Source organism: Niabella ginsenosidivorans (assembly GCF_001654455.1).
Classification (GTDB): Bacteria; Bacteroidota; Bacteroidia; order Chitinophagales; family Chitinophagaceae; genus Niabella; species Niabella ginsenosidivorans.
Genome location: NZ_CP015772.1, coordinates 980,415 through 1,095,757 on the forward strand (window position 1 = coordinate 980,415; position 115,343 = coordinate 1,095,757).

Here is a 115,343-nt window from a genome sequence, read left to right on the forward strand (position 1 = left end):
CCGGCTCCAGTCAGGAACTGACACAAAAGGAAGGTATTAATCGCCTTGAGGCCGGTGGTCATTTTAAACGCACCTGGTCCGTAACAATAAATTCATAATTGAAGCCTGCTTCAAAAAATACCGGGAAAAGTAGTTTTCCTATTTTTGCTGCTTTAAAACAGCCGTTCCGATACTCTTTGTCTGTAACAGAATGCATCTGATCAAAAAGAAAAAGATAGAGAAAAGCTTTTGCGAAAAAATTCTGGAAAATGAATCGGCGTATCCCGTTGCATCCAGGGAAGAAGGGCTCAGTTTCCTGATCTCCTTTTTTAATGACATCAGGCCTGCAAAAAAAGAAAGGCATAAGGCAGATGAACGGTTACAGGAAATAGTGGCATTGCTTGAAATGCACCCTGCCATTGTTTCCAAGCTGCAACAGGCGGTTCTAACACAACTGCAGGATGCCAATCTGGAATCGGCATTTACAGAAAGCGGTATTCCTTTAAGCAGTGGTTTCTGGGATGAATTGGCAGGAAAGGTGAAGCATAAAATACTTCCGGAGGAGCAGGACAAAAATGATTTTGTTTATGTAATTGACAGGGTCTTCTATAAAAAAACGGATTTTATCTGGGTCAATGCAATCAGGCGCTCCACGTGGATCAGTTTTTTTGAGCTGTTACAGTTCCCGTTAAGAGAAAAAGACGAACGGCTGCATTCGCACCTGATGGATGCACTGACCGTATTGTCCTTCCAGGTGGCCAATGACGGCCTGGAGCGGGACGTAGCCCGTTATATGACGCCTTTCCGTTCCCGGCAGGATAATCCGTTCATCATGCAGAATAGTTTACTGCATGACCTGCAAAACCTGCCGGGAACGAATCCTGATGAGGTAAAAGCAGTTGCCGCAAAGCTGAAGGCAGCACTGCTGGAAATTGAAGACGAAATTGAATATATACGGCAGCAGCAGGATAGCAGGGGCACCAGCTTAAAACAAAGCTATACCCTGCTGATTTTAAGCGCAAGAATTGAGCGGATGCTGATATTACTGGATACGATTGACAATGATGAGCGCTTTGACATCGGCAGGTTTGTAGACCTGTTCCGGATCGTGGTAAAGAATGAGAATCAGAAGCACAGTATCCGGCAGTTTCTTTCACAGGGTGTGGGATACCTGGCCTACCAGATTGCGGAACATAAAGGGCAAAAGGGGGGCAAATATATTACTACAACAAAAAAAGAATATTTCAGCATGTGGGTAAGTGCCATGTGGGGAGGGCTGATCATTTCTTTTATAGCCATTGCCAAAAATGTGCTGGGAAAATTGCACTATGCCTATTTCTGGCAGGGCTTCTGGTACAGCGTCAACTACAGCTTCGGGTTCGTATTGATTGACCAAACGGGCTCTACGCTGGCTACCAAACAGCCTGCCTTTACCGCCAACGCGGTGGCTGTTTCGCTTGACTCAAAAAAGAACCGTAATCAGCCGGATCTGGATAACCTTGCTGTTACAGTAGCAAAAGTGATCCGCAGCCAGACGGCATCTTTTATCGGGAATCTGATCATTGTTTTTCCCGCTACTTATTTTCTGGCCTGGGCCTATGATCAGCTTTTAGGGCGTAAGCTGCTGGCTGGCAGAGAGGCATTCCTGCTTTTGCAGGAGCAGCATCCGTTTCAAAGTCTTTCGCTTTTATATGCCTGTAACACGGGTTTCTTTTTGTTTCTCAGTGGCATTATTGCAGGCTATGTGCAGAATAAAATACGTTTCAGCAACATTGGTAACCGGCTTACGCAGCATCCCGGTCTGCATTTCAACACATCGGCTGAAAGGAAAGGCTGGTGGGCCAGGTTTATTGAAAAGAACGGGGGGAGCTATGCTGGTAACATCAGCCTTGGCTTTTTCCTGGGAATGGCTTCCAATATAGGCAAGATTTTTGGTGTTCCTTTTGACATCCGGCATATTACCATTTCCTCAGGCAATATGGCTATTGCGGTTTATGGTCTGGGATTTGAAAATATTCCGGCCAGGTATCTGATCACCGTATTTCTGGGAGTATTGGGAATCGGTTTTTTTAATTTCCTGGTAAGCTTTTCACTGGCTTTTTTGGTGGCAGTTAAATCAAGAGGCATCCAGTTGCGGCGTTATCCGGAGCTGATTGGCACCATCGTTCGTTATTTCTTTAAAAAGCCCGTGTCCTTTATGCTGCCTCCTAAAAGCGAACAATAGTTTTAATCTGTAATAGTTCCCTATTTTTGTCAGATAGCGGTTATTGGTAACCCAACTTATAATGAGGCAGGTTCTTGTTTTTTGCATATCCCTTTTAGTGGCGTTTGTGGTACATGCGCAGGAGAAATATACGCTTAGCGGTACAATAAAAACGGCAAAGAGTGGTGAAACCATTATCGGGGCCAGCATTTTAATAAATGGTAAGGATAACGGAACCGTTTCTAATGAGTATGGGTTCTATTCCGTTACCCTGCCAAAGGGCAGCTATTCCATTACATATTCTGCCGTTGGGTTTGAAAGTGTTACCGAAAATATCAGCCTGAATGGCAATAAAGTGCAGGATATTGTTTTGCCGGACCAGGTGGTGAGCCTGGAGGATGTAACAGTAAACTCCGCTATCAGGGGAAGGACAATTTCCGGCACACAGATGGGGGTAGAGCACCTGAATATGAAGGAAGTGAACACGATTCCGATGTTGCTGGGCGAGCGGGATATCCTGAAAGCGATCCAGCTATTGCCGGGCATCAAGTCGGCCGGCGACGGCAACAGCGGTTTCTATGTAAGAGGCGGCTCAACGGATCAGAATCTTATTCTGCTGGATGAAGCCAACGTCTACAACGCATCGCACCTGATGGGCTTTTTCTCCACCTTTAACTCAGATATTGTAAAAGATGTAACCGTTTATAAAGGGGGCATGCCCGCACAATACGGGGGCAGGCTGTCTTCGGTGCTGGATGTAAAAATGAACGAAGGGAATAATCAGGATTATGGAGTAAGCGGGGGCATAGGGCTTATTTCTGCCAAATTGAACGTGGAAGGGCCAATACAAAAGGACAGATCCTCCTTCCTGGTTTCCGGCAGACGTTCTTATGCAGATCTGTTCCTGCCCGTTTTTGGAGATTCGACCAACAAAGGCACCAAACTTTATTTTTATGACCTGAACGCTAAAATGAACTATGTGCTGGGCGCTAAAGACCGCCTCTATCTTTCCGGCTACCTGGGAAGGGATGTGCTGAGGCTGGAAAAGCAATTTGGCCTGGATTGGGGCAACAAAACAGCCACATTAAGATGGAATCATATCTTCAATGAACGTGTTTTTTCAAACACTTCTTTCATTTACAGTAATTTCAACTATAATATCGATATTGACAATCCCGGTAATCATCTGAATATCTTTTCGCAGATCAGGGACATTAATTTAAAAGAAGAGATCCAATGGTATGCCGGACCCAGTCATGCCCTCCGTTTGGGCTTTAACTCCATCTATCATACGGTCACTCCCGGTGAAATTACCAGTACCGGCACCACCAGCTATAATGACCTGATCCTCCAGGATCGTTATTCCTGGGAGAATGCCCTGTTTGCAACCGATACCTGGAAGCTATCAGGCCGCTTTAATCTTACCTATGGGTTGCGTCTTTCCTCCTTTGCTATTATCGGCCCCGGTGATTTTTATACGGTAGATAAAGAAGGCACCGTAACGGATACGCTTCATTATAAAGACGGGCAGCTGGTAAAAAATTACTGGAACCTGGAACCGCGCCTGGCGGCAAGTTTTGTATTGAACAGCACTTCCTCGATAAAAGCATCTTATGCAAGGAATACGCAGAACATGCACCTGGTTTCCAACTCTGCTACAAATGTTCCTACTGATAAATGGATTGCCAGCACCAATATCATCAAACCGGAAATTGCGGATATCTATTCCGTTGGCTGGTATAAAAATCTTAAGGGAAATGCATATGAGCTTACCATTGAATCTTATTACAAATGGATGCAGAACCAGATCGATTACAGGACAGGGGCGGATGTTTATACAAATGATGCCATTGAGTCGCAACTGTTAACCGGTATCGGCCGTGCTTATGGTATGGAGTTCCTGTTAAAAAAGAGGCAGGGAAAAATGACCGGCTGGATCGGTTATACGCTATCAAAATCAGAACGGAAAATTGACGGCATCAATGACGGCGAATGGTATAATGCCCGGCAGGACAGAACCCATGATGTTGCGGTTGTTGCCAATTATCAGCTGAATAAAAAATGGAACCTGTCTGCCAATTGGGTGTATTATACAGGGGATGCAGTAACATTTCCAAGCGGGAAATATGTAGTGGACAAGCAAATTGCTTTTTATTACACAAAAAGGAATGCCTACCGGATGCCGGCTTATCACCGCCTGGATCTGGGCGCCACCATGCAGTTGAAAACAAGGAGAAAAGGGTTTTCATCCGAACTGGCCTTTAGCTTATACAATGCGTATGGCCGGCAAAACGCATTTGTCATTACCTTCCAGCAAAGCGAAGCCGACCCGGATATTACCGAAATTGTAAAAACCTCTTTATTCCGTTTTGTTCCGTCAGTATCCTATCACTTTAAATTTTAAAAAAAATGAGGTGGTGCATAAAGAAGAACTCGTTTTTATTGGTCCTGGCAGTATGGTTATTCGCGGGGTGCCAGAAAGTGATCCATATCGACATCAACAGTGTTGATAAAAAATACGTTATTGAAGGAACCGTTACAGATAATGAGGATTCCTATAACGTAATCATATCCCAAACACTGGATATTACAGACTCTAACATTTTTAAAGGCATTGATAATGCCCTGGTAACTATTGATGAAGACGGTAAAACGCCTGTTGTGCTGGTGAACAAGGGTAACGGTCTTTACAGGGCAAATGCAACCGGCAGGCCGGGACATACCTACCATCTTACCGTAAAGATCGGGGACCAGGTTTTCTCGGCCAGTTCCGTAATGCCGCAAAAAGCGGCGTTTGACTCCTTATATGTAACGGAGCGCCCTTTTCTGGGAAGGGTGCAAAAGATCGCTACAGTTGCGTTTACAGACCCACCGGTACAGGGGAATGCATACCGCTTTACACAGTATGTTGACGGGAGGAAAGAGAACACCATTTTTATTACTGACGATAAATTGTTCAACGGTAAGACTGTTGACTATGAATTGCTGATTTTTTCAGATGACGAGGACGATGACCTGGACACGTATGATGACCTGCGTGTGGAAATGCGGTGTATTGATACGGAAAACTACAACTACTGGTACAGCCTTACACAGGGCGCGCTGGGCCAGAACCAGAGCGCTTCACCCGGTAACCCCGTTTCTAATATAAAAGGAGGCGCGCTGGGCTATTTTAGCGCCAACACCTTTGAGGTAAAAAACATTACAGTACCCTGACGGATTGGTAAAAAGCAGGAACCAGCCCCGCAGGATGCAGCAAGATAAACGATGCTCTTAGAGCTGCAGCTTTTTATCTAATGCAGAACGCTTTTAGGGGGTATTCCGGAGTATTAAAAACAAATTACCCTTAACTTTTTGGAAAGGTTAATTACAGACAGGTGGAAAATACAGCTGAAAAGCTTTAGCTGATTGCAAAAAATTACAGGTCCTATGGGGTAGGGTGTACAAAAGAGAGTACGTGAAATTGATATAATACCATTCAGACTTTTAAATTGCACCAGATGAAGGTATACCATGCTGCTTGACGAAGGGTGAGATTACAATCGAATCATGGTCCGTCAGGCTTACAATGACATTCGCTTTTAATAACGTTCGGCTTATTTATCATTTCATAGAGCATAAATGTAACGCTTTTATGAGTGCCTGTTAAATGACGTTCGGAGTACCAACAGCGCACCAGGGGCGACCGCTCAACTGTGCCAATGCCAGCATTCTTGATATGGCGGTGGCAAAAAGCTGGAACGAAGAAACGGCGGGCAAACAACTTCGTAAAGCCTGTGCAGACGTTGGGCACGATCCACTTTATGTGATCAGTGATAATGCTTCGATTCTAAAATAAGGGTAAGATATACAGTGTTGAAGCATCAATTTGGTATTAGCCATTCGCTGGGAATGTTTTTGGAAAGAGCGTACAAGAACGAACCGGATTTTAAAGCGGATATCAGATTGATGACCGAACTGAAGTTGAAACATAATATGAAAAAGATAGCCTACCTGCTGCCTTCCTCACAACGTATCGCGTGCCGTTTTTAATGCTTCGGCTATTTAATCGCAGCGCTTTGTTTTAATTTATAATATTATTCACTTTCGTATTAGACCCTTCCGGGAACTGTCGGAATTACCATATTATACCCGCCAGAAGAAAATTCTTTCTGGCCGGTGCTGCTCTCAATGTTTTCAATTTTCAGGCATCCTTGCTGCAACTTTTGCGGTTCAGGCGGCAAGGTGTGCGATCAGTATATGCCATAAAATGAGCGTAGGCTTAGCCCGTAAGCTAGCTGATGACAATAATGATTCAGAAGCCGGGAAATGACAATATTACCGGCACTGGGCCAGGGCTGCTTCTGCTTTTTGCTGGCCCCAATGCGGGTATAATGGTTTCGGTTTTTCTTCTTTAAACAGCGCAACCGCTTTTTCAAGGATCGGCTTTGCTGCAGATTTACCGCCTCCGAATTGCTCCGGAGTTCCAAGTACGGACATTCCCTCCATATAATAGATCCTTGGGTTCTTGGGATCCAGTTCTTTAGCCGTACTCAGCGCCTGGGAGGCCATCATACCATAGGTTCTGAACCTCGATTGGGGATCAACAAGCAGTTGCTGGAGTGTGGCCATATTACGCAGTACATAGATCTCGGAATTTTTTTCAATTGCTTCGGCTTTATCACACAGATCAAGGACCTTCTTTGCATTGGCATCTTTGTCAATGGATGTATCTGTCCAGCCAATAGTAGCGTAACAAAGCCCTGCATAATAAAAAGGCAGCCACTGGTTTTTTTCTTCATTGCCAATATGTTCAAAGTTGACAGCAGCAGATTGCTTTTCAGCAGTGGTTTTAGCGCTGTCCATAGCGGCAATTGCCGTTGTCATGGCCGTCTGGTATTTATCGCTTTGTGCAAAACCAATAGCTGCAACAGAAAATGAAAGGACAAAAAATAGCAATTTCATAATTTTTAAGTTTTAGGAGTACTATAAAATTAAGTTATTTTGTAATGTTTTGTTATGAATATTCTCCGGGTTACAGATAATTATCTTTAGACTGCTTGCTTCCTGCCAAAAAACATTTTTCTTTATTCTGTTCCTGCTTTATCCATTACGTGCTTCCCGGTAAAAAAGCGACGGACAATCCGGTTTTATTGTTTTACAGACAGGGCAGGAAATGAGTTTGCAATATAGTCTGAGCAACAGGGCACGCAGGGAGGAAAAAACAGGATCCGGCAGCTGTAACGGGGAAAACGATGTTTTTCGTTTTTCCGGGGCAAATAACTAACTTAGCAGCAGGAACTATTATTTAGTTAAGGCATTTTTCATTTAATTTTGTTCGATAGACTAATACAAACATCATGAACAAGCGTTTTTTACTGGCGATCTTTTTCTTATTGACTGGCTTTATAACTTTTGCACAATATACCGTTCAATCAAAATATTTCGTTTACCTGCAAACAGAACCTGCCCAGCCTTTTTATATCCGGATAAACGGGCAGAAAATAGATGCGAATTCATCGGGTTACCTTATTCTTCCACAGCTGAAAGATGGGAATTACCGTTTGATTGTTGGATTTCAGGATAATAAAACGCCTGAAATGACCTTTAAATTCAACATTGACTCAAAAGATAAGGGATACCTTATAAAAAATTTCGGAGCAGACGGGTGGTCTTTGTTTGACCTGCAAACCATGGCGGTACAAAAACCGTTAAGTGCAGAAGAAGCCGCGGAATTAGCCAAAGCAGAAGCGCCCCAGCCCAGGCCACAGCGCAGGCGTGATCCGAAACCCGAACAACCACAACCGCAGCCACAGCAACAAACCCCACCGGCAACGGCCTCCGTACAGCAGCAGGCGCCTGCACCTCAGCCTGCTGAAACGGCTGACAAAACTGCTGATAGTAACGTAAGCGATTTTACAAAAGTGCTTTCAAAAGCTACAAACGACCCCAGTTTACTGGAACGGCCAAAAGAGGAAGAAAAACCTGTGGTAAAAACAGAAGCTTCCCAACCGGAAGCTGCGCCTGTTCAGGAAACAAAGAGCGGCGCTGCCCAGAAGGAGCTTACCACAACTCCCGCCGCAGCCGGGGCCGTAGCGGATAGATCGAAAACTGTTAAGACCGGCCGGAATGCAGTAGTAAAACTTTCGCAGCACTCATCCGGAACCGGTACAGTTGTTCTCTATGAAGACCGGAGCACGGGAGGAAATCCGGAACAGATTGAAATAACGATTCCTGCGTCAGAAAACAGCCAGGCATCTGAGAAAACCAGTGCTGCTCCGGATGAGCAGTCCCGGTCAGGCACAGCAAAAACTACTCCTGCCGGCAGCGATAAATTTGTGGTAGAAGAAAAGCCGCCTATTCCGCAGGAAGGCAACGCTTCTGCATCCAATAAAAAGAAAAAAAATAAAACAATAGCTGCTGAGGCCGTTAATGATCAGGCAACTGATAAACCAGTTGTTTCCGGGAATTGTAAATCCGTTGCCGGTGAAGAGGATTTCCTGAAATTACGTCGCACTATGGCTTCTATGGACAATGACGATAAAATGATCGAAGAAGCGCAGAAAGCATTCAGGAACAAATGTTATACGACCGCGCAGGTAAAATACATCAGTAGTATGTTCCTGTCAAACGCGGGGAAATATCATTTTTTTGAAGCGGCAAAACTGCATATTGCTGATCCGGAAAATTTTACTTCGCTGCAATCGGAGTTAAAGGATCAATACTATGTTGATAAGTTTAATGCGTTGAAATAAATCACAGCATAACATGCTGAAAGCGTCCTGTTGCATCGGGCGCTTTTTGTTTTTAATGATAAGGTATATGCCCCGGTATTTTTTGGAAGTAAGTTATAAAGGCACCCGTTACAGTGGATTTCAGATACAGGATACGGGTACTACCATCCAGGGGGAAATACAGCGGGCACTGGCTGTATTTTTAAAAGAAACCATACAGCTTACCGGTTCTTCCAGAACAGACAGCGGGGTACATGCGCTGCAGAATTTTTTTCATTTTGACTGGGAAGGAATGTTTGAGCAGCGGTGGATCTATAATCTGAATGCAATCCTGCCGGCAGATATTGCAGTAAGATCTGTAAAGCAGGTAGCCGCAGGCGCACATTGCAGGTTTGATGCGGTAAGTCGTAGTTATGAGTATTGTATCTATCAGTTTAAAAATCCTTTTTGGACAGATACCGCTTTTTTTTATCCATATCCATTAAATATGGAACTATTAAATGAAGCGGCTGCTTTGATCAGCAATTACAGGGATTTCAGCAGCTTTTCAAAGAAAAATACGCAGGTAAAAACATTTAATTGTACCCTATTGGAATCGGAGTGGAAAAGAGAGGGGAACCTTATAAAATATCAGGTTACCGCCAACCGCTTTTTAAGGGGTATGGTACGTGCATTGGTAGCTACCATGCTTCGGCTGGGAAGGAATACGATCACTATGGATGATTTTAAGCACATTATTGAAACCGGTGCCTGTGGAACAGCCTACTTTGATGCGCCAGCCCATGGGTTAACATTAACACGGGTAAATTATCCCTGAACGAAACCATGAATACTGCTTTATAAGACAGTATGCCCGGTTTTTGTTCTGACTGATCAGATACAATGCCTTTATGAAACGTAAAATAATCAACCTCAAAAACACTGTTTTTCAGCCCTTCTGCCAGGGCATAAGTGTAGATTTCTGACTCACCCAGGCTTTCCGGATAATTGTTGGCTACAAGGATTGAACGGAATGTCTGTTCATAATACATACTTTATACATACTTTCTTTATTAAAGCATAGATAAAAAAAAACATATGCACATCCGGGTCAATAAAAGGTTTGCATAAAAGATTATTAGCTGCAGGTGGCGATTGATACGCAAGTACCGGATGAAAATTGTAATGCTTACTGGATGGCTGTAATTATCAGTAAAACCAATAGTATTGGTTGTGGCGTTTTTTGTTAATGAGGCTGCAGTTCCGGTTGTCTTTTTTGAGATTTTTAGGATTGCTCCTAATAAAAATAAATTTCTTTGAAATAAATTTTGTACTTTCAAAAAGAGATGTATATTTGCACTCCGTTTGAAAAACGGGTTAGTTCTCTGAGAAGAAATAAAGGTCAAAAAACTCTGAAAACTGCTTTGCACAAAGGTTTCAGAGTTGTCTACATAATGAATGTTCAGAGACTGAAGCATTGAATATTCCGCTTATACCTGCCTTGATAGTGATAAAGGAGTTGTTTAAAATAATTTCTCTTATTCTTATTTAAAATCCAATTGAAAGTTGTATCTTTGCAGTCCGCCTAAACTCTGGGTATCGCAGGGATGATCTTTCCTGGTCAGCAATTAAGTTCTTCAAAAGCAGGTAGTTAGATTAAAAAAAGTCTGAAATAAATTTGGCAGATTGTTATAAAGGGTTTACCTTTGCAATCCCAAATCAAGAGACAGATTTGAGATCGTCTTTAAGTTCTTTACTGTGTTATAATGCATCTGGTGATTATTATGGTGGTTCGATTCCGCCGGTGTTATCAGGAGCGGGTTGATGGGTAGCAATACTTTGATATCTGTGAAGATCTTTGAAAGTTAGGAAGCAATAGCACAATCTAGATTCTGTTTCGATAGTTATCGGGATGGGATCAAGGAAGGTAAGTCAAAGCGAAAGAAAATCGATTTGACACGTTTAATTTACTTTAGAGGGAATTAGATGTCAGAATCAAAAACTCATTTACAACGGAGAGTTTGATCCTGGCTCAGGATGAACGCTAGCGGCAGGCTTAATACATGCAAGTCGAGGGGCAGCGGGGGCTTCGGTCCGCCGGCGACCGGCAAACGGGTGAGGAACACGTACACAACCTACCTTTAAGCGGGGGATAGCCCAGAGAAATTTGGATTAATACCCCATAGGATGGTTAGTAGGCATCTACTGGCTATTAAAGATTTATCACTTAAGGACGGGTGTGCGCATGATTAGGTAGTTGGCGGGGTAACGGCCCACCAAGCCTACGATCATTAACTGGTGTGAGAGCACGACCAGTCACACGGGCACTGAGACACGGGCCCGACTCCTACGGGAGGCAGCAGTAAGGAATATTGGTCAATGGAGGGAACTCTGAACCAGCCATGCCGCGTGGAGGATGAAGGTCCTCTGGATTGTAAACTTCTTTTATCTGGGGCGAAAAAGGGTTTTTTTAGGCCAACTGACGGTACCAGATGAATAAGCACCGGCTAACTCCGTGCCAGCAGCCGCGGTAATACGGAGGGTGCAAGCGTTATCCGGATTTACTGGGTTTAAAGGGAGCGTAGGTGGGCTAGTAAGTCAGTGGTGAAATCTCCGGGCTTAACCCGGAAACTGCCATTGATACTATTGGTCTTGAATACTGTGGAGGTCAGCGGAATATGTCATGTAGCGGTGAAATGCATAGATATGACATAGAACACCAATTGCGAAGGCAGCTGGCTACACAAGCATTGACACTGAGGCTCGAAAGCGTGGGGATCAAACAGGATTAGATACCCTGGTAGTCCACGCCCTAAACGATGGATACTCGACATACGCGATACACAGTGTGTGTCTGAGCGAAAGCATTAAGTATCCCACCTGGGAAGTACGATCGCAAGATTGAAACTCAAAGGAATTGGCGGGGGTCCGCACAAGCGGTGGAGCATGTGGTTTAATTCGATGATACGCGAGGAACCTTACCTGGGCTAGAATGCGAGTGCCGTACCCTGAAAGGGGTATTTCTAGCAATAGACACAAAGCAAGGTGCTGCATGGCTGTCGTCAGCTCGTGCCGTGAGGTGTTGGGTTAAGTCCCGCAACGAGCGCAACCCCCATCACTAGTTGCCATCAGGTAACGCTGGGAACTCTAGTGAAACTGCCGTCGTAAGACGAGAGGAAGGAGGGGATGATGTCAAGTCATCATGGCCTTTATGCCCAGGGCTACACACGTGCTACAATGGGGCGCACAAAGGGTTGCGACCTGGTGACAGGAAGCCAATCCCAAAAAACGTCTCTCAGTTCAGATCGCAGTCTGCAACTCGACTGCGTGAAGCTGGAATCGCTAGTAATCGTATATCAGCAATGATACGGTGAATACGTTCCCGGACCTTGCACACACCGCCCGTCAAGCCATGAAAGCCGGGTGTACCTGAAGTCGGTAACCGCAAGGAGCTGCCTAGGGTAAAACTGGTAATTGGGGCTAAGTCGTAACAAGGTAGCCGTATCGGAAGGTGCGGCTGGAATACCTCCTTTTTAGAGCGACAGCCCCTCCTGATTCTTCCCTTCATGGGAGGGATAAAGAGGAAGGGGTGAAGATTTACCTGTTGCTATTGTTTCCTGCTTTTAAATTTATTTGTTTTATGAGCTATGGTCAATGGACTATGGACTAAAGGGGGGAAGTTCTTTAAAATAAGACCTGATGGCCAATTTGGAATACGGCATCTAAAGCCAGGGATAATTACTAATTATCACATTAGCATATTAGCACATTGGCACATTATTTAAATAGATCCGTAGCTCAGCCTGGTTAGAGCACTACACTGATAATGTAGGGGTCACCAGTTCAAATCTGGTCGGGTCTACACCTTATTAATTTAAAGTTCTGAATTTAGAATGTTAAAATTTTAAATTAAAGGAGGGGGGTTAGCTCAGTTGGCTAGAGCATCTGCCTTGCACGCAGAGGGTCATCGGTTCGACTCCGATATCCTCCACAGGAAATTTTAAATAATAAATGTAAAATTTAGAATTTAAAATGAAGTTCTTTAGATATTGATAATACCTGAGAGGTGTTTAGTTGGCTCGAAGCCAGATTATCAACTTAGGGTTGTGTGGTTATTTTCAAATTTTCAAATTTGCATATTATCACATAGATCAAAGATCTTTGACATATTGGAAAAAGAAACTGTTAGGAGAGTACCTAACAAATCGCAATCACAATTTGTAAGAATCACGCTATAAAAATTTTATGGATGGTCTGAAGAAATGTGGTTGGGTAACAATCTACAACAAACCTAAAAAAGAAAGTCCAGCAGGGATGCTGGCCTCATATTAATTAAGTTTTTAAACTTTTTTAAAGCGAATAAGGGCGTATGGTGGATGCCTAGGGTCTGAGAGGCGAAGAAGGACGTGGTAAGCTGCGAAAAGCCTGGGGGAGCTGCACACAAGCAATATATCCCGGGATATCCGAATGGGACAACCTGGTATACTGAAGGTATATCATTCCTGCTGTAAGGCGGGAAAGCCAACCCGGAGAACTGAAACATCTAAGTACCCGGAGGAAAAGAAAATAAGACAATGATTCCCTAAGTAGTGGCGAGCGAACAGGGAAGAGCCTAAACTTGAGCGGCGTGCCGCTTGAGGGTTGTAGGACTACTATTAGAAATCGTTATCAAGCAGAATTTTTTGGAAAATTAAGCCAAAGAGGGTGAAAGCCCCGTAAGCGGAAATTAACGAGGACGTGTAGGATCCTGAGTAGGGCGGGACCGGAGGAATCCTGCCTGAATCTGCCAGCACCATCTGGTAAGGCTAAATACTCCTCAGACACCGATAGTGAACCAGTACCGTAAGGGAAAGGTGAAAAGCACCCTGAATAAGGGAGTGAAATAGTACCTGAAACCGTACGCCTACAAGCGGTCGGAGCGGATTTATCCGTGACGGCGTGCCTTTTGCATAATGAGCCTACGAGTTACTCCTCACTGGCGAGGTTAAGTTATTGAAAACGGAGCCGTAGCGAAAGCGAGTCCGAACAGGGCGTATAGTCAGTGGGGGTAGACGCGAAACTTTGTGATCTATCCATGGTCAGGTTGAAGGTGTGGTAACACACACTGGAGGACCGAACCCGTTGACGTTGAAAAGTCTTGGGATGAACTGTGGATAGGGGTGAAAGGCCAATCAAACTGAGAGATAGCTCGTTCTCCCCGAAATGTTTTTAGGAACAGCCTCGGATAATAGAAGTGTACTAGAGGTAGAGCTACTGATTGGGCTAGGGGGCTTCACCGCCTACCAAACCCTGACAAACTCCGAATGCTAGTACATATCTCCGGGAGTGAGGCTGTGGGCGCTAAGGTCCATGGCCGAGAGGGAAATAACCCAGAATAGCAGCTAAGGTCCCCAATACATGGTTAAGTTAGACAAACGATGTGAAATTTCTATAACAGCCAGGATGTTTGCTTGGAAGCAGCAATTCATTTAAAGAGTGCGTAACAGCTCACTGGTCGAGAGATTCTGCGCGGAAAATAATCGGGTATTAAACCATGAACCGAAGCTCTATGATTGCCACCAGGTGGTAAATCGGTAGGGGAGCATTGAAACGGCGTTGAAGGTGTGTGGCGACGCATGCTGGAGCGGTTTCAAAAGAAAATGTAGGCATAAGTAACGATAAATAAGGTGAAAAACCTTATCGCCGAAAGTCTAAGGGTTCCTGATCAACGTTAATCGGATCAGGGTTAGCCCGGACCTTAGTCAAACCCGAAAGGGGTAGACGATGGAGAGCAGGTTAATATTCCTGCGCCTGCTATGCGATGAAAGTGACGGAGCATGTTAGCTGCCTAGTCTGACGGATTAGACGAGTGGAACCTTCGGGTGAAGCGCAGCAGTGAGAGTGCTTCCAAGAAAAGCGAGTATAGCAGCCGGTACCGCAAACCGACACAGGTAGACGGGATGAGTATTCTAAGGCGCTCGGGTGAGCCGTGGAGAAGGAACTAGGCAAATTGACGCTGTAACTTCGGGATAAAGCGTACCACAGCGATGTGGTCTCAGTAAAATGGTTCAACCAACTGTTTAACAAAAACATAGGGCCCTGCAAAATCGAGAGATGACGTATAGAGCCTGATACCTGCCCGGTGCTGGAAGGTTAAGGAAGGATGTTCGGAGCAATCCAAAGCTTCTGACTGAAGCCCCAGTAAACGGCGGCCGTAACTATAACGGTCCTAAGGTAGCGAAATTCCTTGTCGGGTAAGTTCCGACCTGCACGAATGGTCTAATGAGTTGAACGCTGTCTCCTCCACGAGCCCGGTGAAATTGTAGTATCGGTGAAGATGCCGGTTACCCGCCACGGGACGGAAAGACCCCGTGAACCTTCACTACAACTTTGCATTGATTTTGAATTACGGATGTGTAGTATAGTTGGGACGCTAAGAAGCATTGCCGCCAGGTAGTGTGGAGCGGTCGTTGAAATACCAACCTTCTTTGATTTAGGATCTAATGACGCGAGTCACACAGTGCATGGTGGGTAGTTTGACTGGGGTGGTCGCCTCCTAAAGAGTAACGGAGGCTTGCAAAGGTTCCCTCAGTACGGTTGGTAATCGTACGCAGAGCGCATTAGTAAAAGGGAGCTTGACTGTGAGGCAAACAGGCCGAGCAGGGACGAAAGTCGGCTAAAGTGATCCGGCGGTTCTGAATGGAAGGGCCGTCGCTCAAAGGATAAAAGGTACTCCGGGGATAACAGGCTGATCTCCCCCAAGAGCTCATATCGACGGGGAGGTTTGGCACCTCGATGTCGGTTCGTCACATCCTGGGGCTGGAGAAGGTCCCAAGGGTTCGGCTGTTCGCCGATTAAAGTGGCACGTGAACTGGGTTCAGAACGTCGCAAGACAGTTCGGTCCCTATCTGTGGTGGGCGTTAGTAAATTGCGAGGACATGACCTTAGTACGAGAGGACCGGGTCGTACGTACCGCTGGTGTATCAGTTGTGCCGCCAGGTGCAGTGCTGAGTAGCTAAGTACGGAAAGGATAAACGCTGAAAGCATCTAAGCGTGAAACCTGCCTCAAGATGAGTTTACTTTTAAGAGCCGTCAGAGACGATGACGTTGATAGGCTACAGGTGTAAAGGTGGTAACATCAAAGCCGAGTAGTACTAATTGCTCGTAAGCTTTAATTTTATTTTAGAGTTGGGTACTCTTTCTAATATTTTTTTTCCGATATGTTAATTTATTATCTCACCTGACCTTTCCTGAAGGAGAGGGATAAGATGAGAACCTTTTTATGGTGGTTATACCAAGGGTGTTCACCTCTTCCCATACCGAACAGAGAAGTTAAGCCCCTTATGGCCGATGGTACTGCACCACAATGCGGGAGAGTAGGTAGCTGCCATTCTTATTAGAGAGAGCCTCACAGTAATGTGGGGCTTTTTTTTGTGCGTATACGTACTACCTGCTACCGGTTTACTGGCTGACGAAGATGTGACATTGTATGAACGAAAATGCTCTGATAAAAACATTTACAGGCATATAAACCTGGCTCAGGAAGAAGTTGGCATTCTTGAAAGTTTCTGGACGGAAAGAACATTGCCAAAAGTGCATATCTTTTAAGAAATGGCGATGTATGCCGTTATGATAAATACTTGGTATCAGGAGCACTGAAAGCATTTTACATAAATGCTGAAAATGGAAATGAAGAAATCCTTTATTTCGGCATTGATGATTAGCGGACTACTGATATAGATAGTTTTTCCAAACAAAGACCATCCATTTACAATATACAGGCCATAGAAAATACAGGAGTTTTACAAATCAATTATTATTCTTTTCAAAAATTACTGATTACGCTTCCTGCTTTAGAAAGATATTTCCGGATAATATTGGAAGGTTATCTCGGAGCGCTGCAAAAAAATATCTGCAATAATGTATATGATGCAGAATACCGGTATTATGACTTTTTAGACACCTACCCCGATATAGCTTCCGGGGTGCCTCAATATTTGATTGTATCGTATCTGGGAGTATCTGCAGAATTTATAAGCAGAATACGCAGAAAAAACAAATCATCTTGAACTACATCATTTTTTTAGGTAAATAATCAGACGTTTTGCTTTATAAATTCAGGAGCAAATGAAAAAAGTTTTGGTTATTAACGCAAGCTTTAGAAAAGAAAGGTCTTACAGCCGAAAACCGACACGGCTTTTTGTCGAAAACCGGAAATTAAAACACCCGGAAGATGTATTCACTTACCGGGAGGCTGGCATTGAAATCGCCCCAAACATTGATGTGCACCGCATTGCAGCCGCCTTTATAAAACGGGCGGGAAGAACAGCGGCAAACCAGAGAGCAATAAAGATGAGCAATGAACTGGTGAAGGAATTCAAAGAGCATGATATTTATGTCATTGGCACTTTCATGTATAACTGGCCTGTTCAGGGGGGAAGGTAAAGCATATATTATATAACCCAGATTATGAGGATAAATGAAACGTGAAAATTCAGACCCGGAGCTCCTGACGGCGATTATGTTGGTTTACTTGAACATAAAAAGATGTTCATCTGTCAAGCAGAGGGGGATACGGGATATGATGACCTGGCCACCGGAATCCCGTGGAATATGTTTTCTGCTTTACGTGCTCTGCAAGTGCAAACGTTTGCGCAGTGGGAGAACTGTTTTTTAGCTTAATATCGCGTTCAGAGATTGAATCAGGAAGACGGATTTCCTCATTTATGTAAGAACAGATAATCTCAGGGTTGTCTCACTTTTAATCAGGTCAATGCCTGTAAGAAGTAACACTTTTAAACGGTTTCAGATTTTTTTAGTTTCGGTTTATGCCGGATTTTACAGCAGATATTAAAGCAGGTAGCGAACTGTCATTTGAATATGCTTACCAGGCATATCATATAAAGATATATAGTTATTTTTTCAGAAAAACACGTTCTGAAGCAGAGGCGGAAGATCTGATGCAAACGGTTTTTTTGAAATTATGGCAATACCGTTGCTCTCTGAATACCGACTATGATTTTGACCGGCAACTGTTTTATATCTGCAGGACGGTTTTTATTGACTACCTGCGTAAGGAAAATAAACGGGTTGCTATAAAAACATTTTTGCACCAGCAAAAGGCGGAGGAACCGGTATTTAGTATTTCGAATTTTGATATCCGTACTCAGGTTGAAAAACGGCTGCAGCAAATGCCTGGCATCCGCAAAGAGATATTTGTACTAACGCATTTGAAAGGCTATTCCTATAAGCAGGTGGCAAAAATATTGTCGATATCTGTTAAGTCCGTAGATAATCATCTTTCCAAAGCCCTGCGACTGATACGAAAAGATGCTTCTCTTTATAGCATTCTCTGTTTATTGCTTCTTTTCAAAAAATAACCTGACGCTGCCCTCCTGTGCATTTTTTGCAGTACAGAAAACCGGTTCTATATTTTTTCAGGAAAAAATTAAAAAAAAATCAAAAAAAGCGAAGGAACTTTTTTGTATCCGGCGTATATAATAATTAGGCCGTTAATGAAGGTCTGGTATGGAGATAGACGATGTGCTTATACAACGGTTTTTTAATAAACAATGCACAGAGGAGGAAGCCGAAGTGGTTAGTGATTTTCTGAGGCAACACCCGGATGTATTGGAACTGTATATGGGTAAAGCGGAATGGGATGAGGGAAATAATGTGCTGCCTGATGAAGTGCATTTTTCTGCAGTATGGAAACGGATTGAGCAAAAAAGAAAACGGGGAAATGCAGTACGGCTTTGGGTGCAACGCGCTGTGGCGATTGCAGTGGTCATTGCAGGAGGCGTTCTTTTTTATCACGGACTGCAATCGCATCAGGAACCTTATTTAAACAACGGAGCCCAAAAACTGTTGCAGGAAACTCTTTGGGTATCTGATAAGAATGAGACAAAGTTTCCTGAAACGATCCGGCTGCCGGACAGTTCTTTGGTGACTTTATATCCTTCATCGGCTATTACCTATAACCGGCAAGGCTTTAACGGAATAAGAAATCTTTCACTTAAGGGCCAGGCTGTTTTTGATGTAAAAGCCAGTAAAACCAGACCTTTTACCGTGTATAGTAATGGAATGTATACGACTGCGTTAGGAACACGGTTCCGGATAAAAGCTTATGACAGTCTTCGTTTTATACAGGTCAATCTTTATCGGGGCAGGGTGCGTATAGCATTTGATAAACAGGTGGCCGGCCGGCCTGATGATTATTACCTTGTACCTGGCAACGTGCTGTATTTTGACCGTATTAAAGGACTGGCAAGGCTTTCTGTAAAAATGCTCCCTTCAGAAAAAGAGAACAAAGCAGCGGCTAAAGGGCGTGCAATTAAAAACTGGTATGCTTTTGAGAACAGGAATATGGCGGAAGTTTTTGATGATCTGTCTGCCATTTATAATGTAAGAATTATCTATAACCCCCGGGAAATAAGAGGTATGAATTTTATCGGCAAAATAGAAATGCATACACCATTAGAGCGCATCCTGAACGATATAGCGCTGGTGAATGATTTAATGATAACGAAGCAGGGTAATACTTACATTATCAGCTGGAAGAAATAAGCGCTATGCGGCATTTTGTATGTTACGAATTATTCACACCTAATAATTTATGTTTATGAAAAAAAGGCGGTTTCTGTTAAAGGGAACGATCTGTTTCCCGCTCTTTATGATTTTATTCCTGTATTCGGCCGGAGCATCGGCGCAGGAACATTCGGCCATGGTCTCCGGAGTGGTAAGAAGCGACTCAGGGCAGGTGCTTTCCGGGGTATCTGTGATTGCCAGAAATAAAGAAACCGGCATGTCGTCCGGTGCTGTTACGAATGAGGAAGGCGTGTTCTCATTTACTGGTATACCGGTAAATGGCAGCTATACCTTTACGTTCTCAAGGGTGGGGTATAATGATTATACCACAGCCGGCTACCAGTTAAAAGCCGGCGAATCTACCACAATCAATGTAACCTTAAAAACTTCTTCCAATACACTGAATGAGGTAGTGGTGGTGGCATTTGGTACCAAGCAAAGAGCAACATTGATCGAATCGGTTACCCAGGTTGATGACAAGATTATTAAAGGCCGGCCGGTTAATAATGTGGTTTCTGCTTTGCAGGGTCAGGTGGCAGGGCTAAGCGTGCTGTCTTCTTCCGGACAGCCGGGTATTGCCCCGTCTTTCAATATCAGGGGTACCGGTTCTATATACAGTAATACCACTCCGCTGGTTATTGTTGACGGAGTACCGGGCTCTATTACAATGATAGATCCGAATGATATTGAATCTATCTCGGTATTAAAAGATGCTGCTGCTGCTTCACTTTATGGTGCTCTATCTGCTAATGGGGTGATCCTGGTTACAACTAAAAAAGGAAAACTGGGCAAGATTGCTATTTCTTATTCAGGATATGTAGGCTGGCAGAAACCTACGGAATTATTCAAGGAAGCGAATGCTTATAACTATGCTAATGCGTTTAACGAGGCAACCATGTATGATCTGCTGACTCCTTCCAACATCAACTTTGACTCTTCCAAGATGATATTTACTTTGGATCAGCTCAATGGATGGAAATCGGGAACAATAGCAAGCTCTGACTGGAGAAAGACCTTGTTTAACGGCAATAATGGATTTACTCAATCGCACTACATTAATTTAGGAGGTGGTTTAACCCACGAAGATCTTACCCTGAAGAGCAATTTTTCTTTTGGTTACCTGCAGCAGAATGGTAATGTGGCAAATACGGATTATAAACGCTATTCCATACGCAGTAATAATGAGCTGAAATGGAAGCGGCTTACAACAGGGTTATCTGTAGGGCTGGTGATGGATGATCGTAATGAGCCGTCCTCCAAAGCTGTAGGAGATTTTGGAGCTATTGTCAGCGCTATTAACCGGCAAAGGCCGGTAGATTCTATCAGGTTATGGGATGGCAGTTGGAACATCACTTCCACAAATGATACGCGTAACCCGGTAAGACAGGCAGTTGAAGGAGGCTATTACAATCCTAAAAACTATAATATTCAGGTGAATTTTAATGTGGCATATGACCTAGCTAAGGATCTTACATTGAAATATACTACAGGCCTGAGTTATAATTTGAACGAGGCAACGCAATTTCAGAATCAATTGGCCTGGTATAACGGTACCACTACAGGCCCGAATGTATCAACCATGTCTAACTATTCGGGAAGACGCAATCTGCAGCAACTGGACCTGTCTTACGCCAAAAATATCCAAAAGCATCATATGGATGCCATAGTGGGCGTGCAACAGGATGTATATAATTACAGGAGCACCACTTTGTCAAGAAGTAATTTCAGTAACAATAATTCCAACAGTATGCAGTTGGGTGACCCTTCCAGTCAAACCAATAATAGTTCACAATACAAATGGATATTAGAAGGAGTATTCGGGAGGTTCAATTATGATTATGATAAGAAGTATATGGCAGAGCTGAATTTCAGGGAAGATGCCTCATCCCGTTTAAATCCAAGCACCAATACTGATTTTTTCCCATCCGCGGCGGTTGGCTGGCGCCCGTCCGAAGAACCTTTTTGGGCAGGGTTGAAAGATGTGCTTCCTGAATTTAAGATAAAGGCCAGTTATGGTGCGCTGGGGAATGCGAATGTAGCCAGCTATACCAACGATAACAATACTCAATACTATAGCTACAATTCCATAATCGGAAATGTTTACTCTAACGGATTAGGGTACAACTTAGCTTCTGTTTTCGATGGTACGATCAACAGCGCTTTTACGCTTATTCAGAATCCTAATAACAAGCTCCGGTGGGAGCGGACCACCCTGATGGATATTGCCATTGACGGGAGCGTTCTTACTCCACGCCTGACTTATACAATTGATTACTTTAATAAAAGGACCAACAGGATGCTGTTTTTACAGCCTGTATCTGATATAAACGGAGTAACCCCCAAAGTAGGGGTAGGTACAACACCTACTTATGTAGCCAATGTGGGCAGCATGTATAACAGGGGCATTGAAGTGGCAGTAGGGTATTCCAACCGGAGTGAAAGAGGATTGGGTTACAGCCTGAACGGAAACTATACTTATCTGACCAATAAGATACTGGATGTTGGAGATCAGAATATACCCGCAAGCGGTGTTACCAAATATACCGTTGGTTATCCGCTTAATGCCTATTATCTGTATGTAAATGACGGTCTTTTAACAAAAGATGAATTCGTAAATCAATCCTCCAAAGATCCCATACTGCCAGGACAAAAATGGGGAGATCAGCGGATAAAGGATATCAGCAATGACGGCAGCATTACCGCAGCAGACAGGGTAATGATCAATAAGAGCGGTACACCTAAACATTTGTTTGGATTGAACTTTGATCTTAACTATAGAGGATTTGGAATAGGCGGTATGCTGCAAGGGGCGGCAGACTACTATAAATACCTGGGTGCAAGCGTAGGTTATGGATTTAACAGCGGTTACAGCATTACAAACTGGACAATTGAAAATTCATATAACCCGGTTACAGATGCTGATAATTACAACACCCGTTTACCTCGGGTATCTAAATCAAATTCAATCAATAATACCTATCCGTCAACTTTTTTTCTGTTTAACAGTTCTTATGTACGCCTGAAAAATCTGCAGGTTTATTATGATCTGCAGGCGGGCACATTGCAGCGGCTGCACATGAAGAGCTTCAGGATATATGCATCCGGCCAGAACCTTTTTACGTGGTCTAAACTGCCAAGGGCATTGGGGATTGATCCTGAAATAAGCAGCCCAACTGCCGGTTATCCGCTGGTTGTGATCTACACAATAGGTGTAAATGTTTCATTCTAAAAGTTAATAACAATGAAAAAAATAATTTTAATTATAGTGATCGTATCGGCAATAATCTCTTCCTGTAGTAAGCTGGATTTACGTCCCGTAGATTCCTATTCATCAAGTACCTACTTTACCTCCCAGGCCGAAGCATTTACCAGCCTTTCGGCCTGCTATGCCCTTACCAATATGGGCGGCCAGTTTGAGGGCGGAAATAATTATTTCCTGGATGATATTACAGACAATGCATATTGTGGCTTTGATAATCAGATGGCATCCTATATTACACTGGGCACAGTTACACCTTCTCTGACAGGTAAGTATGCTGATTTTTATCTTACTTATTTCCCCTATACAGGTGTTGCGTCTGATAATTTTTTCCTGGCGAATATTGATAAAGTAACCATGGATAATGCACTCAAAGAACAATGGAAAGCCGAGGTCCGTTTTTTACGGGCGTTTGACTATGCCCGTAGATTTATGTTCTGGGGCGGCGTACCGCTGGTAACCACACCGCTCAATTTTGGTGATGAGTTAAAGATCCCAAGAACATCGGGGGATTCCATTGTTACCTTTTGCTTAAATGAGCTAAAGGAAGTGGCCGCTGTTCTTCCCGCCACAATTGATAACGCTGATGCCGCACGGGCTACTAAGGGAGCTGCTCTTTTGCTGAAAGCACGGTTAGAGCTATTTTATGCCGGGTTAAAAGCAGCAGGGCTTGCAGACGAGGTAACAGAACAGGGCGTACCGGATGCATCAGCAGCTGCAAAATATTATGCTGCCGCGGCAGAAGACGCTTTGGCTGTAATGAACCTGAATCAGTACGGTTTGTCTCCTGATTATGAAGGACTGTTCTGGGAGAAAAATCAGGGTACGCCCAACCGACAAAAAGAAGTAATACTGGAAGTGGCATATTCCTATCCTAATTACGGATCGGATCTGAGCGCTTTGTATACGTTAAAAGAAGGTGGATGGAATTCTGAAAGCCCAACGCAGGATATGGTTGATGAATACGAAACAAAGAATGGGCTGATGATCCATGATGATCCAACCTATAAGGCAGATAACCCTTATGTGAACAGGGATCCCCGTTTGTCTTATTCGGTAATTTATCCCGGAATGTACTGGAATGACCGCTATTTTAACAGCATTTCTCCGGCTGGCGGAGATGAGTACTATAACTCAAGTAATGGTAACCGCTCCAAGACCGGCTATTGTTTGAGAAAATATTGTGCGCCGCTCGCCGATCTGCTTCATGATCCGGGCAGTGATTATCAGGGGCTGAATTTTATTGTAATGCGTTATCCGGAAGTGTTGCTTACAAGGGCTGAAGCACTGATTGAGCTCAATCAGAACTTAGGCGAAGCAGCAGGCCTGATCAACCAGGTTCGGCAGCGGCCCGGCGTAAATATGCCTGTGATAACAGTAAGCGGGCAGGCTGCCCTGCGCGAAAGGGTTCGTCATGAACGCAGGATAGAGCTGGCATTTGAGGGTTTGCGGTGGTATGACCTGAAACGCTGGAAAATTGCGGAAAATAAAATGAACGGATCTGTTTATGGTGTACGCCCGGGCACAGTAAATGCCAGCACCGGAGCATTAACTTTTACCGGATCCAATATTACCGTTGGTGATCAACGGATATTTAAGGCAAACAGGGATTATTATTTTCCTATACCGCAAAAGGATATTGATATCAGCCCTATTCTGAAACAGAACCTTAACTGGTAGGAAAAGGAAATTTTCAATGGCGGAGCTGTTCCGGTTAAAGGAACAGCCCTTTTGCAGTTGACTACCCGGGGGATAATGCCGGTGGTTCAGAGAAAGCAGCTTCAGTAGTAAGCTGAAAGATCCCGGCGGAGAAAAGAAAATCAGCATACCTCTTAATAAAGGATTGCCCGGCAAAACTTCATTGCTCAAATTTGGCAATAGCCCATTCCATAAAGTTAAAATATTTAAGGAGGCTGTTTTCTACAGGATTTTGCTGGAGCGTTGTTATAATGGCAGTGAGCTTTTTCAGTTGCTGCCGGTTGCGGAATGCTGTTTGTAGCCAGGGGCGCAGCGCAATTGTTTTAAACAATAATTTTTCAATATTCGGTATCGGGGATTGCCGGGCTGCTGTAAAACGTTTGTAAGACCGGATCTCATAATCAAGATATTCCATGTCGTTTGACTCATAATGAAGCACTATATTAAAACATCTGCAAACATTATAAAAAATATTGTGATCCTGGCGGCTCGTAATTACGGGCGTCAGGATCTTTTTAGCCTTGCCGGGCTGCTGATTTTTGTAACAGATCAACGAATAATAAAAGAGCAGCAATAGCTGCTTCTGAGGTTGAACGGAAGGAAATTCATTACGCACCCAAACAGGTGTGGCCTGAATGCTTCCGTAGGCCTTCAGCCATTCACCCTTTATGATCAGTATCTCCAGCTCAAATAATAAAACCGTTTTTTTTATAAGGTAATTAAAGTAAGCTGGATATTTTTTATTTTCTAATAAAGACAGTTTATTGATAAAATATGGCATATGGTCGTATTGATGAACAGCCTTTAAATTTTCCAGTAGTCCATCCAGCGTGTCAAAATAATCTAACGGAGGATGTTGCAGCAATGCTTTATTCTTTTCAAATAAACTGTTAAGCAGGTAAAAGGTTTTCAGGGCAGCCGGATAGTTCCCGGTATAAGTAAAGTAAAAAGACTGGAACAGCAGGTGCAGCTTTTGGGATTCCGGATTTTGTTTTGCCCTGCTGTTAATGATTGCCAGCTCTTCCAGTAAAAGATCATTAAAGCAGCCCGGGTGGCCAGGCTTTCCCCGGGGCGCTGAACGAATAAGCCGGTATTTCAACAGCTCATACAGTGCGTAATGTTCCTGGAGGTTTCTTATATTTTTCAGCAGGTCGCGGGCTATTTGTTGCTCTGCAATAAGTTGCTTTTCTGAAATGTTTTTGAACTGTACTTCGGAAAGATAATTCAGCTCTTCTCTTTTAAGGAGGTACTTTAATAAAAGATCATCTATCGTGCCGTAACCGGATAGTAATTGCCGGGTCTGTTTTATCGCCTGGTTGGTCAGATTACGTTGCCGCAGCAGTTTAGCCTTCATGAGCCCTTGTATCAGGTGAAGCGATGCATCATTTTTAAGCTGGTTCCGGACAAGCATATCGCACAACAGTTTATGAAGGTACCGGGCTGATATATCCAGGGAGGAGGACGGATATGCTTTTTTGAAAGCAGCCTTTACAATAGCGGTGTTGCCTGATGCCGCAACCAGATCAAAAAGATATAAATAGACTTTTTCCTTCTGCTGTTTTTGGGCCATCAATTTAAACTGCCGTTTTTCGGCTGCAGATAAAGTATTGATCAGCTCTGATACAGAAATTAAATTCATAATTATTGTATTTTTCTGATTTTTTGCTTTTTAACTTATTGATATGTATATAATTGAGATATTCTGGTCTCAGATTTCGCTATTTGAAATTATTGAATTTGATTAAAATTAGTTTTAATTTTTTGTTTTAAAATGTTTAATTTTATTTTATAATTAAGCAGTTTGAAAGTATTTGACGGATATGCTTGCTCAAAAGATTGCGATTGTCGGAAGTACGAATACGGACATGGTGGTTATTGCAGACCGGATACCGGTACCCGGGGAAACTGTTCTTGCCAGTCATTTTTTTATGAATCCCGGTGATAAAGGCGCCCATCAGGAGATGGCAATAGCAAGGGGGTGGGGATATGCAAAATTTATTACAAAAGTAGGAAGTGATGTATTCGGGCGACAATCTTCCCGGTTATTTGATGAAGAGGGAATTGATGCGCGGTTTATACTGGAAGATTCCCAATTGCCTTCGGGAGTAGCATTGATTACGGTAGACAGGAGCAGGGAAAACAGCATTGTTGTAAACCAGGGAGGCAATGACGCATTACTGCCTGATGATTTTACAGATGAACTTTTGTTGGAACTGGAGCAATGCAAAATGGTGCTGATGCAATTTGAAATACCAACGCAAACAGTGCTTTTTGTAGCCCGGTATGCAGTATCCAAAGGACTTAAGGTAATCATCAACCCGGCTCCGGTACAGGAAATACCAGACGCCTGTTCCCTTATATAGATATTCTTACTTCAAACAGGATAGAAGCCGGGTTACTTACGGGAATGGATATAAAAGATCTGGCAGGTGTGCAGCAAGCTATAAGAATACTGGTGGCAAAAGGCATAAAAACAGTGGTCATTACACTTGGAGAAGAGGGAGCGCTGGTAGGGGATAATGGCAGGATCACATTGGTGTCGGAAGGTAAAGCCTGTAGATACAACTGCCGGAGGCGACATGTTTGATGGAGCATTGGTTGTGGTGCTGCTGAATGGAAAATTGATCATAGATGCAACGCGGTTTGCCTGTAAGACAAGTGCTGTTCCTGTAACAAGAGAAGAAGTGCAGACTTCCATTTCATATTACAATGAGGTTTTTATGAAATTATAACAACAGGAATAGAAAGACAGCAATGCTTTTTAACGATAATAAGGGCGTTATGCCTTTCAATAGCAGGCTGTCATTGTGTGCTGAAGGATCGCTGCCAATTGTAAGCGGTGTAGTACTATAACGGTTGTACGTTTGAATAAAAGCGGATTATTGACGTGTAGCCCGGCAGATTATTCAACATTCAGGTTTGACTGAAAAATTAGTAATATGATTTTTTATCTGGACTATATGTTGAAGGTATTGTTAGCATGTGCAGCAGCTTTTACAGCAGTGAGTGTTAGCAGGCGCTGGGATTCAAGCATGAGCTGCACGCATGCCTGTTCTATCTTGCTCTCCGGTCATTATACTTAAAAATATAAATATCCTTTATCATGTTTATACTCTTTTTATCAGGATGGGCCTTAATAATAAGGGCCGGAAGCGGATAACAGAAATAATACAATTTGTTAATGCTGTGTTTATGTGGTTTCATAATGCGGATAATATTTTTGCGACCGGAAAAGTGCGGCCTTAATAACAACAGTAAATTTTATAGATCTCATTAAACAGTTCATTTATAAAACCAAAAAGAAGTAAGATGCTCAGGGAAACAAGTTATACAAACTGTATAAAATCCTTCTGTCTTTTATGTACATTTTTATGTATTGCACTATGCAGTTTATCCCAGGATAAAGGCAAATCAATAAGTGGGGTTATCAGCGATAAAGCAGGCAACGCGGTGCCCAATGCCACGGTTGAGTTAAAAAACAGGGATAGTACTTTTTCAAAGCGGACTCTTGCAGATGAGCAGGGCCATTTTTCATTTTACAGACTGGAGCCGGGCGAATATGAGCTCCGGATATCTTCAGTGAGTTACGAGCCGCTGACAATAAAAAATGTACAATACAATGGTGTTCAGCCGTTACAGTTGTCCTATATGTTAGATCCTATTGCCAATCAGTTGAACGACATTGTTGTAGTGGGGTACGGAACTCAAAAGAAGATCAACCTTACGGGCGCTGTAGATCAGCTGAGCGGTGAGGCACTGGAAGGACGTGTGCAGCCCACCATTACACAGATGCTGCAAGGGGCAATACCGAACCTGAATGTAAATCCACTTGACGGAAAGCCTAACAGGGAGGTTTCATATAATATACGCGGAATGACCTCGATCGGGCAGGGAGGAAGTGCCCTGATATTGATAGATGGCGTTGAAGGCGATCCGGCTACACTAAACCCCAATGATGTGGAATCGGTTACAGCGCTGAAAGATGCAGCTTCTGCAGCCGTCTACGGATCTAAAGGAACATTCGGGGTAGTGCTCATTACTACCAAAAGCGCTAAAAAAGGCAAAACAACTGTTACTTATTCCGGAAGCGCTTCCCTGCAAAAAGAAGCCACCCGGCCGGATTTTGTAACGGATGGATATGAATATGCCACTCATTTTTATGAAGCGTATAACGCCTGGAACAATTATTCATCGGTACCGGCAAAACTGAATAAAACCCAGATTTTTACATTAGACTGGCTGGAAGAGTTTAAAAAAAGAAAGGAACAGGGAATCACGGACGAGGTTACGGTAGATGCTAATGGCAATTATGTGTACTATGGTAATGAAGATTATTATGGCGCACTGCTTAAGAAATCCACTTTTACCCAGCAGCATAATCTTTCTGTAAGCGGGAAGACAGATAAATTCGACTATTATTTATCGGGCCGTTATTTTAGCAGCGATGGTATTTATAACTATAACCCGGATCTGTACAAAAGCTATAGCATGCGCGCAAAACAGGGGCTGCAGGTAACAGACTGGTTGAAGATTTCAAATAATATGGATTATTCCTACTATTCTTACCGTGATCCCATTACAGCAGGGGAAGGAGGCGTTATCTGGAGAAACATTGCCGACGAGGGGCACCCTACATCACCTATTTTTAATCCGGATGGCACCTTCAGTTATTCAGCTGCATATACAGTAGGCGATTTTATCTACGGAAAAAATGTACGGAAAAATGCAGAATCCAATATCCGCAATACCACCAGCTTTGAAACAAAGTTCTTTAATAACAGTTTTCACATTAAAGGAGACTTTACCTTCCGTTCCCAAAAATATGAACTGACCCGGGTAAGGGTACCGGTGCCTTATAGTGTAAAAGAAGGCCAGATATTATATTTGGAAACAAGTACCAATGATAATATTTATACAGCAGATCAGCGCTGGAATTATTTAACAGCCAACCTGTATGCAGATTATGAGAAGCGTTTTGCAAAGCACTACGTAAAAGGGCTGCTGGGGTATAACTACGATCAAAGGGTATATGATTCAAAATATATTACCAAGAACGGGTTATTGTCGCCCGAAACAGAGAATATTAACCTGGCGCTGGGAAATTCCGTTACCGCAACAGGCGGGTATAATAAATACCGCACTTCAGGGCTCTTTTACCGGTTAAACTATATCTATGCTGAACGTTACCTGTTTGAAGTAAATGGCCGTTATGATGGGTCCTCTAAATTTCCCGGTAATGAGCAGTGGGGCTTCTTCCCTTCAGTATCAGCAGGGTGGCGTATTTCACGTGAACACTTCTGGAATGTGAGCCCTTCCTTTATTTCAGACCTGAAGCTGCGGGGGTCTTATGGTTCATTGGGAAATGGCAATATTGATCCGTACTCTTATTTAGAGCAATTTGCTATCAGCACTTCCGGCCGTATTTTAAACGGAGCTAAAAACCCCCAGACCAGCGCCCCGGGTGTTATTCCTGATAATCTGACCTGGGAAACCGCCCGGACTGCCAACTATGGGCTGGATATCGCATTCCTGAAAAACCGGCTTACATTTACGGGCGATTATTACATCCGGAAAACGCTAAATATGTATACAGTCGGCCAGACATTGCCGGATGTATTTGGCGCAAGTTCTCCCAAAGGAAACTATGCAGACCTGACCACAAAGGGCTTCGAACTTTCACTTGGGTATGCTGATTTTTTTATGGTAGCTAACAAGCCCTTTAACTATAATGTTAAAGCTACGCTGGCCGATAATCATTCGCGGATCGACCGGTATAACAATACAACCGGGAGCCTGAGCGACTATTATGTGGGGCAGCAGGTGGGTGAAATATGGGGCTATGTAACACAGGGGCTTTTTCAAAGCCAGGAGGAAATTGATAATGCGCCCAAGCAACCTGTTATTAAATCTTCCAATTCAGGAAAAATTTACCCTGGTGACATCCGTTTTGCAGATTTAGATAATAACGGGGTTATTGACTATGGCAATAATACCATATATGATCATGGTGATAAAAAAATAATAGGAAATAAATCACCGCGTTATCTGTACAGTTTTACCTTGAACCTTGATTGGAATAATATCTATTTTTCTGCGTTTGTTCAGGGAGTAGGTAAACAGGATTGGTATCCCAGTAATGAGTCCATTTTTTGGGGGCAGTACAACAGGCCTTATAATAATTTACCTACATGGCATTTGAATAATTACTGGACGGAAGAGAACCCCAACGGATATTTTCCGCGGTATGCGGGATATAACGAGTCATTAAAACTAAATCCCCAGACCAGATATCTGCAAAATGTTTCTTATACACGATTAAAGAATATTCAGATTGGCTATAGCCTGCCTGCTGCAATGGTGAAGAGAATGGGGCTTCAGGCTGTCAGGATTGGCCTTTCGGGCGAAAACCTGCTAACATGGTCGCCACTGTATAAGCGGACAAAAGATATTGATGTAACGAATATCGGAAACTCAGACCCGGATGTGAGCAGTGGTTACGGAGATGGGTTCAATTATCCCACCATGAAAAGTTACAGTCTGAATATTTTGCTTACACTATAAAAAGAAAAAGATGAAAAAGTTACTTTATATATTTTCGCTGTCAATGAGCATTTTCTCTTCCTGCCAGATGCAGGAACTGCCTGAGGCAACGGCATCTGTAAAAGATGTTTTTGGAAGCGAGAACGGAATGAAAACATATAGTTACTCTTTTTACAATATGCTTCCTTCCGGAACCAATGCCTATAAGATGGATGCGATGACTGATTACGGCGCTGTGAACTCTTTGGATGCTTTTATCCGGGAAGGGGCCTATAGCGCAGAAAACAGCACAGGCTGGGATTGGGCCAACCTCCGTAATGTTAATTACTTTATTCAGAACGCACAAAACGCCAATGTTACAGAAGCTGTAAAGAACAATTATCTCGGGATTGCTCATTTTTTCAGGGCGTATTTCTATCTGGATAAACTGACCCGTTTCGGAGATGTGCCCTGGATAGACCATCCGCTTCAGGTAACTGAAGAAGATATCCTGTATGGGAAAAGAGATCCGCGTACCGTTATTATTGATCATATTATTGAGGATCTTGATTTTGCTTATCAGAATATGACGGCTACCAGTTCTGATGGGTCTCTGATTACAAAATGGACGGCTTTGGGATTGAAGACAAGGGCTGCATTGTTTGAGGCTTCCTTCCGTAAATATCATACAGAGCTATCGCTTGCGAATACAGCCAATAAATATTACCAGTATGTAGTGGATGCTGCAACAGAGCTTATGGAAAAGGGGCCTTATACAATCTACAACGGGAGCGGCCCCCAGGCATCCCAGCGGCAGCTCTTCATTTCAGACAAACCGGTTACTTCAGAAGTAATGCTGGCGGTTGTGCTGAGCAAGGATCTGGCTGTTCTGGGAGATGCAAACTGGTGGTGGACCTCAGCTACATATGGCCCGCGTTACAGCCTGGTACGCCCTTTCATTAATACAATATTAAACAGGGATGGTACTCCTTATACCAGCAGGGCCGGCTACAAAACTGAAACTTTTTATCAGGAGTGTCAGAACAGGGACTTCCGCCTGAATCAACTCATTCGCACACCTGGCTATACCCGTAATGGCAGCGCTGCTCCTCCCAATTTTGCAAGCTATTCCTATACAGGCTACCAGCCGATAAAATACACACTGGATGACAGTTATTATGATAACGGAGGATATAATACCAACAACCTTCCCTTAATGCGGTATGCTGAAGTGCTGCTGAATTTTGCAGAGGCAAAGGCAGAACTGGGAACGCTTACAGATGAAGACTGGAGAAAATCTATCGGGGAGTTAAGAAAGCGGGCCGGTGTTACAGGTGGCTTAACCCAAAAGCCTACAGTTGTGGATACCTATCTGCAAAAAACATTTTTCCCGGATATTAATGACCCTGTGCTGTTAGAGATCCGCAGGGAGCGGCAGGTAGAACTGGCGCTGGAAGGATTCCGGTTTGACGATCTGAGGCGCTGGAAAAGAGGCGATTTAATGGCAACTATGGAGTGGAGCGGTATTTATGTACCGGCCTTAAATACGTTGATGGATTTAGATCAGGATGGAACTCCGGATGTTGTTTTTTATGACGGCTCACAGAGCGGACCAACTATTGAAGTGCCAAAGGGCTGTGCCAAGGTGCCTATAGGAGGAAAAAGTACCAATTACCAGACGCTTACAGCTGATAATCACCTGGAATGGTTTAAAACACAGACAAGGACCTGGTATGCGGATGGACGCCAGTATTATTATCCCATTCCTGCATCAGCAATTGTAAAAAATAATAACCTCACTCAGAATCCTGGATGGTAAATAATGACCGTCTGTTTTTATAAAATAAAAATTACAGCGCTCACAAGATGAAACACAGGAAAAATATTCATTTTCCTAATCTGACGGAGTGAATATGTTTTATGTGAAGCTTCACTGAAACTTCAGGATCGCTATTCAAACCATAAAAATATGCATATGAAAATACGAACGGTTGCTTTATACTCTTTACTGTATCTGTTGCTTTACGGAATACCGGTATGCAGCTTTGCGGAGTTAAAAACCGGTCCCGGTACCGGTGAGAGCAGTGAAAAAGTGTCTGTTATTCTGGATACGGATATGGGACCGGATTATGATGATGTAGGTGCCATAGCTATGCTGCATGCCTTTGCAGACAGTGGCTATGTAACTATTCTGGGAACAATTGCCAGCACAAAATATGAGGGTGTGGCAAGTGTGCTGAATATTTTCAATACTTATTTTCACCGGCCGGATATCCCGGTTGCGGTGCCCAGGCAATGGGCATATGCACAAAAGGATCAGCAGCACTGGACGGATTCATTAATTGCCAGATATCCGCACACCATAAAAACAAATGCTGAAGTGCCTGATGCGGTAAGCCTGTACCGGAAAATATTAGCCGGTCAGCCGGATAACAGCGTTACCATTATTACGGTCGGTTTTTTTACCAACCTGAACAATCTCATCCATTCTGCTCCGGATCAATATTCTGGGTTGAGTGGTATGCAGCTGATCAGGAAAAAAGTAAAGAACCTGGTAAGCATGGCCGGAAAATTCCCGGAAGGAAAAGAGTTCAATGTATATAAGGATGCTGCGGCTGCGTACGAACTTTTTAAAATATGGCCTAAGCCCGTACTGTTTACCGGCTGGGAGATCGGCCAGCAGATCAGAACAGGACTGAAGCTCATGAATGACGCTTCGATCCGTAACAGCCCGGTAAAAGATGTTTACAGGATAGCTATACCTCAGGCGGCATCTGACCGTAACGGTCGTATGAGCTGGGATCAGACTGCTGTTTTGATAGCTGTTAAAGGGTATAACGATTTCTTTGAAATACAAAAAGGCGCTGTTTGGATCGGAAAAGACGGAAGCAACAAATGGCAGAATAAGCCGGGGGGCATGGCCGCCTATGTTACACCCAAAATGCCTTATGACCGGCTTGCCGTATATATAGAGAAAGTGATGATGCATCAGCCAATGTAAATTGTTGCGGCATATTTGCACCGGCTCATTGTATCTGAAGAAGCAGTTCCTGTTTAAACGGAGCTGCCACACCGCCTTGAGCGGAGCAGTAACCCTTCCAAAGTGAAGGGCTTTTTTGTACCCTATAAAAAAGCCAATCTAATCATGCCGGGTTACAGAGCCTGTTGGTATAAAACTAATCCTTTGCGCAAGTGAGCCGGCATTGGTTACCATGTATTGAAAAACAATTACTTATTTCTCCGGTTTCGCTGATAAATTTTCATGCTGCTTATTTTTTTGTTTAATTACATTAATAAAATATTATTATTTGTTTAATTTTAGATTAAATTAATTTAATTATATTTAATTATCTTTATTTACCTTAAATTTGCTTTTGTTAACGGCAGCGCCTGTTAACTTTTTAATACCGGTAAAAAGACAACAAACTGTCCTTATTAGTATAGCACACCCTTTATCAATGTTTTTTGATACAGGATTATATGGATACTAAGAAAAAATTAGTAACTATTAAAAATTCAGGTCATCATGAAAAAAAACGACTGCTTTGCCATTGTTCAGCAGCAAAGTAATTTCCGGAAATTAACAGGCCACCGGCTGCTCTGTCTGTTAGGGCTCCTGTTTCTGACTGCATCTGCTGCTGCACAATCAAAAAAGATCACCGGAAAAATTACAGACGAACAAAACAAGCCTCTGGAAGGAGTAAGCGTTCGTCTGAAAGGCTCAGGATCGGGCACTGCCAGCAATGCCGAAGGTAATTATTCCCTGAATGTGCCTGGTACTACGGATGCATTGGTCTTCTCTATTGTGGGGTACCTTGAGAAAGAAGTGACCATTGGCAGCGCTCCTGTTATGAATGTTACGCTTCAAAAAGATGTTACCGGCTTAAACGAAGTAGTGGTAGTAGGGTATGGCACACAAAAGAAAGCCAATCTTACCGGTTCTGTTTCTGTTATTAACAGCGCCCAGATTGAAAGACGTCCCAATACTTCCACATCCAATGCGCTGCAAGGGCTGGCACCCGGTGTAACTGTTACATCGCAAACCGGTTCTCCGGGAGGAGATGGTGCGCAGATCCGCATCAGGGGGATCAACTCCTTTGGCGGATCCAGCAGTAACCCACTGGTAATTATTGATGGGGTAGCAGGATCCATTGATGATGTGGATGCCAACCTGATAGAATCCATATCGGTATTAAAGGATGCAGCTTCTTCAGCCATTTACGGTTCCAGGGCCGCCAATGGCGTTATATTGATCACTACCAAAAGGGCTAAGGACAAGCTCTCTGTAAACTATAAGGGCTTTATTGGCAAGCAAACACCAACGGCAATACCAAGGGTAACAGACGGGTTAACCTACATGCGTGTGTTCAATGACGCCAGCATGAATGATAATGGCACTACGATTTATAGTGACCAGGATATTGAGGATTTCAAACAGAAATATGAGGCAGATCCCAAAAATTACGATTGGCAGGACGCAATATTAAATGGTAGTGGATTAGAGCAGAACCATTTCATTTCTTTAGCTGCCAACAGCGGCATTATACGGGTAACCCCCTCATTCAGCTATACAGATCAGGAAGGGATCATTAAAAATACCAATTTCAAACGCTACATTTTTCGCAATAACCTGGATATAACACCCAATAAAAAATTCAGCATCAAGGCTGATATTGCTGTAACCAATAAAAACAGGAAGCAGATTGCTGATGAAGGAACGGTCTGGAATTACCTGGGCCGGATGCCTACCAATATTCCGATCCGCTATGGTGACCGGTGGTCCGATGGTTGGGTGAAAATTAATCCTGTAGGCTATATTGAAGATGGTGGCAACCGGAAGGCGAACAACCTGGAGTTCTATGGAAATCTTAGTGTGAACTACAAACCTGTAAACTGGTTGTCACTTACGGGAATGTTTGCCCCCCGCTACCTGACCAACAACGTTCACCTTTTCAGAAAAAGCGTAATGACGTATTATGAAGACGGATCAGAAGCAGGGGCAGCAAATACCTATACGGAGCTTACAGAGTCTGCATACAGATACTTTTATGGTACCTACCAGTTTCAGGCCACAGCGCAAAAAAGTTTTGGCAATCATAATTTCCGGTTAATGGCCGGAGCCTCCCGGGAAACCTATGATGAGAAGTACCTGTCGGGCTACAGAAGAGATTTCGTTTATGATAATTATGAGCAGCTGGCTGCCGGCGCTGATAATGCTACAAAAGATAATAACGGTACCGAGAACCAGTGGATACTGATATCCGGTTTTGGAAGATTCAATTATGACTTTAAGTCCAAATACCTTTTTGAAGCTAACTTAAGGTATGATGGTACATCCCGTTTCATTGGCGCTAACCGCTGGGCTGCATTCCCGTCTTTCTCTGCGGGATGGGTTATTTCCAAAGAAGATTTCTGGAAAAAAATCAGTCCGGTAATAAATATGCTTAAGGTCAGGGCTTCCTGGGGCAAACTGGGTAACCAGAACATCGGTTCTTCCTATTATCCTTTTGCGGAAGCCTTATCATTGGGCAGCGTTTCCATGGGAGGGAATATTTATCAGATGATTACCCAAACCACACTCTCCAATCCTGACCTTCGTTGGGAAGCAACCGTTATGAAAGGTATTGGAATAGATGCCGGCCTGTTCAACAAACTGTCAGTAACATTTGATTGGTATGATAAAAGAACAGATGGTATTCTTATGAAGTTGAACACTTCACAGCTTACCGGCCTGGCTTCCCCTTATCAGAATGCTGCTGTGGTAAGCAATAAAGGCTGGGAAGTTGCTGCAAGATATGATGATCAGTTTGGCGATTTTCAGTTAGGGGTGGGGGCAAACCTGTCTGATGTAAAGAATAAGATTATTGATATGAGGGGTCAGACCTCGGGCGACCTCCTGCGCCAGCAGGAAGGATATGCCATCAATTCTATCTATGGATATATAGCGGACGGCCTTTATCAGTCGCAGGAAGAAATTGATAACGGACCTGTGCAGATAGGCACACTAAAACCCGGTGATGTACGGTACAGGGATATAGCCGGTGCATTTGATGCAAGTGGTAATCCGATACCCGACGGAAAAATTACGGATGCGGATAAAGTGATCATCGGAAGCACTATTCCCCGTTATACCTATGGCGCCAACCTGGACCTGGGGTGGAGGGGAATACGCCTGAGTACGTTTTTGCAGGGCGTGGGAAAGGTGGATGGCTACCTGAACTCCCATTATGTAATTCCGGCGGTTAACTCCAGCGCTATCAAACCCTGGCAGCTGGATTACTGGACCCCGGAGAACACAGACGCGTCCCTGCCACGGGTATCCATTACGTCTACCAATAACACGCAAAATTCTACTTTGTGGATGAGAAGCGCCGCATATATGCGCCTTAAGAACCTTCAGCTGGGATATGAACTGCCCGCCGCATTTACAAAAAAGCTTGGCGTGCAGCAAGTATTTGTTTATGTAAACGGGCAAAATATTTTTACAAAGACCAGATTTTATGAGGGGTATGATCCTGAAATCAACTTCAATGCCAACGCCGCGGACGGAGTATCATTAGGTGGAGGCGACTACTATCCTCAGGTTAAGATTTACACATTTGGTATTGACATTAAATTCTAGAAAAATGAAACGCTTTACTAATATAACCAGGCTTGCAGCTGTAATATTGGCAACAATCGGGACCCTGAATTCCTGCAAACCGGATCTTGAATCGCTCAATGGCCCGTCTACGGGCACCTTTCCTGCCAATGCCAAAGAAGCGGAAATGGGATTATTCGGAGCTTATCAGAATATAAGCACGCTGGACGCTGCCAGCACGCCTATATGGCATGTAATGGATAATATAACGGATATAGGCTACGCCCGGCCGGGTACAAACTACACATCGCCAATCACCAGCGCTGTAACAACAGATAATGCTTTGGCAAATAAGCCCTGGCAGGTGCACTATCAAACGATTGCCCGTTGCCATACGGTGCTTGATAACCTGGAACGTATTAAGAGTTCCATGACGGATGATGACTATGGCCAGCTGGATGCAGAGCTGCGTTTTATCCGTGCGTACTGTTATTCTCAGCTAATCGAATTATATGGAGATGTGCCTTTGCTGACGCATGCGGTTGACCTGAACAATTCCAGTGTGCCCAGAACGCCAAAGGCGGAAATTGAGCAATTCCTGCTGGAAGAATTAACGCAGATAGCAGACAAGCTGCCTGTGTCACAGGCACAATATGGAAATGTAAGAGCTTCCCGTGTAGCTGCCTATATGCTGAAGGCAAGAGTGGCCCTGTATGCAAAAAGATATGCGGAGGCGGCCGAAGCCGCCAATACGGCGATTACGCTTTCTTCCGGTGTGTATGACCTGACCGATTTTAACAGTACGGTCAGTTATGCAGGTAAAGACCATACGGTTGGTGAGCCCGATTTATCCAATATTTATGGCCATGCCGGTTTTAAGACCAGTAAAGAGTGGATCTGGGTGGCAGAATACAACCAGACGATCCCCGGGAATACCCATAATCAGCAGTATTACTCGGCTTCACGCCTGGGTAAAGGCGTTTGTTACTGGGGGCCGACGCAGGACCTGATCAATACCTTCCAGTGTACAGACGGATTGCCCATTACAGAATCTCCCCTGTACGATGCTTCCAAACCATTTGAGCATCGTGATCCAAGGTTGGATATGTATTGCGCCCGTCCGCATGCCCGCTATGTAGGTTACCAGTTTGAGCCGGCTACCAGCTTTGCTACAGTAAAGAATTACTGGCCGGTTATTACGGGGCAGGCAGCTGCTCCTGCCAGTGTATCCAATGCTGATGCAACAAACGCCTACAGGTCTTTCAGTGGCTATCTTTGGCGTAAGCCGATAAATCTTGCTGACTATGCCACCACGTCTGTAAGCGGTGTATCGGATCTGAATGTGGGCATCTTTCGTTTTGCCGAGCTTTTACTGATCTATGCAGAGGCAAAGATCGAAGCTAATGAACTGGACAATACCGTATATGATGCCATCAACCGCATCCGCCACCGCGCACAGATGCCCGGTCTTCCCACCGGGTTATCGCAGGCGCAATTGCGCACGGCTTTGCGCTATGAACGTAAAGTAGAGCTGGCCGATGATGGCCTGAGGTGGTATGACCTGCGCCGCTGGGGCATTGCCAATAAGGTGATGAATGGTTATATATACCTGAACAGGGATGCAAAAGCATGGACAAAGGAGGTGCTGACCGGGTTTGACGAAAACTATACGCCCATTTACAATCATACGGAGGCTATTAAATATTTCACTACCCAGAAAGTGGTATACAAGGAGAACAAGGATGAATTGTGGCCGGTGCCGAAATCTGAAATGGATGCCAACAAACAATTAACGCAGAACCCGGGGTATTAATGAATTTTGAGCAAGGTGAAATTATTGTACAGAGATCATAATTGTATCAGATGAAAAAAAGACTTAGCCCTGAAAAAAGGCGCTGGTTGATTATCGCCATTATTTTTCTGGCCATCGTATTTAACTATATAGACAGGCAGATCGTATCCATATTAAAACCGGTGCTTAAGTCGGAGTTTGATTTGGATGACAGCGGCTATGCAATGATCCTGAATATTTTTACTGTTTGTTATGCAATAATGTACCCGGTTACAGGATGGTTGGTTGACCGGTTCGGAGCCCGCATCATAATGTTCTACGGAATTGTTACCTGGTCACTGGCCTGTATTGGCGGTGGTTTGTCCAAAACGATCGGCCAGTTCGGATTCTTCCGTGGATTACTTGGAACGGCGGAGCCTGTTAATTTTCCGGCGCAGCTAAAGGTGATTGCTGTATGGTTTCCCGGTAAGTTACGTGCTACCGCAAACAGTCTTTGCGTGGCAGGCAGCTCCATTGGAGCCATCATTGCGCCTCCCGTCATCGCGTGGCTGTCGCTCACTTACAACTGGCAGATCGCTTTTATTACGATGGGAGCTATTGGGGTGCTTATTGCAGTATCGTGGAAGCTGATCTACAGGGACCCTCCGGCATATATTCTTCAGGAGGCTACTGTTTCAGCAGCAGGAAAAACAACAGTTGAAGAATCATTTCAGTGGAAGCAGTTATGGGGCACCCGTAGCCTGTGGGGCATTTTGTTAATACGTTTTGTCAGTGATCCGGTATGGTATTTTTGCCTTTTCTGGCTGCCGGGCTATTTGCAGGAGGCCTCCGGGTTTACATTGGCGCAGGTAGGTATGATTGGCTGGATACCTTTTTTGTTTGCCGATTTAGGCGCTGTTGGTACTTCGGCGTGGTCCGATAGAATGGTAAGGAACGGCTGTGCTCCGTTAAAGGCAAGAAAACGGATGCTCACCCGTGTTGCTGTTCTGGGCCCTTTATGTGCGCTTACGCCTTATCTGGGTGGTACATGGTCCACATTGATTGTATTCAGTATTGTAGCTATTACCTGCCTGAGCTGGTTGTTTACAATCAGTGTAGTGGTAGCGGAGGCTTTTCCCGTAAAAAATGTGGCAAGCGTATTGGGCATTGCCGGCGGGTTTGGCGCATTAGGGGCCGTGCTTTTTAACTATTTTGTAGGACAGTTCATTGGCACACTGGGCGCCGGAAAAATATTCATTGCCATGGCCTTTTTGCATCCATTGGCAGTATTAATTTTGTGGACAATGGTGCGGCCCGAAAAACCATCCGGCCTCCTAATAAAAAACAGTAAATGAAAAGATAATATGTCAAAAACAATCACAGAGCCAACCAGGGAAATTGCGGTTCGGAAAGAAACAGACGTACTGGTAATTGGCGGAGGACCTTCTGGAATCATGGCAGCGTTGGCAGCTGCTGAGGATGGATTACAGGTAACGCTGGTAGAAAGCCGCAGCTTTGTTGGCGGTAATATGACGATTGGCCTTCCCATACTCGGGTTTCTTGGGCAGAAAGGGAACCAGATCATCAAAGGACTTCCGCAGCAATTCATTGACCGGTTAAAAACGGTGCAGGCAGCCAGTGAGCATCGCCCCTGCCCGCTGCACATGAGCCTTACGCTGGTAGAACCGGAAGCCGTAAAAACGGTAGCGCTGCAAATGCTGGTGGAAAGCAGGGTGGAAGTATTGTTCTATGCTTTTTGTGCGGGAGTGGTAATGGAGGGTGATGCGCTGAAAGGTGTGATTATCGAAAGCAAGGCAGGGCGTGAAGCCCTGTTGGCGAAAACCATTATAGATTGCAGTGGTGACGCTGATGTGGCTTACCGGGCAGGAGTGCCCTGCGAATACGGAAATGAACAGGGAGGTGTACAGCCTCCAACGCTGATGTTTTGTATGGGTGGGGTAGATACGGAAAAATTGCGCACAAGCATTGCCGAAGAGCCCAGAACATATCTGACCGATTTTATTCCCGCAGAATATTTTGGGCAGAACAACCAGTTTGTACTGGTAGGTATGCGCAACCTGGTAAAGAAAGCGCAGGATGCGGGATTAACGCTGACAACAGAACGTACTATTTTGATTACGGGATTGCGCAAGGGCGAAGTATGGGTAAATATGACCCGAGTAAACGGAGTAAATGGTACTGACCCCGGCAGCCTTACCTACGGAGAAATAGAGGGCAGGCACCAGATACAGGACATCCTGCAATACCTCATCGAATATGTTCCCGGATTTGAGCGGGCCTATTTCTTAAAAACGGCTCCTTTTCTCGGTATCAGGGAAACAAGGCGGATACAAGGGCTCTATACCATGACGCGGGAAGATATTATGACCTGCCGGCATTTTGATGATGCGATAGCCGTGGCCAGCTATCCGCTGGACATACACCATCCGCAGGGTGGTGGCTGTACCCTGGAATGGTGCGGTGATTGTTATGATATTCCCTATCGCTCACTCATCCCTCGGAAAATTAAAAACCTCATAGTTGCCGGGCGCTGCATTTCCACAACACATGAAGCCATGTCTGCCATCCGTGTAATGGCTCCCTGCATGGCAATGGGCGAAGCTGCCGGGCGTGCAGCAAAGATGGCTGTAAGAGAAGGCGTACAGCCGGCAGATATTAACGTAAAGAAACTGCAGGAGGAGTTGCTTGGTAAAGGCGCGTACCTGCGTATTCCTCCCGTCGAGCAGGTATCAGATAACTGATTTTTAAATAAACCCAGAAAATATGTCATCAGGTAGAAGACGTTTTTTAAAAGGCATTGGTGCTGCTGCATTGCTGCCGGTATTGCCTGCTTTTAGTAAGGAGGCAGGAAGTTCAGTTAGTAAAACGGGTACGCATCGCGTTCTGAGCTGTAATATCCGCGTGGCGCTTGATGAAGATGAAGCTCAGGGTGTGGGCTGGTCGGCACGCAGAGCTGTTTGCCTGAAGGTGATCGGAGATAAAAAGCCGGATATCGTTGGCCTGCAGGAAGTATTGAAAGTGCAGGCAGACGATCTCAGGAACCATTTTCCTTCTTACCAGTTATTTGGTTTTGAGGGACCCGAAATGGACCCGCATCCAACAGGTTATTACGGCATCGCAAAGAACCCGATCCTTTTTTCCAGGAACCGGTATGAGCTGCTCACAGGCGGTACTTACTGGCTTTCAGAATTTCCTCTGGTGGCAGGCAGCAAATCCTGGGAAACAGCCAGGGCCAGGCATGCAAACTGGGTACGTCTCAAAGAGAAAAAAACCGGTAAAGAATTAAGAATAATCAATCTGCACCTGGATCATATTTCGGCCGAAGCAAAAATACAGCAGGCAAAAATGGTAGTAACGGAAAGCGCACAGTACCTGCCGGAATTCACCCAGCTACTTACCGGCGATTTTAACAGCAGATTTGACAGCAAGGTGTTCGAGTCGGTACGGAACGCAGGCTGGAAAGAAAGTTATGAAACGATCCACGGAGAAAAAGAAGCCGGGTTTACCGGTCACGAATTTCAGGGCGTCGGTTATGACAAGGGCCCATCCAAAGGAAGAATTGATTACATCTGGTACAGGGGCAAAATACAACCGGCTGCTGCCACTATCATTAAAGACATGGTAAACGGGAAATACCCCAGCGATCATTTCTTTATGCAGACCGATTTTGTTATTGAATAAAACAGGAATAATGAAAAAAAGAATTTTTGGGTGCTTCCTCTTGTGTTTGCTGGGAACAATGGTTGCGTTTTCCCAGGATAATTATCAAAAACCTGCGCTGGAGCAGAAGGGATCCTGGACGCTGATTATGGTGCCTGATCTGCAGAATTATGTAAAATGGCAGCGGAATCAGCCGTTAATAGACCTTATGATGGCATGGATTGTAGACAATATTGATACGCTTAATATAAAGATGGTGATGGGCGTAGGCGATCTGGTAGAAAATGACGGAAAGATTACCAATGATTATGATGGTGATCAAACCTCAGAAAGCCAGTGGAAATATGTTTCCGGGGCCTTTGGTAAGCTGGATGGAAAAGTGCCGTATATCGCAGCAACGGGTAATCATGATTATAGTATCGACCGGCAGGGCAACCGTACATCGCATTACAGCCGGTTTTTTACCGCTGAAAAAAATCATCTGAACCATAAATTGCTTGTTCAGAATACAAGAAATGAACAGGGGCAGCCCACACTGGAAAATGCCGCTTATGAAATAAAAGGATTGAACGGTAAAGACTATCTGTTTATGACCGTGGAGGATGGCCCGAGGGATACAGTGCTTACATGGGCAAAGAACATAGCAGCTCTTCAGCAATACAGGAACCATCGGGTGATCCTGGCCACGCATGAATTTTTAAATGCAAAGGACAAGCGCACTACCGGCGCAGTCAACTGGATCTGGTGGGAGCCGTATAACGTTAATAATATGATTCAGAAGTCGCCACGGATCAAATTGCCTGATGCTAACAACGGACAGCAGATCTGGGAAAAAGCTGTGCAGCCTTCTTCCAATATTGAGCTGGTATTGTGCGGTCATATTTCCGGGGAAGGGTATCGGAAAGATAAGAATGCCGCGGGCAAAACAGTTCACCAGTTGTTGTTTGATGCACAGTCAATGGGAGGCGGGCACCGGTATGGTAATGGCGGCGATGGCTGGCTGCGTATTCTTGAATTTTTTCCTGATGGGAAGATGGTGAAAGTAAGAACCTTTTCACCCCTGTTCGGAATTTCTCCTGCCTCACAGCCGTTTGCATGGAAAAGAGATGCCCGGAATGAATTTATATTCAGGTTTGACTGATCCTTCCCCGGCCTAGCTTATAATCATTTTAATGCCTTTGTCTTCAAATTGATTAACCAGGTGCGCCGGTATTTTGTCATCGGTAACAATATAGTTCACCTGCTCAATAGAACATATTTTTGCCACGCCCCGGCGGTTAAACTTTGAGCTGTCTGCCAATAATATTAAAGTTTGGGCGGTGTCAATCATTTTCCTGTTTAATGTAGCTTCCGTCAAATTGGAAATCGTGGCCCCATGGTCCAGGTCGATACCGTCAACTCCAAGAAAAAGCAGCTCGCATGAAATATCATCCAATGTGTGGAGGGCATACCCGCCGGCTACTGACGATGAGTTCGGCCTTATAATACCGCCCAGTTGTAATACTTCAACGTTGTTCCGGTTACTCAGCTCCAGGCCAACTTTAAGGGCCGGAGTAATAACCGTTATTTTATTTTGAGGATGCAGCACGGTGGACAGTGTAAACGCAGTAGTGCCGGAACCGATCATGATGGAATCGGCATTTTTGATCAGGCCTAAAGCTGCTTTTGCAATTCTTTTCTTTTCGTCAATATTGATAAATTCTTTTTCGTTAATAGATTTATCTCCTGCATAAGGATTGGTGATGGAAGCGCCGCCTTTTGTGCGGAATAGCAGGTTCTTTTCTTCCAGCATTTTCAGGTCCTTTCGGATCGTTACGCCCGATACTTTCATTTCGCTGGCTAAATCATCGATGCTCAGTTTTCCTTTTTTGTTGATCTTGTTTAAAATATACTCGTGCCTTTCAGTGATTGTTCTTGTTGCCATTTTACAGAAAATTTAAAGCGGATATAAAATTGCCGATTTTTAATTTAATTTTTATTTTTAAAAATGTTTAAATATATTTATTTTTGTTTAAATTCCTTGCATAATATGAATAATCATTTAAATTCGGTTGGTTTTTTTGCCAAAACTGGGCTGCCCAAAAACCTCGCCTGGGGATATCTGGGCATTCTCATTTTTATGATGGGAGACGGAGTGGAACAGGGCTGGTTAAGCCCTTATCTGATCCACGACCGGGGGCTGACCATTGAGCAGTCTGCAACACTTTTTAGCGTATATGGTCTTACTGTAGCCATTTCCTCTTTTCTTTCCGGCATCCTGGCAGAGGGCCTGGGGGTTCGTAAAGCAATGTGGACCGGCTTTTTTCTTTTTATGGCAGGCACTTTCGGGTTTGTGGGCCTGGGATTGAAAGAACTGGATTTTAATGTGATGTTACTGACCTATGCCATCCGGGGATTCGGGTATCCGCTCTTTGCCTATACCTTTCTTGTATGGATCACCTACCGCATACCACAAACGAAACTGGGTACGGCAGTAGGATGGTTCTGGTTTGTGTTTACAGGCGGATTGAATGTGTTTGGAGCCTATTATTCCAGCTGGGCGATTGGCCGGTTGGGGCATATCAATACTTTGTGGACATCACTTTTCTGGGTTTCCCTGGGAACTCTTTTTGCATTGCTGATCAACAGGGACCGGATTGAAAGAACCCGCAGTAAGGACAAGCTAAGGGAACTGGCGGACAGCATTAAGATAGCTGTAAATGAGCCCAAGGTATTCCTGGGCGGCATTGTGCGTACTATCAATACAACGGCCCAGTTTGCCTTCCCGGTTTTTATGCCGATCTATTTTGAAAAATATGGCTTTTCTACAAGTGACTGGCTAAAGATCTGGGGAACCATTTTTACAGCAAATATTGTGTTCAACCTCATCTTTGGTTTTGTAGGAGACCGGCTCGGATGGCGCAGAACCATATCTCTGTTTGGCGGCATAGGCTGTGGCATTACCACGCTGCTTTTTTACTATTCTCCCCGGCTATCTAATGGCAATTTTTATATCGTACTGATAAGTGGTGTGTTATGGGGCGCGTTGCTGGCCGGGTATGTGCCTTTGTCCGCGTTAGTGCCCTCACTTGTATCAAAAGGAAAAGGCGCTGCAATGGCTTTTCTGAACCTGGGGGCGGGGCTTTCAGTATTTGCGGGTCCCCTGATAGTGCGTCTTTTCATAGGCCCCGCGGGCAATGCGGGCGTCATCTGGATTCTGGCTATTTTATATTTTCTCAGCGCATTGCTGACCCGGTTTATAACCCTTCCAAAAACAACGGGCAGTGAACCCGGTCAGGAATTAAAAACAGCAACCATTTAAATCACATCAATTTTATATGACTATTTTAATTACAGCGCCTTATAACGAAGCAGGGCGGCGCCAGCTGGAATCCTGCTTTGGAACGGTTATTTACAGGGTATGGAAGGAAAACGGGCGTGCTTTTAACGCAGCAGAACTCAACCAACTGCTGGATGAAACACGGGCGGATGCATTAATTACGGAACATGATGAGGTAAGCGAGGACGTGATCCGCAAACATCCGAAGTTAAAGTTTATCGGGGTATGCAGGGGAACACCGTCCAATGTATCCGTAGATACAGCAAAAGAGCTGGGCATTGAAGTATTTCACACCCCTGCCCGGAACGCCCAGGCGGTGGCCGAGTTATTTATTGCAAACGTGATCACTTTTTTAAGGAATACCCTTCCAGGTATCAACTGGCTGAAAGGGCGTAACTGGCAGAAAGGGGCACATGCCTCTTATTTGCAGTTCAAAGGGAATGAACTGGCGGGCAGGACCATTGGCATGGTGGGGTTCGGTGCTGTAGGCCAGCATATCGCAAGGCTGGCGGCCGCTTTTCCCTGCAGGATCCGGTATTATGATCCTTTCATAAAAGAAGCATTTAATGACTATACGCCGGTTTCATTGGAAACAATATTTGCAGAGAGTGACATTGTTTCGATCCACCTGCCGGTAAATCCGTCAACGATCGGTATGATCAATAAACGGTTGATCGGCCTGATGCCGCCGCATGCGCTTTTTGTGAATACGGCCAGGGCCAGCGTTGTGAACCGTGACGACCTGCTGGAAGCGATCGAAGGCAATAAGATCCGTGGGGCCATCCTTGATGTATTTGATAATGAACCACCGGATGCAGTGGATTACCGGTTAATTGACCACCCGAATGTATTGGCAACACCACATACGGCAGGTGCTACTGAGGAAGTAGAAGACCACCATGTTGCCATCCTTAATGAAAAATTATTAAGCTGGGCAAAAACGCAACCGGCGAATGCACTACATTTATCCAATCAGTAACAATGGCTTTAACAAACGCACACATCATTATAGACTTTGGTACCGGCAACCTGCGTGCAGCGGTAATTGCAACTAACGGTACGGTTTTAGGAGTAGCCCGTGAAGATATCCCTTATATAAGGGATGCGCAATACCCGGATGCGCTTTATTTTGATCCCCGGGTATTGTGGAATCAGATACTGGAGCTTACGGCAACAGCGCTGAAATATGCAGGTGCCGTCCGGGTCCTTGCCATAACGGCCACCAGCCAGCGGGAAGGCATTGTAGTGCTGGATCCTGCGGGAATGCCGGTGGTAGGCCTGCCGAATATTGACCACAGAGGAAGAGCATGGGAGCACCTGCTGCAGGATAAAACACGGGTGTATGAGCTTACGGGGCGTTATCCTACTTCACTGTTTTCTGCATTGAAGCTGGTGGGGCTGCGGGAAGGCAGGCAGGAATGGTGGCGGCAACTGGACACATTTCTCAGTATCAGCGACTGGGTGGAATATATGTTTTGCGGAGTGGAGCACTATGAGCATTCGCAGGCGTCAGAAAGCCTGCTGTATGATATAGAACGGAAAACCTGGTCGGAAGCGTTATGTGAACGGTTCTCTTTTCCGTTTGCATTATTGCCCTCACTTACCAGCTCCGGTACGGTATTGGCAAAAATAAAGTCATCGCTTGCAGAAGCCCTGTCTGTTAACCCGGAGGCTAAAGTGATTGTGGGTGGGGCCGATACCCAGCTGGCGGTACTCAGTACCCGGGCAAATGCAGGGGATGTGGTAATTGTTTCAGGAACAACAACACCCATTATAAAATTGTCAAAAACCTACGACCTGGATGAGCGGCAGCGTACCTGGACGGGTCGTTATATTGATGCAGACAGTTATATGGTAGAAGCCAATGCTGGGGTGACGGGTTTAAATTACCAGCGCCTGAAGAAAATATTCTATCCGAATGAAGGATATGAAGTAATAGAAGCAGAACTGGCCACAATCAGTGACTTTCAATGCGTGGCATCTTTGGGGTCGCTGGTGGCAGATGAAAAGCAGCCCTTGCTAAAGGGGGGATTTATCTTTAATACGCCCGTTAATCATGAATTGTCACGTGCCGGATTTGTATGGGCTACGCTGTGGGATATTGCCTGCAGCATTTTTGAAAATTATAAAACGCTGGTATCGGTTACACCCAACCGGCAGCCTTATATCTGGACCTGTGGCGGAGGTATGGAAAGCAAAATGTTACGGCAGCTCATCGCAGATCTTACCGGCAGGGAAATACGGATCCGCAACAGTTACCGGTATGCTTCAGTAATGGGCGGAATGATGCTCTGTAACCAGGCGCTGGAAATACAGGAAACAGTAACTGATCCTTATGAACAGGTATTGCCGGGAACAAAAGAAGTACATAGCGATTTTTACCACCGGTGGAAAGAAAACAGGGAATTGTTAAAGAAGATTTTTTAATGGAGGAAGCTTATTTTATTGGTATAGACCTGGGCACGCAGGGGTTGCGTGTGGTCATACTGGATACAAAAGGCATTCTTGTGTCCAGTGCAGAGCAGGCTTTTTTACTATCGCCTCAGATGCGGCAGGAACAGGACCCGGATGCATGGTGGCAGCACTGTCACAACTGTCTGAAAAAGGCCATCCGGTGCCTGTCGGGGGAACAGCGGAAACGGGTTACAGCCATAACAGTAGACTCTACTTCCGGTACAGTGATCCCTGTAGACGCAGACTGCCGTCCTTTGCACCCGGCCATTATGTACAGCGACCAGCGTTCTGCAGAGCAGGCAAAAAAATGTACTGTTCTGGCAAGGCGGCATATAAAGCAGGGATTTACGGGTTTCAGCACTTCTACCGGGCTGGCAAAAATGGTCTGGTTTATTGAAACCTATCCGGAAAAAGCCGCAAAGATCTTTCAATGGATCCATGCTGCGGATTTTATTACCGGCAAATTATCCGGCATCTGGAATGTGACTGATTATACCAATGTTTTAAAATCTGGATACGACCTTGCGCACCTTTGCTGGCCGGACTATATCAGCGATGCGCTGGGCATAAAAAAGAAGTGGCTGCAGGAGGTGCGGCCTTCCGGAACAGTGATCGGGACGCTTTCCGGCGATCTGGCGAAGACGCTGGGGCTGCCGGATACCGTAGCTGTTACCACGGGCATTACCGATGGCTGCGCTTCACAGGTGGCTTCCGGTGCCATGAAACCGGGCCAGTGGAATACGACCATCGGCACCACAATGGTGATCAAAGGCGTTACTGTCCGGGAAGTCGTTGATCCGCTGGAGCGTTTGTACAATCACCGCCATCCGGCCGGCTACTGGATGCCGGGCGGCGCTGGCAATATTGGCGCAGATTGGGTTTCGGCGGGTTTTAAAGAAGACCTCGAGCATTATAATCAGGCGGCATCTTCTTTAACACCTACGGGCAGGATCGCCTATCCCTTGATCCAGAAAGGAGAACGGTTCCCGTTTGCAGCACCGCAGGCGGAAGGGTTTGCTCCGGGGGAGGTATCCAGGGAATTGTTGTATACTGCCAATATGGAAGGCGTGGCATTTGCGGAGCGCTATGCGTATGAGCTGATCCAATCCCTGTCAGGAGAAGCGGTGGAAGCTATTTATACAGCGGGGGGTGCCAGCAACAGCATCTGTTGGCTGCAGATCCGCAGTGATGTACTGCAAAAACCGGTTTGTAAAATGAAATATGTATCCGGCGCCGTAGGCGCCGCCATTGTTGCCGCTTCCAATACCTGTTTTAAGGATATCACAGCAGCAACGGCAGCATTGACACAAACGGAAAGGTGGATAACGCCACGTATTGTATTCAAACAGCAGTATGAAGATCAATACCACCTGTTTTTAGAAACAATGAAAGAACGGAAATTTATAAATGATGCACAGGGGGCGGATGCAGGTTTTTAAACACTACTTATATATCTTAACAGTTCAATAGCCGGTTTCCTGCAAAGGAAAATGAACTAACTTCAGATTTTGTGTAAATAATAAAAAGGATGTTAAAAGTGATTTTATTGCGGCATGGAGAAACAGCTTATAATGCTGATGGCAACCGGTATTGCGGCAGAACGGATATAGGGCTTACGGAGAAAGGGGTTGCGCAGGCTATGAAAGTATTTGAAGCACTGAAGGATGTGCAGGTTGATGCTGTTTATTCCTCGCCCTTACAACGTGCCCGCAAAACAGCAGCAATCGCCTCCGGCAACCGCCCTGTAATAACGGATGAACGTCTTATAGAAGCTGATTTTGGGTTATGGGAAGGCAAAACAAAAGAAGAATTCAACGCGGAAAACCCTGCGCTTTGGGCGCAATGGATGAACAACCCTGAAGTGGCAAGGGCCGGTGGTACAGGCGAAACCGGCGGTGAAATTGTACAACGGGTGACTGATTTTTTTGATGAGCTGCGCCACAGGCACAACGGGCAACGGGTAATGGTAGTGGCGCATAACGGTATCAACCGGCTGTATCTGGCAGCAAAATTAGGTATGCCGCTCTCCAACTACAGGCGATTTGATATGGAAAATTCCGCTGTATCTTATTTTGAACTGGATAATGAAAATGTGCTTACGCTTAAAAAATTAAACGCAGGTTCAATATAATAGAATAGTTGAACTGGTTCAGCTGTGATTTGAATAAACTTAAGGCAAACGCTTTTATAGTTGTCTCAGGGTGATATTGATTTTAGGCCGGCCTTGTTGATTATGGAACAGATTATACCTGTTGTACTCCGTCCCGGATTTTTAAATTCAAAAAATGGAATCGTTTCAATCAATGAATATTCGTAATAATTGGGTGCTTTACGTTATCATTTTTGTTTTATGGAGCTGCAAAACTGCTCAGAAAGTTTCACACCCTCCTGATGAAAAAAAACAACTTTCTGTAAACGATCTCCCCCACAGCATTTACCGGGAAGAAGGAAATTTTCATGTGCAGGGCGTTGCAGTAGACGCCCAACGCGGATATGCTTATTTTTCGTTTACAACAAGCCTGGTAAAAACCAATTTAAAGGGAGAGGTCATCGGGAGCGTGGACGGATTCATCGGGCACCTGGGATGCCTTGATATAAATCCGGACGACGGGCGCATCTATGCCTCGCTGGAATATAAAAATGATCAGATCGGCAAAGGAATTTTAAAAGGGCTGGGCAACCAACCGAATATAAACAACAACAAAGAGAGCTCTTTCTATATCGCCGTTTTTGACGGGGCAAAAATAACCCGGCCGGGCATGGATGCTGAAAAAAACAATATCATCCATACCATTTATCTGAAAGAAGTGAGCAATGATTATAAGGCAACAGTGAGGAACAGGGGCAGGCAGGTGGAACACCGGTATGGATGCAGCGGTATTGATGGCATCGCTTTTGGCCCTCAGTTCGGGCAAAAACGCGGTAAGCATTTCCTGAACCTGGCTTATGGTATTTATGGCGACACGTCCCGTACAGACAATGATTACCAGGTGATCCTGCAATACGATGTTAACAGCCTCCGGCAGTATGAACGCCCCCTGTCGCAAAGCCGCTTCAATACAACAGGGCCTGCCCAGCCCCTGAACAAATACTTTCTTTACACCGGGAACACTACGTATGGGATTCAGAATTTAGAATACGACCCCAGTACCGGGTATTGGCTGGCTGCCGTTTACACCGGGAAAAAAACGCAGTTCCCCAATTACAGCCTGTTTGCAATAGACGGTGCCAAAGGTTCCGAGCTGCAAGTGTTGAAAGGTTTTGACAATGGAGAAAAAGGAAAAGTGCTGCAACTGGCAAAAGCGGGCCTGTACGATGAAAAAAGCGGTGTGCGGGGATGGTATTATGCCTGGGGTGCTACCGGTATGCATGCTTTGGGCAACGGGTATTTCTATATTTCTCAAAACGGGGTCACTAAAAGTAAAAAGCAGTATTGCAACCTCCGGTTGTATCGCTGGACGGGGCGGGCATCTGATCCGTTTGAAGCAATAAAATAAATGTTGCGCCTGTTGGGTGCTTTTATTGATGCTCATGGTCCATTAATAATATATGAACTTCAATCTGTAAAACAGCTATGCGTTTGAAAAGAAGGAGTTTTTTAAAGATCAGCGGGCTGGCAGGTTTTCATGCGGTGTTTGTTCACAGGGTGCCACTGATGACGCCGGCTGTTATTGATACAGCTGATTCATTGTTCAGGAATTTTGTTTCTCCGGATGACAGTTCCCGTGCTTCCTGTTACTGGTGGTGGTTCAATGGCCTTGTAGATAAAGAAGGCATCCGTCGGGACCTGGAGGAATTCCGGTCAAAGGGAATGGGCGGTGTGCTGCTGGTCAATTCAGCAGACGGACTGGGGGGTGCGCGTATTCCCCAGGGCGTAAAATTTCTTTCAGAAGAGTGGAAGGAATTATACCGCTTTGCCATGCAGGAGGCCAAACGCCTGGGCATTGAAGTAGGTATAAACCTGAGCTCCGGGTGGTGCATGGGTGGCCCCTGGATTCAACCGGAAAATGCCGGTCGCTGGTACCTGCAGTCAACGCTGGAACTAAAAGGGCCACAGCTGTTTGAGGGCCTGCTGCCTTTACCAGGCAACCGGGCCGGTTATGATAAGGTGTTCAATCCGCCAGGATATAAAGAATATATCGATCTTCCTTTATCACAATTGGATTACCGCGATACGGCAGTTGTAGCCATCCGCACATCCGGTAAGGAACATAAAATAACCGGCAGCAGGGCGGCATTATTGATAGCGAAAGCCAACCGGAAGGATGCCAGCAATTTTGCAAAATCATTTGAGATTACGGATCCGGTTCAAACACCCTGGATGAATGAAGCCGGAGATCAGGCGGTTCCGCTTACGGACGTGATCGATCTTACCAGGAAAACAGATGCAGCTGGAAAACTGCGCTGGGAAGTGCCGCCGGGTACCTGGACGGTTGTGCGCACCGGTCATCGTATGACCGGCTCAAAGCTGATGATTGCGCAACCCGAAGCCAACGGATTATCTGTGGACTGGTTCGACCGGAAAGGCGTAGACCTCCAGTTTCAGCATTTAGGAGAAGTGTTCCTTGAAGAAGCCGCAAAGGTAGGGGCAAAGCCCGCCTATTTTTGTGATGATAGCTTTGAAGACGGGTTCCCCAACTGGACACCAAAGATCCTTGGAAAGTTCCGGCGCTACCGGGGCTATGATGCCACACCTTACCTGCCGGTACTGTCGGGATACATCATTGGCAGTGCTGAAATATCGGACCGTTTCCTGAACGATTACCGGAAAACGATTGCTGATTGTATGGCGGATGAACATTACGGGCATTTTGCTGCGCTTTGCCATCAGCATGGCCTGCAGGTACAGAATGAAGCCGCGGGCCCCAGCCGTTCCGGTACTATTTGCATGGATGGCTTAAAGAACCTGGGGCGCAGTGATCTGCCCATGGGGGAATTCTGGCTGGCGCCAAAACATGAAGATCAGGAGCACTTGGCGGATGATCAGCCTTATGGCGTGTCCCGCCTGGATTTCGGGCAGAATAAAGTTACCAAAATGGTGGCTGCGGCTGCTCACATTTATGGAAAGAAGCTGGCCTCGGCGGAAGCGTTTACCAGCTTCCGGCACTGGCTGGATGCTCCGGGGTCTTTAAAACAGGCGCTGGACCGTGCTTTTTGCGAAGGCATCAACCGCATTGTGATTCATACTTCCACCGCAACAAGACCCAAAGATGGCTTGCCGGGTTATGAATACGGCGCGGGAACGCACTTTAACCCCAATGTTACCTGGTGGGAATTTTCCGCACCCTTCTTTACCTATGTTGCCCGTTGCCAGTATTTATTAAGGGCAGGCCATTTTGTGGCGGATGTACTGTTTTATAACGGGGATGTGGCACCTAACCTGGCAGCGCAAAAAAAAATATACCCGGCATTGGGCAAAGGATATGACTATGATGTATGCAATGAGGAAGTGCTGCTGGAACGGTTGCAGGTACGGGATGGGAAGCTAACGCTTCCGGATGGGATGCAGTACCACATACTGGTATTACCGGAAAGTAAACGCATGCCGGTTGCGGTAATCAAAAAAATAAAGACCCTGTTGGAAGCCGGTGCGCTGGTCATGGGCGCGCCGCCGCAGACAGATTCGGGCCTTGCTGGTTATCCGCAGTGTGATGCCGCGATTCAGCGGCTGGCAGAAACAATATGGAAGCACCCGGCAACTGATAAAGGAATTGCAACAGGAAAGGGGCGTTTATTTTACCCCGGATCTATACGCGCTGTATTAAAAGGCGTTCATTGCCTCCCCGATTTTGAAACTACTAATAATAGTGCGTGGATCGATTTTATACATCGTACCACGGCAGCAGCCGAAGTTTATTTCATCACCAACCGGAAAAAGGAGACCGTCCGGACGGATTGCCTGTTCCGGGTGGCCGGCCGGCGGCCGCAGATCTGGGATCCCGTTTCCGGGAGGCAATGGGCCCCGGTGTATGAACAGACAAACGGCCGCACTAAAATAACGCTGGATCTGGATGTGTTTCAGTCGGCATTCATCGTGTTTCCAAAAGAAAAGGCAAAAAGCAGTTTGGGTGCAATACCGGATGTGTGGCAACCGGCCAATGGTTTCCACCAACTGCAGGAGCTTGCCGGTTCCTGGGAGGTGCGGTTTGACCCCCAATGGGGCGGGCCTGCAACTATTCTTTTTGAAAAGCTTCAGGATTGGAGCAGGCATCCGGACCCCGGTATCCGGTATTATTCCGGCAAGGCCACTTATAGCCAGTTATTTCATTTTAATACTACCACTGATCTGAAGAAACCGCTGTTCCTGGATTTGGGCGTTGTCAAAAACATCTGCCGTGTATGGCTGAATGAAACGGATCTGGGTATTGTATGGACAGCCCCCTGGCGGGTAGAGGTGACCGGTAACATAAAGCAGGGTGCCAATACGATCCGGATTGAAGTGATCAATCTTTGGCCCAACCGGCTGATTGGTGATGCGGCCTTGCCTCCTGAACAAAGAAGAACACGAACTAACATCACCTTTAAAAAGGAAGATCCGCTGCTGCCTTCAGGGTTGCTGGGGCCTGTAAGGCTGGTTACTTTTTCCTGATCAATGACAGCCTATCCTGTACCGCCACCCAGTGCTTTGTACAGCTGGATCAGTACATGCGCCTGATCTCTTTCTGCTTTAATTAAATCTATGTCTGCACTAATCTTGCTTTTTTGTGCAGCAATGATCTCCAGGTAAGTGGCGTAAGCCGTCAGGTAAAGATCATTGGAAACCTCTATGCCTTTATTCAGTGCACTGACCTCTTTATTTTTCTCATTTATTATTTTTTCGTTGCTGTCAATATAGCTCAGGAGGGTTTTTACTTCCTGGAAGGCTTTGTTTACGGTTTTCTGATAGTTCAGGAACGCGATCTCCTGTTCTGCATTGGCTATTTTAAATTGCGCTTTCAATTGCCTTTTCTGGAAAACAGGTGCCGTCATTCCTGCGATCAGGCCGGAAGCAACAGAAGATGGGTTCAGGAATTTTGCAGCATTAAAAGACTGAAGCCCTGCACCTGCTGTCAGATCAACTGTAGGAAAAAAAGCAGCCCTGGCTGCTTTGGCATCAGCATGGCTCGCCTGTAATTCATGGTAGGCAGCCCTGATATCGGGCCGGTATTGCAATAACTGCTGCGGATGCCCCTGGTGCGCCAGGTAGCGCATGGATCGTACATCAATCGACCGGCTGCGGGAAATAGTGCCCGTATAGCTGCCGGTAAGCTCCAGCAGCTTGTTTTCGGTTGCGGTGATCTGCTGTTGAACCGCGAAGCGCGTTGCTTTTGTATTGGCCAGCTGGGCATCAAATTGTTGTACCGCCAGTTCAGTTGCACGTCCCACTTCTTTATGGATCTTTATAATTTCAAGCGCTTTATGCTGAAGCTCAATATTCTTGTCCAGGATGGCAGTTTCTTTATCCAGCATTACCAGCTCATAGTAGAGGGTTGCCGTATGAGTGATCAGCGCTGCGGTTAACAGCTCCCGGCCCTGCCGGGTTGCAAGGAACCGTTCCCGCGCTGCCGTTTGCAGGTTGCCCAGTTTTCCCCAGAGATCAATTTCCCAGGAAGCGCTCAGCCCCAGCCAGTAATCAGGTGTAATAACAGTAGGAATCTGCTGGCTGTTATCAATGTTCGGGGAAAGGTTGGTGTCAAAGTTGCCCACTCCTTCCATGGTATATTTCCCGTAATGAGTTCCTGAGGCATGCAGGCCGGCTGTAACAGCGGGAAGGAGGGCTGCCTTTCTTGCTTCCAGGTAGGCTTCCGCAATTTTTACCCGCTCTGCCTCTATCCGGTTATCTATATTATTGGCCAGTACTTTATCAATCAGTGCAACAAGGTGCTTGTCTTCAAAAAAATCTACAAACCTTAAGCGGGCTGCTGTAAGGGTATCTGTTGCTGCGATATTGTACTGTTCAGGAAGAGGCGCGGCCTGTTTGACAGTGGCGGTTTTAGGAACACTGCAACTGGCGGCAAGGCCGGAAATAGCCAGTAAAGGCAACCATCTGTGATTGTTTTTAATTTTCATGCTCAATGATTTTTATTTCAGATACCTGAAGCGGCGCAGCAGCCGTCTTCTTTTTTCCACGCTCGGAAAGTGCGGCAAATACCACATAAAGGCCCGGAATGAGCAGCAGTCCGGATACCGTGCCTACCAGCATTCCCCCGGCAGCAGCCACTCCAATGGACCGGTTGCCCACGGCACCCGCGCCGGTAGCCATACATAAAGGAATCAGCCCTGCAATAAAGGCAAAGGAGGTCATTAAAATGGGGCGCAGCCGTTGCGTTGCACCCTCTATGGCCGCATTGAGGATAGAGTAGCCTTCTTTCCTCCGCTGTATAGCAAACTCAATAACCAGGATGGCATTTTTGCCTAATAACCCGATCAGCATTATAAGGGCTACCTGTGCATAAATATTGTTATCCAGCCCTGCCAGCTTAAGAAACAGAAAGGAGCCGAATATACCCGCAGGCAGGCTCAGGATAACGGGTAACGGTAGCAGAAAACTCTCATATTGTGCTGCCAGCAGCAGGTATACAAAAAGCAGGCAGAGTGCAAAAATGTAAATGGCCTGGTTGCCGGAAAGGATCTCTTCCCTTGTCATGCCGCTCCAGTCTACATCATACCCGCGGGGCAGTTTTTCAGCAGCCACCTTCTCCACGGCTTTTATAGCATCGCTGCTGCTGAAACCCGGCGCTGCTTCCCCATTGATCATAGCTGATGTATACATGTTATAACGGGTAAGCTGTTCCGGTCCATATACCCGCTCCATGCGGATAAAAGAAGAATAAGGTACCATTTCTCCGCTGCTGTTTTTTACGTACTGGTTAAGCACATCATCAGGCGTTGCCCTGAACTGGGGACCGGCCTGTACCATTACCTTATACATCTGGTTAAAGCGGATGAAGTTGGTGGCATAGTAGCTGCCCAACAGGGTTTGCAGCGTATTCATTGCATTTTCCACAGTTACGTTTTTCTTTGCCGCCATATCGTAATCTACATGGATGAGGTACTGGGGAAAAGAGGCATCAAAGCTGGTAAAAACATTGGTCACCTCCGGGGTGCTGTCAATGGCCTTTACAAAGGCTTTGGTGATCTCTGATGTTTCTGTAATGTTATCACCGCCCCTGTTCAGCAAACGAAGCTCAAACCCGCTGGTATTCCCGAAGCCGGGCACAGTAGGCGGCGCAAACACTTCAATCCGGGCATCGGTAAGTGCTGAAGTCCGCTGTTCAATTTCGCCAATGATTTCGTTTACATTCTTCCGCCGTTCCTTCCAGGGTTTCAGGTTGATCATTCCCATTCCGTAGGAGGCACCGGCAATTTCATTGGTAAGACTGTATCCGGCAAGCGTGGTTACGCTTTCCACGCCTTCAATGTTCCCGGTTATTTTGTTCAGTTCATCCAGCACCTGTTCCGTACGCTCTACGGTGGCGCCCTGTGGAGTGGTTACATTTACATAAATCATTCCCTGGTCTTCTGTGGGTATGAACCCACCCGGCAGAACAGCACTGATGCCCCAGGTGGCCAGAAAGAACAATACCAGCATTCCAAAAGTAATGATGCGCCTGCCGGCTATTTTCCGGAGCACTGCACGGTACCGCTTCGTTGTTTTATCAAAGCCTTTATTAAAGCTGTTAAAGCATTTGCCCGGTACGCCTTTTTTTGTGGATGCAGTATGTTTCAGCATCAGTGCGCAAAGGGCAGGCGTAAGAGTGAGCGCGTTGATGCCGGAGATCACGATAGCAAAAGCCAGCGTTAAGGAGAACTGGCGGTAAAATACGCCCACCGGGCCGTTCAGGAAAGCAACAGGTATAAATACAGCAGCCATTACCAGGGTGATGGCAATAATGGCTCCTGTGATCTCTTTCATCGCTGCAATGGTTGCTTCCAGGGGCGGCAGTTGCTCTTCCGCCATCTTCACATGCACCGCTTCCACAACAACGATCGCATTGTCCACCACAATACCAATAGCAAGCACCAGGGCAAACAGGGTCAGCAGGTTAATGGAAAAGCCCAGCAGGAGCATAAAAGCAAGAGTACCTATCAGCGCTACGGGAACGGCCAGCACGGGAATAAGGGTAGAACGCCAGTCCTGCAGGAAGATGAATACAACAATAGCAACAAGCAGAAAGGCTTCCATAAGGGTGCTAAGCACAGCGCTGATAGAGGCATCCAAAAACCGGGAGACATCATAGGCCATGCTGTAATCCATACCCGGCGGGAACGTGCTTTTCTTTAGTTCGGCCATCTTCAGCTTAATGTTCCGGATCACATCGCTGGCATTGGAACCGGGGCGCTGTTTGATCATGATAGAGGCAGCAGGTTTCCCATCGCTTTTGGAAACCATACTGTAGCTCATGGCCCCGAATTCAACGTCTGCAAGGTCTTTCAGCTTAAGAATGGAACCATCGCTGTTGGAGCGGATCGCGATATTTTCATATTGGCGGGGTTCGGAAAATTTGCCGGTATAACGCAGCACGTATTGTAATGCATTCTTTGTTTTGCCGGAGCTTTCCCCGGTCTTGCCCGGCGCAGCGGAAACATTCTGGTTGCGCAGGGCAGTGATCACTTCATCAGTAGATACATTGTAGGCAAATAATTTTTCGGGATCCAGCCAAACGCGCATGGCATAATCTTTTGATCCCATAATTTCAGCACGACCCACACCATCGATCCGTTTCAGTTCTTTGAGGATATTGATATCGGTAAAGTTGAAGATGAAATCTTCATCAGCTGTTTCATCTGTACTGGTAATATTGAGGTACATCAGCATGCTGTTTACCTCTTTTTCCGTGGTTACACCGGCCTTGATCACTTCTTCCGGCAATTCATCCAGTACGGTGGTTACACGGTTTTGTACGTTTACCGCTGCCACATCAGGGTCTGTGCCTACTTTGAAATACACGGTGATCATTGTTACGCCGTCGTTGCCGGATACGGTAGACATATAGGTCATTCCCGGTACTCCGTTAATGGCCCGTTCCAGCGGTACCGCCACGGCGTCTACGGAAACTTCTGCATTAGCACCGGTATAACGGGCTGTTACAGAAACGGAGGGGGGCACAATATCGGGGAACTGGGTGATTGGCAAACTGAACAGGGCGAGTACGCCGATCAGTGTAATGAAGATAGAAAGCACCAGTGAAAGTACGGGCCTTCTTATAAACGTTTCAACCATTTTCTTAATTTGTATAAATGAAGAATGGGCAGCAGGGCTTTAACCGGTGCATGCCTTTATTATTGAGAAATATTTATCCTGCTTTCGGAATAATCTTTTCCCCTTCGCGAATGGTTTGTATGCCTTCGTAAACAATACGGTCATTTTCATGCAGCCCGCCGGTGACCACATAGTAGCTGGCCAGCCGTTGGTTGACCTGGATGCTCTTCATCCGGGCGATATTGTTTTTATCTACTATAAAAACATAATTTTTATCCTGGATCTCAAAAACGGTTTTCTGAGGGAGCAATATTACATTCTGTAAAGGGCGGGTGATCAGTAATTTTCCCGATGCTCCATGACGGAGCATCTTTTCAGGATTGCTGAACCGTGCTTTATAGGCAATATTCCCTGTGTTTTCATCAATCTCACTTTCTGCCGCTTCCAGCGATCCTTTGTAAGGGTAATGTGTGCCGTCCGGCAGTATAAGGCTTACAGATGCCGCAGGCAATGCATGGCTGCCTTTGTGCTGTGTCTGGAAATATTCATTTTCCGAAATATTGAAATAGGCAAATACCGTACTGATGTCGGAGATGGTAGTAAGCAGTGAGCTGGTAGTAATAAGGCTGCCTTCTTTAAAGGGAATGCGGTCCACAACCCCGTCAAAAGGAGCTGTTACTTTGGTATAGGAGATCTGCTGCTGTACCGCATTTTTATCAGCTAATGCCACATCTGCTTTTGCAAGCAGTGCCTTGTATTTCGCGGTAACCAGGTCCAGCTCCGGTTTTGTAATTACATTTTTATTAACCAGTGTCTGTACGCGGTCTACTTCCAGTTGAGCAACCTTAGCATCGGCCATCGCGCTTTTATAAGCTGCCATCGCCTTATTGAGGGCTATCTGCAACTCACTGTCGTTAATCTTGAAGAGCAGTTGCCCTTTGCGTACATATTGCCCTTCTTTGATATAGATCTTATTAAGCAAACCATCAACGCGGGGATGGATTTCTATATTTCGCCCGGCCTGGATATTGGCTACATAAGGAATGGCCAGCAGGGTATCTCTCGGGTGAACGGTCAGTATCGGGTATTCTTTATTTCCATGACCGCCGTTTTCCCGGGAGTTGCCCTGACAGGCAGCCACAATGACTGAAATAACAATTGTGTAAAAAATATAATTTTTTATCATAGTTATAAATTATAGGAGAATTGATGAACACCTGAATAAGGATCAGTTGCGCATAACAGAAGTGATGCACTTACCGCGATGTTTTAAAAAACAGCAGGTAAATGTTTAAGAATATCATACAGGCAGCGGCTAAAAGAGGTAATAGCGAAAGAGATGCCCGTAACCCGGCAGCTGTTTGGGAACCTGGCCGGAGTTAGTTCCTACAGGCAATAGCGCTGCAACATCAAAAACGGGCAGCGAAAGAATGGAATAGAATTTCCTTTGTGAAAACAGGTCAGTTTTGTTAATAAAATGGTTACAGAACCTGTTAATAATAATGTGATCGTTGGCAAAGTCCTGTGCACTATTATTGTTTTTTTGATGTTGATTTTTAGTTACAGCAGTATTGGTACTGTTCCATGCCGGAACAAGCGCTTCCAGTGTATCGGAACTGCTGCCAATAAACAAAATAAATAAAGCAAGTGCCTGAACAAGTTTTCTCATCTTTTATCGGATCCGTCTGTATACCTGACTGGCGTCATCCTGAAATGGTTGCAAAAGTAAAAAAATAAATGTTAAAAAGACTATTCATGAATTGCCGTTTTTTATTTAATATACTCAGGTTTCTCCATTTAAACAGTTCAGCAGGAAAAAAGTTGAATAAAATAAAAAATAATTTTAACGATGTTTATAGCGTCATCCTTACGGGGTCATTCATCTTTTAAAGTAATCTTTCCATTTTCATCCATTGTAAAATTCATTTCATAGTAGGAAGAAACAATGCGCCTGCCCTGTAGCTTGCTGCCTTCTCCTTTTTTACCGGCTTCAAGGGTAAAATCGGCTGTTATTTTATTATTGTTGTTTATATGAAATATCCAGGAATGCAGGTGGAAATCTTTGTATTCCTTTGGGATCAGGGTTTCGGCTTCTTTTGCTTTTGCAGGTATCTGGTCAAAATTCAGGTCTTTCAGGGCCACGCTTCCCTGCCGGTCTTTAAGAATGAACGCATTTTGAATGGGGCTTTCCTTTGCCGGCTTTATTGCTTCCCTGGGGTAAGCATAGAGTATCTGATCCATACTTTTCCCGTTTTCAAGAAAGCTGACAGCCGCCATAAAAAAATCGCTGTTCATATGATCCCTTGCATACAGACCCAGGGAAAAAAGCTTTTTGTCGGCCCCGAAGGCCTTTATAACAGCTCCCTTTACTTTTTTTATGCCGTCCTTATCCTGCAAATCAGGTCCGTTGATAGTATCGCAGGAAGTAATAAACAGGCATAGCAGAAGCATGATACTAACGGCCGCTCTGTTGAATAAAAAGGTTTGATTTTTCATTGAGAGGGCTGGTTGTAGTTTATCAGGAAGTCTGTAAAAACCTGATATTGCCCGGACAGGTAGCGGGGTTTAATCTTCAAGCGCCTTTCCGGCTTTTTCAAGATCCTTTGAAAAGATCTTTACTGATATGCCTGCAAGCGGCGTCATGCCTGCAACATCCATATCGTCAATGGTAGCTGTAATACCGGCTTCTTCCAGCTTTTCTTTTGCGGAGATGGCTTCGGCTATGTTGTTACAGGTTTTTATTACAATGATCTCGTCCTGCATAACTGTTTATTTCTTTAAAAATACAACAAATATCCGATACCTGTCAGCGACAAAAAATGATAATATATATCCCTGTCGTCACCCTGTGTATGCTGCTGAAGGCGGCAATAACCGGTGGATTCTTAATCACAGAGTGTTCCGGCTATCGTTTCCCTGTCCTCCCATCTGTATCATATGTGTAATAGCGGAGTTATGCTAAAATAAAGTAGCTTTACGGCCGTATAACGAATTTTTTGCTTCATCAATAAGCTTATATAATTATGAACCGTAAAACCTTTTTACAACATACCGGCGTTTTAGGCGCCGGGCTGGCATTGAATAATTTTTCTTTTGCGAAAGGCAAAATCGATTTTCCGATTGTACGGGTTCCTGAAGGCCAGCGCCGTTTTAAAAGTGCAGCCATAGAAGGAGCCATAAAAGCCTTTCAGTCAAAAGTGGCCAATAAAGAACTGGGCTGGCTGTTTAATAACTGCTTTCCCAATACGCTGGATACCACCGTTTTTTATACGGAACAAAACGGCGTGCCGGATACTTATGTGATCACGGGTGATATTGATGCCATGTGGCTGCGCGACAGTTCGGCCCAGGTATACCCCTACCTGCAATTTACCGGTCAGGATCAGGCATTGCACCAACTCATTGCCGGTGTTATCCGCAAGCAAACGCATTTTATTTTGAAAGACCCGTATGCCAACGCTTTTTATAATGATGATAGTAAAGTGAGCGAATGGAAGGAAACAGATAACACAGATATGAAACCGGGCATCCATGAGCGCAAATGGGAAATTGATTCGCTCTGTTATCCCATTCGCCTGGCCTACCGTTTCTGGAAGGAAACGGGAGATACATCCCCTTTTGATGCCAAATGGAAAGAAGGTATTGCGCTTACATTAAAAACGTTTAAGGAGCAACAACGCAAAGAAAATGAGGGGCCCTATCATTTTCAGCGGAAAACCTCCTGGGCCACGGATGGCATTCCTATGGGCGGGTATGGTTACCCGGTGAAGCCGGTAGGGTTGATCTGCTCCATGTTTCGCCCCAGCGACGACGCTACTATTTTTGCCTACCTGGTTCCATCGAACCTGTTTGCCGTGGTAAGCCTGAAACAGGCGGCAGAGATGATCAGCAAAATAACAAAAGACGCGGCGTTGGCCGGTGAACTGACCGGACTGGCTGCCGAAGTGGAAACGGCTGTAAAAAAGTATGCCATCACCACGCATCCGGAATTTGGAAAATTATATGCATATGAGGTCAATGCTTATGGTAGTCATGTTCTAATGGATGATGCCAATGTGCCCAGCCTGCTGGGTTTGCCTTACCTGGGCGCGGTAAGCAATACTGACCCGTTGTATAAAGCTACCCGTAAATATATATGGTCTCAGGAAAACCCGTTTTTCTTTAAGGGCTCTGCTGCGGAAGGCATCGGCGGGCCGCATATTGGTAAAGATATGATCTGGCCTATGAGCATCACCATGAAGGCATTAACATCTAATGATGATAAAGAGATCCGATGGTGCATTGACACCCTGCAAAAAACGCATGGCGGCACTGGCTTTATGCATGAATCTTTTCATAAAGATGATCCCCAAAAGTTTACCCGTAAATGGTTTGCCTGGTCCAATACCCTGTTTGGTGAGCTGCTCTGGAAAACTTTTAAAGAGCGTCCGGGGCTGTTAGGGTAAGGAGAAAATAATTGTTGGCAGGCATTGATCGTTGCCGCATACTTCAACTCCGGTGCAGGTCCGGGCTTGACGTTTCAGGGCCGTTTATCAGGTTGTGGTTCGGGCCTACGGCGCTCTATCTTTCCTTACACCGTTATACCTCGAACTGAAGTTCGCAATTGATAATCAGCCGGGTAATGCTTCTGTCTTTATCATCAGAAAACAACCCAGGGCCATCAGCCCGGCTTTATATGTCAACTGCAGAATTTATTCCGCAGTTAAAGCACTCCATAAAGTACTGACTGCCATCGGCACGGTACATATAAAAAACCGGTAACAGCAAAGCGCCCGCTTTTAAAAAAATAACAAAATACTACATCTGTTTAGTGGGATTGTGCAGTCTTTAATAAAAAAAATATACAAACTTTATCCGCCTCAAACGAGGAATGTATGAAAGCGATTGCCGGAAAGTTTGTACCTGTAATGATCACGCCCTTTGATCTGAAAGCGCGCATTGATTACGATGCGGTAACCGAGCTGCTGGCGTTTTACCTGGAAGCAGGTGTGGAAGGCTTCTTTGCCAACTGCCTCAGCAGCGAAATGTTCAGCATTACAGAAGAAGAGCGGCTGGAGCTGACCCGCCACGTGGTTCAGTGCGTAAATGGCAGGGTACCTGTAGTAGCCACCGGTTCCTTTGGTCTGACGGTAGAAGACAAAGCGCTGTTTACAAAGAAGATTTATGATACCGGAGCAGATGCGGTCATTATGATCAGCGGGCACTTTGCAAAAGTGGAGGAAGATGATGCAATACTGCTGCGTAATTTTGAAAAGCTGTTCGCACTTACAGGAACTATTCCTTTAGGCATTTATGAATGCCCCGCCCCTTACAAACGCATATTGAGCGCAGATATTTTTAAACAGCTTGTACAGTCCAGCCGGTTAATATATCATAAGGACACTTCTATTACGCATGAAAATGTGAAAGCCAAGCTGGAAGTGTTAAAAACGGTAAGCAGTTCCCTGGAGTTTTATGATGCGCATACGCCCAATGCCTTGTTCAGCCTGCAGCAGGGCGCTGCAGGCATGTCGTCCATATCCGGTAATTTTTATCCGGAAGTGCTGGTATGGATGGTAAAGAATGCAAATAACCCGGGGCAGCAGGAAACCGTAAAATGGTTGCAGGAGGAGCTGACAGATGTAGATCCAATGATCCACCACGCTTACCCCATGAGCGCTAAATACTTTCTGGGAAAGCGCGGATTGCCGGTGCGTACCATCAGCCGGGCTTACGCGCTGCAATTGACACCGGATCAAAAGAAGGAACTGGATTTGCTTTACAGCCGGTTTTTAGGCTGGTGCCAACGGTTAGGAATTCAGCCTGTGAAATTGTAACTTTTCGCCGTGATGGACCTGTAGGTACCCGATTGTTTTTTATGATTATTTCACCAGCTTCGGAATAACTATTATGCTTTACTTGCGTCGCACTCTTGTACTTTGGGGAACCCTGTTCAGCTTTTTTGCCGGTGCGCAGGAAAATACAGACAATCGTTATGCGGAGCCATTGGTGCAGGTGATCAGAAATATAGAAACACGCTATGGGGTTGCTGTCCGCTACCCGGATTCTTTGGTAAAAGATAAAGTGCTCAACTATGCCCGCTGGCGCTTTCGCCCGGATGTGGAGGAAACGCTCAGCAACGTACTGGCTCCTTTTGATTTGAAAGCAAAAAAAGAAGGGAATAAAAAATATAAGATCAGCAATTATGAATACTACCGCTGGGCAGTGGAAGATGGCTGGGCAGAGCTGGATCGTATTGCGGCACAATATAAAAATGTAACAGAGTGGGAGGCGCGTAAAAAAGAGCTGAAACAATGTTTACTAGCGAAATTACAATTATCAAAATTACCTAGCTGGCCGGATAGTAAACCCATCATCACTCCATTAAGGAAATACAATGGCTACACCGTAGAAAATATTGCTTTGGAAATCTTACCCGGGGTGTGGATCAATGGTTCGCTGTATAAGCCGGCTAAGCACAAAGGCAGGGTTCCGGTGATCCTGAACCCGGATGGCCACTGGCCGCAGCAGCGGTACCGCCCGGATTGCCAGCTTCGTTGTGCTGCTTTTGCAAAGATGGGTGCCATGGCCTTTAGTTATGATCTTTTTGCCTGGGGTGAATCGTTGCTGCAGTTCAAACCGGAAGACCATCGCCGCAGCCTGGCCATGACCATACAGGCGCTGGGTGCTATCCGCATCCTGGATTACCTGTTAGCGTTAAAAGATGCGGATACCGCAAGGGTGGGCATTACCGGCGGTTCCGGGGGTGGCAGCCATACAGTGCTGATGACAGCCATTGACGACCGCATTAAAGTATCTGCCCCGGTGGTTGCAGTTTCTTCTTATTTCTATGGTGGCTGTCCCTGTGAAAGCGGTATGGACATCCATAGCTGCGCCGGCGGAACGGATAATGTGGAGATTGCCGCAATGGCGGCACCGCGCCCGCAATTGTTGGTCAGTGATGGAGGCGACTGGACGGATAAAATGCCGGAGCATGATTTTCCTTACCTGCAAAAAATGTACAGTTGGTACGGAAAAAGGACGCAGGTGCAAAATGTGCATTTGCCGGCTGAAACACATGATTTCGGGATCAGTAAAAGAATCGCTGTGTACCATTTTATGGCGCAATACCTGGGATTGAATATAAAAGCCATCGAAGATAAACAGGGGCATATTGATGAATCGGGGATCACGGTTGAGGAAGAAAAAAAATTATATGTATTCGGAGATCACGGAGAGCAACTGCCGGCACGCGCGGTAAAAGGTTTTGACAATCTGCAAAAGGTTTTTGAGGCGGCTGTAAAGTAACTTATTGTTTATAGCTCATCGTCTCCGAAGCGGAGGGGTAACCCAAAACTTCGGTGAAATAGAAACCCTCAGGGGATCAGCCTTCGTCAGGCTGTTAATGACAAGCTCTTTAAGATGTTAATTATCAATAATGAAGAAGTGTCATCCTGACGAAGGGTGCTTTTTATTGTTACTCATGGTTCGTAGTTCGGCAAGCTGTTAATGACAAGTAGTTTAAATAAATGAAAATCAATGTCGTCCTGAGCCTGACGAAGGACATTGATATCCATCGCTTGAGGCTTCGTCAAGCTCTGCCTGACAGCGCTGCTTGTCATCCGAATATTCGGATCGAATATTCGGATCGAATGTTTGGATTTAAAGAACTTAATTTTCCTATTATTTGTGCCTCACTATGACAGGCTCACCAGGCTTAAATCCTGTTTATTTGAGGCTCAGGGTGACCTGCTTTTTAATACGCCTCAATAGAAAGATAAGTATGAAAAAAATATTCCTATACATCCTTATGATTGCAGTACCATTTGCCGGTAGTGCCCAGAAAACGCAGCGGTATAAGATCGCGCTGATAGACCTGATGCTGTTAAAGCGCCAGAAGCCGGGCGCATTGCCACTGGCAAAAGAACTGAACGCTGATGGTATTGAGATAGATATGGGCGGATTGGGCAACCGGGAAACTTTTGATAACAAACTGGCCATTGATTCCGTGCGTGAAAAATATCTTCAGACAGCTAAGGCGCTGAATCTGGAAATCCCTTCCCTGGCGATGACCGGTTATTATGCGCAATCGTTCTGTAGCAGGGAGCATTATAAAGAGTCGATAGCAGATTGCATTGCCACCATGAAAAAGATGCATGTAAAAACAGCCTTCCTTCCATTAGGTGTGCAATGCGATCTGAAAAAGTATCCGGAGAAGCGGGGCGCAGTGGTGGCCCGTTTAAAAGAAGCCGGTAAAATGGCACAGGAAGCAGGAGTGATCATTGCCATTGAAACAGCGCTTTCTGCAAAGGAAGAAGTAACGCTGCTAAAGGAGATCGGCTCACCTGCGGTAAAGATCTATTTCAACTTTTCCAACCCGTTGAAAGAAGGACGGGATCTGTACAGGGAATTAAAAACACTCGGAGCAAAAAACATTGCCATGATCCATTGTACCAATAAAGACAGTGTATGGTTACAGAACGATCCGCAAATAGACCTGTATAAGGTAAAAAGAACACTGGATCAGATAAAATGGAGCGGCTGGCTGGTGGTAGAGCGTTCCCGCGATGCACAACGCCCGCGGGACGTAAAATACAACTATGGCGCTAATGTAGCCTACCTGAAAAAAGTGTTCCGGGAACAAACGAAATGAGGCAGATAGTTGAAAAACCGGTACCAGGAGCTGGTCCGTTGGTAAAACGCTGTGGCTGGCGCAACCCGCACCAATGCTAAATGGTTCTCTAGGTCGCCCTGTCACCCAAGCCACAGAGTAGTCACTGGCATATAAGCAAAATTGGGGTATAGGCCTTTTTTAATAAATTATTTTTACCATTTATAAAACAATTTATTCAGGAAAGGGCGCTGCCGGATGGCACAGGATAGGGATTTGGATTTTATTTGCTAATCTTGCTGTTTACTACAAATTGATTTCTTTGTGAATACAGCATTATGAGCACAAACTTATTGCAATACAATACTCAATACCCTTCTGTAGCAGATCTGAAACGGAAAGCTAAGAGAAGGATGCCCAAATTTGCTTTTGATTACCTGGAAGGCGGATGTAATGATGAATTAAATGTATGGCGGAACGAGGAAGATTTTAAACAGATCTTCCTGATGCCCCAGTATCTTAAAAAGCATAAAGGCGTAGATATGCGCACCGAACTATTCGGCCATACCTATGATGCCCCGTTTGGTATAGCGCCCGTTGGCTTACAGGGATTGATGTGGCCCAATGCCCCGGAAATACTGGCAAAAGCGGCGCTGCGGCATAACATTCCGTATATTCTGAGCACGGTTTCTACCAGCAGCATCGAACGTATTGCTGAAGTTTCTGAAAGCCGGTTCTGGTTCCAGTTGTATCATCCTACAGAAAATGAATTAAGGGATGATCTCCTGCGCCGGCTGGAAGCAGTGCACTGTCCGGTATTGGTAGTATTAATAGACGTGCCGTCTTTTGGATTGCGCTATCGCGAAATAAAGGCAGGGCTTTCCATGCCGCCCAAAAACACCATCAGCAATTTTGTCCAGGCAGCAATGCATCCGGTATGGGGACTGGAGACTCTACGGGTGGGCATTCCTTCCTTTGCCACGCTAAAGCCCTACATGAAAAAAGGAATGGACATGAAGCAACTGGGAAAATTTATGAATGCTACATTTACAGGCAGGGTAGATGCGGATAAGGTGGCAGCTATAAGGGATAAATGGAAAGGGAAACTGGTGGTAAAAGGTGTGGTAAGTGAGCAGGATGCGGATCTGTGTGTAAAAATTGGTGTGGATGGTATCATTGTTTCCAACCACGGTGGCCGGCAGATCGATGCCGGGGAATCAACCATCCGTCCCTTAAAAGGACTGGCAGAAAAATATAAAGACAAATACAGGGTAATGATCGATAGTGGCCTCCGGTCAGGGCCGGATATTGGCCGGTCGCTGGCATGCGGCGCCGATTTTACATTTATGGGCCGCCCCTTTATGTATGGGGTTGGGGCATTGGGCAAGGCCGGTGGCGATCATACCATCGCCATGTTTAAAGCCCAGTTAAAGCAGGTGATGGAACAGCTTTGCTGCGAGACCATACATGATTTTCCCGGAACGCTGATTCAATAGTGTTTATTCCGGAGATCAGGTATCCATTAGCCATGTGTATATTAACATGCCTTTTTAATATATATCGTGCCTGTGGCATTCAATAATGAGTACATGTTCTGTAACTCCGGTACCAATTCCGGAGTTTTTAACACCAGGCTGATCCCAATAGCTTTTGTCTTATAACATAAGCAGCGTAGCTACTTATCGGGTAATGACAAACTTGGTTTGCGCGGCAAACAGAGAACCGAACCCTCAGCCACGGTTCATGAATTAACACTATGAGATACTTATCTGCCATCTTAACTGGCCTCCTGACCAGTGGTATAGTATGCTTTAGAAGTACATAAACGCCTGTCTGTCCTCCCGGGGGTCGCACCTGCCCACAAAAGTGCGGCGTAATGCTGTATGGTTCCGGAATGGAAAATCTTTCTAAGTTAATGGAAATATTTACCGGCCCAGGGCTTTTATCCGGTATCCGTTCTATCTTTATTTGGTCGCTGTTAAGCACAGAGATGCTTGTCTTTTTTTGATTGCCGGCAATGTTTAACAGGTAATATATCGGACGCCTTGTTGTTATGAGCAGACTATTTTACATCCTTATTTTTCTTTTGCTGGTATCGGGCGCTGCTATTGGTGTAAATGCGCAAACCCTGCAACCGCTAAGGGTCTCAGAAAACAGGCGTTTTTTTCAGACAGCCGGTGGCAAACCCTTTTTCTGGCTGGGCGATACGGGCTGGCTGCTGTTTGTACGGTTGAGCCGGGAAGAAGCCATACAATACCTCGAAACCCGGAAGGAGCAGGGCTTTAATGTGATACAGGTAATGGTATTGCATGATGTAAAAAATACCAGGAATGTTTACGGGGATGAAGCGGTTGAAAGCGGGGATGTCTCAAAACCGGTTACCACTACCGGGGCCGATCCTTCGGATGCACAGGCGTATGATTTTTGGGATCATGTGGATTTTGTGATCCGGGAGGCAGCAAAGCGGGGATTGTACATGGCGCTGGTACCGGTTTGGGGCAGCAATGTAAAAGACGGGAACGTAACACCGGCACAGGCTGCGGTGTTTGCCAGGTTTCTGGCAACGCGTTATAAAGGGCAGCCCAATATCATCTGGCTCAATGGCGGTGATATTAAAGGAAGTGATGGCGCAGCGGTTTGGAATATGATCGGGAGTACGATCAAAAAATACGATCCCGGCCACTTGATAACCTTTCATCCAAGAGGGCGCTATTCCTCATCAGAATGGTTCCACCAGGCCTCCTGGCTGGATTTTAATATGTTCCAGAGCGGTCACAGATCCTATGCGCAGGATACAAGTGTTGATGAAAAAAATCATTTTGGAGAAGATAACTGGAAATACATTAACGCCGATGCGCGGCTCCGGCCGGTAAAGCCAACATTAGACGGGGAACCTTCTTATGAAAATATTCCGTATGGGTTGCACGACAGCCTGCAACCACGATGGAATGCGGCGGATATACGGCGCTATGCCTATTGGAGCGTTTTTGCAGGAGGCGCCGGGTTTACTTATGGTGATAATGCCGTGATGCAGTTTCATACCAGGGGAAAAAAGGCGGGCAGTTTTGGAGTGCGCGAGAACTGGCAGGATGAGTTGTCGGCGCCGGGCGCCACGCAAATGCAGTTCCTTAAAAAGCTGATGCTGGCCCACGATTACTTCAGTCGGGTTCCTGCTCAGGATCTTCTTGCCGGTAACAATGGACAGCGGTATCATCACCTGCTGGCCACAAAGGGGAAGGGATATGCAATGGTGTATACATATACCGGGGAGCCTTTTAAAGTAGCTCTTTCAAAACTGGGTTTTAAGCCCGCAAAAGGAAGCTGGTTCTTCCCGGCGAACGGGAGCACTGTTCCTGTAACATTGGCAAAGACAAGTGGTGTAATACAGTTTGATCCGCCTGCTGCAAAGAGCGCTGCTGAAGGAACAGACCGGGTGCTGGTGCTGGAGGAGTAGGTGATCACTAAGCGTGGCAATGGATAATGATCGCCGGTCACTATTTCGCCGCACTGATATATAAATAAAAAAGTTCTTTAAAATGACAGAAATAATTGTTGTGGATAAGGCACAAATAAAAGTGGAAAATCAAGTTCATTGAAATGAAAAGTCAGTTGCTAAAACGAATGTCATGGTGAGTCTGACGAACCATGAATAGCAATAAAAACAACTCTTCGTCAGGCCCGATCCAACCGGAGTCATTCGGGCGGCCTCAGGGTGACATTTCTTCATTATTGTTAATGACAGATTGTATTATGTATTGAAGAATCAATTATACTTTCGTCATGCCTGCCTGCGGTAGGCAGGCTGAGCGGAGTGTAACGCAGCCGAAGCATCTCTGGATAATCAGTTAGTTTCAATAATCGAGAGATCCTTCCTTTTTCAGCAGAATACAATGGCTAACGAAGACTATAACACTTGTTATTAACAGCCTGACGAACCATGATTCGATTGTAAAGATTACCCTTCGTCAGGGTGACATTTCGCTTATGTTGGCTTGTCATGAACAGCCTGAATCCAATGAACAAAATAAAAAAAATTGAAAAGATTTATAATCATACTTGTTACGATCATCATCAGTTCCTGCTCCGGCAGGGCCTACCTGTTCACTTCCTTTCATGAACCGGCAGATGCCGGGCTGCGGCTGTTATACAGCTATGATGGTTATCACTGGACTGAACTGGATACCACTTTTCTGAAACCGGCTGTGGGACAGCAAAAAGTAATGCGGGACCCTTCCATGGTACAGGGCCCGGAGGGTACCTTTCACCTGGTATGGACCAGCAGCTGGCGGGGCGACAAAGGATTTGGCTATGCTGCCTCCAAAGACCTGGCGCACTGGAGCCCGCAGCAATTCATACCCGTAATGGAACAGGAGCCCGCTACGGTAAACGTATGGGCGCCGGAACTCTTTTATGATGATACAGACAAAAAGTACCTTATCGTCTGGGCAAGCACTATCCCCGGCCGCTTTGAGCGGGGGATGGAAGAAGAAAAAAATAATCACCGCCTGTATATGACCACTACAAAGGATTTTAAAACATTTACGCCTGCGCAATTGTTTCTGGATCCGGGGTTCAGTGTAATTGATGCCACGATCGTGAAAAGAAAAAAAGGAGATTATGTGCTGGTGCTAAAAGACAATACCCGTAACGAACTGGACCTGAAAGTGGTCTTCAGCAATAACCCGGCGGGTCCCTGGCAGCATAGTTCCCCGGCCTTTACGGAAAAATATACGGAAGGCCCTTCTGTTGTAAAGATCAAAGATCAATGGCTGATTTATTATGATGCATATCGCAAAAAAACATACGAAGCCATGATCACAAAAGATTTTATTCATTTTGAAAATGCAGGAAATAAAATTGCAGTACCGGAAGGCCATAAACACGGGACGATTGTTCCGGTGAAGAAGAAAGTGGTGAAACAATTGTTGAAACAGGTAAAAAACAGAAAATAATTTATGGTATATAGTTCATGGTTCATAGCCATTGGAAAATACTATGATTTATGAATGACCAGCCATGAGCCCGATCAAACGATATGATGAAAAAAGCGTTGAATATATTATGTGTGTTACTTTTATATACCGGCATGGCAAATGCCCAGCAGGATACAGTGCGCTATGTAGGGGAAACCTTGTCAAATGTTGATTATCACCACGGGCAGCTGACACCGGCAGTGGGGGTGCACAATATACAGGTGTTCCGGGCCAACCGGGAGCACCCGGAATGGGCCGGGGGATTGAACTGGACCTATAACCACCAGCCCATGCTGGTGTACTGGAATAACCGGTTTTACCTGCATTTTTTAAGTGATCCGGTAGGTGAACATGTGCCACCCGGCAAAACAGTTCTCATTACTTCAGAAGACGGGTACCGGTGGTCGGCGCCGGTAACGCTTTTTCCTGAATATAAATTGCCGGATGGCTTTCAGAAAGAAGGGCGGACAGAAGTGGCGCACAACAGCTTTGCGGTCATGCACCAGCGGATCGGCTTTTATGTATCAAAAGAAAAAAGATTATTTGCGCTGGGTTTCTATGGTATTGCGCTGGGACCAAAGGATGATCCGAATGATGGCAGGGGCGTAGGCCGGGTGATCCGTGAAATAAAGCGGGACGGCAGCTTCGGGCCTGTTTATTTTCTGAGGTACAATCATCGCTTCAGCGAAAAGAACACTCATTACCCGTTTTATAAAAGCGCAAAAGATAAAGGCCTGGTAGCCGCTTGCGAAGAAATCCTGGCAACCCCTTTGCTGATGCAGCAAATGGTGGAAGAAGCAGATCGTAATGATCCGTTGATCCCGCTTAAAAAAGACTATAAGGCATTTAACTATTATCATTTGCCGGATGGGCGCGTGGCAGGGCTTTGGAAATATGCGCTCACCAGTATCAGCAGCAATGAAGGCAAAAGCTGGGAATATACGCCCACCCGGGCACCGGGCTTTGTAAATGCCAATGCAAAAATATGGGGACAAAGAACTTCTGATGGGAAGTACATTACCGTGTACAATCCTTCTGAATTCCGATGGCCTTTGGCCCTGTCGGTGAGCGATGACGGGCTGCACTATAAAAACCTGCTGCTGGTAAACGGTGAAATTACATCGCTCCGGTATGGAGGTGCCTACAAAAGCTATGGACCGCAGTATGTAAGGGGCATACAGGAAATGGATGGCAAAACTCCGGATGGCAATGTATGGGTGGGCTACAGCATGAATAAAGAAGATATCTGGGTGGCAAAGATTCCGGTTCCGGTAAAAAGTGGAGTAACGGGTAATGTGGCGGATGATTTTGAGGCAGTAAAACCTGATGAGGCGCTGAAGAACTGGAACCTCTACAGTCCGCTGTGGGCGCCTGTTGGCATTGAAAGGTCCGGAGGTAAAAATGTATTGTCCCTGGCGGATTATGATCCGTTCGATTTTGCCAAGGCTGAACGGGTGGTTCCGGAAGCTGCTAAAATGAAAATAGCTTTTAGTATAACGCCGCAGCAAACAGCAAACGGGCGGCTGGATATTGAGCTGCAGGATGCAAAAAATACGGCCTGTGTGCGCATCTCTTTTGACTCCACGGGTGCGATCCTTACAAAAGCAGGTTACAGGGATCGTGCGCTTGCAAAGTACGAGGCGGGCAAAACATACAATTTTGTAATAGAGCTGGATGCAGGGAAACGATTCTATACGGTAACAATCAATGATGCTAAACCGGTAAATGGTATTTTCTTTGCTCCGGTGCATAAAGTGCATCATGTTACCTTCAGAACAGGATCGGTACGCCGGTTTCCTGATGCGGACACGCCTACAGACCAGGATTATGATCTGCCGCGTGCAGGGGAAAAAGATCAGAAAGCCATTTATCAGATCGGGTATTTTAAAGCAGTACATCAATAATTCATGTATATAAGATTTTTCAATAGCATTTTCTTTTTGATGATCACAGCGGTCACGCTACAGGCACAGGTACTGCAACCAGGCGCCTTTAAGCATTATGTGGATCATTTTAATACCATGGAGCAGGAAACCATTGTGCAGGCTATTCCCAATTCGGAATCCTGGAACTGGATGCAAAAGAATATTCCCCTGTTTAACTGCCCGGATAAAAATTTTGAAGAGCTTTATTATTACCGCTGGTGGACACTGCGTAAGCATATTAAGAAAACACCGAATGGTTTTGCATTTACGGAATTTTTGATACAGCGGTCTTACGCAGACAAATACAACCTCATCAGCAGCGCCCTGGGGCATCATATTTATGAGAGCCGCTGGCTGCATGACCAGCAATATTTGAATGAAGACCTGCTGACCTGGTACAGGGGCAATGAAGGCAAGCCGCTGAAAAAGCTGCGGTTTTACAGTGGCTGGAACAGTGATGCCATTTATAACCGCTACCTTGTGAACGGCGATACGGCATTTGTCAGGAATTTATTACCGGATCTGCTTGCCGACTACCAGGCATGGGAAGCGGAGAAAAGGTACCCCGGTGGCCTCTTCTGGCAGTATGATGTGCGGGATGCCATGGAGGAAACCATAAGCGGCGGGCGTAAGGAAAAGAATCCCCGCCCCTCTGTGAACGGGTACCTGTATGGGAATGCAAAAGCTATATCCGCTATAGCATCGTTGGCAGGCAATACAGCTTTGCAGCAGTTGTACCAGGCTAAGGCCGATACCTTAAAGATGCTGGTACAACAGGATCTGTGGAATAATAAAGCGCAATTTTTTGAAGTGCGGAAACAGCCTGTAGATACATTGGCCAACGTAATGGAAGAGATCGGGTTTATTCCCTGGTATTTTAATATGCCTGATGAACAGTACAGCAACGCCTGGAGCAGGTTGATGAATCCCGCACATTTTAATGCTCCTGCGGGCATTACCACTGCGGATCGCAGTCATCCGGCATTCCGTACACATGGCTGTTGCAAGTGTGAATGGGATGGAGCTGTATGGCCTTTTGCTACTTCGCAAACATTAACCGCTATGGCCAATTTGCTGAACAACTATAAACAGCACTTTGTTTCCAGGAACGATTATTTTCTGCAGCTTGAAAAATACATGAGGTCACAGCATAAAGATGGCAAACCCTATATCGGCGAATATATGGATGAAAAGACAGGCAAATGGCTTACAGCCGATGAGCGTGGCCGCTATTACAACCACTCCACGTTTAACGATCTTGTGATTACCGGGCTGGTGGGTCTGCGTCCCAGGGCAGATGACCGGATCGAGGTGAACCCTTTGCTGCCTGCAGGTACGTGGGATTGGTTTGCGCTGGATCAGGTACTGTATCATGGAAAAATAATCACGATCATCTGGGACAGGACCGGCAAAAAATATCACAAAGGCAAAGGATTGTCTGTATGGGCAGATGGTAAATTGGTACAGCGGTCAAAAAAACTCCGGGGAATTATCGGAACGTTATAGAAAAAATGAAATATTTAGTAACGATAGCCATTGTTTTTACCTGCTCTTTAAGTGCAAGGGGGCAACTGGTATTGCCAAAGATCATTGGGAATAATATGGTAGTACAGCAGGGACAACCGGTTCCTGTATGGGGCCGGGCAAAGGCAGGAGCTGCAATAGCAGTACGGTTCAGGGGCCAGGTAAAGCAAACAGTAGCTGATGCGCAGGGTGCGTGGAAAGTTTTTCTTGACCCGTTGAAAGCTTCTTCTGATCCTGCGGAATTGAGAATTATTTCCGGAAAAGAAGCAGTAACACTGAGCAATATACTGGTGGGGGAAGTATGGCTATGCTCCGGCCAGTCGAATATGGAATTTGCTATGCGTAAAATAAGCAAGCTGCAGCCGCCACCCGGCGCGCATTGGCCGGTAAATGAATTGGAAACCGCCCATAACACCAACATCCGTATCTTTTTGGCGGAGCGCAAAAAAATGGCGCCGGATTCCACGCATTCCGGTTGGGCCGTGGCGGAGGGTACTGCATTGCGCAGCTTTTCGGCGGCGGGTTATTTCTTTGCAAAAGAGCTGCAGGCAAAGCTGAAAGTGCCGGTAGGCGTGATCTCGGCGGCAATTCCCGGCAGCCGTATTGAGCCCTGGATGCCGCAGGAGGCTTTTACAGCGCTGGATTTTTTCCGCGAACAAAAAGACAGCACTCATAGAATAGATGGCGATCCCGGTAAATTCTACACCCCGATGATCCGGCCGCTGATCCCCTTTGCCCTGAAAGGGTTTTTATGGTACCAGGGAGAATCCAATTGTTTCCTGAATGAGCGATTGCAATACAGCTATAAAATGAAAGCGCTGATCAGTTACTGGCGTGCGCAATGGCATAACGATAAGCTGCCTTTTTACTATGTGCAGATCGCTCCCTATTATTATTCAAAAGCAACCGACCGTTCCTATACGGTTTATAGTGAGCCTGAATTCTGGGAAGCGCAGTCTGCGGTTTTAAGAATTCCCAATACGGCAATGATCAGCACACTAGATCTGAATGACGACCCGGCTGATCTGCACCCGGTGAATAAGTGGGGCCTGGGCAGGCGCCTGGCCGGTGCGGCGCTCAGTAAAACCTATCATGCAAGTGATGCAGCGCCCATGGGGCCGGTGTTTAAAAGCGCAGTACAAAAAAAGAATGCATTGGTAATTGATTTTGATTATAAGGGAAAAGGGTTGGTGAGCCGGAACGGAAAAACGCTGGAAGGATTTGAGGTGGAAAATGAAAAAGGAACATATGTTACTGCAACCGCCATTATTAAAGACAACAAGGTTTGGATACGGGCAACAGATGTGATGGCGCCCCGTGCGGTACGCTATGCCTGGCGGGAAGATGCCCGCCCTTCGTTGTACAATAAAGACGGATTACCGGCATTGCCGTTCCGGACGAATAGTGAATTGATAAAGGCTTTTAAGGCGGAGTAGATCATTCAGTGCTGCTCTGCAAAACTTGTGGTTTCGCAGTAACGATGCCATCGCTTCAGGCGATAAAATAACTTGGGAGTAACCAAAAAGTAATGTCAGCCAGCTTGACGAAGGCTAATCCCTTGATTGTCTATATTTCGTCAGGCTTCCCCGAAGTTTCGGGGTGACAATCAAGGAGCCTTTTGGGTCAGCCTCAACTGAATGCAGCGGCGTAGCCTCGTCTGAATGTGTGAACAGGGAACTTTAGTTCCTTGTTAAAATGACTGTAATAAAGGCCGGGAGCCGTAAGCTCGAACCATAAGTTGACGGCAATAGCTGAAGGCGGAAGAAGCTGAAGGAATACCGGTTTGGAAAAACGGATACAAAGCCGGGCCCTGCACTGCAGTTGCAGTGAGTGACACAAGGAAGACGATAGTAGTACTGTCGATGACAAAATAAAAAAATGCGTAGACTCACTCCTATATTTCTCTCATTGCTGTTTCTGAGCGCCAATGCCCAGCAGACAGAAGTGCAATACCTGTCCGGCAAAGGCAGTAATGATCCGGTGCAATGGGATTTCTTTTGCACGGGGGGAATGAATGCAAATAAATGGACAACCATCGGCGTGCCTTCCTGCTGGGAGCTGCAGGGTTTTGGAAAATACAATTACGGGTTTGCAAAGGACAGTGCCAAAGGCAAAGAGAAGGGGTTGTATAAATACCGCTTTTCCGTTCCTGCAAACTGGAAAAGCAAAATGGTACATATTGTTTTTGAAGGAGTGATGACCGATGCCGAAGTAAAAGTAAATGGTAAGCTGGCCGGGCCGGTGCACCAGGGCGCCTTTTATGCATTCCGGTACGACATAAGTAAACTATTAAAATATGGAACCGGAAACCTGCTGGAAGTAACGGTGGCCAAGCACTCTGCCAACAGATCCGTGAACACAGCAGAGCGTGAAGGGGATTTCTGGATCTTTGGCGGCATCTTTCGCCCCGTATGGCTGGAAGCACTGCCTAAAATGCATATCAGTTCTGTAAAGATTGATGCGCGGGCGAATGGTTTGTTTTCCGCTGTTGTGCAGACAAATGCATCCGGAAGGGAACGAATAAGCATTGCGCTCTATGACAGCAGGAATAACAAGGTTGCAGCGTACAATGCTCCTGATACCGCAGTCCTGAAAAAAGGCACTTTCTTTGTGCAGTGTCAGGTAAGCGATATTCAGCAATGGAGCCCGGAAGACCCGAACCTGTATAAGGCGGTTTTTACTTTATATAAAAAAGACCAGCCGGTACATACAATTACTCAGCAATTCGGGTTCAGAACAGTGGAGCTGAAACAGCGCGATGGCATTTATATCAACGGCGTAAAAGTAAAATTCAAAGGCATTAACCGGCATTCCTTCCGTCCGGAAACGGGGCGTGCCCTAAGCCGGCAGAACAGTGTTGAAGATGTGCTGCTGATCAAAGAAATGAACATGAATGCTGTGCGCATGAGCCATTACCCGCCCGATGAGCATTTCCTGGATGTATGCGATTCATTAGGACTGTTTGTGATGGATGAACTGGCCGGGTGGCATGGCCATTATGATACGCCAACGGGAACAAAATTGCTGAAAGAAATGATCGGGCATGATGCGAACCATCCTTCTGTTGTTTTATGGGCTAACGGAAATGAGGGCGGACATAATGCTGACCTCGACTCCCTGTTTACAGCGTTTGATATCCAGGAGCGGCCCGTGGTGCATCCCTGGCAATTGTTCAATGGTATTGATGCGCAGCATTACCGGCAGTACAATTATGGCATCGGCAATTATGATAACGGTCATGCTATTGTATTGCCTACAGAGTTCCTGCACGGGCAGTATGATGGCGGGCACGGCGCCGGGCTGGAAGATTACTGGGAAAAAATGTGGCAGGACCCGCTGCATGCCGGCGGTTTTTTATGGGATTTTGCGGACCAGGCAGTAGTGCGCAGAGACCTTAACGATTCACTGGACACCAATAAAGGAAATGCCGCAGATGGTATTGTAGGCCCTCATCATGAAAAAGAAGGAAGTTTCTTTGCCGTAAAAGAAATATGGAGCCCGGTGCATTTTGAGCGCAGGGAAATAACACCGGCGTTTGACGGCAGGCTGAATATTGAGAACCGCTATCTGTACACCAACCTGGATCAATGCCGGTTCAGTTGGGAGCTCAAACGGTTTGGCCTCACTGCAATAACTAATAAAAAAGGTACTGCTATAGCCCCTGAAATTCTACCGGGCGCAAAGGGAATACTGGAGTTAAAACTTCCGGAAGACTGGAAAACTTATGATGCATTATATGTAACCGTTAAGGACAAAAATCAAATGGAACTCTTTACCTGGAGTTTCCCGATCAGCCTGCCAGAGAAAAAAGCAGCAGAGATCGTAAAGGAAGACGGTGAGGGTACTGTACAGATCAATACAGTTGATTCATTGTATAAGATCAAAGTAAAGGATGTACAGATCATCATTAATAAAAATACCGGTCTGCTGGTGGCAGCGGAAAATGCAAAGGGCCCCACCGGGCTTACCAACGGGCCGCGCATCCAGGAAGGGGTAACCAACTTCCGTAATTTTTCATACCGCTTTGAAGGGAAGCACCTGGTCATTGCATCTGCATTTGATAAAAAGAAAAGTTTTAATACACTCCGGTGGACCATTTACCCCGGTGGCTGGGTTAAGATGGAAGTCCGTTATTTCCCCCTGGCGCTGCACACGGATATGGTGGGCGTGAATTTTGATTACCCGGAATCGCAATTGCGCTCTGTTATCTATATGGGCAACGGGCCCTATCGTGTCTGGAAAAACCGGATGAAAGGAACTTCATTTGGCATCTGGAATAAGGTTTATAATAAGACAGAGACCGGGGAGCAGTGGGTATATCCTGAGTTTAAAGGCTATTATGCTGATTTTTACGGAGGATATTTCAATGGCAATAACCAGCGTTTTACAGTAGCTACAGAAACAGAAGATCTGTTCCTGCGGTTGTTCTCCGCTGCGCCCAAAACCGATCCCTGGCATAATTACGAACCGCTTTTTCCGGATGGGAACATTTCCTTTATGCAGGCGATCCCATCCATTGGCAATAAAACACAGACCAGCGAAACCACCGGCCCCATGGGGCAAAAAAATATTTTTTACGATTATGAGAAGGATCCCGGCAGGGCACTGAAAATGATATTATGGTTTAATTTTGCAAACGAATAGATATAACCTCATGTTAAAACAGTCTTGCCATGTTATCTAATTACAAACAAACCCTGAAAGAGCTGAAATCCATGATCCTGGCCAGCCGTTACCGTGCCGCTGCGCTGGCCAATAAGGAACTCCTGCTGTTGTATTTTTCGGTGGGCAAGCTGATTGCTGATAAGGCAAAGGCAGAAGCCTGGGGCGCCCGTGTATTGGAGCAGGTGTCAAAGGACCTGCAAAAAGAGCTGCCCGGACTCAGAGGCTTTTCTGCTACCAGCTTAAAGAAAATGCGGATTTTTTATACGGAATGGCAGATCGTTTTTGAATTTGGTCCGTTGCCAGCGGACCAAATTCAAAATGGCAAAAAACGCGTGAAAACCAATAGTGGATTGAAGAAAGATAAAGTAAATCCAATTGGTCCGTTACTGACGGGCCAATTTAGAACTGCTTTTTTTGCTATAGGTTTTACGCATCATTATGAAATATTGGCAAAGGCGAAAACAATGGAGGAGCGTGTATTCTATATTGTAAAAGCAGCAACGGAGTTTTTATCAATAGAGAATTTAAACAATTGTATTCAAAGCAATACATTTAAAAAGCAAGGTAAGTTCCTGAATAACTTTTCCCAAACGATCGTCAGTGAAAATTTACGTGAAAAAGCATTGCTGGCGTTTAAAGATGAATACCCCTTTGATTTTATGAATGTTGCAGAAGCGGATGAGCAGGAATTTGAAAATGAAGTTGTACGTAATATCAGGAAATTTATTTTATCAATCGGCAGTGATTTTGCATTTATCGGTAACCAATACCGCCTGGTGGTAGATGAGGAAGGATGTTTTGTTGATCTGCTTTTCTTTAACCGGAAACTTCAAAGTCATGTAGCATTTGAATTGAAAAGAGAGAAGTTCAAGCCGGAGTATCTTGGTAAAATGAACTTTTATTTGTCGGCGTTGGATGATATGGTAAAACAGCCACATGAGAACCCATCGGTCGGGATCATCCTATGCAAAAGTAAAACAGATAAAGTGGTTGGATTTTCGTTTCGTGATTTTAATAAAGCTATGGGTGTGGCCACTTATAAGAGGAGCTGGGGACTTCCGGCAAAATACAAAGGATCCTGCCGGCTGCCTGGGCATTAAAAAAATTACTGGATTAAAAAATATCCATCAGGTTTGTAAGGTTTAATAAGTGGCCCGGAGACATGAGGAAAATAGAAAGAATGGGGTTTAAAAAAATATATATCAGTTTGTTGGGATTGTTGTTGCTCCTCTCATTAGCGGCACAACCCTTGTCCGGCGCATCCGCCTTGCTGTACGAAGTGTCCACGCGTTGTACCATTATATTATCGCCTCGGTGCGATCTTAAAATACATGAGCAGCCATTAAGTGTTACTGATCTTCGTTGTGAGCAGTTGACCAACCCTGTGGGTATTGATGCCGTGCAGCCGCGGCTGAGCTGGCAATTAAAAAGCGATCAGCGTAACGTAGTACAAACGGCCTATAAGATATGGGTGGCTTCTTCAAAAGAGCTGCTGGATGCAGGTCAGCCCGATATCTGGAATAGCGGTAGAGTGGCTTCGGACCAGTCCGTTCTTGTGTCCTATAAAGGCAAACCGCTTCGGTCCGATATGCGGTGTTTCTGGAAAGTACAGGTCTTTTCCAATAAAAAGGACAGCGCATGGAGTAATGTAAATGAATGGAGCATGGGTTTGCTGAACGCTGGCGACTGGAAAGCAAAATGGATCGGGTATGACAAGGCATCTCCCTGGGACAGTGTTACACAATGGTCGCGGCTTTCTGCAAGGTATTTCCGGAAAACATTCAGTACAGAAAATAAGGTGCAGCATGCGGTGCTGCACATCGTGGGATTGGGTTTGTACGAACTGTACCTGAACGGGAAAAAGGTAGGCGACCAGGTGCTGGCCCCGGCACCAACGGATTACCGGAAATCAGTAATGTACAATAGCTTTGATGTGTCGGCTTATTTAAACAGCGGAAGGAATGCCATTGGCGTTGTATTGGGCAATGGCCGCTTTTTTACCATGCGGCAAAATTACAAACCGAAAAAGATCAACACTTTTGGTTTTCCAAAATTGCTGTTGCAACTGGAGATCACTTATGCAAACGGGAGCCGGGAATGGATTGTTTCAGATAATTCCTGGAAGTTCACGGCAGATGGCCCCATCCGTACCAACAATGAGTATGATGGGGAGGAATACGATGCCACCAAAGAATTCCCGGGCTGGGCAACGGCTTTGTTTGATGATTCAAAATGGAGAGAACCGGAACTTGTAAAAGCTCCGGATGGGGAAATAAAGGCACAGATGACACTAAGTATGAAAGTAATGGATTCCATCCGCCCTAAAAACATCAGCCGGCTAAACGACAGCGTTTATATCCTTGATCTTGGCCAGAACTTTGCCGGCTGGCTGCGCATGAAGGTAAAAGGGCCACGGGGGCAAAGGATACAACTGCGTTTTGCGGAAAGCCTGAAACCGGATGGCACACTCTACACCGCTAACCTGCGGGATGCGCGGGTTACAGATGTTTATACGTTAAAGGGAGGCGGTGAAGAACAATGGCAGCCTTCTTTTGTGTATCATGGGTTCCGGTATGTAGAAATTACCGGTTACCCGGGTATCCCTTCTGTGGATGATTTTACAGGGTTGCTGATTTCTGATCAGATGGCAATAACCGGTAAGCTGGAAACCTCCAACGCCACGCTGAACCAGGTATTAAAAAATGCCTGGTGGGGCATTGCATCCAACTACAAGGGCATGCCGGTGGATTGTCCCCAGCGCAATGAACGGCAGCCCTGGCTGGGCGACCGCACACAGGGGGCGCTGGGTGAGAGCTTTCTTTTTAATAATGCCACCTTGTATGCCAAATGGCTGGATGATATACAGGACGCGCAAACACAGGAGGGCGCGATCCCCGATGTGGCCCCGGCCTTCTGGAACTATTACAGCGACAATGTGACCTGGCCCGCGGCCTATATACTGGTAGCGGATATGCTTTACCAACAATACGGAGACCGGCAATCGGTTGTGAAGCATTATCCATCCATGAAAAAATGGATGGAGTATATGCAGCGCCGGTACATGAAAGAAGACCTGGTTACAAAAGATAAATATGGCGATTGGTGCGTGCCGCCGGAAAGCCTGGAGCTGATCCGTTCCAAAGATCCGTTGCGCAATACGAACGGAGTGTTGTTGGCCACGGCCTATTACTATCATTTGTTGAATGTGATGAAACGTTTTGCAATGCTTGCCGGTAAGCCTGAAGATATAAGTGTTTATGACCGGTTGGCAAACCGCGTAAAGACCGCTTTTAATAAGGCGTTCCTTAAAAATGAGGATCATTATGATAATAATACCGTAACGGCTAACCTGTTGCCTTTGTATTTTGGGTTGGTACCGGAAGACCGGATGGCAGTAGTTAAAGAGCAATTGATGCAAAAGCTAAAGCAGGACAATATGCACATCAGTACAGGCGTTATCGGTACACAGTGGCTGCTGCGCGGACTTACAAAATATGGGTATCCGGATGCAGCATTTGCATTGGCTACGAATACTACTTATCCCAGCTGGGGATATATGGTGCAGCAGGGCGCTACCACCATCTGGGAGCTGTGGAACGGCAATACAGCCAGTCCGCAGATGAACTCGCAGAACCATGTTATGTTGCTGGGAGACCTGATCACCTGGAGCTTTGAAGACCTGGCCGGTATCCAATCGGCCCCGGAGTCCGTTGCATTGAAGAAGATAAGGATGCAACCGGTTTTTATAAAAGGATTAAATAATGTGGAGGCTTCTTATCAGTCGCCTTACGGGATCATTAAAAGCTCGTGGAAGCGTACCGGCAATGAGCTGGAGTGGAGTATAGAAATACCGCCGAATACGACAGCGGCAGTCACTATTCCTTCAGGCAGGATAACAGAATCAGGTAAACCATTAAAGGGAGCAGTGGATGTAAAGAACAATACAACCCGTCTGGAGCTGGGAAGTGGCCGGTATTTTTTAAAAGCAATTTTAGCGCATTAAAAATAAAGTAATGAAGCAGGTATTATGGATTTGTTTATTATTGCTGTTTAGCGAGGCAGGTGCGCAGGATACCGCTGCAACGGATGGGTTGCAGCAAAAAGCGCAGCAATGGGTGGATGGTTTGAAACTGGACGACAAAGCAAAGGCAGCGAAGGTACAACAGGCAATAATGCTGCACCTTACGGCAGTAAGGGACTGGCACAATGCCCATCCGTTCTCAGAAGTACCGGCAGGTATCAATCCTGCTACCGGAAATAAATTGTCCGACCTGGACCGGCAGCTGATCGCCTGCTCATCAAAGCCTGCAACAGTCCATACAGCACTTATGCAGGTGTTGAATGCAGAATTGAACGCAAAGCAGGTAGCTTTTATTCTGGATCAATATACGATCGGAAAGGTGGCATTTACCTTAAAGGGATATGAGGCGATTGTTCCCGATCTTACGGAAAAAGAGCGTAGCGAGATCCGAAAAAATTTGGAACAGGCACGGGAACAGGCGATCGATTATAAAAGTATGAGAGAAATATCGGCCATATTTGAGATCTGTAAAACAAAATGCGAGCAATACCTCAATAACAACGGACGGAACTGGCGGCAGTTGTTTAAAAACTATGTAGATAAAGTAAAAGCGGAAAAAGAAAAGAAAAAAGGATGAGTTCTGCTGGAATGAAACAATCTTGTCATTATACTACATATAAGGCTGCGCAGGCCGGCTTATTAAATCCGATCATTCGGATGGCAGGTGGCGCTGTCAGGCTGATTGTCACAGGGGCCTGCCGAACTGTTGATGAAGCCCCGAGTGATGGCTATTAATGTCCTTCGTCAGGCACAGGGCGACATTGATTTTCATTTATTGAAACCCCTTGTCATGAACAGGCACAAATAACAGGAAAATTAAGTTCTTTAAAATGACAGGTTCCTTGCAAGCGTCACCCTGGGTGGAGCGCAGCGAAACCGAGGGGTCTATAACTCTGTAGAGATTTACCTTCGGTGAAATTGTTCTCCACTACGCTTCGCTACGAAATGACGGTCTTGTATATTATTGGTTTCAAAACAATAATATACTTGTCTTTAACAATCCTGTTGGCACAGAAGCCGGGCTAAAAAATAAATAAAAAATACGGATGATGAAAAGAAGAATCAACCTGATAGCTGTTGTTTTGCTGTTGATCAGCACTAAAGCTGCAGCACAAACCTCCCGCTGGAAGCAGGGTATCCTTGCTGATGAATTTATTTATGACACCGCCTCTTTTCCCCAGGCGCATGCGGCTACCATTGCCGAAACGCCTGATGGACTGATTGCTGCCTGGTTTGGCGGTACGAAAGAGGGAAATAAAGATGTGTGTATCTGGACAAGCCGCCTGGTTCATGATCATTGGACAGCGCCGGAACTGGCGGCTGACGGTGTACTGAATGATTCTACCCGTTATGCCTGCTATAACCCGGTGCTGTACTATGCGCCAACGGGTGAGCTGTTGCTGTTCTACAAGATCGGCCCTAATGTTGGGGGGTGGACGGGCTGGCTGAAACGTTCCAGCAACAATGGGAAGACCTGGAGCAAAAGGGAAGCGCTGCCGGAGGGCTTCCTGGGGCCGGTCAAAAATAAACCAGAGCTCATCAACGGGGTCCTGATCTGTCCTTCCAGTACAGAAAAGAACGGATGGAAAGTGCATTTTGAATATACAAAGGATTGGGGCCATACCTGGACCAAATCGGCCCCCATCAATGACGGTATAAAGTTTTCAGCCATACAGCCTTCCATTTTAAAATATAAGAATGGTACTCTGCAGGTGCTGGGCCGTACACGAAATACGGTCATCTATCAGAGCTGGAGCAAAGACAATGGCAAAACATGGTCCGAAATGACAGCGCTGGACCTGCCCAATAACAATTCCGGTACAGATGCAGTTACACTGAAAGACGGGCGCCAGCTGCTGGTGTACAATCATGTATTGCCGGACTCCTCCTGGAAGAAAGGAAAAGGCCCGCGCACGCCTTTGAACGTAGCAATTTCAAAAGATGGGAAAAAGTGGTATGCGGCACTGGTACTGGAAGACTCGCCCATCAGCCAGTATTCCTATCCTTCCGTTATTCAGGGAAAAGATGGCATGGTACATATTGTATATACCTGGCGCCGGCAGAAAATAAAATATGTAAAGATTGATCCGTCCAAACTAAAACTGACTCCCATAAAAAATAAGAAATGGCCGGGACTGGTTGCACCTAAAGGAACCGTAACAAACGATTAGCCGGAACAATGACATGCACAGTTATCCAAGCCAATGAGCTACCGGTACATATCTTTTACTAACGGGAGACTGCGGCAGCCAGGCAGCATGTGCTTCAATGAGCCCTTTCAGTAAGCCCAGCTATAACTTTTCATAGGAGTCGTCCGCGTGCGTGGGCAGTCATCAGCCAGCCGGCGGATGGCGAAGCCTTTTTATGCGCATATTTATTATTGTTTTTGGCGCTTATGAGCCCCCTTCGGTCGGCTGGCAACCTTTTTTGGCATCAAAAGGTTGAAAGGAAATTTGATGAGTTGTAGTTCTGTCATTATCTCAATGACTTTGTAATTCTATTAAGACCAATTAAATTTTAAAAAGTATGGTCGTCCTGAATCCAACCGGATGACCCGGTTGGATAGGCTTACTGCTTACCCGCAGTGGGGGGAAGGTTTTTTTCAAATGAACCATGGCTCGACAAGCTGTTAATGACAAGTTTTTTATTGTATTGAAATCCAACAACATACAAGATCGTCGTCTCGACCGAGTTCGGAGAACGAGCGGAGAGATCTCTGTAACAGATGAGATCCCTCTGCGCACCCGCTGAAAGCAGGTTTGGTCGGGGTGACGATTAAAAAACTTGTCATCCGAATGAACTTAAATGAAACGCTTTTATGGTTGCCTCACCAGGACATTGTTTATTAAACAGACTTTAATCTAAAAGATGGGTGTGCTAAAAAAATGCGTAAAAATTTGTGTAGCTGAATAACTACATATATATTTGTAGGCAAATAGCTACATAATGAACTTGAGACGAGATGTTTTCCAGGCCATAGCAGATCCTACAAGAAGGGCTATACTGCTGCTGATAGCAGCACAATCTATGACCGCAGGCGCTATTGCCGCTAATTTTGATACAGCCCGCCCCACTGTTTCCAAACACCTGCAAATACTTACGGAATGCGGATTGCTGCGGCAGGAGCAGAATGGCCGGGAGATGTATTACCACTTTAATCCAAAAAAAATGAAAGAAGTAGCCGATTTTATTGAACCCTTCCGTAAAATGTGGGATGACCGGTTTAACAAACTGGAAAGTATTATGAAAAACTATAAATCAAAAAAATAAAACAATATGGAACAAAAAACAAAGATCCTTGCTGAAGACGGCAAACAGGAAATAAAGATCACGCGCGAATTTGAGCTGCCCCTTATTTTATTGTTTAAGGCATTTTCAGAACCTGAGATCGTGGAACAGTGGATGGGCACCAAAGTGCTGAAGATGGAAAACAGGCAGCACGGCGGTTACCAGTTTGAAACAACGGATGCCAAAGGCAATGTGGTATTCCGGGCCAATGGTTCCATCCATGAGTTTGTACCGGATCAGAAAATTACCCGCACTTTTGAAATGGAGAATGCTCCCTTTGGCGTACAACTGGAATTCCTGGAATTTGAACCGCTGTCCATTGATACCAGCAGGCTCACCATGCAGGTAATCTACCGGTCTGCTGCGCTCAGGGACGAAAACCTGAAACTGCCCTTTGCTTATGGCATCAATATGGCGCATAACCGGCTGGAGGAGGTAGTAAGTCGGCTAAAATAGTTTACAGCTTTGTTTCCCTCAATTCTCCGGTTGTTCACCGTCCGGGTTAGAGGGCAGCTGCTCTGATTCAAAAAAATAAATCAAGATCATGAAAAAACGAGATAAGATCCTTTACTGGATTGCCACAGCCTGGCTGGCATTGGGCATGTTATCCACCGGTATTGTACAATTGATCAGACAAAAAGAGGAAACCGTAATGATGGAACATCTGGGCTATCCCGTTTACCTGCTCACGCTGCTCGGTATCTGGAAAATACTGGGTGTAATTGCCATACTGATTCCCAAATACCCGTTGCTGAAGGAATGGGCCTATGCCGGCTTTTTCTTTGCCATGTCCGGTGCCATCTTTTCACACCTGGCCAGCGAAGATGGCGGTAAAGGGCTTTTTGGACCATCGCTATTATTGGTTCTTACAGTAGCGTCATGGTATTTCCGGCCCGCAGACAGAAAAATGATTTTAGCGCATCAATGACCTTTTATAACTTTATTGCAGTACACGAGTAAATAAAACATATGAACCCAAAAGCTGACTTTTACTTTAATAAAGGCAAATGGCAGGAAGAGCTGAGGCAGTTAAGAAAGATCGTTCTGGACTGCGGGCTTACCGAGGAACTGAAATGGGGCTGCCCCTGTTATACCTTTGATGACAGGAACATTGTTTTGATACATGTGTTTAAAGAGTATTGCGCGTTGCTGTTTTTTAAAGGGGCTTTATTACAGGATGCAGAGAGAATACTGATCCGGCAAACCCAAAATGTGCAGTCGGGCCGCCAGGTGCGGTTTACCAATGTACAGGAAATAACAAAGTTACGATCCACCCTCAGGGTCTATATTTATGAAGCCATTGAAGTGGAAAAAGCCGGTTTGAAAGTGCCCTTAAAAAAGACCGCTGATTACATGGTTCCGGAAGAATTTCAGCAGCAGTTAGATAAACATCCCGGATTAAAAAAAGCGTTTGAAGCTTTGACACCGGGGCGGCAAAGGGGATACCTGTTTTATTTTGCACAGCCCAAACAATCTGCAACACGGGCATCGCGCGTGGAAAAATGCCTGCCGAAGATACTGGGAGGAAAAGGCCTGAACGATTGATCAATATGTCAACATACAAAACAGCAACAACATGAAAACCAGTAAAAAGCAATTGCCCGATTCACAGCGTACAACACTGTTGGGCATATTGAAAGACCGTTTTGAAAAAAACAGAGGCCGTCATAAAGGAATGGAATGGGCAACAATACAGGCAAGACTGGAGGCGAAGCCGGAAAAGCTATGGTCGCTCGATGAAATGGAAAGTACCGGTGGTGAGCCGGATGTAGTAGGTTTTGATCAGAAAACCGGCGAATATCTTTTTTGTGATTGCGCAGCAGAAAGCCCCAAAGGCCGCAGAAGTCTTTGCTATGACGGCGCTGCGCTGGCATCAAGGAAAGAGCACAAACCGGCAGACAGCGCCATTGATAAAGCTGCTGCCATGGGCATTGCACTGTTAACGGAAGAGCAATACCGGGCACTGCAACAGCTGGGTGCATTTGATCTGAAAACGTCCAGCTGGATACAGACACCTGCCGCTATCCGGAAGCTGGGCGGAGCGCTCTTTTGTGACCGGCGTTATGATCATGTATTTACTTATCACAATGGCGCTGAATCTTACTATGCCGCCAGGGGATTCCGGGGCATGCTGTGCGTATGAACTTATAGAAATGATAAACAGGCTGCTCTTAGCTGCCTGCCGGATTTTCAGGAATCACTAAAAGAAAAGATCTGTGCGGTAAATGCTCCCGCAGATTCTGAACAACGCAGACAACCATCCATCTGCGCTTCCGCCAATGACGGAAGTCTGCGTTCCGAAGGTTCGGAACAGCGGGACATAACATGCAAGTGAAATTTATTACAGGCCAACAAAAAGCGTTCCGTCTTCAGGAAACTTTTAGGTCTGATTAAAATGTCACTTTTCTATAGGAAAAGCTGAATACTTTGCAAATACATGCGTTCCGGCTGATTGCTGTCTTGCGCTCATATTTTTGCTATATTTGAATGATGTCCGGGTGTTAGGTTGCAACGGTAAAAATCGTTATCCTGTGGCCCCCGGGAAACAGGCTAACAATACTCAAGCCACACATAAATGTTATTTAATAAAATATATTTCCTGTTGTTGCTGCTGACCCTGGAATGCCTGGGTGGAAATTCTTTAAGAGCCCAGGATGGTACAACAGGCTACAAAGAACAGGAGCTGGATTTTACAGCTAACGGCAACAGGCTCTCCGGAAAGCTGATTACTCCCCATGTTTATAAAGGTAAATTACCGGTAATTGTTTTTGTACATGGATCCGGTCCGGAAGATTACAGCTCCTCGGGCAACTACCGGTATCTATGGCAGGTGTTTACTAAAATGGGTTTTGCCTGTTATTCCTGGAACCGGCCGGGAGTAAGCCCGTCTGAAGGACAATGGTACCAGGCATCTATCGCAGACAGAGCCGGAGAAGTGGTCAGTGCCATGAACAGGCTCAAAGAACTGGACTTGGTAGATTCTTCAAAAATAGGCCTTTGGGGCATTAGCCAGGCAGGATGGGTGATTCCTGAAGTAGCCGGCAGAATAGCGCCTGCTTTTGTAATCACAGTGTCTTCACCGGTAACAACGGCCTTTAGTCAGGAGTGCTACAGGGTAAGATCTCAAATGAAGGCAGCAGGATTTTCCAGGCGGGAGCTGCGCAAGGCTATTGCTTATAACAAGGAATTAAGAGCAATGATAAAGGAAGGGAAGCCCTATCAGGCGTTTTTGGAGCTGCAAAAAAGAACAGAGTCTGAAAAATGGAAAGACTATGTTATTACAGGGGATGAAAGGGTATATGATTATTTAAAAGTTGTTTTAACGAAAGACAGCGCCCCTGATCTAAGCAGTTTGCGTTGCCCGGTATTAGCTATTTGGGGTGCGAACGATTTGCTGGTACCTCCCCAAAAAAGCGCTGAGACCTATAAAAAGGAGCTGAAGCGAATAGGTAACCTGAATGTTCAGATAAGGATCATTCCTGATGCAGACCATACACTTACCTATAACCGTACCGGTACTGACGCTGAAACCAACAGAAGGAGAGAGCAGTATAAAGACAAACCCTGGGAAATTTTTGCGCCGGGTTATATTTCTTTAATGACGGATTGGTTAAAAAAGCTGGATCTGAAATGAAGAAGCACAAACACGGCAATAAAGAAACGGGCGTTGTAGTTCCCTTTTCTTATTTGTTCAAACCGGACTATTTAGCGGAACAACCGGCGCTGATGAAAAATTGTAAACCGGTATTGCCAACAGGCACCAGGCGGATAGAACCATTATAATGCAACTAAAAATGATTGACCAGGAAAAGTGTATAAATATTAGTAAGTTTTTAAGCCTGGTTTTACGGCATAAGCCGGAAACGATAGATATTCAGTTAGATGAAAACGGTTGGGCAGATATTGATACCCTGATTGAACGGTCAAACAATTATGGAGTAGCGTTTAATAAAGAGATGCTTCAATACATCGTTGCAACCAACTCAAAGAAACGTTTTGCATTTAACGATACTATTGATAAGATCAGGGCAAGCCAGGGGCACTCTGTAAATGTTGAATTAGGCTACGCAAGCCAAAAGCCACCGGAAATATTGTATCATGGCACAAGCGAAAGATCGGTTCCGTCTATCCTGAACAGCGGGCTTGAAAAACGTAACAGACAACATGTTCATTTGAGCTGTGCTGTTGAAACAGCGGTCAGTGTCGGGCAGCGGCATGGGAAGCCCTTTATATTTAAAGTGCTTGCGGGCCAGATGTATAATGACGGGTTCTTATTTTATCTTTCTGATAATGGTGTTTGGCTTACGGATAAAGTCCCGGCTGCATACCTTGAGGAAGAATAATCAATAAAACCTGCAAAGCTCAATATAGCAACCAGCATTTTTGATAACCTGAAGGCTGATCTTTTATTTTAAAAAGCTGCCTGCCGTTTTATTGGGTGTTCTCGGGACAGATAATGCCTGTCTAAGGCAGGAAATGCGCACATTGCATTAAAAGCGCATTGGCGGCTGTTTTATCCGGGTTATAGAGGAAGGAAAGGAATCTCAACCGGAAGCGGCTGCAACTTATGCGCCCTTTACATTTACAGCAACCCAACCTTTAGGGCCTTTCTGAACTTCAAAAGTAACTTTTAAATTCTCTTTCAATTCAACTAATGCTGCATTTACGTGTACAAAAATGCTCTCTTTGGTAACGGCGTCCTTAATAAACCCATATCCCTTATTACTATCAAAAAAGGTAATGATCCCCGTCCTGGCAGGATCTTCATTTCTGAGATCCCTGCTGTTAGCCACAACAGGCGGTATATCATTATTAAGCGGTTTGGATTTTTTTTCGGGTGGTGTGGCAGATAGGTTGCCATATTCATCTACATAGGCCAGCATATCATTCAGGCTTTTGCCTTTGTCGGTATTTTCCCTGCGTTCCTGTTTTCTTTCTTCCTTTTTCTTTTTAGCGTTTCTTTTTTTTAATTCTCTTTCCCTTTTGTTCCAGGTTTCTCCCATCAGATTCTTTTATAGGTGAATAATAAATTGGTAAGGTTTGGCTGGCACCCAATGCCCAATTATTTGGTTGCTGCACTTAAACGTGTGAACCCTGAACCGTTAAACAGGCGCGAAAGGTTAATGTCCTTTGTTTGCTTCCATTGCTCCAGATTTTTTGAGTTCACCACGCGCCAGAAATTTTTTGCCTTCAGTTCATCATAATCGCGCATATTTATAAAAATGCCGGTTACAGTTGATCGATCCTTGAAATGAATATTTACAGCTCCAGCTTTTTTCGTGTTGGTAACTAAAAATTTTTCTATTGATTCTGCATCCATATGAATTTCTTTTAAAGTCTTACTAACTAAACCGGCATTCTTCTTACCAGCGATTGGAATAACTTGGCTTTTCTTCTTTGGGGCGCGCTTCCATTACTTTGATGGAGCGGCCATCCTGCATAGAGCCGTTCAGGTCTTTGATGGCTTTCATAGCTGCATCGTCAGACATTTCAACAAATCCAAAGCCTCTGCTTTGTTTGGTGAATTTGTCTGTAATAACACGCGCGCTGTCAACAGCTCCGTATGTTGAAAATAAATCGGTAAGGTCTTCAGTGGTAAAGCTGTACCCAAGATTGGACACGAAAATGTTCATTTTTAATAAATTTAATAAATTGATAAATGATTCGAGAAAGGCAAATATATAAAGCGGAAAAGCTGAAAAAGCAAGTGCTTACAATAGAGCGGTAACTCAAACTAACCCGGCAAAGATAAGCTTAATTCTTCAAATGTCCGTTTTTTTCTTTTTGAGCCATATAACCTGTTGGTATCAACTTATTTATTGCATATTGTAATAAATAAAGTATCTTCATTAAAAGCAGAAGGCGTATTGAATGAATGTTGTCTTTCCCATGTTCCGTGTCTTTCTTCTTTTGTTTATGCTTTTAACCAAAATCAATTATAAATAACAGTTAGGTTTTAATACCAAGCCTGATGACAGGATTGAAGGAGTCCGGGCATTTCTTCAATCCTTTTAATGATTTGATAACTTTTTAATTGAATAGTATGAATTTTCAAAAACAGGATCTTGTACATACGCACTATAGCTGGGCCAGCGGCGGGCATATCTTTAAAGGACAGCCCAGCCGGAGAAGCTTTGACAGGAACAACGGAGACCAGGTATTGTTTCTGATTAACCTTTATGCCTCTCTGACGGATCGGTTCACGTTGCATGATGGAAAGATCATTGAACAAAAGATCCATTCGGATGTGCCGGAAGAAGCCAGGAGCGAAATATCAGTTTTTAACTGGCTGAGATGGAATGTGTTTATAGCTGAATAGATCGTTAAAGCGGGCGGCTGAACAGCGGGTTTATAAGCCTTCTTTACAGGGAATTGATTTTTATCCGGAATGCTGACAGGCAATAGTTAATATAGCTGGTAAGCGATTGTTGTAATTGTAGCAGATCGTTCCGCTTATAGGTACGGATCAGTTCTCTGGCTTCTATGCTCAATTGCTGTTGTAGCTGCCGCTCGTATCTGCCCCGTATCTGCTGAAAAACATTTTCATCGCCCTGCCGGTCTAATTTTTTTATCTGCTCCATAAAATTAAAATAAAGCTCTTCAAACAGCTTATTGGCAGTTTTTCTAAAACCAGTCATTATTAAAACAGGATCCTGTTCCATTTAAAAATTATTAAACCCGATAACAAACAGCATTAATGTTCATTCCCGCTCCAACAGATGCAAACAGAATAATATCCCCCCCGGAAATTTTATGGCCTGCTATTTTATTGTTCCGTATTAAATGATATAGTGTTGGAATGGTTGCTACCGAACTGTTTCCCAGCCACTGGATGCTCATTGGCATCACATTTTTTGGAGAGCTGGTTCCATACAGTTCATACAGTCTTTTTACAATTTCTTCATCCATTTTTTCATTGGCCTGGTGGATCAGTATCTTGCTGACCTCATTAATTGAAATGCCGCTTTTGTCAAGACATTCTTTCATTGCCAGGGGCACCCGCTTCAGGGCATATTCATATACTTTTCTTCCCTTCATCTTAATAAACAGGGTATCGTTCCCGTTTTGCTTATAGCCCTTACCCATGTTTATATAGTCCACTTCTTCTATACTATGCGTTTGTGCGGCATAGCCCAGTATGCCCTGCCCACCGGTTGCCGAAGGCTGATATTCCAGTACAACTGCTCCGGCACCATCCGAAAAGATCATACTGTCCCGGTCAGCAGGATCAATAACACGGGACAATGTTTCTGTACCAATCAGCAATACCTTTTGGGCCATTCCTGCCGTAAACCAGGCATGGGATTGAATAACCGAGTGCAGCCAGCCCGGGCAGCCTACCAGTACATCAAAGGCAATGCATTCCGGCCGGCTAATACCCAATATATGTTTTACCCTGCAGGCAAGCGACGGTACATTCTGAGACTGAATGGTATCATAAGGGATGTCTCCAAAATTATGTGCTACAACGATCTGGTCCAGCGTTTCCGGATCTATCCCGCTGCTTATTAATGCCTGCCATCCCGCCACTGCGGCCATGTCGGATGCGTTAATATGCGCAGGGGCATAACGCCTTTCGGATATTCCGGTAATGTTTTTAAACTTTTCAATGATGGTATCATTATGCGCTGAAATGGGAGTGCCGGACGATTTAAAAAATGTATGATCCGAAAAATCGGCATTTTTCCGTATATCGTTGGGAATATAAGCGCCGGTTCCTGTAATAATTGAGGCCAATTGCATGAATTCTTGTTTTAAGTAATGGCATATACGCGTTATAGTTACTACACGGTTGCCTTACCAAAACAGTAGAACAATCAGTTAAGTAATTAATATTATTTAAATATACCGATTTTTTTTGACATGATCTGTTAATATTAACAGCAGTATCAGTTGCCAATACTATAATGTTGTTTGAAGCGGCTTTTTCAGGTTAGTAATGATATAGAACGTAATTCCTCCTCTTAATTCTTCATGCCAGTCCCATTCATCCAGATTTACAATAGCTCCTTTTACTGAATAATTGGTTAATGAAGTAATGGCATCTCCGGTGAAACATATAGCAGAAGAGGGTATTTCAACATCTTTAAGGAGAACGGTTAAGGCTGTTTTGCCGGGATGTAGCATTGGATACATTTTAAATAAGTTAATAGTAAAAATGAAACAGTGCGCTTAATCTGCAGATATAAAAAACAACCCTGAAAACAGATCAGCTTATACAGCTACTATAACAGCAATTAATGGAAATAGTTTAGCTGAAATTATGAATTTTATTACTCATCAGGCAAAACATATGAATGCAAAATATCCGGAATAGAATAATGGCTAATATTTAACAACCGCTAATTATCAGGTAATGAAACATACCGTTATATTACAAAAAGTTTAAGTACACTTAAAAAAATCTGCATGAAAGTTTTAGCTGCGTTAACGGATCCTGCCTATACACCCAGGAGCCGATTCAACGGTTATGAGAAATTCTGGCTTCGCTTTATGAATGACAAAAGGGACCTGCCGTTTATCCGTTTGCTTACAGTGATTCATTTAACCGTATTGCCTCTGGCGGTGCTGCTCTTTACCTCCTTGCTGAGTGGGTGGATGTGGTGGGCAGTAGCAGCGCTTTACTTTTATATAGCGCAGTTTTATTTTAAAGGGAGGTTCGGCCTCATGTTTCATTGTCTCTGTCATCGCAAAACCTTCAGGCCCGCTTACCAGCAGCCCCTTCATAATTATATCACCTGGATCATCTGCCCGTTATTCGGTCATGCGCCTGAAAGTTATTTCAGCCATCACATGGGCATGCATCATGTTGAAAATAACAACGGGGAAGATGCAAGCAGTACCATGAATTATCAGCGGGACAGCCTCCGCAGCTTTTTTGCCTACTTCTTTAATTTCCTTTTCCTGGGGTTTAAGCAAACCTTCCAGTACCTCTTTGCACGGAAGCGAAAAAAGCTGTATACGCGGCTTACGCTGGGGGAGTGGGTGTTTATCTTTTTTTGTATCGGGATGTGTTTTGTAAATCTGAAGGCCACCCTGGTAGTGTATGTGGTTCCGTTTTTCTTTGCCCGGTTTGTGATGATGCTGGGCAACTGGACGCAGCACTCATTTATTGACAACAGCGACCCGGAAAATATTTATACCAACTCTATTAATTGTATAAATACGCCTTACAATCATATCTGCTGGAATGACGGCTATCATATTGTGCATCATTTACGGCCGGGTATGCATTATACAGATATGCCGCAGGAATTCCTGAAAAGAAAAGATGATTTTGCCCGTCAGAAAGCCATTGTATTTGACGGCATTCATTACCTGCATGTTTTTTATTACCTGATGACCAAACAATACAATAAGCTGGCAGATAACCTGGTGAATCTTAACAATATGTTTGATAACCGGGAACAGGCGATCCGCCTGATGAAAGAACGCACCCAAAAAATCCCGGTATAACCAATCTGCTTATACGCAGCTGAAATTAATTCATCAGACCGACAAAAAAGCCCTGCGTTTTCAGGAAAGTGTCTCTTCCTTATAACAGGTCCCCGCTCCATCGCGGCATTCTTCAGGAGTTGTTCCCCGCTTTTTTTTCAGACTGTAGCGGTAATGTGCTGACCTCCTCTTCCTCAACAACCGTTTTGAGGTGAACGGCGTAGCGGGAGGGCTGTATGCGCATCTTATACCGTTCCGCATAGGCTTCTGTGAACTCTGCCCCAAAATAGAGAATCAGTGAGGTATAATAGATCCATACCATCAGCACCACTACCGATCCTGCTGCGCCAAACACGGCCCCTGTATGGGTTTGTGTTATATAAAGCTGTATAATGTATTTGCCGATCATAAAGAGTATGGCGGTGAACCCTGCCCCGATGAGCGCCGGCTTCCATTTTAACCGCACATCGGGCAGCACCTTAAAAATAACGGCAAAGAGCAGCGTAATCACTATAAATGAAATGGCCAGACTGATGCCCTGGAACAGTAAAATGGATGAAAAAGGAAGGTATTGCTGCAGTTCTTGTTGAAGGGCTACCAGGAGGGAACTGATAACTAATGTGACCATCATTAAAAACCCCAGGGATATAATGAGCGAAAAGGATAACAGCCGGTTGGTGATGAATTTTTTCCATCCTTTTTTAGGTACGGCTTTTACATTCCATATGGTATTAATGCTGTCCTGGATCTCTGTAAAGACTGCCGTGGCACCAATAAAAAGAGAAATGATCCCGATGACGAGCGCTATAGTGCTTTTGCCGCTTAGCTTTGCCTCGGTTAAAAAACCCTCAATGGCTTTAGGAATTTTTTCATCGCCAAATAAACTGGTTAGCTGCGCAAAGAACTGCTGGTGAAAATCCTCTTTGTAAATAAGACTTACAGCGGCAATTAAAATCGTGAGCAGCGGCGTAATGGAGAACAGGGTCACATAGGCCAGTGAAGAGCTGAGCTTGGGTACTTTATCAGTAGAAAAGCCCTGCACAGCCGCTTTCAGCAATTCAAAAGTTTCTTTAAAAAAATAGTTTATCTTTTTTATAATGTTTGCCATATTGCTGTTATTAAACGATAAGATTGTTCAGACTTCCTGTTCACCACATAGATAGAGTTGCATAGCATCAATTGTCAAAATCAATAACGGTGCCAAGCGGATCATCGTATTTTCATAAAAGATGAAAATCTTTACTCTTTTCTGTCCATCTATACAAAAACTGATAAATTTCTCCCTTCCGGCAGCAGGGAAGGGGAGTAAAAAATTTAAACAGGTTCGGTCTTATTCTTAAAACGGATAACCGATGCCGATGTTAAAAATAAGATTTTGTTTCCGCCACCGGGAATTTCCAAAATCAATCTCGTCAAATACCCAGCGCTGTCCCGGCGGAAGATAAGGCTTCCGGAATGGCATGGCAAGATCAAAGCGGATCACGAATATTTTTGCATCCACTCTGAGACCTACGCCACCGCCTACGGCGATCTGGCTGAGCGCGCTTGAAAATTTAAACTGGCCACCCGGGCGGCTGGTATCTTCCTTTGCCAGCCAGATATTGCCTGCATCAATAAAAACGGCTCCCTGTATCACGCTGAATAATTTTGCCCGGAGCTCCGTGTTCAGCATTGCTTTTATATCGCCTCCCTGGTCTGCAAAAAGGTTCACACTATCGGGGTTGGGATTGATGTTAAATGTTCCGGGTCCCAGCGACCGGGAACGGAAGGCCCTTATATCATTACTTCCTCCTGCAAAGAACTGGCGCACATAAGGCAGGGAAGTGCTGTTGCCATAAGGAATGCCATAGCCGATGTTGATCCTGTTGGCCCAGATGAGCCCGGGCTTTATTTTATAATAATCGCGGAAATCCGCTTCCAGGCGCACAAACTGGTTGGTAGCGGTATTGAACAGTCTTTTTATACCATCCGGGTCTTTCTTCAAAAAGACATTGATCAGGTTACCGGCCGTTTCCGCAGATCCTGTGAACAGAAAATTGTTCCTGCGTGCGGCCTGCACCTGGTTGGAATACGTATATGTATAATTGCTTCCTATTATAAACTGGTTCTCAAAGTTGTTTTTTAATGTAGGCACCTGTTCCAGCATGTGTTTAAAGCTGTCTGTAGTATTGGCAGTGCGGATATAACTGATGGAAATAGGATTGAGCGTGTGCTCATTATATTCATTGCCCTTCCAGATGTACCCGAACTCTCCCTGGCCGGAAAGCAATGTATAATAGTTGGCACGGTTTAACAGCTGGCTTCCGATGGTAATATGTGTTTTGGGCACATAAGCATTATAATTTTTAAAATTAAATATCGGGAACATAAAACGGGGAAACAACAGGCGTGCCTGTGCTCCCAGGGAATAGGAGGTGAGATTTTTTTGCTGGCCGCTGAATTGTTTTTCAAAACCACCGGACAAGCTGAGGTTGAGCTGTTCCGCCCCGCGGAAAACATTCTTGTTGGTATGGGTTACTTTTACTTCGGAGCCCACAAAGTTGTTGGATTTGCTGGTGCCTGTTACCGCTACAGAAAGCGAATTTTTTTTGGAGGAAGTTAACAGGAAGTTCAGATCCAGCTGATCATTGGCGGGAACAGAATCCACCGGATTAAATTCCGCTTTTACAAAGCGGAAAGTGCCAATGTTCACCAGCCGGTTCAGGCTCAGCGAATGATCGGTACGGTTATAACGTTCTCCTTTGTGAAAGAAAATAAGATTATCAAAAAGCCGGGGTTTGTATTTATGGGTGGGATCATAGATCTTAAAGTCCTTAAATATCACAGGTGCCGATTGCCTGGAGGAGGAATCCCTGCGAAGCGTATAATTCGGGTAAATGCTGATGTTCCTGATGTAATACGGATGCAGCGCATCCAGGGGCGTATTCTTCTTTACGGTCAGGTCTATATCTACCTGGTCATTGCCAATGGTACTATCTGCCTGGAACAACAAAAAATCCGGGTTAAAATAAAAATAGCCCCTTTGCTTCAATACATCATCAATCCGTTCCCGTTCCAGTTTGAATATATCAAGATCGTAATAATCGCCTTTTTTTACAAGTGTTTTGTTTTTGCTGGAATCAATGATCGCCGTCAGCTCGCTGGTATCACCCGAAGGAAATTGAACCTGGTTGATCGTGTACCTGGGACCGGAGTAAATCGTATAAACCATTTTACCGGTTTTGCCCTTTTCAACGGCTTCGCCGGAACCATCAGCCTGTAGAAAGCCTTTGCTGGTCATATAGCTCCGCATTACGTTTACATTATTCGTCACTTTTACCTGGCTCATTAAAACCGGTGGTTCTCCCAGTTTATACTTTACCCAGTATTTGAACCCTTTTTTCTTTTTGGGCTCACTGACCATATTATAAAATGCCAGCTTATAGCGCCAGCCCAGCAGCTTTTTATTGGGCACAGGCCTGGCCCTGCTTTCCAGCTCATTTTTAAATGTTTTCTGACCTTTTACTGCCGGTGTGTCCGGGTTCAGCCGTACAGTGGCGCCGGTATAAAGTACCTGCCCCGGTTGCAGCTTCCTGGTAGCACTGCAGGCAGCCAGGAGTACGGAGATGAGTAAAAGATATATAGAAAGATGCTTATTCATTTGTTTTGTTTTGCTGATTGTTGCGAAGATTGTTCCTGCCGGCTGCATTTCTCCGGCTGCCTCTTTTCCTGAAGCTGTTGAACACTTCCCGGAACTTATTATAGTCTACTACAATCATAAAACCCACCCCGGTTTCAATGATCTCTCCTTCAATGATCCCTTCTGTCTGGTTACGCCGGTAGGCCCGCAGCCGGTACCTGCCGTCTCTTGACAAAAGATATTCAATATTTACATCGCTGGCCAGCTGTGTTGCATTCTGATTCTGATTGGCGCCTTCCAGATTAAAGTTATTGCCAACGGTCACGCTCAGACGATCATTCAGCAACCGTTTGGTGAAGGCTACATTCAGATCTGTTTTTGTTTGCTCTGTGCCCGTGGAATAATCTTCCTGGGAGGTGAGGTCAAAATTGACATCTACACCTTTTATCAGGTCAGCTGCCAGATTGTTCAGTTGCTGTGTCAGTAATTTGCTGACGCTCTGGCGTGCGATCATTCCTGCCGAAGTACCACCTGCCAGGCTTTCAAAAGGATTGTCGGATATAAAGCGGTTAAGCGCCAGCAGGGCAAAAACCTGCTTGTTTAATTCACTTTCGCTGCTGTTGACCTGCTGCAGGCGGGTGTACACAATACCGTTAAAGGCATTGCGCTCATTTTCCGGCATATCTATCTGGAAGGAAATCTGGGGCTGCAGCAGTTCCCCCTTCATTTTCAGGTATACATAAAACGGGAGCTTTTGCTTATACATGGTTCGCTGGCTGGCGTCTGCGTTATCGAGCTGATCTGCGATCAGGTCTATGGCAGAAGTATTGATCTCGTATACTGCGGTAATATCCGCGTTGGCTTCTGTGGGAGCGCCTGTCCAGGTAATGGAGCTTCCCTGCTGGATCCTGAACGCCCTTTTTGCAAGCCCGCCAACGGTAAGGTTATAACTTCCATCAGAAATTTCATAGCGCCCTGTAAGCGTGGTGCGCCCGCTGGGGTCCATTTGCAGGCTGAGGTCTGCTTCTCCTTTTATCCGCAGCGCATCCCCGTTCTGCGGATCTACCACTACCGTAATTTCCGCTTCTTTATCAATAGTAAGATCCCCGGAAATATTCATTCCTTTAAGCGGGGAACGGGTAAGGCTGTCTACGTTGATCGATTCCCTGCCGTTAAACGGAGGTGCATCTTTGTCGATGAATTCCACAACGCCCTCCTGGCTTGATACGGTGGGGTCGCTTTCGGGTATTACAAATGTAAACTTGGTGCCTTTATTTATTTTAGCCTGCATGTTTGCGGTAGGCTTGTTCAGATCACCGGTGATCTTTGCATTGAGATTCATGTATACGGTTCCGTAAAACAGCTCATTGTCGGCTTCCGTTGAATTCATTACCCGGAAGTTATTGGCTCTTACTGAAAGATTAAAGCCCGGGTTGGAAAAACTTTTTGTTGTAATGGTTCCGTTGATGATAAAGGGCTGGTTGACGGAATCCCGGATGGTAAAATTGTTAAAGGATAAACCGGATTGTGTAAAATTGATGGTTTCATTTTTGAGCTGGTAATAACTGTTCAACTGTGTAATGTTCATCCCCGCATTTTTAAAGGTCAGTGCGCCCAAGATATCCGGTTTGCTTACGGCGCCTTTTACGGCAAGGTTCCCGGTCAGCAGTCCTTTGCCGTTACGTACCTGGCCACCTGCCAGGCTTTCAATGTATTTGAGATCGATCCTGTTTACTGCCACGTTCAGATCAAGGGAGCTTTCCGGTTTTGTATAATAGAACCCGGTTATTTTAATATCATGAATACCGGTCAGAGCTACGTCCGCCTGGAAAGCATTTTCCGTATTGTTGTTTACTTTGATGGTTGCATTTCCCAGTTCGTCTTTCTGGTATCTTAACCGTTCAATGGAAAGGTCTGCTTCAAATTTCGGGTTGGTGGCTATGTCTTTTACGTCAACCGTTCCGTTCAGCTTTCCACCTACCATTGCTGTATCCTGTTCTGCATACCGGGTCAGGGTTTCCAGCATAAAATCAGTGAACCTTACATTGATGGGTGCGTTGGGCTGCTCTGTCTGGCTGTTTACGGAAAGTGCCTGCCCGCTATTGCTAATATCGAAATGACGTATATAGATGCCGGCTTTTCCATACTGGATCAGGTTATCCTGCGCCACTTTCCAGGGATCATAATTCAAAATGAGCTTTTGCGGATCAAGGCTGAATTTGTAAGTTTCGTTCTCCGCTTTAAAATTGCCTCCGATCCTGTATTTGTTCTGGTCCTTGCTATCTCTTAAAAAGAGGTCTACCCCCAGGCTGTTGTTCGCTGCGCTTCCGCTTATTTCGGAATTGTATAAATTAATGGAGGGGCTGTTGAAGTTTTTAATGGTTAACGCATAATCCAGGCGCGCTGTGTCTTTATTGGACGCATTGAGGGCAATGTTTTTGATATCAAAGCTGTCATAGACCACGTGCGGGAAGCTGGCATTGAGCTGCAAACTGTCGGCTGCGGTATTGATCAGCCCGCTGATGCTTGATGGCGCCAGGGTAGTGAGCGAAGGCACAAATTTCTGGATCAGTTCAGGGTTTAGCAGGTTGATGCTGAATTGCATACGCTGCGGTGCGATCTTTTTTGAAGCCGCAAAGGCGTAATACCTGTTGAGCTGGTTGATAAATGCCTGCCCGATCTGTGTCAGCTGGTATTGACCGTCAAAGTTTGCGGTAAGGAAGTCAGAGTTCACGGCCAGATGATTGTGCTCTTTGGTAGCTTCTGCAACAAGACTCAGGGTATCTATATTGTAAATGGTTCCGTTGGTACCGATCTGCACACTGTTCAAAGAGGCCGTACCGTTCAGGTGATCCGGGTTAACAGAGCTAAAATCTACGGTTACCAATCCTGCCAGCTTTAATTCGTCCTTATAAAAATTCAGCTTCTGAAGATCCAGGTTCTTCAGATCGATCGTTCCTTTTATAGATGGTTCTTTGCCGCCAAGGCCTATTTCAGAGCTGAGTGTAAAATGCGCATTGGAATCTGTGCTGGCCGCATCGATGCTGGCGGTGTTGCCTGCATAGGAACCGTCCAGTTTAATATCATGATAGTCATATTTATTGTATTGCGCATGATAAATGGTGCCATCCAGCTTTGCATTGAGGGTTTTGGGGTTCAGGCTGCGGCCATGAACATTTGCCAGCAGGGAAACACGGCCTATCTGGTCCTGCTGTTTTAATAAGCGCCCCAGGTTAAAATTATCCAGCTGTAGCTTGGCCCTGTATACTTCCCGGTTTTTTGGCCCTCCCATGGCTGCCTGCAGTTTGGCACCACCCATATCTGTTTTTACATTCAGTGCCGTGCTGAAGTTGGTCATGCTGCCATTAAAATTACCGGTTGCCGTTATATAGCCCGGCAGCTCAATGCTTGCGGGCAGCGCCGTTTTGGGAACCAGTGAAAAGATATCGGCTTTGGAGGTCTGCAGTTTCCGGATATTTATATTGAACACGCTTTTATCCATATCGGGCAATCCTTTGATATGGCCCGCGATGTCAATATGAGTATTTTTCAGCCCGTTCACCTGCAGTTTTTCAATCGCAAGATCACTTAAATACCCTGTAAAAGCTGCTGCCAGGTTGATGCGCTGGTTCTGGTAGCTGGCGGGTACGCTGGCCGACAGATAGCTGAGGTCCTGCATCCCGATGGTCGTGTTCCGGAACTGTACATCCATTTTTACTTTTTCGGGGTGTTTGCTCAGGTCATCCTTAGCCGTATAGGTTAAAAGGCTGTTGTTGTCTATCTGCGTATAAGGCGTTTTCAGCAGGAAGTCGGCTACTTTTATCTGATGATCGTTATAGGCAACCGTTCCTTTAAGATCATTTACTGTAAAGCCGCTGCTGTCTTTTAACTTTCCACCAAGGAGCTTCGCCTGAATGCCCGCGCTGTCCAGGGCAATATCGCTGCCGGTGATCCCGAGCCCGGTAATGTTCAGGTGGTTAAAATCCAGGTGACCGGGTGTGGTGGGCGCCGAAAGATCATCATACCGGATATTGTTGTTGGCAAGAATGATCTTATTCAGGTAAAGACTGAATGCATTATTACTGGTACTGTCCGCAGCAGTTTTTACGGCTTTTTCATTGGAGGGAGTGGGGCGGTAGGCAAAATGGGCCACTGAGTTCTGTAATAAGACATCGGAAGACTGATATTTGCCATGGGTCAGATCAATCAGCAGGTCCTTTAAGGTAAATTCATCGAGGCCCAGCAAAGCCCGCATATCTGAAAGCCCGTCGTTATATTTCAGGTTCACTTTATTAAAGGACAGGTTCCCGAACTCGATCAGCGGTAGCTGCCCGCCTTTTTCTGCTTCTGTTTTGTCAATACTGGAATCTACCTGCTGCTGCAGCACAGTTAAAGGCTTGTTCTGATAGTAATGAAGATCCGTATTGGTAAGCGCCAGGTCATTCAATGCATAATGCATATGGTCTATGTCAAAGGTCTTCACCTTTGCTTTAAGACTGCCCAGCAGGATACCTGCATCATTCCCCGCAACGTCATCTTTAAAAGTAATACGGATATCATTGAATGCGATCCTGTTCAGTCTGAATTTTAAAGCGGAAGTGGTATCCTTTTTTTCTTCTTTTGGTGTTTTTTCTTCATCAGATACCAGGGAATCTACCAGGAACTGATAATTAAAAACCGTGTCAGGGTGCAGCCGGTGCACATAGGCCCTCACGGTGTTCAGCTCAATATCACTGATCTCTACTCGGTTGGATAATAAAGCAAGCATGTCGATATTAACTCCCAGCTTCTCTGCATACAGCAAGGTGTCCTTTTTTTTATCGGCAACATACAGCTTGTTTAATTCCAGGTCTTTTGGAAAGCCGATGCGGATGCGCTCGAGGCTGATCTCGGTATCCGTTTTTTTCTTCAGGTACTGTACTACCTTATCCTTTATAAAATTCTGAACAAAGGGCAGGTTTAAGGAAAGAACAAGAAGGATGATAAGCACAAGAATGCTTATAATGATCCGTAAAACTATTTTCAGTCCTTTTTTTATTGTTTTGTTCAAGTGATGAATGGGTTGGTTAAAGTTTGCTGCCCGGCGATAATTGCAAACCTAATAGATTTCCTCCTTTTTTGTATGGAATCAGGCTGCTAATTTCCTTAATAAGGAAACAAAATCCATGCTGGATTTATTTATCGGAAGTTATTGTAGCAGAAGTGTATATATTAATTAAAAATATATTTACGGTTACAAGCCTGGTTGAATGCAGCTGTCTTTAAAAAACATCCCGGGCCGGTCAAACGCCGGAGATTGTATTTGAATTTTCTTTATACGGAACTAATGCTGCAATGACCAGCACTGCAAAACTGCAAAGTAGCTTTGAGCACCTTCCGGATAATGCACCGTTAAAAAGTTCCGTATCTTAGCAGCAATCAGATTTTTATATGAAGTTCAGGATCGCCTTTTGCTTTTTGCTGTTGTTTCCCGTATCTTTTTCGTCCAGCGCTCAAAGGGCTTTACCCCCGGAACAAAGGGTAAAATGGTTTTCAGATGCCCGGTTCGGGATGTTTATTCACTGGGGACTTTACAGCGCTGCGGAAGGCATCTGGAAAGGGGAGCGCCTGCGTAACGGAAACAATTATGCAGAATGGATCCGTTACCGCAACCGTATTTCAAAAGAAGAATACGGCAGCCTGGCCGGCAGGTTCAACTGGAATAAGATCAACCCCGAAGAATGGGTACTGCTTGCAAAAAAAGCGGGCATGAAGTATATTATCATTACCGCCAAGCATCATGACGGCGTTGCGATCTGGAATTCCCGGGTAAGCGATTATAACCTGAGCCGGCTGAGCCATACCAGCCGGGATGTACTGAAAGAACTGGCGGCTGCCTGTAAAAAACATGGTATGAAGCTGGGCTTTTATTATTCGCACTGGCTGGACTGGGAACACCCGTACGGATGGGATCATAACCGGGAGCTTGCCAAAAATATAACCGGCAAAGAATATAATAAATACTGGCAGGAAAAAGTACTGCCACAGTTGCGGGAACTGCTGACCAATTACGGGGAGGTGGCCATGCTCTGGTTTGATATGTGGGTAAATTATAAAAGCACAGTAGTGCAGAAAGAACAACTGGAGCAGGTCATAAAACTCGTGCGGGAACTGCAGCCTAATTGTCTCATCAATTCGCGCCTGGGCCTGCCGGCCGGTAATCCGGATATTGATTTTGAAACGATGGGCGATAATGAGTTGGGCGCCGTATACCAGGATCATCCCTGGGAAACCTCCGGTACCATTGCGCACAGCTGGGGATACAATGCACTGGAAAATCAATGGAAATCGACCAGCCAGCTGCTGCAGTCACTGATCGGGAATGTGAGTTTGAATGGGGGCTTTACTTTGAACATTGGCCCGCGGGCAGACGGTTCGGTCTCTTATGAAGGCATCCGCCGTCTGGATGATATGGGCAAATGGCTTGCAAAGAACGGGGAATCGGTTTACGGGTGTACAGGGCTGACGTTGCGGCCCGGCCAGCATGATTGGGGAAGGATCACCACCAGAATGACAACTGGCAATCAACAGGTGGTTTACCTGCAGGTGTATAACTGGCCGCTGGATGGGGTCTTAAGGCTGACCGGCATCTTATCAAGACCGGAAAAAGCGGAGCTGATCACCGATGCGGGAAAACAACCCCTGCATGTTACACAAAACGGCCCGTTGACCCATATCCAGTTGCCCGGTAAAGCAGGAGATCCTTTTGTCAGTACGATCGCTTTACAATATGCACAGCCGGTAGAACTGGATGAAGAGGTGGTTGCAGAATCGACCTTTGGTGGTTTTGCGCTGAATAGTGAAAACGTTTGGGACAACAGGGTACAGTACCAACTGATAAAATATGATGGCTTGCGGCCAACGCACCTGGTAATGGACAAGGCCGGAACAGTTACCTGGGAGTTTTATGCACCTGAAGCCGGGAACTATACGGTTGATCTTTCTTATCATAACAGCTCAAAGGAAAATATGGCCATTACAATAGCTGCAGCAGATCAGCAGTTGCTGCAGCAATTGAAGCCTACCGGGAAAGTAGTGGTAGAACCGCATGATAGCTATACCGATGAGTTTATAGACAGCCCTGCGGGTACCTTTCATTTTTCCCGGGCGGGATTTTACCAGGTTACGCTGAAGCTGGATCCCGGAGCTGGGCAGCGGCTGCTTTTTAACCGGATCTGGCTCAGTAGAAAATAAAGTCCTGGCAGTGTTATTCTGCTGTGCCGGATAGTGGCCGGCTGAGCACCTGCCGGAACCGGGCAATATCCACTTCTTTTAATAAAGGCTCCCGGTAAAGGATATTCCTGAGCAACTGGTTGGCAAAATAAGGAGCCAGTGAGCAGCCTTTGGTGCCCATACCGTTTAAGACGCCGATGTTTTTATATACAGGGTGAAAACCTGCAAAGGGCCTGCGCTCTACAGTGGCCGGCCGAACGGCGGCTTTGTGATCGATGATGGTAAAAGGCACTCTGAGCCACTGTTTTAAGGTTTGCTCTGTTGCGGTACGGAATTGTTTGGTGGGAAGGTCATCATCAAATTCCCATATATAATTAGTGCCTGCCCAGAACAGCCCTTTTTCAGCCAGTGGCGCCAGCAGCATTGATTTCTTGTACAGGTACCCGGAAGGCAGTTCCGGAGCCTTAATAACAACCGCCTCACCTTTGTTCAATGCAAAAGGCAATAATGAAAAGTAAGGATTCTCAGCGCCTCTTGCGCCATCGCAGAAAATAAGGGTGGCTGCCTGTATGGTTTTATATTCTATACCGGATGGAATTATATTGATCGCTGAAAAATCAAGCGGCTCTTCCTGCAATTTGTTCGCTGTTTTCAGAAAATTGCGCCAGGCCGGTAAGAGCGCTGTCATGTTTACTATATAGGCCGGTTCAATAACACCTGTGCCAAATTCATAATTAAAATAAGGAGCAAATTGGCTGTCATCCTCTAAAAGGCGGATATATGCCTCTTTCCGGGAAAGCTTTTTTAAAAAGGGTTCCTTCATAAAAGGATTGGGAAAAAAATCGATAACAGAGGTCTTCGTAATAGCGTTGATGCCCAGGAAATCCCCGATTGACTGATACGCTTTTTCTGCAAAAGGCAATACCTGGTCATCCAGCCAAACTTTTACCACCCGCCTGCCGGTAACAGGATTAATGATGCCTGCCGCTACGCGGGATGGAACATTGGGTCTTTCTTCATCTATGACCATAAAATCAATTCCCGCCTGATGACAAAACCAGGAGAGGAAGGTACCGCTGATCCCCAATCCAACAATAATAAGCTGCTGTTTGCTGAAAGCCATAAGCGAAAGTATTTAATAATGGGGTTGCAGCAAAACGGAGGCTCTTAATGCAGGCTACTTCAATAGTGCTCCTTTCAGGCGCATCAGTTCTGTTTCAGAAACTTTAGCATTATACCTTGCTTCAATTAAGCGGTCGTATGCCTGGGCAAGGCTCAGCTGGGCCTCCCGCAGCTGTACCAGGGTGGCCATTCCCAGCTTGTAGGTCTGAAAAACAATATCCACGTTTTCCTTTGCCAGTAATATGTTTTCTTCTTCCAGCTTCAGGGCGCGTTTTTGCTGGTCATAACTTTTGTAAGCATTCACCACGCTCAGGTTAAGCAGCGAGCGCTGGTTGTCATAATTCAATTGCTGCATATTCAGGAACAGCTTGCTTTGTTTAATTGCTCTTCTGGCATTTAGCTGATTAAAGAGGGGAATGTTGGCGGTAAAGCCATAGTTATAGCCCTGGCTCTGATTAAAAAGTGTGGAGTAGGGGTTGATGACCTTTTTATTATCTGTACGGGTAAAATTATACATGGAATTAAAGGATAGTGTAGGAAAGAGCAGCGAACGGCTTTCCTTTAACGCATAACCGGCCACATCAATATTGGATTTTGCCAGCAGCAGCGTAGGGTTGGTCTGCTCAATGCCTTCCTGTATGGCACCCAGGTTTAATGCATCATTCAGCGGTATGGTGTCCGGTATGTCAAATGCAGCCCCGCTGATTTTACTGTTCATGATCTGCGCCAGTTGTTCTTTTAATTGCTCTACCTGGGTAACCTGCTGCATGCGCAACGATTTTTGGCTGTTAAGGTCTACCTTGCTTTGCAAAACATCCGGCTTTGCCCCGGTACCGATATCCAGCTTATTCTGTGCCAGCTTTGAGCGTTCCTCATTCAGTGCGATCTGCACATCCGTTGCAGCGATCAGTTGTTTATTCCGTGCAATGGCGTAATAATTATTGATGACCTCTGCTATGGTATTAATGACCTGTTCCCGGGCAGCATATTCGCCCGAGGCAAGCAGCGCGGCAGTCTTTTCCCTTGTTGCAAACATTTTTAACCCGTCAAACAATACCCAGTTCAGCGTAACGTTTGCCTGCACATTTTTACTTTGCAGGTTGTTGGATTTCCGTTCCGTACCATCGGCCAGTGTCTGTTTCTGGTTATTATCATTCTGGGTATAGCCGGCACCGGCATTTACCGTTGGCAGAAAGGCCATATTCCTGTAGCTGTAATCAATAGCTGCGATCAGTGAATCATTCCGGGAAAGCTGGATCTGATAATTGTTCATCAGCGCAGTAGCAATTGCTTCCTCAAGCGTCAGCAAACGCTGCGCATGTATGCAGTTGACAGAGAATGCCAAAATGCAAAAGACCGTAAAAAAACATTTAAGAAGCTTCTTCTTCATTGTTCAGATGAGGTTGTGATTTTGTTGCTTCTTCCAGCTGAAGCATTTCATCAAATTCTTTATTTTTTTTATTGGCGGACATATAGCTGTACACTGCCGGAATTACATAAAGCGTGAGCACCAGGGAGAAGATGATACCGCCTACAATTACAATCCCCAGCGGAATGCGGCTGGTTGCTGCGGCACCCAGCGAAAGTGCAATGGGTAAAGCGCCCAGTGCCATGGCCATGCTGGTCATTAAAATAGGGCGTAAACGCTGACCGGCAGCAAAGACCACGGCATCCATTTTATTCATATTCTTTTTCCGGCTCTGGTTGGCAAATTCAACGATCAGGATCCCGTTTTTGGTAACCAGGCCAATCAGCATGATCATACCGATCTGGGAAAAAATGTTCAGCGTCTGGTTAAAGATCCACAGGGAAAGCAGGGCCCCCGCAATGGCCAGCGGAACCGTGATCATAATGATGAACGGATCTACAAAGCTTTCAAACTGGGCCGCCAGAATTAAAAAGATCAGGCCCAGCGCCAGCAAAAAGGCAAAGCTGCTGTTACCGCTGCTTTCTGCAAAATCCCGTGAAGAACCGCTTAATGAGGTGGAAAAGCTTTCGTCCAGCAGTTGGTCAGCAATGCGGTTCATTTCCTTAATGCCATCGCCCACCGTATAACCGGGTTGCAGCCCGGCGGATATGGTTGCGGATTTATACCGGTTAAAGTGATAGATGGTGGGGGGAGTGGTAGATTCAACCGCCGTGGTCACATTATCCAGGCTGACCATTTGACCCTGGCTGTTCTTTACAAAGATCTTTTTAACATCATCCGGGTCATCCCGATTGATCAGATCCACCTGTGCCATTACCTGGTATTGTTTGCCGTTACGGGTAAAATAACCAATCCGGCGGTTGCTGTAGGCGATCTGCAACGCTTCGGAAATATCGTTTACGGAAATACCCATCTGGGCAGCTTTGAGCCGGTCTATATGAATGCGTAATTCAGGTTTATTGAATTTCAGATCGGCATCTACCTGCTGCAATACCTTGCTTTTGCCTGCTTCTTCCAGGAACCGGGGCAAGATGGCGCCCAGGGTATCAAAATTATTATTTTGCAGCACAAACTGTATGTCCTGCCCACCGCGGCGGTTCACCTGTATGGTCTGATCCTGTATGGCAAAGACGCGCCCTTCCGTAAATCTGGATACATTCCTGTTTACCATTTCCACGATTTCTTTTTGAGACCGTTCCCTTTCTGAAGGAGGTACCAGGCGTACCCGTACCGTTCCGGCATTCACATTACCGGTACCGCTAAAACCGGGAGCTGTTATAGAAAGAACGATCTGGTTTTCCGGAACTGAGTCCATGACCAGCGTAGACACTTTATTTACAAAGCGGTCCATCGCATCAAAAGAAGTGCCTTCCGGAGCTGTAAGGTTCAGGCGGAACTGGCTTTTATCTTCCATGGGTGCCAGCTCCGACTGTATATTTTTCCCAATGAAGTAAATGATGGCGCCGCAGGCCAGCACAGCTACCCAGGCCAGCCATCTTACTTTCATAAAACGCTTCAGGCTTTTTTCATACCCGTTTTCCATAGCCCTGAAAAAAGGTTCGGTTTTGGTATAGAACCAGGAGTGCTTGTGGATGTCCTTTTTTGCCATCAGCACATTCAGTACCGGGGTAAGCGTAAGCGATACAAACGCAGAAATAAGAACGGCCCCGGCAACCACCATACCAAACTCCCGGAAAAGGCTTCCCACGAACCCCTGGAGAAAGATGATGGGTATAAATACGACTGCCAGGGTAATAGAGGTGGCAATAACGGCAAAATAGATCTCTTTGGAACCTTCCAGGGCCGCCTTTCGTTTGTTCATGCCCTGCTCCATTTTTTTATAAATGTTCTCGGTAACCACTATTCCGTCGTCCACAACCAGACCGGTGGCCAGCACTATGGCCAGGAGGGAAAGCACATTTATGGTATAGCCCAGGAGGTACATAATAAAAAAGGCGCCGATGAGGGAAACAGGAATATCGATCAACGGACGAATGGCCATTAAAGTGTCCCGGAAGAACAGGTATACAATGATGATCACCAGACCAATAGCAATGAAAAGTGTTTCCTCTACCTCGCTAATGGAGTTTTTGATATAAACGGTTTGGTCAAGTGCTATGTTTAATTTAATATCATTAGGCACATCTTTTTTTATGGATTCCATCCGTTTATAGAACTCGTCTGATATGGAAACGTAGTTGGCGCCAGGCTGTGGAACAACGGCCAAAGCAATCATGGGGATAGCGCTTTCCTTTAAGGCGGTTTCCTCATTTTCCATACCCAGGGTTACTTTTGCAATGTCTTTCAGGCGGATGTCTGAACCATTCACATTAGTAACAATGAGGTTCTCAAATTCATCTTCGGTATTGAGCCTTCCAAAAGTGCGTACTACCAGTTCAGTGCTGTTTCCCCTGATCTTTCCGCTTGGCAGCTCCACGTTTTCTCTTTGTACTGCCAGCTGAACATCAGCGGGGGTAACATTATATGCCGTCATTTTATTTGGGTCCAGCCAGATGCGCATGGCAAACCGTTTCTCCCCCCAGATCTGTATACCGCTTACGCCCGGAATGGTCTGCAACCGCTCTACCAGGTTATTGTTGGCGTATTCGGTCAGTTCCATCTGATTCCGGCTATCGCTCTGTACCGTCATGGATAAGATGGCATCTGCGCTGGCATCTGCTTTGGAAACCACGGGAGGCGCCTCCAGGTCAGGCGGAAGGGAACGCATGGCAGAAGATGTTTTGTCCCGGACATCATTCGCTGCTGCTTCCAGGTCTGTACCTAATTCAAACTCAACATTTATACTACTGCTACCATTACTACTGCTTGAGGTTATATTACGGATGCCTGCAATACCATTAATCGCTTCCTCCAATGGTTCGGTAATCTGGCTTTCTATAATATCTGCATTGGAACCGGGGTAGCTGGTCCGTACACTGATATTGGGCGGATCAATGGCAGGATAATCGCGTATTCCTAAGAATTTAAAACCGATAAAACCAAATACAATGATGGCGATGTTCATTACAATGGCTAAAACCGGTCTTCTTAAACTTAGCTCTGAAATGTTCATTTTTATTTGTTATGATAATTAATATATTTTTAATTATCAGTTTATTATTTTGTCTATATTTACTTTTGAATCAGGTTTTGTTGCCATTACGCCTGTAACCAGTATCGTGTCGCCTTTTTTCAGGCCCTTTGTGATCTCTACCCTTGAAGAATCTCTTATGCCGGTTTCCACGTCTGAAAAAAGCGCAGAACCGTTGCTGACCAGTATGACCTGCTTTCCCCTTGCTGTGGGCACTACAGACTGTGTTGGTACAAAAATGGCGCTGGTATTGGGGGCAAAACCGATCTTTACTTTTGCAAAGGTGCCGGGGATGAGCCCGCTGGTATTGCCTGTAACCGTTGCCCTTACGGTTAAGCTCCTGTTGGTGACTGCTACATTGGATTCGGTGGCCATTACTCTGGCAAAATATTTATTCCGGTTTCCCTCAACCGTAAAATCCACCATCTGGCCGACAGCAATTTTGCCTGTATATTTTTCAGGTACTGTAAAATCTACCTTTAATGT

79 protein-coding genes, 2 tRNA genes and 3 rRNA genes (2 of these 84 cut by a window edge) are annotated in these 115,343 nt (G+C 45.4%); 62 read left to right on the forward strand and 22 right to left on the reverse strand.

The window, feature by feature from the left end:
• The 5 genes from A8C56_RS04105 to A8C56_RS04125 form a co-directional block, all read left to right on the forward strand.
• A protein-coding gene (locus tag A8C56_RS04105; protein WP_067752417.1) for an aldose 1-epimerase family protein crosses the window boundary here: on the forward strand, nucleotides 1-98 show its 3' end. 784 nt of this gene lie to the left of the window's left edge; only the last 98 of its 882 coding nucleotides appear in the window; its start codon lies beyond the left edge, outside the window; the stop codon is at nucleotides 96-98.
• A 92-nt stretch (nucleotides 99-190) separates the two neighbouring features.
• Nucleotides 191-2,203 (forward strand): site-specific recombinase, encoded by a 2,013-nt coding sequence (locus A8C56_RS04110; RefSeq protein ID WP_067752420.1) that lies wholly within the window; start codon nucleotides 191-193, stop codon nucleotides 2,201-2,203.
• Between the two features lie 61 nt (nucleotides 2,204-2,264).
• On the forward strand, nucleotides 2,265-4,586 hold the full coding sequence (locus A8C56_RS04115) for a TonB-dependent receptor (RefSeq protein ID WP_067752422.1): 2,322 nt from the start codon (nucleotides 2,265-2,267) through the stop codon (nucleotides 4,584-4,586).
• Nucleotides 4,587-4,591: 5 nt separating this feature from the next.
• Nucleotides 4,592-5,398, forward strand: coding sequence for a DUF4249 domain-containing protein (locus A8C56_RS04120; RefSeq protein ID WP_067752425.1), 807 nt, complete (start codon nucleotides 4,592-4,594; stop codon nucleotides 5,396-5,398).
• A 433-nt stretch (nucleotides 5,399-5,831) separates the two neighbouring features.
• On the forward strand, nucleotides 5,832-6,020 hold the full coding sequence (locus tag A8C56_RS04125) for a hypothetical protein (protein WP_067752428.1): 189 nt from the start codon (nucleotides 5,832-5,834) through the stop codon (nucleotides 6,018-6,020).
• Between the two features lie 479 nt (nucleotides 6,021-6,499).
• Here the strand turns inward: A8C56_RS04125 and A8C56_RS04130 are convergent, their stop codons facing one another.
• Entirely contained in the window at nucleotides 6,500-7,126 is a 627-nt protein-coding gene (locus tag A8C56_RS04130) for a hypothetical protein (protein ID WP_067752431.1), read from the reverse strand.
• 395 nt (nucleotides 7,127-7,521) lie between these two features.
• Here A8C56_RS04130 and A8C56_RS04135 point away from each other — a divergent pair, with 395 nt between their 5' ends.
• From A8C56_RS04135 to A8C56_RS04200, 12 genes are all read left to right on the forward strand, one after another.
• Nucleotides 7,522-8,916 carry a DUF4476 domain-containing protein gene (locus A8C56_RS04135; protein WP_067752434.1) on the forward strand — a complete coding sequence of 465 codons (1,395 nt, stop codon included), beginning with the start codon at nucleotides 7,522-7,524 and terminating at the stop codon, nucleotides 8,914-8,916.
• 67 nt (nucleotides 8,917-8,983) lie between these two features.
• On the forward strand, nucleotides 8,984-9,712 hold the full coding sequence (truA, locus tag A8C56_RS04140) for a tRNA pseudouridine(38-40) synthase TruA (protein ID WP_067761581.1): 729 nt from the start codon (nucleotides 8,984-8,986) through the stop codon (nucleotides 9,710-9,712).
• 1,171 nt (nucleotides 9,713-10,883) lie between these two features.
• A 16S ribosomal RNA gene (locus A8C56_RS04150) occupies nucleotides 10,884-12,407 on the forward strand.
• Between the two features lie 254 nt (nucleotides 12,408-12,661).
• Nucleotides 12,662-12,736: transfer RNA gene (locus A8C56_RS04155), tRNA-Ile, on the forward strand.
• Nucleotides 12,737-12,791: 55 nt separating this feature from the next.
• Nucleotides 12,792-12,865 (forward strand) — tRNA-Ala (locus A8C56_RS04160).
• Between the two features lie 358 nt (nucleotides 12,866-13,223).
• Nucleotides 13,224-16,031: ribosomal RNA gene (locus A8C56_RS04165) — 23S ribosomal RNA — on the forward strand.
• Between the two features lie 103 nt (nucleotides 16,032-16,134).
• Nucleotides 16,135-16,246 (forward strand): 5S ribosomal RNA (gene rrf, locus A8C56_RS04170).
• The 16S, 23S and 5S rRNA genes sit together here with 2 tRNA genes alongside, the layout of an rRNA operon.
• Nucleotides 16,247-16,980: 734 nt before the next feature.
• Entirely contained in the window at nucleotides 16,981-17,298 is a 318-nt protein-coding gene (locus tag A8C56_RS04180; protein ID WP_067752440.1) for an NAD(P)H-dependent oxidoreductase, read from the forward strand.
• A 383-nt stretch (nucleotides 17,299-17,681) separates the two neighbouring features.
• Entirely contained in the window at nucleotides 17,682-18,233 is a 552-nt protein-coding gene (locus A8C56_RS04185) for an RNA polymerase sigma factor (protein WP_067752443.1), read from the forward strand.
• Nucleotides 18,234-18,381: 148 nt separating this feature from the next.
• Nucleotides 18,382-19,419, forward strand: a complete 1,038-nt coding sequence (locus tag A8C56_RS04190; RefSeq protein ID WP_067752446.1) for a FecR family protein — start codon at nucleotides 18,382-18,384, stop codon at nucleotides 19,417-19,419.
• Nucleotides 19,420-19,474: 55 nt separating this feature from the next.
• Nucleotides 19,475-22,669: a SusC/RagA family TonB-linked outer membrane protein gene (locus A8C56_RS04195; protein WP_169818745.1), complete on the forward strand. Its 3,195-nt coding sequence runs from the start codon at nucleotides 19,475-19,477 to the stop codon at nucleotides 22,667-22,669.
• 12 nt (nucleotides 22,670-22,681) lie between these two features.
• Entirely contained in the window at nucleotides 22,682-24,379 is a 1,698-nt protein-coding gene (locus A8C56_RS04200; protein WP_067752453.1) for a RagB/SusD family nutrient uptake outer membrane protein, read from the forward strand.
• 178 nt (nucleotides 24,380-24,557) lie between these two features.
• On the opposite strand, the gene A8C56_RS04205 is transcribed toward A8C56_RS04200, so the two are convergent.
• Nucleotides 24,558-26,036 (reverse strand): hypothetical protein, encoded by a 1,479-nt coding sequence (locus A8C56_RS04205; RefSeq protein WP_067752456.1) that lies wholly within the window; start codon nucleotides 26,034-26,036, stop codon nucleotides 24,558-24,560.
• A 181-nt stretch (nucleotides 26,037-26,217) separates the two neighbouring features.
• Between A8C56_RS04205 and A8C56_RS25230 the strand changes: the two genes are divergently transcribed.
• From A8C56_RS25230 to A8C56_RS04255, 12 genes are all read left to right on the forward strand, one after another.
• Nucleotides 26,218-26,760, forward strand: coding sequence for a PfkB family carbohydrate kinase (locus A8C56_RS25230; RefSeq protein ID WP_218917240.1), 543 nt, complete (start codon nucleotides 26,218-26,220; stop codon nucleotides 26,758-26,760).
• A gap of 20 nt (nucleotides 26,761-26,780) precedes the next feature.
• Entirely contained in the window at nucleotides 26,781-26,984 is a 204-nt protein-coding gene (locus A8C56_RS25235) for a PfkB family carbohydrate kinase (RefSeq protein WP_262492647.1), read from the forward strand.
• Complete coding sequence (locus A8C56_RS25450; RefSeq protein WP_394330808.1) at nucleotides 26,977-27,129, forward strand: hypothetical protein; 153 nt, start codon at nucleotides 26,977-26,979, stop codon at nucleotides 27,127-27,129. Before A8C56_RS25235 ends, A8C56_RS25450 begins: the two co-directional genes overlap by 8 nt.
• A gap of 577 nt (nucleotides 27,130-27,706) precedes the next feature.
• Nucleotides 27,707-30,958, forward strand: coding sequence for a SusC/RagA family TonB-linked outer membrane protein (locus tag A8C56_RS04215; protein WP_067752459.1), 3,252 nt, complete (start codon nucleotides 27,707-27,709; stop codon nucleotides 30,956-30,958).
• Nucleotides 30,959-30,968: 10 nt separating this feature from the next.
• On the forward strand, nucleotides 30,969-32,735 hold the full coding sequence (locus A8C56_RS04220; protein WP_067752462.1) for a RagB/SusD family nutrient uptake outer membrane protein: 1,767 nt from the start codon (nucleotides 30,969-30,971) through the stop codon (nucleotides 32,733-32,735).
• A gap of 156 nt (nucleotides 32,736-32,891) precedes the next feature.
• Nucleotides 32,892-33,917, forward strand: a complete 1,026-nt coding sequence (locus tag A8C56_RS04225) for a nucleoside hydrolase (protein ID WP_084490005.1) — start codon at nucleotides 32,892-32,894, stop codon at nucleotides 33,915-33,917.
• A 525-nt stretch (nucleotides 33,918-34,442) separates the two neighbouring features.
• Complete coding sequence (locus A8C56_RS04230; RefSeq protein ID WP_084490007.1) at nucleotides 34,443-37,538, forward strand: SusC/RagA family TonB-linked outer membrane protein; 3,096 nt, start codon at nucleotides 34,443-34,445, stop codon at nucleotides 37,536-37,538.
• 4 nt (nucleotides 37,539-37,542) lie between these two features.
• Nucleotides 37,543-39,309, forward strand: coding sequence for a RagB/SusD family nutrient uptake outer membrane protein (locus tag A8C56_RS04235; protein WP_067752465.1), 1,767 nt, complete (start codon nucleotides 37,543-37,545; stop codon nucleotides 39,307-39,309).
• A 50-nt stretch (nucleotides 39,310-39,359) separates the two neighbouring features.
• On the forward strand, nucleotides 39,360-40,622 hold the full coding sequence (locus tag A8C56_RS04240; protein ID WP_067752468.1) for an MFS transporter: 1,263 nt from the start codon (nucleotides 39,360-39,362) through the stop codon (nucleotides 40,620-40,622).
• A gap of 9 nt (nucleotides 40,623-40,631) precedes the next feature.
• Complete coding sequence (locus A8C56_RS04245) at nucleotides 40,632-42,029, forward strand: FAD-dependent oxidoreductase (protein WP_067752470.1); 1,398 nt, start codon at nucleotides 40,632-40,634, stop codon at nucleotides 42,027-42,029.
• A 22-nt stretch (nucleotides 42,030-42,051) separates the two neighbouring features.
• The gene (locus tag A8C56_RS04250) at nucleotides 42,052-42,969 is read left to right on the forward strand and encodes an endonuclease/exonuclease/phosphatase family protein (RefSeq protein ID WP_067752473.1); all 918 of its coding nucleotides are present in this window, start codon (nucleotides 42,052-42,054) and stop codon (nucleotides 42,967-42,969) included.
• Nucleotides 42,970-42,979: 10 nt separating this feature from the next.
• Nucleotides 42,980-44,089 carry a metallophosphoesterase family protein gene (locus tag A8C56_RS04255; RefSeq protein ID WP_067752476.1) on the forward strand — a complete coding sequence of 370 codons (1,110 nt, stop codon included), beginning with the start codon at nucleotides 42,980-42,982 and terminating at the stop codon, nucleotides 44,087-44,089.
• A 12-nt stretch (nucleotides 44,090-44,101) separates the two neighbouring features.
• Here A8C56_RS04255 and A8C56_RS04260 read toward each other — a convergent pair whose 3' ends face one another.
• Nucleotides 44,102-44,872: a DeoR/GlpR family DNA-binding transcription regulator gene (locus tag A8C56_RS04260; RefSeq protein WP_067752480.1), complete on the reverse strand. Its 771-nt coding sequence runs from the start codon at nucleotides 44,870-44,872 to the stop codon at nucleotides 44,102-44,104.
• Nucleotides 44,873-44,977: 105 nt separating this feature from the next.
• Here A8C56_RS04260 and A8C56_RS04265 point away from each other — a divergent pair, with 105 nt between their 5' ends.
• The 7 genes from A8C56_RS04265 (at nucleotide 44,978) to A8C56_RS04295 (ending at nucleotide 55,310) form a co-directional block, all read left to right on the forward strand.
• A complete protein-coding gene (locus A8C56_RS04265) occupies nucleotides 44,978-46,249 on the forward strand; it encodes an MFS transporter (RefSeq protein WP_067761586.1) in 1,272 nt (423 codons plus the stop codon).
• Between the two features lie 16 nt (nucleotides 46,250-46,265).
• Nucleotides 46,266-47,246 carry an NAD(P)-dependent oxidoreductase gene (locus A8C56_RS04270; protein WP_067752483.1) on the forward strand — a complete coding sequence of 327 codons (981 nt, stop codon included), beginning with the start codon at nucleotides 46,266-46,268 and terminating at the stop codon, nucleotides 47,244-47,246.
• Between the two features lie 2 nt (nucleotides 47,247-47,248).
• Nucleotides 47,249-48,694 (forward strand): FGGY-family carbohydrate kinase, encoded by a 1,446-nt coding sequence (locus tag A8C56_RS04275; protein ID WP_067752484.1) that lies wholly within the window; start codon nucleotides 47,249-47,251, stop codon nucleotides 48,692-48,694.
• Entirely contained in the window at nucleotides 48,694-50,160 is a 1,467-nt protein-coding gene (locus A8C56_RS04280) for an FGGY-family carbohydrate kinase (RefSeq protein ID WP_067761588.1), read from the forward strand. The genes A8C56_RS04275 and A8C56_RS04280 overlap by 1 nt, the downstream gene beginning before the upstream one ends.
• Before the next feature lie 89 nt (nucleotides 50,161-50,249).
• Nucleotides 50,250-50,852, forward strand: coding sequence for a histidine phosphatase family protein (locus A8C56_RS04285; protein ID WP_067752486.1), 603 nt, complete (start codon nucleotides 50,250-50,252; stop codon nucleotides 50,850-50,852).
• A 154-nt stretch (nucleotides 50,853-51,006) separates the two neighbouring features.
• On the forward strand, nucleotides 51,007-52,218 hold the full coding sequence (locus tag A8C56_RS04290) for a hypothetical protein (protein WP_245645746.1): 1,212 nt from the start codon (nucleotides 51,007-51,009) through the stop codon (nucleotides 52,216-52,218).
• Between the two features lie 77 nt (nucleotides 52,219-52,295).
• The gene (locus A8C56_RS04295; RefSeq protein ID WP_067752490.1) at nucleotides 52,296-55,310 is read left to right on the forward strand and encodes a glycosyl hydrolase; all 3,015 of its coding nucleotides are present in this window, start codon (nucleotides 52,296-52,298) and stop codon (nucleotides 55,308-55,310) included.
• Between the two features lie 11 nt (nucleotides 55,311-55,321).
• Here A8C56_RS04295 and A8C56_RS04300 read toward each other — a convergent pair whose 3' ends face one another.
• The 6 genes from A8C56_RS04300 to A8C56_RS04325 form a co-directional block, all read right to left on the reverse strand.
• The gene (locus A8C56_RS04300; protein ID WP_067752492.1) at nucleotides 55,322-56,770 is read right to left on the reverse strand and encodes a TolC family protein; all 1,449 of its coding nucleotides are present in this window, start codon (nucleotides 56,768-56,770) and stop codon (nucleotides 55,322-55,324) included.
• Nucleotides 56,760-59,924, reverse strand: a complete 3,165-nt coding sequence (locus A8C56_RS04305) for an efflux RND transporter permease subunit (protein WP_067752493.1) — start codon at nucleotides 59,922-59,924, stop codon at nucleotides 56,760-56,762. Before A8C56_RS04305 ends, A8C56_RS04300 begins: the two co-directional genes overlap by 11 nt.
• A gap of 73 nt (nucleotides 59,925-59,997) precedes the next feature.
• Nucleotides 59,998-61,089: an efflux RND transporter periplasmic adaptor subunit gene (locus A8C56_RS04310; RefSeq protein WP_067752496.1), complete on the reverse strand. Its 1,092-nt coding sequence runs from the start codon at nucleotides 61,087-61,089 to the stop codon at nucleotides 59,998-60,000.
• Between the two features lie 129 nt (nucleotides 61,090-61,218).
• Nucleotides 61,219-61,572 carry a hypothetical protein gene (locus tag A8C56_RS04315; RefSeq protein WP_067752498.1) on the reverse strand — a complete coding sequence of 118 codons (354 nt, stop codon included), beginning with the start codon at nucleotides 61,570-61,572 and terminating at the stop codon, nucleotides 61,219-61,221.
• A 206-nt stretch (nucleotides 61,573-61,778) separates the two neighbouring features.
• The gene (locus A8C56_RS04320) at nucleotides 61,779-62,399 is read right to left on the reverse strand and encodes a hypothetical protein (RefSeq protein ID WP_067752499.1); all 621 of its coding nucleotides are present in this window, start codon (nucleotides 62,397-62,399) and stop codon (nucleotides 61,779-61,781) included.
• Nucleotides 62,400-62,468: 69 nt separating this feature from the next.
• Nucleotides 62,469-62,666, reverse strand: coding sequence for a putative signal transducing protein (locus A8C56_RS04325; protein ID WP_067752507.1), 198 nt, complete (start codon nucleotides 62,664-62,666; stop codon nucleotides 62,469-62,471).
• A 260-nt stretch (nucleotides 62,667-62,926) separates the two neighbouring features.
• On the opposite strand from A8C56_RS04325, the gene A8C56_RS04330 reads away from it, so the two are divergent.
• The 23 genes from A8C56_RS04330 to A8C56_RS04440 all read left to right on the forward strand — a co-directional run bounded on the left by A8C56_RS04330 (nucleotide 62,927) and on the right by A8C56_RS04440 (nucleotide 93,292).
• The gene (locus A8C56_RS04330; RefSeq protein WP_067752514.1) at nucleotides 62,927-64,348 is read left to right on the forward strand and encodes a glycoside hydrolase family 125 protein; all 1,422 of its coding nucleotides are present in this window, start codon (nucleotides 62,927-62,929) and stop codon (nucleotides 64,346-64,348) included.
• 429 nt (nucleotides 64,349-64,777) lie between these two features.
• Nucleotides 64,778-65,719 carry a dihydrodipicolinate synthase family protein gene (locus A8C56_RS04340; protein WP_067752518.1) on the forward strand — a complete coding sequence of 314 codons (942 nt, stop codon included), beginning with the start codon at nucleotides 64,778-64,780 and terminating at the stop codon, nucleotides 65,717-65,719.
• 73 nt (nucleotides 65,720-65,792) lie between these two features.
• Nucleotides 65,793-67,190 (forward strand): alpha/beta hydrolase family protein, encoded by a 1,398-nt coding sequence (locus tag A8C56_RS04345; RefSeq protein WP_067752521.1) that lies wholly within the window; start codon nucleotides 65,793-65,795, stop codon nucleotides 67,188-67,190.
• A gap of 475 nt (nucleotides 67,191-67,665) precedes the next feature.
• Nucleotides 67,666-68,535, forward strand: coding sequence for a sugar phosphate isomerase/epimerase family protein (locus tag A8C56_RS04350; RefSeq protein ID WP_067752524.1), 870 nt, complete (start codon nucleotides 67,666-67,668; stop codon nucleotides 68,533-68,535).
• Nucleotides 68,536-68,831: 296 nt separating this feature from the next.
• Complete coding sequence (locus A8C56_RS04355) at nucleotides 68,832-69,989, forward strand: alpha-hydroxy acid oxidase (protein ID WP_179946959.1); 1,158 nt, start codon at nucleotides 68,832-68,834, stop codon at nucleotides 69,987-69,989.
• Nucleotides 69,990-70,546: 557 nt separating this feature from the next.
• Nucleotides 70,547-71,947, forward strand: a complete 1,401-nt coding sequence (locus A8C56_RS04360; RefSeq protein WP_067752529.1) for a glycoside hydrolase family 140 protein — start codon at nucleotides 70,547-70,549, stop codon at nucleotides 71,945-71,947.
• A gap of 580 nt (nucleotides 71,948-72,527) precedes the next feature.
• Nucleotides 72,528-73,445 carry a glycoside hydrolase family 43 protein gene (locus A8C56_RS04365; protein ID WP_067752532.1) on the forward strand — a complete coding sequence of 306 codons (918 nt, stop codon included), beginning with the start codon at nucleotides 72,528-72,530 and terminating at the stop codon, nucleotides 73,443-73,445.
• 113 nt (nucleotides 73,446-73,558) lie between these two features.
• A complete protein-coding gene (locus A8C56_RS04370) occupies nucleotides 73,559-75,370 on the forward strand; it encodes an exo-alpha-sialidase (protein WP_245645747.1) in 1,812 nt (603 codons plus the stop codon).
• Nucleotides 75,371-75,409: 39 nt separating this feature from the next.
• On the forward strand, nucleotides 75,410-76,897 hold the full coding sequence (locus A8C56_RS04375; RefSeq protein ID WP_245645749.1) for an MGH1-like glycoside hydrolase domain-containing protein: 1,488 nt from the start codon (nucleotides 75,410-75,412) through the stop codon (nucleotides 76,895-76,897).
• Nucleotides 76,898-76,902: 5 nt separating this feature from the next.
• Nucleotides 76,903-78,351, forward strand: coding sequence for a sialate O-acetylesterase (locus A8C56_RS04380; protein ID WP_067752538.1), 1,449 nt, complete (start codon nucleotides 76,903-76,905; stop codon nucleotides 78,349-78,351).
• Nucleotides 78,352-78,793: 442 nt separating this feature from the next.
• The gene (locus A8C56_RS04385; protein ID WP_067752539.1) at nucleotides 78,794-81,559 is read left to right on the forward strand and encodes a glycoside hydrolase family 2 protein; all 2,766 of its coding nucleotides are present in this window, start codon (nucleotides 78,794-78,796) and stop codon (nucleotides 81,557-81,559) included.
• 29 nt (nucleotides 81,560-81,588) lie between these two features.
• Nucleotides 81,589-82,680 (forward strand): PDDEXK nuclease domain-containing protein, encoded by a 1,092-nt coding sequence (locus A8C56_RS04390; RefSeq protein WP_084490009.1) that lies wholly within the window; start codon nucleotides 81,589-81,591, stop codon nucleotides 82,678-82,680.
• Nucleotides 82,681-82,742: 62 nt separating this feature from the next.
• Nucleotides 82,743-85,583, forward strand: coding sequence for an alpha-L-rhamnosidase (locus A8C56_RS04395; RefSeq protein WP_245645751.1), 2,841 nt, complete (start codon nucleotides 82,743-82,745; stop codon nucleotides 85,581-85,583).
• 10 nt (nucleotides 85,584-85,593) lie between these two features.
• A complete protein-coding gene (locus A8C56_RS04400) occupies nucleotides 85,594-86,238 on the forward strand; it encodes a DUF3826 domain-containing protein (RefSeq protein ID WP_067752540.1) in 645 nt (214 codons plus the stop codon).
• Between the two features lie 469 nt (nucleotides 86,239-86,707).
• On the forward strand, nucleotides 86,708-87,832 hold the full coding sequence (locus A8C56_RS04405) for a sialidase family protein (protein ID WP_067752541.1): 1,125 nt from the start codon (nucleotides 86,708-86,710) through the stop codon (nucleotides 87,830-87,832).
• Between the two features lie 775 nt (nucleotides 87,833-88,607).
• Complete coding sequence (locus A8C56_RS04410; RefSeq protein ID WP_067752542.1) at nucleotides 88,608-88,931, forward strand: ArsR/SmtB family transcription factor; 324 nt, start codon at nucleotides 88,608-88,610, stop codon at nucleotides 88,929-88,931.
• Between the two features lie 6 nt (nucleotides 88,932-88,937).
• Nucleotides 88,938-89,405, forward strand: a complete 468-nt coding sequence (locus tag A8C56_RS04415; protein WP_067752552.1) for an SRPBCC family protein — start codon at nucleotides 88,938-88,940, stop codon at nucleotides 89,403-89,405.
• An 88-nt stretch (nucleotides 89,406-89,493) separates the two neighbouring features.
• Complete coding sequence (locus A8C56_RS04420; RefSeq protein ID WP_067752555.1) at nucleotides 89,494-89,877, forward strand: DoxX family protein; 384 nt, start codon at nucleotides 89,494-89,496, stop codon at nucleotides 89,875-89,877.
• Between the two features lie 41 nt (nucleotides 89,878-89,918).
• Entirely contained in the window at nucleotides 89,919-90,494 is a 576-nt protein-coding gene (locus tag A8C56_RS04425; RefSeq protein ID WP_067752558.1) for a YdeI/OmpD-associated family protein, read from the forward strand.
• A 31-nt stretch (nucleotides 90,495-90,525) separates the two neighbouring features.
• The gene (locus A8C56_RS04430) at nucleotides 90,526-91,092 is read left to right on the forward strand and encodes a DUF4256 domain-containing protein (protein WP_067752563.1); all 567 of its coding nucleotides are present in this window, start codon (nucleotides 90,526-90,528) and stop codon (nucleotides 91,090-91,092) included.
• Nucleotides 91,093-91,524: 432 nt separating this feature from the next.
• Nucleotides 91,525-92,583: an alpha/beta hydrolase family protein gene (locus A8C56_RS04435; protein ID WP_067752565.1), complete on the forward strand. Its 1,059-nt coding sequence runs from the start codon at nucleotides 91,525-91,527 to the stop codon at nucleotides 92,581-92,583.
• Nucleotides 92,580-92,732, forward strand: coding sequence for a hypothetical protein (locus A8C56_RS24330; protein ID WP_157097871.1), 153 nt, complete (start codon nucleotides 92,580-92,582; stop codon nucleotides 92,730-92,732). The genes A8C56_RS04435 and A8C56_RS24330 overlap by 4 nt, the downstream gene beginning before the upstream one ends.
• Nucleotides 92,732-93,292, forward strand: coding sequence for an RNA 2'-phosphotransferase (locus tag A8C56_RS04440; RefSeq protein ID WP_245645753.1), 561 nt, complete (start codon nucleotides 92,732-92,734; stop codon nucleotides 93,290-93,292). The genes A8C56_RS24330 and A8C56_RS04440 overlap by 1 nt, the downstream gene beginning before the upstream one ends.
• 222 nt (nucleotides 93,293-93,514) lie before the next feature.
• Here A8C56_RS04440 and A8C56_RS04445 read toward each other — a convergent pair whose 3' ends face one another.
• The 3 genes from A8C56_RS04445 to A8C56_RS04455 are packed head-to-tail and all read right to left on the reverse strand — an operon-like array spanning nucleotide 93,515 to nucleotide 94,582.
• Nucleotides 93,515-93,952, reverse strand: a complete 438-nt coding sequence (locus A8C56_RS04445) for a cold-shock protein (protein ID WP_067752567.1) — start codon at nucleotides 93,950-93,952, stop codon at nucleotides 93,515-93,517.
• Nucleotides 93,953-94,011: 59 nt separating this feature from the next.
• Entirely contained in the window at nucleotides 94,012-94,269 is a 258-nt protein-coding gene (locus tag A8C56_RS04450) for a short-chain dehydrogenase (RefSeq protein WP_084490011.1), read from the reverse strand.
• A 43-nt stretch (nucleotides 94,270-94,312) separates the two neighbouring features.
• The gene (locus tag A8C56_RS04455; protein ID WP_067752570.1) at nucleotides 94,313-94,582 is read right to left on the reverse strand and encodes an RNA recognition motif domain-containing protein; all 270 of its coding nucleotides are present in this window, start codon (nucleotides 94,580-94,582) and stop codon (nucleotides 94,313-94,315) included.
• Between the two features lie 410 nt (nucleotides 94,583-94,992).
• Here A8C56_RS04455 and A8C56_RS04460 point away from each other — a divergent pair, with 410 nt between their 5' ends.
• Complete coding sequence (locus A8C56_RS04460; protein WP_067752571.1) at nucleotides 94,993-95,268, forward strand: hypothetical protein; 276 nt, start codon at nucleotides 94,993-94,995, stop codon at nucleotides 95,266-95,268.
• 43 nt (nucleotides 95,269-95,311) lie between these two features.
• Here A8C56_RS04460 and A8C56_RS04465 read toward each other — a convergent pair whose 3' ends face one another.
• From A8C56_RS04465 to A8C56_RS04475, 3 genes are all read right to left on the reverse strand, one after another.
• Complete coding sequence (locus tag A8C56_RS04465) at nucleotides 95,312-95,611, reverse strand: hypothetical protein (RefSeq protein ID WP_067752574.1); 300 nt, start codon at nucleotides 95,609-95,611, stop codon at nucleotides 95,312-95,314.
• A 10-nt stretch (nucleotides 95,612-95,621) separates the two neighbouring features.
• Nucleotides 95,622-96,692, reverse strand: coding sequence for a 3-oxoacyl-ACP synthase III family protein (locus A8C56_RS04470; protein ID WP_067752577.1), 1,071 nt, complete (start codon nucleotides 96,690-96,692; stop codon nucleotides 95,622-95,624).
• A gap of 159 nt (nucleotides 96,693-96,851) precedes the next feature.
• Nucleotides 96,852-97,076, reverse strand: a complete 225-nt coding sequence (locus A8C56_RS04475; protein ID WP_084490013.1) for a hypothetical protein — start codon at nucleotides 97,074-97,076, stop codon at nucleotides 96,852-96,854.
• A 282-nt stretch (nucleotides 97,077-97,358) separates the two neighbouring features.
• On the opposite strand from A8C56_RS04475, the gene A8C56_RS04480 reads away from it, so the two are divergent.
• Nucleotides 97,359-98,405 carry a fatty acid desaturase family protein gene (locus tag A8C56_RS04480; RefSeq protein ID WP_067752583.1) on the forward strand — a complete coding sequence of 349 codons (1,047 nt, stop codon included), beginning with the start codon at nucleotides 97,359-97,361 and terminating at the stop codon, nucleotides 98,403-98,405.
• Nucleotides 98,406-98,517: 112 nt separating this feature from the next.
• On the opposite strand, the gene A8C56_RS04485 is transcribed toward A8C56_RS04480, so the two are convergent.
• From A8C56_RS04485 to A8C56_RS04495, 3 genes are all read right to left on the reverse strand, one after another.
• The gene (locus tag A8C56_RS04485) at nucleotides 98,518-99,492 is read right to left on the reverse strand and encodes a YihY/virulence factor BrkB family protein (RefSeq protein ID WP_067752586.1); all 975 of its coding nucleotides are present in this window, start codon (nucleotides 99,490-99,492) and stop codon (nucleotides 98,518-98,520) included.
• Nucleotides 99,493-99,720: 228 nt separating this feature from the next.
• Nucleotides 99,721-102,024: a translocation and assembly module lipoprotein TamL gene (gene tamL, locus A8C56_RS04490; RefSeq protein ID WP_067761596.1), complete on the reverse strand. Its 2,304-nt coding sequence runs from the start codon at nucleotides 102,022-102,024 to the stop codon at nucleotides 99,721-99,723.
• Nucleotides 102,017-107,053, reverse strand: a complete 5,037-nt coding sequence (locus tag A8C56_RS04495) for a translocation/assembly module TamB domain-containing protein (protein ID WP_067752589.1) — start codon at nucleotides 107,051-107,053, stop codon at nucleotides 102,017-102,019. The genes tamL and A8C56_RS04495 overlap by 8 nt, the downstream gene beginning before the upstream one ends.
• A gap of 380 nt (nucleotides 107,054-107,433) precedes the next feature.
• Here A8C56_RS04495 and A8C56_RS04500 point away from each other — a divergent pair, with 380 nt between their 5' ends.
• The gene (locus A8C56_RS04500) at nucleotides 107,434-109,236 is read left to right on the forward strand and encodes an alpha-L-fucosidase (RefSeq protein WP_067752592.1); all 1,803 of its coding nucleotides are present in this window, start codon (nucleotides 107,434-107,436) and stop codon (nucleotides 109,234-109,236) included.
• 13 nt (nucleotides 109,237-109,249) lie between these two features.
• On the opposite strand, the gene A8C56_RS04505 is transcribed toward A8C56_RS04500, so the two are convergent.
• The 4 genes in view from A8C56_RS04505 to A8C56_RS04520 are tightly spaced (at most 54 nt apart) and all read right to left on the reverse strand, a layout consistent with a single transcriptional unit that may run on beyond the window.
• Complete coding sequence (locus A8C56_RS04505; protein WP_067752593.1) at nucleotides 109,250-110,338, reverse strand: NAD(P)/FAD-dependent oxidoreductase; 1,089 nt, start codon at nucleotides 110,336-110,338, stop codon at nucleotides 109,250-109,252.
• Between the two features lie 54 nt (nucleotides 110,339-110,392).
• The gene (locus tag A8C56_RS04510) at nucleotides 110,393-111,727 is read right to left on the reverse strand and encodes a TolC family protein (protein WP_067752595.1); all 1,335 of its coding nucleotides are present in this window, start codon (nucleotides 111,725-111,727) and stop codon (nucleotides 110,393-110,395) included.
• Entirely contained in the window at nucleotides 111,708-114,839 is a 3,132-nt protein-coding gene (locus A8C56_RS04515) for an efflux RND transporter permease subunit (RefSeq protein WP_067752597.1), read from the reverse strand. The genes A8C56_RS04510 and A8C56_RS04515 overlap by 20 nt, the downstream gene beginning before the upstream one ends.
• Nucleotides 114,840-114,875: 36 nt before the next feature.
• On the reverse strand, nucleotides 114,876-115,343 hold the 3' portion of the coding sequence (locus tag A8C56_RS04520) for an efflux RND transporter periplasmic adaptor subunit (RefSeq protein WP_245645755.1). 576 nt of this gene lie beyond the right edge of the window; only the last 468 of its 1,044 coding nucleotides appear in the window; the start codon falls outside the window, past its right edge — the gene reads right to left on this strand; it ends in the stop codon at nucleotides 114,876-114,878.

Bases quoted from the DNA above. Each gene is read 5' to 3' on its own strand.
- A8C56_RS04425 (WP_067752558.1), top strand. From the start codon at position 89,919: ATGAACCCAAAAGCTGACTTTTACTTTAATAAAGGCAAATGGCAGGAA.
- tamL (WP_067761596.1), bottom strand. From the start codon at position 102,024: ATGAATAAGCATCTTTCTATATATCTTTTACTCATCTCCGTACTCCTG.
- A8C56_RS04350 (WP_067752524.1), top strand. From the start codon at position 67,666: ATGAAAAAAATATTCCTATACATCCTTATGATTGCAGTACCATTTGCC.
- A8C56_RS04295 (WP_067752490.1), top strand. From the start codon at position 52,296: ATGCGTTTGAAAAGAAGGAGTTTTTTAAAGATCAGCGGGCTGGCAGGT.
- A8C56_RS04325 (WP_067752507.1), bottom strand. From the start codon at position 62,666: ATGCAGGACGAGATCATTGTAATAAAAACCTGTAACAACATAGCCGAA.
- A8C56_RS04275 (WP_067752484.1), top strand. From the start codon at position 47,249: ATGGCTTTAACAAACGCACACATCATTATAGACTTTGGTACCGGCAAC.
- A8C56_RS04215 (WP_067752459.1), top strand. From the start codon at position 27,707: ATGCTCAGGGAAACAAGTTATACAAACTGTATAAAATCCTTCTGTCTT.
- A8C56_RS04385 (WP_067752539.1), top strand. From the start codon at position 78,794: ATGCGTAGACTCACTCCTATATTTCTCTCATTGCTGTTTCTGAGCGCC.
- A8C56_RS04200 (WP_067752453.1), top strand. From the start codon at position 22,682: ATGAAAAAAATAATTTTAATTATAGTGATCGTATCGGCAATAATCTCT.
- A8C56_RS04440 (WP_245645753.1), top strand. From the start codon at position 92,732: ATGCAACTAAAAATGATTGACCAGGAAAAGTGTATAAATATTAGTAAG.
- A8C56_RS04420 (WP_067752555.1), top strand. From the start codon at position 89,494: ATGAAAAAACGAGATAAGATCCTTTACTGGATTGCCACAGCCTGGCTG.
- A8C56_RS04265 (WP_067761586.1), top strand. From the start codon at position 44,978: ATGAATAATCATTTAAATTCGGTTGGTTTTTTTGCCAAAACTGGGCTG.
- A8C56_RS04310 (WP_067752496.1), bottom strand. From the start codon at position 61,089: ATGATAAAAAATTATATTTTTTACACAATTGTTATTTCAGTCATTGTG.
- A8C56_RS04290 (WP_245645746.1), top strand. From the start codon at position 51,007: ATGGAATCGTTTCAATCAATGAATATTCGTAATAATTGGGTGCTTTAC.
- A8C56_RS25230 (WP_218917240.1), top strand. From the start codon at position 26,218: ATGCTTGCTCAAAAGATTGCGATTGTCGGAAGTACGAATACGGACATG.
- A8C56_RS04230 (WP_084490007.1), top strand. From the start codon at position 34,443: ATGAAAAAAAACGACTGCTTTGCCATTGTTCAGCAGCAAAGTAATTTC.
- A8C56_RS04235 (WP_067752465.1), top strand. From the start codon at position 37,543: ATGAAACGCTTTACTAATATAACCAGGCTTGCAGCTGTAATATTGGCA.
- A8C56_RS04320 (WP_067752499.1), bottom strand. From the start codon at position 62,399: ATGAAAAATCAAACCTTTTTATTCAACAGAGCGGCCGTTAGTATCATG.
- A8C56_RS25450 (WP_394330808.1), top strand. From the start codon at position 26,977: ATGTTTGATGGAGCATTGGTTGTGGTGCTGCTGAATGGAAAATTGATC.
- A8C56_RS04315 (WP_067752498.1), bottom strand. From the start codon at position 61,572: ATGAGAAAACTTGTTCAGGCACTTGCTTTATTTATTTTGTTTATTGGC.
- A8C56_RS04195 (WP_169818745.1), top strand. From the start codon at position 19,475: ATGAAAAAAAGGCGGTTTCTGTTAAAGGGAACGATCTGTTTCCCGCTC.
- A8C56_RS04430 (WP_067752563.1), top strand. From the start codon at position 90,526: ATGAAAACCAGTAAAAAGCAATTGCCCGATTCACAGCGTACAACACTG.
- A8C56_RS04405 (WP_067752541.1), top strand. From the start codon at position 86,708: ATGATGAAAAGAAGAATCAACCTGATAGCTGTTGTTTTGCTGTTGATC.
- A8C56_RS04435 (WP_067752565.1), top strand. From the start codon at position 91,525: ATGTTATTTAATAAAATATATTTCCTGTTGTTGCTGCTGACCCTGGAA.
- A8C56_RS04445 (WP_067752567.1), bottom strand. From the start codon at position 93,952: ATGGGAGAAACCTGGAACAAAAGGGAAAGAGAATTAAAAAAAAGAAAC.
- A8C56_RS04515 (WP_067752597.1), bottom strand. From the start codon at position 114,839: ATGAACATTTCAGAGCTAAGTTTAAGAAGACCGGTTTTAGCCATTGTA.
- A8C56_RS04480 (WP_067752583.1), top strand. From the start codon at position 97,359: ATGAAAGTTTTAGCTGCGTTAACGGATCCTGCCTATACACCCAGGAGC.
- A8C56_RS04410 (WP_067752542.1), top strand. From the start codon at position 88,608: ATGAACTTGAGACGAGATGTTTTCCAGGCCATAGCAGATCCTACAAGA.
- A8C56_RS04205 (WP_067752456.1), bottom strand. From the start codon at position 26,036: ATGAATTTAATTTCTGTATCAGAGCTGATCAATACTTTATCTGCAGCC.
- A8C56_RS04280 (WP_067761588.1), top strand. From the start codon at position 48,694: ATGGAGGAAGCTTATTTTATTGGTATAGACCTGGGCACGCAGGGGTTG.
- A8C56_RS04305 (WP_067752493.1), bottom strand. From the start codon at position 59,924: ATGGTTGAAACGTTTATAAGAAGGCCCGTACTTTCACTGGTGCTTTCT.
- A8C56_RS04245 (WP_067752470.1), top strand. From the start codon at position 40,632: ATGTCAAAAACAATCACAGAGCCAACCAGGGAAATTGCGGTTCGGAAA.
- A8C56_RS04120 (WP_067752425.1), top strand. From the start codon at position 4,592: ATGAGGTGGTGCATAAAGAAGAACTCGTTTTTATTGGTCCTGGCAGTA.
- A8C56_RS04285 (WP_067752486.1), top strand. From the start codon at position 50,250: ATGTTAAAAGTGATTTTATTGCGGCATGGAGAAACAGCTTATAATGCT.
- A8C56_RS04190 (WP_067752446.1), top strand. From the start codon at position 18,382: ATGGAGATAGACGATGTGCTTATACAACGGTTTTTTAATAAACAATGC.
- A8C56_RS04455 (WP_067752570.1), bottom strand. From the start codon at position 94,582: ATGAACATTTTCGTGTCCAATCTTGGGTACAGCTTTACCACTGAAGAC.
- A8C56_RS04505 (WP_067752593.1), bottom strand. From the start codon at position 110,338: ATGGCTTTCAGCAAACAGCAGCTTATTATTGTTGGATTGGGGATCAGC.
- A8C56_RS04240 (WP_067752468.1), top strand. From the start codon at position 39,360: ATGAAAAAAAGACTTAGCCCTGAAAAAAGGCGCTGGTTGATTATCGCC.
- A8C56_RS04340 (WP_067752518.1), top strand. From the start codon at position 64,778: ATGAAAGCGATTGCCGGAAAGTTTGTACCTGTAATGATCACGCCCTTT.
- A8C56_RS04130 (WP_067752431.1), bottom strand. From the start codon at position 7,126: ATGAAATTGCTATTTTTTGTCCTTTCATTTTCTGTTGCAGCTATTGGT.
- A8C56_RS04390 (WP_084490009.1), top strand. From the start codon at position 81,589: ATGTTATCTAATTACAAACAAACCCTGAAAGAGCTGAAATCCATGATC.
- A8C56_RS04355 (WP_179946959.1), top strand. From the start codon at position 68,832: ATGAGCACAAACTTATTGCAATACAATACTCAATACCCTTCTGTAGCA.
- A8C56_RS04415 (WP_067752552.1), top strand. From the start codon at position 88,938: ATGGAACAAAAAACAAAGATCCTTGCTGAAGACGGCAAACAGGAAATA.
- A8C56_RS04450 (WP_084490011.1), bottom strand. From the start codon at position 94,269: ATGGATGCAGAATCAATAGAAAAATTTTTAGTTACCAACACGAAAAAA.
- A8C56_RS04345 (WP_067752521.1), top strand. From the start codon at position 65,793: ATGCTTTACTTGCGTCGCACTCTTGTACTTTGGGGAACCCTGTTCAGC.
- A8C56_RS04125 (WP_067752428.1), top strand. From the start codon at position 5,832: ATGACGTTCGGAGTACCAACAGCGCACCAGGGGCGACCGCTCAACTGT.
- A8C56_RS04300 (WP_067752492.1), bottom strand. From the start codon at position 56,770: ATGAAAATTAAAAACAATCACAGATGGTTGCCTTTACTGGCTATTTCC.
- A8C56_RS04375 (WP_245645749.1), top strand. From the start codon at position 75,410: ATGATCACAGCGGTCACGCTACAGGCACAGGTACTGCAACCAGGCGCC.
- A8C56_RS04360 (WP_067752529.1), top strand. From the start codon at position 70,547: ATGAGCAGACTATTTTACATCCTTATTTTTCTTTTGCTGGTATCGGGC.
- A8C56_RS04220 (WP_067752462.1), top strand. From the start codon at position 30,969: ATGAAAAAGTTACTTTATATATTTTCGCTGTCAATGAGCATTTTCTCT.
- A8C56_RS04485 (WP_067752586.1), bottom strand. From the start codon at position 99,492: ATGGCAAACATTATAAAAAAGATAAACTATTTTTTTAAAGAAACTTTT.
- A8C56_RS04400 (WP_067752540.1), top strand. From the start codon at position 85,594: ATGAAGCAGGTATTATGGATTTGTTTATTATTGCTGTTTAGCGAGGCA.
- A8C56_RS04330 (WP_067752514.1), top strand. From the start codon at position 62,927: ATGAACCGTAAAACCTTTTTACAACATACCGGCGTTTTAGGCGCCGGG.
- A8C56_RS04225 (WP_084490005.1), top strand. From the start codon at position 32,892: ATGAAAATACGAACGGTTGCTTTATACTCTTTACTGTATCTGTTGCTT.
- truA (WP_067761581.1), top strand. From the start codon at position 8,984: ATGCCCCGGTATTTTTTGGAAGTAAGTTATAAAGGCACCCGTTACAGT.
- A8C56_RS04270 (WP_067752483.1), top strand. From the start codon at position 46,266: ATGACTATTTTAATTACAGCGCCTTATAACGAAGCAGGGCGGCGCCAG.
- A8C56_RS24330 (WP_157097871.1), top strand. From the start codon at position 92,580: ATGAAGAAGCACAAACACGGCAATAAAGAAACGGGCGTTGTAGTTCCC.
- A8C56_RS04260 (WP_067752480.1), bottom strand. From the start codon at position 44,872: ATGGCAACAAGAACAATCACTGAAAGGCACGAGTATATTTTAAACAAG.
- A8C56_RS04250 (WP_067752473.1), top strand. From the start codon at position 42,052: ATGTCATCAGGTAGAAGACGTTTTTTAAAAGGCATTGGTGCTGCTGCA.
- A8C56_RS04510 (WP_067752595.1), bottom strand. From the start codon at position 111,727: ATGAAGAAGAAGCTTCTTAAATGTTTTTTTACGGTCTTTTGCATTTTG.
- A8C56_RS04470 (WP_067752577.1), bottom strand. From the start codon at position 96,692: ATGCAATTGGCCTCAATTATTACAGGAACCGGCGCTTATATTCCCAAC.
- A8C56_RS04115 (WP_067752422.1), top strand. From the start codon at position 2,265: ATGAGGCAGGTTCTTGTTTTTTGCATATCCCTTTTAGTGGCGTTTGTG.
- A8C56_RS04135 (WP_067752434.1), top strand. From the start codon at position 7,522: ATGAACAAGCGTTTTTTACTGGCGATCTTTTTCTTATTGACTGGCTTT.
- A8C56_RS04465 (WP_067752574.1), bottom strand. From the start codon at position 95,611: ATGGAACAGGATCCTGTTTTAATAATGACTGGTTTTAGAAAAACTGCC.
- A8C56_RS04110 (WP_067752420.1), top strand. From the start codon at position 191: ATGCATCTGATCAAAAAGAAAAAGATAGAGAAAAGCTTTTGCGAAAAA.
- A8C56_RS04500 (WP_067752592.1), top strand. From the start codon at position 107,434: ATGAAGTTCAGGATCGCCTTTTGCTTTTTGCTGTTGTTTCCCGTATCT.
- A8C56_RS04180 (WP_067752440.1), top strand. From the start codon at position 16,981: ATGAAAAAAGTTTTGGTTATTAACGCAAGCTTTAGAAAAGAAAGGTCT.
- A8C56_RS04475 (WP_084490013.1), bottom strand. From the start codon at position 97,076: ATGCTACATCCCGGCAAAACAGCCTTAACCGTTCTCCTTAAAGATGTT.
- A8C56_RS04460 (WP_067752571.1), top strand. From the start codon at position 94,993: ATGAATTTTCAAAAACAGGATCTTGTACATACGCACTATAGCTGGGCC.
- A8C56_RS04185 (WP_067752443.1), top strand. From the start codon at position 17,682: ATGCCGGATTTTACAGCAGATATTAAAGCAGGTAGCGAACTGTCATTT.
- A8C56_RS04255 (WP_067752476.1), top strand. From the start codon at position 42,980: ATGAAAAAAAGAATTTTTGGGTGCTTCCTCTTGTGTTTGCTGGGAACA.
- A8C56_RS04380 (WP_067752538.1), top strand. From the start codon at position 76,903: ATGAAATATTTAGTAACGATAGCCATTGTTTTTACCTGCTCTTTAAGT.
- A8C56_RS04395 (WP_245645751.1), top strand. From the start codon at position 82,743: ATGAGGAAAATAGAAAGAATGGGGTTTAAAAAAATATATATCAGTTTG.